At 70.3% G+C, this 114,901-nt stretch carries 99 protein-coding genes and 1 tRNA gene (1 of these 100 cut by a window edge); 25 read left to right on the forward strand and 75 right to left on the reverse strand.

The genetic code is table 11. The features are described 5' to 3' along the window. Nucleotides 1–1,002: 1,002 nt before the first annotated feature. Nucleotides 1,003–1,632 (reverse strand): guanylate kinase, encoded by a 630-nt coding sequence (gene gmk / locus G4D85_RS39030; RefSeq protein WP_164019310.1) that lies wholly within the window; start codon nucleotides 1,630–1,632, stop codon nucleotides 1,003–1,005. Next, on the reverse strand, nucleotides 1,629–2,507 hold the full coding sequence (locus G4D85_RS39035) for a YicC/YloC family endoribonuclease (protein ID WP_164019312.1): 879 nt from the start codon (nucleotides 2,505–2,507) through the stop codon (nucleotides 1,629–1,631). Before G4D85_RS39035 ends, gmk begins: the two co-directional genes overlap by 4 nt. Nucleotides 2,508–2,591: 84 nt before the next feature. On the opposite strand from G4D85_RS39035, the gene G4D85_RS39040 reads away from it, so the two are divergent. After that, complete coding sequence (locus G4D85_RS39040) at nucleotides 2,592–3,698, forward strand: glycosyltransferase family 9 protein (RefSeq protein ID WP_164019314.1); 1,107 nt, start codon at nucleotides 2,592–2,594, stop codon at nucleotides 3,696–3,698. 3 nt (nucleotides 3,699–3,701) lie between these two features. Here G4D85_RS39040 and G4D85_RS50615 read toward each other — a convergent pair whose 3' ends face one another. The 11 genes from G4D85_RS50615 to G4D85_RS39090 all read right to left on the reverse strand — a co-directional run bounded on the left by G4D85_RS50615 (nucleotide 3,702) and on the right by G4D85_RS39090 (nucleotide 15,363). Next, nucleotides 3,702–3,899, reverse strand: coding sequence for a Trm112 family protein (locus G4D85_RS50615; protein WP_338052935.1), 198 nt, complete (start codon nucleotides 3,897–3,899; stop codon nucleotides 3,702–3,704). A gap of 3 nt (nucleotides 3,900–3,902) precedes the next feature. Then, nucleotides 3,903–4,391 carry an adenylyltransferase/cytidyltransferase family protein gene (locus tag G4D85_RS39045; protein WP_164019316.1) on the reverse strand — a complete coding sequence of 163 codons (489 nt, stop codon included), beginning with the start codon at nucleotides 4,389–4,391 and terminating at the stop codon, nucleotides 3,903–3,905. Beyond that, nucleotides 4,388–5,401 carry a bifunctional heptose 7-phosphate kinase/heptose 1-phosphate adenyltransferase gene (locus G4D85_RS39050; RefSeq protein WP_164019319.1) on the reverse strand — a complete coding sequence of 338 codons (1,014 nt, stop codon included), beginning with the start codon at nucleotides 5,399–5,401 and terminating at the stop codon, nucleotides 4,388–4,390. The genes G4D85_RS39045 and G4D85_RS39050 overlap by 4 nt, the downstream gene beginning before the upstream one ends. A gap of 31 nt (nucleotides 5,402–5,432) precedes the next feature. Next, the gene (lpxK, locus tag G4D85_RS39055) at nucleotides 5,433–6,554 is read right to left on the reverse strand and encodes a tetraacyldisaccharide 4'-kinase (protein WP_164019321.1); all 1,122 of its coding nucleotides are present in this window, start codon (nucleotides 6,552–6,554) and stop codon (nucleotides 5,433–5,435) included. Beyond that, a complete protein-coding gene (locus G4D85_RS39060; protein ID WP_164019322.1) occupies nucleotides 6,551–7,114 on the reverse strand; it encodes a YrhB domain-containing protein in 564 nt (187 codons plus the stop codon). The genes lpxK and G4D85_RS39060 overlap by 4 nt, the downstream gene beginning before the upstream one ends. A gap of 70 nt (nucleotides 7,115–7,184) precedes the next feature. Continuing rightward, complete coding sequence (locus G4D85_RS39065) at nucleotides 7,185–8,213, reverse strand: glycosyltransferase (RefSeq protein WP_164019480.1); 1,029 nt, start codon at nucleotides 8,211–8,213, stop codon at nucleotides 7,185–7,187. Nucleotides 8,214–8,217: 4 nt separating this feature from the next. Further along, entirely contained in the window at nucleotides 8,218–9,225 is a 1,008-nt protein-coding gene (locus G4D85_RS39070) for a glycosyltransferase family 4 protein (protein WP_164019324.1), read from the reverse strand. Continuing rightward, nucleotides 9,222–10,505, reverse strand: coding sequence for a 3-deoxy-D-manno-octulosonic acid transferase (locus tag G4D85_RS39075; RefSeq protein WP_164019326.1), 1,284 nt, complete (start codon nucleotides 10,503–10,505; stop codon nucleotides 9,222–9,224). Before G4D85_RS39075 ends, G4D85_RS39070 begins: the two co-directional genes overlap by 4 nt. A gap of 21 nt (nucleotides 10,506–10,526) precedes the next feature. Then, entirely contained in the window at nucleotides 10,527–11,675 is a 1,149-nt protein-coding gene (locus G4D85_RS39080) for a PHP domain-containing protein (RefSeq protein WP_164019481.1), read from the reverse strand. Between the two features lie 17 nt (nucleotides 11,676–11,692). Then, nucleotides 11,693–13,477 (reverse strand): ABC transporter ATP-binding protein, encoded by a 1,785-nt coding sequence (locus G4D85_RS39085; RefSeq protein WP_164019328.1) that lies wholly within the window; start codon nucleotides 13,475–13,477, stop codon nucleotides 11,693–11,695. A 2-nt stretch (nucleotides 13,478–13,479) separates the two neighbouring features. Further along, nucleotides 13,480–15,363, reverse strand: a complete 1,884-nt coding sequence (locus G4D85_RS39090) for a DUF4388 domain-containing protein (protein ID WP_164019330.1) — start codon at nucleotides 15,361–15,363, stop codon at nucleotides 13,480–13,482. Nucleotides 15,364–15,421: 58 nt separating this feature from the next. On the opposite strand from G4D85_RS39090, the gene lpxB reads away from it, so the two are divergent. From lpxB to G4D85_RS39105, 3 genes are read left to right on the forward strand one after another with little or no spacing between them, the layout of a single operon-like run. Beyond that, nucleotides 15,422–16,573, forward strand: a complete 1,152-nt coding sequence (lpxB, locus tag G4D85_RS39095) for a lipid-A-disaccharide synthase (RefSeq protein ID WP_164019332.1) — start codon at nucleotides 15,422–15,424, stop codon at nucleotides 16,571–16,573. 18 nt (nucleotides 16,574–16,591) lie between these two features. Then, complete coding sequence (locus G4D85_RS39100) at nucleotides 16,592–17,296, forward strand: polyprenol monophosphomannose synthase (RefSeq protein ID WP_164019333.1); 705 nt, start codon at nucleotides 16,592–16,594, stop codon at nucleotides 17,294–17,296. Nucleotides 17,297–17,311: 15 nt separating this feature from the next. Continuing rightward, on the forward strand, nucleotides 17,312–17,938 hold the full coding sequence (locus G4D85_RS39105; protein ID WP_164019335.1) for a MarC family protein: 627 nt from the start codon (nucleotides 17,312–17,314) through the stop codon (nucleotides 17,936–17,938). On the opposite strand, the gene G4D85_RS39110 is transcribed toward G4D85_RS39105, so the two are convergent. The 20 genes from G4D85_RS39110 to G4D85_RS39205 all read right to left on the reverse strand — a co-directional run bounded on the left by G4D85_RS39110 (nucleotide 17,931) and on the right by G4D85_RS39205 (nucleotide 42,621). Next, a complete protein-coding gene (locus G4D85_RS39110; protein ID WP_164019337.1) occupies nucleotides 17,931–18,398 on the reverse strand; it encodes a hypothetical protein in 468 nt (155 codons plus the stop codon). The two genes, G4D85_RS39105 and G4D85_RS39110, sit on opposite strands and share 8 nt — an antisense overlap. A 26-nt stretch (nucleotides 18,399–18,424) precedes the next feature. Beyond that, entirely contained in the window at nucleotides 18,425–19,447 is a 1,023-nt protein-coding gene (locus G4D85_RS39115; RefSeq protein ID WP_164019482.1) for an OmpA family protein, read from the reverse strand. 210 nt (nucleotides 19,448–19,657) lie between these two features. Next, the gene (locus G4D85_RS39120) at nucleotides 19,658–20,464 is read right to left on the reverse strand and encodes an LpxI family protein (protein ID WP_164019340.1); all 807 of its coding nucleotides are present in this window, start codon (nucleotides 20,462–20,464) and stop codon (nucleotides 19,658–19,660) included. Nucleotides 20,465–20,491: 27 nt separating this feature from the next. After that, nucleotides 20,492–21,268, reverse strand: coding sequence for an acyl-ACP--UDP-N-acetylglucosamine O-acyltransferase (gene lpxA / locus G4D85_RS39125; protein ID WP_164019342.1), 777 nt, complete (start codon nucleotides 21,266–21,268; stop codon nucleotides 20,492–20,494). Nucleotides 21,269–21,292: 24 nt separating this feature from the next. Beyond that, nucleotides 21,293–21,754: a 3-hydroxyacyl-ACP dehydratase FabZ gene (gene fabZ / locus G4D85_RS39130; RefSeq protein WP_164019483.1), complete on the reverse strand. Its 462-nt coding sequence runs from the start codon at nucleotides 21,752–21,754 to the stop codon at nucleotides 21,293–21,295. Then, nucleotides 21,754–22,818, reverse strand: coding sequence for a UDP-3-O-(3-hydroxymyristoyl)glucosamine N-acyltransferase (lpxD, locus tag G4D85_RS39135; RefSeq protein WP_164019344.1), 1,065 nt, complete (start codon nucleotides 22,816–22,818; stop codon nucleotides 21,754–21,756). Before lpxD ends, fabZ begins: the two co-directional genes overlap by 1 nt. Nucleotides 22,819–22,829: 11 nt before the next feature. After that, nucleotides 22,830–23,390 (reverse strand): OmpH/Skp family outer membrane protein, encoded by a 561-nt coding sequence (locus G4D85_RS39140; RefSeq protein ID WP_164019346.1) that lies wholly within the window; start codon nucleotides 23,388–23,390, stop codon nucleotides 22,830–22,832. 107 nt (nucleotides 23,391–23,497) lie between these two features. Continuing rightward, on the reverse strand, nucleotides 23,498–25,981 hold the full coding sequence (gene bamA / locus G4D85_RS39145) for an outer membrane protein assembly factor BamA (protein ID WP_240359767.1): 2,484 nt from the start codon (nucleotides 25,979–25,981) through the stop codon (nucleotides 23,498–23,500). Between the two features lie 76 nt (nucleotides 25,982–26,057). Then, nucleotides 26,058–26,732, reverse strand: coding sequence for an ABC transporter ATP-binding protein (locus G4D85_RS39150; RefSeq protein WP_164019350.1), 675 nt, complete (start codon nucleotides 26,730–26,732; stop codon nucleotides 26,058–26,060). 2 nt (nucleotides 26,733–26,734) lie between these two features. Then, nucleotides 26,735–29,140, reverse strand: a complete 2,406-nt coding sequence (locus G4D85_RS39155; RefSeq protein ID WP_164019351.1) for an ABC transporter permease — start codon at nucleotides 29,138–29,140, stop codon at nucleotides 26,735–26,737. Between the two features lie 12 nt (nucleotides 29,141–29,152). Then, nucleotides 29,153–30,706: a lysine--tRNA ligase gene (gene lysS, locus G4D85_RS39160; RefSeq protein ID WP_164019352.1), complete on the reverse strand. Its 1,554-nt coding sequence runs from the start codon at nucleotides 30,704–30,706 to the stop codon at nucleotides 29,153–29,155. Nucleotides 30,707–30,778: 72 nt separating this feature from the next. Beyond that, complete coding sequence (locus G4D85_RS39165) at nucleotides 30,779–31,162, reverse strand: anti-sigma factor family protein (protein WP_164019353.1); 384 nt, start codon at nucleotides 31,160–31,162, stop codon at nucleotides 30,779–30,781. Next, nucleotides 31,159–31,785, reverse strand: a complete 627-nt coding sequence (locus G4D85_RS39170) for an RNA polymerase sigma factor (RefSeq protein ID WP_164019354.1) — start codon at nucleotides 31,783–31,785, stop codon at nucleotides 31,159–31,161. The genes G4D85_RS39165 and G4D85_RS39170 overlap by 4 nt, the downstream gene beginning before the upstream one ends. A 214-nt stretch (nucleotides 31,786–31,999) precedes the next feature. Continuing rightward, nucleotides 32,000–33,122 (reverse strand): peptide chain release factor 2 gene (prfB, locus tag G4D85_RS39175; RefSeq protein WP_240359768.1). Its coding sequence is split into 2 segments (ribosomal slippage): nucleotides 32,000–33,052 and nucleotides 33,054–33,122, totalling 1,122 coding nucleotides; the frame shifts between segments, so codons are not numbered across the junction. A gap of 66 nt (nucleotides 33,123–33,188) precedes the next feature. Beyond that, complete coding sequence (locus tag G4D85_RS39180) at nucleotides 33,189–34,517, reverse strand: Lnb N-terminal periplasmic domain-containing protein (RefSeq protein ID WP_164019356.1); 1,329 nt, start codon at nucleotides 34,515–34,517, stop codon at nucleotides 33,189–33,191. 99 nt (nucleotides 34,518–34,616) lie between these two features. Continuing rightward, nucleotides 34,617–35,474 (reverse strand): rRNA maturation RNase YbeY, encoded by an 858-nt coding sequence (gene ybeY / locus G4D85_RS39185; RefSeq protein ID WP_164019357.1) that lies wholly within the window; start codon nucleotides 35,472–35,474, stop codon nucleotides 34,617–34,619. A gap of 22 nt (nucleotides 35,475–35,496) precedes the next feature. Beyond that, nucleotides 35,497–37,989: an HD family phosphohydrolase gene (locus G4D85_RS39190; RefSeq protein ID WP_205525903.1), complete on the reverse strand. Its 2,493-nt coding sequence runs from the start codon at nucleotides 37,987–37,989 to the stop codon at nucleotides 35,497–35,499. A 133-nt stretch (nucleotides 37,990–38,122) separates the two neighbouring features. Then, nucleotides 38,123–39,196 carry a PhoH family protein gene (locus G4D85_RS39195; RefSeq protein ID WP_164019359.1) on the reverse strand — a complete coding sequence of 358 codons (1,074 nt, stop codon included), beginning with the start codon at nucleotides 39,194–39,196 and terminating at the stop codon, nucleotides 38,123–38,125. 89 nt (nucleotides 39,197–39,285) lie between these two features. After that, on the reverse strand, nucleotides 39,286–40,404 hold the full coding sequence (locus tag G4D85_RS39200) for a DUF4388 domain-containing protein (protein WP_164019360.1): 1,119 nt from the start codon (nucleotides 40,402–40,404) through the stop codon (nucleotides 39,286–39,288). A gap of 6 nt (nucleotides 40,405–40,410) precedes the next feature. Then, nucleotides 40,411–42,621, reverse strand: a complete 2,211-nt coding sequence (locus G4D85_RS39205; RefSeq protein ID WP_164019361.1) for a tetratricopeptide repeat protein — start codon at nucleotides 42,619–42,621, stop codon at nucleotides 40,411–40,413. A gap of 117 nt (nucleotides 42,622–42,738) precedes the next feature. Here G4D85_RS39205 and mazG point away from each other — a divergent pair, with 117 nt between their 5' ends. Beyond that, nucleotides 42,739–43,941 carry a nucleoside triphosphate pyrophosphohydrolase gene (mazG, locus tag G4D85_RS39210; protein ID WP_164019362.1) on the forward strand — a complete coding sequence of 401 codons (1,203 nt, stop codon included), beginning with the start codon at nucleotides 42,739–42,741 and terminating at the stop codon, nucleotides 43,939–43,941. A 138-nt stretch (nucleotides 43,942–44,079) separates the two neighbouring features. Then, complete coding sequence (gene rpsT / locus G4D85_RS39215) at nucleotides 44,080–44,352, forward strand: 30S ribosomal protein S20 (protein WP_164019363.1); 273 nt, start codon at nucleotides 44,080–44,082, stop codon at nucleotides 44,350–44,352. 72 nt (nucleotides 44,353–44,424) lie between these two features. Here the strand turns inward: rpsT and lptE are convergent, their stop codons facing one another. The 5 genes from lptE to G4D85_RS39240 form a co-directional block, all read right to left on the reverse strand. Continuing rightward, nucleotides 44,425–44,949, reverse strand: coding sequence for an LPS assembly lipoprotein LptE (gene lptE / locus G4D85_RS39220; RefSeq protein WP_164019364.1), 525 nt, complete (start codon nucleotides 44,947–44,949; stop codon nucleotides 44,425–44,427). Nucleotides 44,950–44,980: 31 nt separating this feature from the next. Beyond that, nucleotides 44,981–45,595 carry a hypothetical protein gene (locus tag G4D85_RS39225; RefSeq protein ID WP_240359769.1) on the reverse strand — a complete coding sequence of 205 codons (615 nt, stop codon included), beginning with the start codon at nucleotides 45,593–45,595 and terminating at the stop codon, nucleotides 44,981–44,983. 11 nt (nucleotides 45,596–45,606) lie between these two features. Continuing rightward, on the reverse strand, nucleotides 45,607–48,108 hold the full coding sequence (gene leuS, locus G4D85_RS39230; RefSeq protein WP_164019365.1) for a leucine--tRNA ligase: 2,502 nt from the start codon (nucleotides 48,106–48,108) through the stop codon (nucleotides 45,607–45,609). Nucleotides 48,109–48,356: 248 nt separating this feature from the next. Next, on the reverse strand, nucleotides 48,357–50,441 hold the full coding sequence (locus G4D85_RS39235) for a neutral/alkaline ceramidase (RefSeq protein ID WP_164019366.1): 2,085 nt from the start codon (nucleotides 50,439–50,441) through the stop codon (nucleotides 48,357–48,359). 146 nt (nucleotides 50,442–50,587) lie between these two features. Beyond that, nucleotides 50,588–52,438 (reverse strand): Ig-like domain-containing protein, encoded by a 1,851-nt coding sequence (locus tag G4D85_RS39240; RefSeq protein ID WP_164019367.1) that lies wholly within the window; start codon nucleotides 52,436–52,438, stop codon nucleotides 50,588–50,590. A 302-nt stretch (nucleotides 52,439–52,740) separates the two neighbouring features. Here G4D85_RS39240 and G4D85_RS39245 point away from each other — a divergent pair, with 302 nt between their 5' ends. Together G4D85_RS39245 and G4D85_RS39250 are read left to right on the forward strand one after the other, a co-directional pair. Further along, the gene (locus G4D85_RS39245) at nucleotides 52,741–55,815 is read left to right on the forward strand and encodes a SusC/RagA family TonB-linked outer membrane protein (protein ID WP_338052936.1); all 3,075 of its coding nucleotides are present in this window, start codon (nucleotides 52,741–52,743) and stop codon (nucleotides 55,813–55,815) included. Nucleotides 55,816–55,819: 4 nt separating this feature from the next. Continuing rightward, complete coding sequence (locus G4D85_RS39250) at nucleotides 55,820–57,211, forward strand: RagB/SusD family nutrient uptake outer membrane protein (protein ID WP_205525904.1); 1,392 nt, start codon at nucleotides 55,820–55,822, stop codon at nucleotides 57,209–57,211. 98 nt (nucleotides 57,212–57,309) lie between these two features. On the opposite strand, the gene G4D85_RS39255 is transcribed toward G4D85_RS39250, so the two are convergent. The 26 genes from G4D85_RS39255 to plsX form a co-directional block, all read right to left on the reverse strand. Then, nucleotides 57,310–58,203, reverse strand: coding sequence for an NAD(P)-dependent oxidoreductase (locus tag G4D85_RS39255; protein ID WP_164019368.1), 894 nt, complete (start codon nucleotides 58,201–58,203; stop codon nucleotides 57,310–57,312). Nucleotides 58,204–58,293: 90 nt separating this feature from the next. Then, nucleotides 58,294–60,021 (reverse strand): putative ABC exporter domain-containing protein, encoded by a 1,728-nt coding sequence (locus G4D85_RS39260; RefSeq protein ID WP_164019369.1) that lies wholly within the window; start codon nucleotides 60,019–60,021, stop codon nucleotides 58,294–58,296. Next, complete coding sequence (locus tag G4D85_RS39265; protein WP_164019370.1) at nucleotides 60,018–60,779, reverse strand: ABC transporter ATP-binding protein; 762 nt, start codon at nucleotides 60,777–60,779, stop codon at nucleotides 60,018–60,020. Before G4D85_RS39265 ends, G4D85_RS39260 begins: the two co-directional genes overlap by 4 nt. A 16-nt stretch (nucleotides 60,780–60,795) precedes the next feature. Beyond that, entirely contained in the window at nucleotides 60,796–61,176 is a 381-nt protein-coding gene (locus tag G4D85_RS39270) for a response regulator (RefSeq protein ID WP_164019371.1), read from the reverse strand. Between the two features lie 146 nt (nucleotides 61,177–61,322). Beyond that, entirely contained in the window at nucleotides 61,323–62,360 is a 1,038-nt protein-coding gene (gene cheB, locus G4D85_RS39275; RefSeq protein WP_164019372.1) for a chemotaxis-specific protein-glutamate methyltransferase CheB, read from the reverse strand. Further along, nucleotides 62,357–63,238, reverse strand: a complete 882-nt coding sequence (locus G4D85_RS39280) for a CheR family methyltransferase (protein ID WP_205525905.1) — start codon at nucleotides 63,236–63,238, stop codon at nucleotides 62,357–62,359. Before G4D85_RS39280 ends, cheB begins: the two co-directional genes overlap by 4 nt. A gap of 11 nt (nucleotides 63,239–63,249) precedes the next feature. Beyond that, nucleotides 63,250–65,226, reverse strand: coding sequence for a HEAT repeat domain-containing protein (locus tag G4D85_RS39285; protein WP_164019373.1), 1,977 nt, complete (start codon nucleotides 65,224–65,226; stop codon nucleotides 63,250–63,252). Then, nucleotides 65,223–65,624 (reverse strand): hypothetical protein, encoded by a 402-nt coding sequence (locus G4D85_RS39290; protein ID WP_240359771.1) that lies wholly within the window; start codon nucleotides 65,622–65,624, stop codon nucleotides 65,223–65,225. The genes G4D85_RS39285 and G4D85_RS39290 overlap by 4 nt, the downstream gene beginning before the upstream one ends. After that, nucleotides 65,621–66,145, reverse strand: coding sequence for a chemotaxis protein CheW (locus G4D85_RS39295; RefSeq protein ID WP_164019374.1), 525 nt, complete (start codon nucleotides 66,143–66,145; stop codon nucleotides 65,621–65,623). The genes G4D85_RS39290 and G4D85_RS39295 overlap by 4 nt, the downstream gene beginning before the upstream one ends. Next, complete coding sequence (locus G4D85_RS39300) at nucleotides 66,142–66,708, reverse strand: chemotaxis protein CheW (RefSeq protein ID WP_164019375.1); 567 nt, start codon at nucleotides 66,706–66,708, stop codon at nucleotides 66,142–66,144. The genes G4D85_RS39295 and G4D85_RS39300 overlap by 4 nt, the downstream gene beginning before the upstream one ends. Before the next feature lie 43 nt (nucleotides 66,709–66,751). Then, nucleotides 66,752–69,094, reverse strand: a complete 2,343-nt coding sequence (locus G4D85_RS39305) for a chemotaxis protein CheA (RefSeq protein WP_164019376.1) — start codon at nucleotides 69,092–69,094, stop codon at nucleotides 66,752–66,754. After that, nucleotides 69,091–69,465, reverse strand: a complete 375-nt coding sequence (locus G4D85_RS39310) for a response regulator (protein ID WP_164019377.1) — start codon at nucleotides 69,463–69,465, stop codon at nucleotides 69,091–69,093. Before G4D85_RS39310 ends, G4D85_RS39305 begins: the two co-directional genes overlap by 4 nt. A gap of 55 nt (nucleotides 69,466–69,520) precedes the next feature. Further along, entirely contained in the window at nucleotides 69,521–70,012 is a 492-nt protein-coding gene (locus tag G4D85_RS39315) for a M17 family peptidase N-terminal domain-containing protein (RefSeq protein WP_164019378.1), read from the reverse strand. A 52-nt stretch (nucleotides 70,013–70,064) separates the two neighbouring features. Next, the gene (gene nusB, locus G4D85_RS39320) at nucleotides 70,065–70,484 is read right to left on the reverse strand and encodes a transcription antitermination factor NusB (protein WP_164019379.1); all 420 of its coding nucleotides are present in this window, start codon (nucleotides 70,482–70,484) and stop codon (nucleotides 70,065–70,067) included. Nucleotides 70,485–70,486: 2 nt separating this feature from the next. Further along, the gene (gene ribH, locus G4D85_RS39325) at nucleotides 70,487–70,990 is read right to left on the reverse strand and encodes a 6,7-dimethyl-8-ribityllumazine synthase (RefSeq protein ID WP_164019380.1); all 504 of its coding nucleotides are present in this window, start codon (nucleotides 70,988–70,990) and stop codon (nucleotides 70,487–70,489) included. Between the two features lie 39 nt (nucleotides 70,991–71,029). Continuing rightward, a complete protein-coding gene (locus tag G4D85_RS39330) occupies nucleotides 71,030–71,692 on the reverse strand; it encodes a riboflavin synthase (protein WP_164019381.1) in 663 nt (220 codons plus the stop codon). A 27-nt stretch (nucleotides 71,693–71,719) separates the two neighbouring features. Continuing rightward, complete coding sequence (ribD, locus tag G4D85_RS39335) at nucleotides 71,720–72,883, reverse strand: bifunctional diaminohydroxyphosphoribosylaminopyrimidine deaminase/5-amino-6-(5-phosphoribosylamino)uracil reductase RibD (protein WP_164019382.1); 1,164 nt, start codon at nucleotides 72,881–72,883, stop codon at nucleotides 71,720–71,722. Between the two features lie 9 nt (nucleotides 72,884–72,892). Further along, nucleotides 72,893–73,393 (reverse strand): transcriptional regulator NrdR, encoded by a 501-nt coding sequence (gene nrdR, locus G4D85_RS39340; RefSeq protein WP_164019383.1) that lies wholly within the window; start codon nucleotides 73,391–73,393, stop codon nucleotides 72,893–72,895. 25 nt (nucleotides 73,394–73,418) lie between these two features. Further along, nucleotides 73,419–74,675 carry a serine hydroxymethyltransferase gene (locus G4D85_RS39345; RefSeq protein WP_164019384.1) on the reverse strand — a complete coding sequence of 419 codons (1,257 nt, stop codon included), beginning with the start codon at nucleotides 74,673–74,675 and terminating at the stop codon, nucleotides 73,419–73,421. Nucleotides 74,676–74,714: 39 nt separating this feature from the next. Next, on the reverse strand, nucleotides 74,715–75,158 hold the full coding sequence (gene rpiB / locus G4D85_RS39350) for a ribose 5-phosphate isomerase B (RefSeq protein ID WP_164019385.1): 444 nt from the start codon (nucleotides 75,156–75,158) through the stop codon (nucleotides 74,715–74,717). A 33-nt stretch (nucleotides 75,159–75,191) separates the two neighbouring features. Next, entirely contained in the window at nucleotides 75,192–76,445 is a 1,254-nt protein-coding gene (gene fabF / locus G4D85_RS39355) for a beta-ketoacyl-ACP synthase II (protein ID WP_164019386.1), read from the reverse strand. Nucleotides 76,446–76,529: 84 nt separating this feature from the next. Further along, entirely contained in the window at nucleotides 76,530–76,772 is a 243-nt protein-coding gene (gene acpP, locus G4D85_RS39360; protein ID WP_164019387.1) for an acyl carrier protein, read from the reverse strand. Nucleotides 76,773–76,876: 104 nt separating this feature from the next. After that, entirely contained in the window at nucleotides 76,877–77,626 is a 750-nt protein-coding gene (fabG, locus tag G4D85_RS39365) for a 3-oxoacyl-[acyl-carrier-protein] reductase (protein WP_164019388.1), read from the reverse strand. Then, on the reverse strand, nucleotides 77,623–78,564 hold the full coding sequence (gene fabD, locus G4D85_RS39370) for an ACP S-malonyltransferase (RefSeq protein WP_164019389.1): 942 nt from the start codon (nucleotides 78,562–78,564) through the stop codon (nucleotides 77,623–77,625). The genes fabG and fabD overlap by 4 nt, the downstream gene beginning before the upstream one ends. 50 nt (nucleotides 78,565–78,614) lie before the next feature. Then, nucleotides 78,615–79,604 carry a beta-ketoacyl-ACP synthase III gene (locus tag G4D85_RS39375; protein ID WP_164019390.1) on the reverse strand — a complete coding sequence of 330 codons (990 nt, stop codon included), beginning with the start codon at nucleotides 79,602–79,604 and terminating at the stop codon, nucleotides 78,615–78,617. Between the two features lie 58 nt (nucleotides 79,605–79,662). After that, complete coding sequence (gene plsX / locus G4D85_RS39380) at nucleotides 79,663–80,724, reverse strand: phosphate acyltransferase PlsX (RefSeq protein WP_164019489.1); 1,062 nt, start codon at nucleotides 80,722–80,724, stop codon at nucleotides 79,663–79,665. Nucleotides 80,725–81,205: 481 nt separating this feature from the next. Here plsX and rpmF point away from each other — a divergent pair, with 481 nt between their 5' ends. Then, nucleotides 81,206–81,394: a 50S ribosomal protein L32 gene (gene rpmF / locus G4D85_RS39385; RefSeq protein ID WP_164019391.1), complete on the forward strand. Its 189-nt coding sequence runs from the start codon at nucleotides 81,206–81,208 to the stop codon at nucleotides 81,392–81,394. 139 nt (nucleotides 81,395–81,533) lie between these two features. Here rpmF and G4D85_RS39390 read toward each other — a convergent pair whose 3' ends face one another. After that, nucleotides 81,534–82,133, reverse strand: coding sequence for a YceD family protein (locus G4D85_RS39390; RefSeq protein ID WP_164019392.1), 600 nt, complete (start codon nucleotides 82,131–82,133; stop codon nucleotides 81,534–81,536). A gap of 332 nt (nucleotides 82,134–82,465) precedes the next feature. Here G4D85_RS39390 and G4D85_RS39395 point away from each other — a divergent pair, with 332 nt between their 5' ends. From G4D85_RS39395 to G4D85_RS39410, 4 genes are all read left to right on the forward strand, one after another. Next, complete coding sequence (locus tag G4D85_RS39395) at nucleotides 82,466–83,146, forward strand: response regulator (protein ID WP_164019393.1); 681 nt, start codon at nucleotides 82,466–82,468, stop codon at nucleotides 83,144–83,146. Nucleotides 83,147–83,166: 20 nt separating this feature from the next. After that, entirely contained in the window at nucleotides 83,167–84,528 is a 1,362-nt protein-coding gene (locus G4D85_RS39400; protein ID WP_164019394.1) for a sensor histidine kinase, read from the forward strand. Between the two features lie 12 nt (nucleotides 84,529–84,540). Beyond that, nucleotides 84,541–85,485 carry a metallophosphoesterase family protein gene (locus tag G4D85_RS39405; protein ID WP_164019395.1) on the forward strand — a complete coding sequence of 315 codons (945 nt, stop codon included), beginning with the start codon at nucleotides 84,541–84,543 and terminating at the stop codon, nucleotides 85,483–85,485. A 62-nt stretch (nucleotides 85,486–85,547) separates the two neighbouring features. Then, on the forward strand, nucleotides 85,548–86,045 hold the full coding sequence (locus tag G4D85_RS39410; protein WP_164019396.1) for a SixA phosphatase family protein: 498 nt from the start codon (nucleotides 85,548–85,550) through the stop codon (nucleotides 86,043–86,045). A gap of 7 nt (nucleotides 86,046–86,052) precedes the next feature. Here the strand turns inward: G4D85_RS39410 and G4D85_RS39415 are convergent, their stop codons facing one another. The 6 genes from G4D85_RS39415 to G4D85_RS39440 form a co-directional block, all read right to left on the reverse strand. After that, a complete protein-coding gene (locus G4D85_RS39415; RefSeq protein ID WP_240359772.1) occupies nucleotides 86,053–86,505 on the reverse strand; it encodes a DUF1634 domain-containing protein in 453 nt (150 codons plus the stop codon). After that, entirely contained in the window at nucleotides 86,502–87,344 is an 843-nt protein-coding gene (locus tag G4D85_RS39420) for a sulfite exporter TauE/SafE family protein (RefSeq protein WP_164019398.1), read from the reverse strand. Before G4D85_RS39420 ends, G4D85_RS39415 begins: the two co-directional genes overlap by 4 nt. A gap of 96 nt (nucleotides 87,345–87,440) precedes the next feature. Then, entirely contained in the window at nucleotides 87,441–88,175 is a 735-nt protein-coding gene (locus G4D85_RS39425; protein ID WP_164019399.1) for a carbonic anhydrase, read from the reverse strand. Further along, the gene (locus G4D85_RS39430) at nucleotides 88,172–89,719 is read right to left on the reverse strand and encodes a SulP family inorganic anion transporter (RefSeq protein ID WP_164019400.1); all 1,548 of its coding nucleotides are present in this window, start codon (nucleotides 89,717–89,719) and stop codon (nucleotides 88,172–88,174) included. The genes G4D85_RS39425 and G4D85_RS39430 overlap by 4 nt, the downstream gene beginning before the upstream one ends. A 202-nt stretch (nucleotides 89,720–89,921) precedes the next feature. Further along, nucleotides 89,922–91,265 (reverse strand): sigma-54-dependent transcriptional regulator, encoded by a 1,344-nt coding sequence (locus G4D85_RS39435; protein WP_164019401.1) that lies wholly within the window; start codon nucleotides 91,263–91,265, stop codon nucleotides 89,922–89,924. Beyond that, a complete protein-coding gene (locus G4D85_RS39440) occupies nucleotides 91,265–92,914 on the reverse strand; it encodes a sensor histidine kinase (protein WP_164019402.1) in 1,650 nt (549 codons plus the stop codon). The genes G4D85_RS39435 and G4D85_RS39440 overlap by 1 nt, the downstream gene beginning before the upstream one ends. Before the next feature lie 126 nt (nucleotides 92,915–93,040). Between G4D85_RS39440 and G4D85_RS39445 the strand changes: the two genes are divergently transcribed. The 11 genes from G4D85_RS39445 (at nucleotide 93,041) to G4D85_RS39495 (ending at nucleotide 103,509) form a co-directional block, all read left to right on the forward strand. After that, the gene (locus G4D85_RS39445) at nucleotides 93,041–93,730 is read left to right on the forward strand and encodes a response regulator (protein ID WP_164019403.1); all 690 of its coding nucleotides are present in this window, start codon (nucleotides 93,041–93,043) and stop codon (nucleotides 93,728–93,730) included. Nucleotides 93,731–93,820: 90 nt separating this feature from the next. After that, nucleotides 93,821–95,068 carry a porin gene (locus G4D85_RS39450; protein WP_164019404.1) on the forward strand — a complete coding sequence of 416 codons (1,248 nt, stop codon included), beginning with the start codon at nucleotides 93,821–93,823 and terminating at the stop codon, nucleotides 95,066–95,068. Nucleotides 95,069–95,102: 34 nt separating this feature from the next. After that, nucleotides 95,103–95,924 (forward strand): phosphate ABC transporter substrate-binding protein, encoded by an 822-nt coding sequence (locus G4D85_RS39455; protein WP_164019405.1) that lies wholly within the window; start codon nucleotides 95,103–95,105, stop codon nucleotides 95,922–95,924. 65 nt (nucleotides 95,925–95,989) lie between these two features. Beyond that, a complete protein-coding gene (pstC, locus tag G4D85_RS39460) occupies nucleotides 95,990–96,982 on the forward strand; it encodes a phosphate ABC transporter permease subunit PstC (protein WP_240359773.1) in 993 nt (330 codons plus the stop codon). Continuing rightward, a complete protein-coding gene (gene pstA, locus G4D85_RS39465; RefSeq protein WP_164019407.1) occupies nucleotides 96,979–97,890 on the forward strand; it encodes a phosphate ABC transporter permease PstA in 912 nt (303 codons plus the stop codon). Before pstC ends, pstA begins: the two co-directional genes overlap by 4 nt. 46 nt (nucleotides 97,891–97,936) lie before the next feature. Then, complete coding sequence (pstB, locus tag G4D85_RS39470) at nucleotides 97,937–98,680, forward strand: phosphate ABC transporter ATP-binding protein PstB (protein WP_240359778.1); 744 nt, start codon at nucleotides 97,937–97,939, stop codon at nucleotides 98,678–98,680. A 29-nt stretch (nucleotides 98,681–98,709) separates the two neighbouring features. Then, nucleotides 98,710–99,396 (forward strand): phosphate signaling complex protein PhoU, encoded by a 687-nt coding sequence (phoU, locus tag G4D85_RS39475; RefSeq protein WP_164019409.1) that lies wholly within the window; start codon nucleotides 98,710–98,712, stop codon nucleotides 99,394–99,396. Between the two features lie 138 nt (nucleotides 99,397–99,534). Further along, a complete protein-coding gene (locus tag G4D85_RS39480; RefSeq protein WP_164019410.1) occupies nucleotides 99,535–100,755 on the forward strand; it encodes a glycosyltransferase in 1,221 nt (406 codons plus the stop codon). A gap of 80 nt (nucleotides 100,756–100,835) precedes the next feature. Beyond that, nucleotides 100,836–101,669, forward strand: coding sequence for a metallophosphoesterase family protein (locus G4D85_RS39485; RefSeq protein WP_164019411.1), 834 nt, complete (start codon nucleotides 100,836–100,838; stop codon nucleotides 101,667–101,669). Nucleotides 101,670–101,766: 97 nt separating this feature from the next. Next, nucleotides 101,767–102,147 carry a response regulator gene (locus G4D85_RS39490; protein ID WP_164019412.1) on the forward strand — a complete coding sequence of 127 codons (381 nt, stop codon included), beginning with the start codon at nucleotides 101,767–101,769 and terminating at the stop codon, nucleotides 102,145–102,147. Between the two features lie 78 nt (nucleotides 102,148–102,225). Further along, on the forward strand, nucleotides 102,226–103,509 hold the full coding sequence (locus tag G4D85_RS39495; protein WP_164019490.1) for a hemolysin family protein: 1,284 nt from the start codon (nucleotides 102,226–102,228) through the stop codon (nucleotides 103,507–103,509). A gap of 10 nt (nucleotides 103,510–103,519) precedes the next feature. Here G4D85_RS39495 and G4D85_RS39500 read toward each other — a convergent pair whose 3' ends face one another. The 4 genes from G4D85_RS39500 to G4D85_RS39515 form a co-directional block, all read right to left on the reverse strand. Beyond that, the gene (locus G4D85_RS39500) at nucleotides 103,520–104,749 is read right to left on the reverse strand and encodes a fibronectin type III domain-containing protein (RefSeq protein ID WP_164019413.1); all 1,230 of its coding nucleotides are present in this window, start codon (nucleotides 104,747–104,749) and stop codon (nucleotides 103,520–103,522) included. Between the two features lie 252 nt (nucleotides 104,750–105,001). Continuing rightward, nucleotides 105,002–105,075 (reverse strand) — tRNA-Arg (locus G4D85_RS39505). A gap of 116 nt (nucleotides 105,076–105,191) precedes the next feature. Continuing rightward, entirely contained in the window at nucleotides 105,192–111,563 is a 6,372-nt protein-coding gene (gene agmC, locus G4D85_RS39510) for an adventurous gliding motility protein AgmC (protein WP_164019414.1), read from the reverse strand. A gap of 33 nt (nucleotides 111,564–111,596) precedes the next feature. Continuing rightward, the gene (locus G4D85_RS39515; RefSeq protein WP_164019415.1) at nucleotides 111,597–113,411 is read right to left on the reverse strand and encodes an OmpA family protein; all 1,815 of its coding nucleotides are present in this window, start codon (nucleotides 113,409–113,411) and stop codon (nucleotides 111,597–111,599) included. 245 nt (nucleotides 113,412–113,656) lie between these two features. Here G4D85_RS39515 and G4D85_RS39520 point away from each other — a divergent pair, with 245 nt between their 5' ends. Beyond that, nucleotides 113,657–114,901, forward strand: partial view of a type VI secretion system Vgr family protein gene (locus tag G4D85_RS39520; protein WP_164019416.1) — the 5' portion only. It continues 1,020 nt past the right edge of the window; only the first 1,245 of its 2,265 coding nucleotides appear in the window; it begins with the start codon at nucleotides 113,657–113,659; the stop codon falls past the right edge of the window.

Below are 114,901 nucleotides of genomic sequence, written 5' to 3' on the forward strand. Positions count from 1 at the left end.
GCTGATTCATATCGGTGCTGCCGGCTGCGCTTCTCAGCGCGACCTGGCTGGCACCGTCAAAGAATTGACTGCGGTTTCCGCAATCTGTCTTCTACTTGGGCTTGCTATTTGGTTTTCAAAGACCGAGTCGCTTGTACCACCCGCGACTTTTTGTTACCGTTACTTCGTTTGCTGTCCGCCGTTTCCAACCGGCGGGGCTGCATCTTTTATTCGAGTCCGCATCCGCTGTCAACTTCGACTTTTGCGTCCTCGGGGCCTCCCGAAGTCCTCAGCGCCGCCCAGTGGCTTCCGCTGTTTTCTTTCGAGGGGGCGCGGCTTCTACCGCTTTGCCGCCGTCCCTGTCAACCGCTGCTTCGCTGACTCTCCCCTCCGAACCGTCCGCCCTGCTGCTGCTCGGGCTTTTTCTTCGTCGGGGGCGCGGCTTCTACTTCGTCGCCGCGTCGTGAGTCAACCTGCATCGTTGACCGCCGTATTCCGTTTGTCGGTGCTGCACCACGTCCGAAGTCCCTTCCGCGCCAGTGCGCGGGCTTCGTCGTAGGGGCGCGGCTTCTACCACCACCGCGTCTCGAGTCAACCGCTTCGGCCGACCCACTGCTTTTCTGCCCCAGCTCCGTCTCCCGTTGAGACGGCTACCCGCTCCATCCACCTTCACGCCCGCCGGTTCACCACCACCTGCTTCTCGACCATCTATGGAGCCGCCCGGACAATGTCAACTTCCTGTCACGAGCTTCCCTGACTGCCCCTGGACCCTGCAGAGGTACTCCTCGCGGAGCACTTCGGACATGGACTCACGGTCCTATTCGCTCTTGCACAGAAAGCCGATGCCCCAGGAGGCGCCGGAGTGACGGCTGCGTTCCGCCGTCAGGTGGGCGGCTTATCCACCAACCGACCCGGGCGCGCAAGAAGTTTGATTCTCGCCACTTGCGCACCCCGGAGGCCGCCGCTGCCGTCCGGGTGTTGGGGGAAACCACCCTCCCCCTCCGGACCATTCCCGCCCCGGCGTCAGCCTCCGTCGCCGAGCCCCAGCTTCGAGACATCCACCCGACCCCGACGGCAGCGCTCCGCCGCCACCACGGAGCGCAGCTCGCCGTAGGCCCGCTCGAAGTCGTCATTCATGACGATGTAGTCGTACGAGGCGATTCCCCGCTCTATCTCCGAGCGGGCAGCCAGCAGCCGGCGTCGGATGGTCTCGTCGGAGTCCGTCTGACGATCTCTCAGGCGACGCTCCAACTCCTCCATGGAGGGGGGCAGCACGAAGACGAGCACCGCGTCTGGGTGCTTGCGCTTGATGGCCTGCCCGCCCTGCACGTCGATGTCGAAAATGGCCACGCTCTTCCGGGCGCGGGCCTCGTCCACCGCGGCCTGGGGGCTGCCGTAGAAGTGGTGGTGGACCTCGGCCCACTCCACGAACTCGCCCCGCTCAATCTTCTGCTGGAAGGCGGCGACGTCGACGAAGTGGTAGTCCACCCCGTCGCGCTCCTTCCCGCGGGGCCGCCGCGTGGTGACGCTGATGGAGAAGACCGCATCCGGCGTCTCCTTGAGGAGCCGGTGGGCAAGGGTGGTCTTCCCCGCCCCGGAAGGCGCGGAGAGGACGAGCAACAGACCAGGCTGGAGCACGGTGGGCGCGTTCATTCGACGTTCTGCACCTGTTCACGGATGCGCTCGACCTCGGCCTTCATCGAGACCACGCGCGCGGAGATTTCCGCGTGCTGGCTCTTGGAACCGGTCGTGTTCACCTCGCGGTGCATCTCCTGCACGAGAAAATCCATTCGGCGGCCAGCGGGCTCGCTGCTGGACATGAGGGCTCGGAACTGCTCGAGGTGGCTCGCGAGGCGGGTGACTTCCTCGGCGATGTCCGTGCGCTCGGCGAAGAGGGCCACCTCCTGCGCCAGCCGCTGCGGGTCCACCGCCACACCGCGCGCGAGCTCGGCGATACGGTCCGTGAGCCGCTGCTGGTAGTCCTGCACGGCGCGCGGGGCGAACTGCGCCACCTCGCGGCTCCAGCCCTCCAGCAGCTTCAGCCGGGCGTCGAGGTCCGCGTGGATGGCCTCGCCCTCGATGAGGCGCATCTTCTCCAGCGCGGTGAGGGCCTGGTCCAGCGCGGCTTGCACCGCCGGAGTGGCGGACTCCACGTCCACGCCCTTCTCCTCCAGGCGGACGACGCCGGGCTGATTGGCCACCTGGGACCAGGCGACATCCCCCACGAGGCCCAGCTCCTTGGCCAGCTCTCGGAAGGCGCGCACGTATTCGCGCGCCAGGCCCAGGTCCACCGTGGGCACCGTGCCGGAGGCAGTGGGGGATTGCCGCTTCACCAGCAGCTCCACCGAGCCGCGGGCCAGCCGGTCCTTCACCTGCTTCGAAACCGTTGGCTCCAGTGACGAGAGCTCACGTGGCAGGCGCGCCTTCACCTCGCAGAACTTGTGGTTGAGCGAGCGCAACTCGACGGAGACCTCTTCGTCCCCCACGCGCGCGCGGCCTGCTCCGAACCCGGTCATGCTCTTCAGCATTGGGCGGTTGCTAGGGGCTTTCGGCGCCCAGGTCAAGCCGCGCGCTTGCACGGCTTCTGATTCTGTGTAGGGTCCGCCGCCGAGATGTCCTGGCACAAGCGGCTCGAGCTGTGGGCGAAGCTGGCGCTGGCACTCGTGGCGTCTGCCCTCTTCTGGCGCCCCGGCCGCCGTCGCCGTCCTGGAAGTTCCCTGTCCGTCCCCCGGAAGGTGCTGCTCGTGCGGCCCGACAACCGCGTGGGCGAGGCGCTCCTCACCACCCCACTGATGCGCACCCTCAAGGCGCATGTGCACCCCGCCCCCGAGGTGCACGTGCTCGTCCATGCGAAGGTCGCGCGGGTCCTGGCGGGACACCCGGATGCGGACTCGGTCATCGCGTTCGACCGGCGGCGGCTCTGGCTGGGGCCGTTGGCGCCCGGGCTCCAGGCCCTGCGCCGCGAGCGCTATGACCTGGTGGTGGACTGCGCCAACTGGGAATCCCCCTCGGTGACGAGCGCGCTCGTGGCCCGCATGGCGGGGCCCCTCGCGGTGGTCATCGGCCCGGACGTGTGGCCGGTATCCCGCCTCCACTCCCTGTCCGTGCCCGCCCGCACGGACACCCGGAACGAGGCCGTGCAGCGCACGCACCTGCTCACGCCCGTCACGGGAGGCACGGTGGCGAGGGGGCTTTCCTTCCGGGAGCCGGCCGTGGGGCCCGCCATCCGCGCGTATCTGGAGGCGAATGCCGGCACCGCCGCCGCGGTCATCAACCCGGGCGGGCGCCTGGGCCCCCGGCGGATTCCGCCCCAGGCCTTCGCCGCCGCCGCGCGGACGCTGCTGGAGCTGGGGCGCGTCCCCGTCGTCACCTGGGGCCCGGGAGAGGAGGAGCTCGCCCGCTCCGTGGTGGAGGCCGCGCCCGGGGCCCGACTCGCGCCGCCCACCAACCTGGACGAGCTGGCCGCCCTCATGCGCGCCGCGGGCTTCACCGTGTGCAACAACACCGGGCCCATGCACCTGTCGGTCGCCGTCGGGGCCCCCACCCTGGCCTTCTTCCTCCGGATGGACATGGAGCGCTGGGGCCACGCCTACGCGCCCCACCGCATGGTGGACCTCACGGCGCTCGTGGATGGCGCGGGCGGGCAGGGCCTGGAGGCCCGGGCCTCGGACGAGGTGCGCGCCTTCGCCTCGGCCCTGCGTGAAGCAGGTGGCCGGTAACGACTACTCCGGCTCCCGCTCAGGTGCGGTCCGAGACATGCGCTCGGGTACCATTCGCGGGATTCCGTCCTCCACCGGCCACGCGCACCGACAGCGAGGGCAGTGGACCTCGGAGAGGGCCTCCTGCTCGTGCACCGTGATCGGGCCCTTGCATCGAGGACAGCCCAGCACGGCCCTCAGCACCGCATCCAGGGGCGGCACGGGCTACTTCGTGCCCTCGCGGCCGAGGCGCCGGGCGAGCTCCGTGGTGCTGTGGTCCTTCGGGTCGCCGGACACCGCCGTGCGCCCGCCGTAGGCACGGACCTCGTCCCCCTCGGGGATGCTCTCCGGCGTGTAGTCCGTGCCCTTCACGTGCACGTCCGGCTTGAGGGCGCGGATGATGGCTCGCACGTTGGGCTCGTCGAAGACAATCACCCGGTCCGTGCAGGCGAGCGCGGCCACCAGCTCCGCGCGCTCTGCCTCGGGGATGTGGGGGCGCCCCGGGCCCTTATAGGCCCGCGTGGACGCGTCCGAGTTCACCGCCACCACCAGCACGTCCGCCAGTGCCCGGGCGCCCTCCAGGTAGCGCACGTGGCCCACGTGCAGCAGGTCGAAGACGCCGTTGGCGAGGGCCACCGTGCGCCCCTCGGCCCTCCAGCGCTCGCGCTCCTCCGCCACCTTCGCCAGCGGTTGGAGCTTCTCCAGGGTGTTCATCGCGCGCTCCGCAGCTCTTCGAGCAGCTCTTCCCGGGACACCGTCGCGGTGCCCGGCTTCTGCACCACCAGCGAGCCGGCCACGTTCGCCAGCCGCGCCGCCTCACCGAACGAGGCGCCTGCCGCCAGCGACAGCGCGAAGGTCGCAATCACCGTGTCTCCCGCCCCCGTCACGTCCACCGCCGACTTCGCACCGTGCACTGGGATGTGGTCCACCCCGCCCTCCGCGTCGAAGAGCGTCATGCCGTGCCGGCCTCGCGTCACCAGCAGCGCGCGGCACCCGAGCCGGCGCACCGCCGTGTGCCCCGCCTCCAGCAGGTCCGCCTCCGTGCGCACCGGCCTCCCGGCGAGCGCCTCCAGCTCCGGCTCGTTGGGCTTGCACACCGTCAGGCCCGCGAACGACGAGAGCGCATAGCGGCTGTCCACGCACACGGGCAGGCCGTCCGCCGCAAGCCGCCGCAGCACCTCGCGCACCTCGTCTCCGAGCACGCCCGCGCCGTAGTCGGACACCACCACCGCATCCGCGTCCCGCGCCGCCGCCTCCACCTGCTTGGCCAGCGCCTTGCGCATGCGCGGGGGCAGCGAGCCTCGCTGGCCCCGGTCCAGCCGCAACATCTGCTGGCGCGTGGTGCTCACCCCGCCCGCGAGGATGCGTGTCTTCGTCTCCGTCTCGATGCCGCGCCCACTCACCGCGTGCAGGCGGATACCGGCCTCATCGAACAGGCGGCGCAGCGAGCGGCCCATCTCGTCCGTGCCGAGCGCACCCACCGCCGTCACCTGCCCGGAGAGCGCCCGGACGTTGGCCGCCACGTTGGCGCCGCCGCCCAGCTTCACCTCGGCGGACTCGTAGCGGACGATGAGCACCGGCGCCTCACGGCTCACCCGGTCCGTCTGACCGTAGATGTAGTGGTCGGCGACCAGGTCCCCGACCAGCAGCACCCTGCGGCGCGCGAAGGCGAGCGGCAGGCGCGTGGGCGAAGACAACGAGCGAGCGGGCGAGACTGCGGCCATGGCGGCGGTTTGTCCCACAGCCCTCCGCGCCTCACAAGTCGCGCGGCACGTCCGCCAGCCCGAGCGCCCGGCGCAGGTGGGACTCGCCCTCCAGCACTTCCACCCCCAGCCGGACCACCCACGCCTCGAAACCCGGTGGCAGACGCACCGCGTCCTTCTCCGTCGTCACCACCCGTGCGCCCTGCCGGGCCGCTCGGGCCCCGACAGCGCGCAGTTCGTCTGCCGTGAAGCGGTGGTGGTCGGGGAAGAGGGCCGCGTCGCGAACCTCCGTGCCGAGTGACTGCAGGGTCCGCAGGAAGCCCCCCGGGCGGGCGAGCCCCGCCAGCGCGAGCACCGGCTGCCCGGTCAGCGCGGCCGTCGGATGGATCTGGCCCGAGGGCTCCAACCACGCCGTGGGCAGGTAGCGCGTACGGACCCGGGGGACTCCCGTGCCCTCGGGAAGGTCCGGGCCTGGAGTGACCAGGGCCGGGTTTGTCGGAACAGTTGGCGCCGTGGAGGACGCCCGCATCCAGAGCAGCGTGGCGCGACGCAGGGACGAGCGAGGCTCACGCAACGGCCCCCGGGGGAGCATGTGGCCATTGCCCAGTCCCACGGACTCGTCTACCACGACGAGGTCCTCGTCACGCGCGAGCCGGCGGTGCTGGAAGCCGTCGTCGAGCAGCACCGTGTCCAGACCGAAGTCGTCGCGCGCCCGCAGGGCCCCGGACACACGGTCCGCACCCACGAAGAGGCGCACCTGGGGACAGCGGCGCGCGAGCAGCAGCGGCTCGTCACCCGCATCCTCGACCGAGGGCAGGGCCTCCGCGCCGGTGAAGGTCAGCGGCTCGCGCGAGCCCCGGCCGTAGCCTCGCGTGAGGATGCCGACCTTGCGGCCCTCGCGTACCAGCAGGTCCGCCAGGTGGAGCACCGCTGGCGTCTTGCCCGTGCCCCCCACGTTGAGGTTGCCCACGGAGATGACGCGCAGGCCCTCCACACGCTCGGCGCGCAGCAGTCCTGAATCGTAGAGGGCACCTCTCAGGCGCACCGCCGCGGCATAGGTCCACGACACCGCCGTGAGCGGTGACAGGAGCGCACGGCGTCCCCATGGCTCGGGAGCGGGCGGGTAGAAGACCCGCTCGATGGCCGTAGGGGCTTCGGGTGTCGACGGATTCACGGCGGGGGAGACCTGACCTGCTCCGGTTGATGCTCGCGTAGCTCGTAGGTACAGCAGCGCGCCTGGTCCATCTCCTCGAAGACCTCCAGGTGGAAATAGAAGCCGTGGCCCGCGAACGTGTGGGGAAGGTGTTGGAGGAACTGCTCCAGTTGCGACTCCGTATAGCGCTGGGGGACACGCCACACCACGCCGTACGCCTCCTCCGGCTCCACGTAGGACATGCCGAGCCCATGCAGCAGTCGCACCGTGGTCTTCAGGTCATGCACGAGAGTGATGGTCAAGTCGTAGACCTGGTACCGGAACCCCTTCGCGTACATGCGCAGGTTCCGTTCGAGGGGAAATGCCGACCCGAACTCGTGCACACGTCCCGTCTCCCGGTCCACGACGAAGCCGCCGTTGCCCATCAACAGGTGCAGGGGATTCCCTGTCTCGAGGTACTGCTTGGGCTGGGCAAGGAAGTACCAGCCGAAGGGCAACTCTCGCGTCATGGACTCGATGAGCCCACAGTCTGGCCGAAGATGCGCCAGTGCGATGCGCAGGGCGTCTTTGTAGGTCAGCACGCTCCAGCCCTCCTACGCGCGCGGACCGCTTCCAACGGCCTCTTCCATTGCTCGGACGATAGTGCGGCGTTCACCAGGAGCGCCTCGCACGTGCATACAGCGCGAGTACCTCGTCCGCGATTCTCGCGTTCGTCGGATGGGCCACGGGAGCACGCTGGCCGGACAGCGCGGAGGAGACCACCGCCTCCGGTGTTGGCGTCGCCACCCTCGCATCCGCCAGGTCTGGCAACGCCCCCTCGTCCACCGCCACCACGCGCACTTCACACGCCCTGGCCTGCGCCGCGGCCCTCGCGCTCCAGTCGTTGCCCAGCCCGAGCAGCCACACCTCGTCCAGCGCCTGGAGCCAGCGCACGAACGCGTCGCCCTGCTGGTACCCCGCGAAGGTGACCGCGCCCGTCAGGCCGAGCTCCGAGACCTGACGCCGCGTCGCCTCCAGCAGCGCCCCGTCTCCCACGAGCACGAGGCGGGCCTCGGGCCGCTGCTTCCGGTAGAGGGCGAAGGCCTCCACTCCCACCGTGTGCCGTCGCGACGGTTGGAAGGTGGAGACCATGCCCAGCAACGGTGCCCCCGTGAGCCCCAGCTCGCGGCGCAGCGCCTGCCGGTCCTCTGCCGGGTGGAACCGGGCATCCACCAGCGCGGGCAGCACCTGGGCCGTCCGCCCCTTCTCCAGCAGCCGGGGCAGCAACACGCTGGCGGGCACCGTGTACGCGTCCGCCGCCGGCAGCGATGCTCGCAGCGAGCGCGGCGCGTGAAGGGAGCGGACCAGCACCGCTCCCCGGGGACGCCCCCACCGTGCCAGCAGGTGGTCGTGGCTGAAGTGCGAGTGCACCACCTCCACCTCGCGCTTCTTCAGGTGGCGCAGGTCGCTCCACATCCCCCAGGGCGGGGACTTCACGGACAGCTCCAGGCCGCCCTCGTCCAACAGCCCGAGCTCCCGGAACCGGGGGACCGCGGGCTCCTCCGCCGGCACGTCCGTGCGCCGCCGGTCCACCGCCACCATCACCTCGTGGCCGGCCTCGCGCTGCGCCAGCGCCAGCAACGCCACGTTCTCCGCCGGGCCGCTGAAGAACGGGCTCGCGAGCAGGTGGAGGATGCGCATCCGCTCACCGCCCCACCAGCGCTCGGTACAGGTCTCCCAGCGCTCGCGCTTCGTGCTCCACACCACAGCGGCGCCGTGCCTCCTCGGCCGCGTTGCGCCCCACCTCTCGCGCCCGCTCCGGCTCTCGCATCAACATGGCCAGCAGCTCGCGCAGCGCCTTCACGTCCCCGGGCTCGAAGAAGAAGCCCGTGCGCCCGTGCTCGATGAGTGTGTCCAGGTACGGCAGCTTCGACGCCACCACGCAGCACCCGGACGCCATCGCTTCCACGTGCACCAGCGAGTAGCCCTCCGCGTACGAGGGGTGGACCAGCACGCTCAGCCCCTGGTACCAGGGCTCGATGACCGACTGCTCTCCCGCCAGTGAGACGCGGTCCTCGATGCCCGCGCGCAGCCCGTTCACCCACTCCAGGTCCGCGCCCTTCGCCAGGCCCACCAGCACCGCGTGCCAGTCCGGGTTCCCGGGCAGCAGCGGGCGCACGGCTTCGAGGAAGTCTCCCTGCCCCTTCTCCTTCCGGATGCGCCCGATGACTCCAATGCCGTAGCGCCCACCCTGGCCGAGCCGGCGCCACGCCTCGTCCCGGTCCTCGGGTGGGTGGAACCGCGTCAGGTCGATGCCGTGCGAGATGACCGTCGATGGCAGCGCGATGACCTCCGCCACCTGCCGTGTCAGCGAGACGAGCGCGTCCGCTCCCCGGGCGATGAAGCGCGTGAAGCCGCTCGGAGCGATGGACGTATGCCTCGTGAAGACGAGCCTCACCTCACGGCCCAGCAGCTTCAGCACCATGCCCGCCAGCAGCTCGTTGTTCCGGTGCGCGTGCCACACCACCGGCTCCGTGCGGGCGCGGCGGAGCAGCTCGGGCCAGGTGATTCGCGGCAGGCCGTCGCTCAGGCCAGAGCCCATGACTCGCGTCTCCGAGCCCGTGTCGCGGGTGAGCGCGGGCACCACCGACTCCACGTGGCGCGTCACCCCCGTGTACCGCTTGTGGAAGTGCGGGTGGACGATGAGCGTCATCGCGGGTCCGGCCTCCCGTGGGGAAAGAGCGTCGTCATCGCTTCGGCGTTCCTCTCGCTCGCTCCGGAAATCCGTCGCACCGTCGCCTGGGCCTGCTCGCCCAGCGTCGCGAGCCGCTCCGGCGAGGCCAACAGCTCCGCGAGCGCCGCATGCAGGGCCTCGCCGTCCGCGACCTGCTGCCCGCCGTGTCCCGACAGCAGCTCCACGCTGTCCCGGAAGTTGTCCATGTGCGGCCCGTACAGCACCGGCTTCCCCTGCCCCGCCGGCTCCAGGATGTTCTGCCCGCCCCGCTTCGTGAACGAGCCTCCCACGAACACCACCGTCGCCAGCCGGTAGGCCCTCGACAGCTCACCAATCGTGTCCAGCACCGCCACCTGCCCACGCTCGGGGTTGCCTTGCGAGCGCAGCCCCACGCTCAACCCCTGCTCACGCGCCAGCGTCACGATGCGCGCAGCCCGGTCCACGTACCTGGGCGCGATGACCAGCCGCAGGTCCGGCCACCGCTCCAGCAGGCGCCGATACACCCGGAGCAGCACTTCCTCCTCGCCATCGTGCGTGCTCCCGGAAATCCAGACGCGGGCACCCGGCTCAAGTCCCAGCGCGCCGCGCAGCGTGTCGTCCTCGCGCACGGGGCCTCCCGCCAGGGAGTCGAACTTCGTGTTGCCCGTCACCGTCACCCGCTCCGGCCGCGCGCCCAGGCTCCTGGCCCGCTCGGCCTCCTCGTCCTGCCGCATCAGCAGCAGGTCCAGGTCCCTCAGCGGGTTGTCGATGAGCCGGAACAGCCAGCGGTACTTCTCCAGATTCGCCGGGGAGAAGCGCCCGTTCGTCATCACCACCCGCGCCCCACCCCGCTTCGCCGCGCGGATGAGGTTGGGCCAGATCTCCGTGTACTCCAGCACCAGCACATCCGGCCGGATGGCCCGCACCGCCCGGCGCGTCGCGCCCCAGAGGTCGTAGGGCACATACACCACCCCGTCGATGTCCTTCGCCAGCCGGCCCTTCGCCATCGCGTAGCCGCTGTCCGTCATCGTCGACAGGATGAGCTGGCACCCCGGGAAACGCGCACGCAACGGACCGAACATCGGGGACAGCGCCAGCAGGTCTCCCGCGCTGGCGCCGTGCAACCACAGCACCGGGCCCTCGCCGCGCGGGGGCAGGCTGCCCGGGCCGTAGAAACCCAGCCGCTCCTTCAGCCCATGACGCGTCTTCCGGTGCAGCGAGAGCACCGGGAACAGGAGCGCGAAGAGCGCATAGCTGGCGAGGATGTACAGGAGGCGCATGGACGGGTCTCGCGCCCTCTATCAGATGCCCGGCCCGCGCGGCACCACACGGACGGGGCTCGGGACTATCCAGGGCCGCCACTCCGTCCCGAAGAAGCGTCCCGGCCCCCGGGCCCACACCTCCACATGAACCACGCCCTCTGCCGTCAACTCCACGGACCTGCCGTCCGGACGGAGGCGGCCGTCTCCCCATACCTCCACCCGCACCACGTCCTCCTCCGGGTTGCCAGGCAGGCGCACCTCCAGCACATCGCCCACCCGGGCCTCGCGCCGCTCCGGGTCCAGGCCTTCCAAGGCGAAGCCCGCGGGCTCGCCCAGCGCGCGGAAGGCGCACACCGCGCGTCCACTCCCGAGCGCCCGTGACACCCGGGCCGCGGCTTCGGCCGCGTCCGTCGGCAGGGGCGAGGGCACCAACTCCGGCGGCAGATACATGGCCAGGGATTCGAAGACCGCTTCGTATGACGGCAGCCCGTGCGCGTCGTGGGCGCAGAACGCGATGTGCGGCCTCTCGCGCGCGAGCTCGAGGAAGCGGGCTCCCGGCTCGGGCTCGGGGGAGACAAGCAGCATCACCCCGTGCCCGGGGTTGCCCAGATACGCGCCCACCGCGGGCAACAGCCGGCTCACCGGGCTGCGCACCGCCTGACGGAAGAAGGTGTCCGCCGAGTACAGCTCGAAGCCGGGGGCCTCGCGGGCGCTTTCCTCGTCCTTCCAGGGGTTGCGCTGCTGCACCGGGTGCGCGAGCACGGCCGTGCCCCCCGCCGCCGCCACCGCCTTCACCGCGTCTCCTGGCGGCATCCACGGGCGTACGCCTTCCAGCGGACGCTCCATGCCGAACGCGGCGAGGTGCCCCTCGGACGTGGAGATCTCCACTCCGGGCACCAGCAGGACTCCGTCCACCCAGGCCGGTGCGGGTGGCTTGAAGTCGTTGTGGTCGGTGAGCACCACGAAGTCCAGGCCCGCCGTCTTCGCCGCGCGCGCCACCTCCCCCGGCGTACCCCGCCCATCCGAGCGCGTGGTGTGCACATGGAAGGCGCCGCGCACCCAGGTCGGGGCGCCCGCCTTCGGCAGCACCACCGGGTAGCGCGCGCATGAGGCCGGCATCGCGAACAGGCCCGCGATTCCCAGCAGGAGCAGCAGGGTGCCCAGCACCGCCTGGACTCCCTTCGCCACCACCGTCCGGAACCGGCTCACGCCGCGCCCTTCTCTAGCGGGCCTTCCGTCTGCAGCTTCCACAGCGACGCGTAGCGCCCACCCCGCTGGAGCAGCTCGGCGTGCGTGCCGCTCTCCACCGCGCGCCCCGCCTCCATCACATGGAGCACGTCCGCGTTCACCACCGTGGACAGCCGGTGCGCAATCACCAGCGCCGTGCGTCCGGGCAACACCGCCGCCAGCGCCGCCTGCACCTCGCGCTCGCTCTCCGGGTCCAGGCTGCTCGTCGCCTCGTCCAGCACCAGCACCGGCGCCCGCGCCAGCACCGCCCGGGCGATGCACAGGCGCTGCCGCTGCCCACCGCTCAGCGTCACCCCGCGCTCGCCGATGCGCGTGTCGTAGCCCTCCGGCAGAGCGCGGATGAAGCCGTCCGCGTGCGCCACCCGGGCCGCCGCCTCCACCTCTTCCCGCGTGGCGTCCGGCCTCGCGTAGCGCAGGTTGTCCAGCACCGTGCCGTGGAAGAGCAGCGGCTCCTGCGTCACCAGCGCGAACTGCTCGCGCACGCTCTTCGCCGTGTACCGGTCCGCGTCCACCCCATCCAGCAGCAGCTGGCCCTTCTGGGGCCGCTCGAAGCGGAGCAGCATCGACGTCACCGTGCTCTTGCCACCGCCGCTACCGCCCACCAGCGCCGTCACCTGCCCCGCCTTCAGCTCCAGCGTCAGGCCGTCCAGCGCGACGCGCTCGCCATAGGAGAAGCGCACGCCCTCCAGCACGAGGTTCCGGGACAACGGCGGCGCCGGCACCGCGTCCGGCGCGTCCTCCACCGGGTGCTTCAGGTCCAGCAGCTCGAAGAGGCGCTCTCCCGCCGCACCCGCCTGCACCGCGAACTGCGTCACCCGGCCCAGCTCCTTCACCGGCTGGTACACCAGGATGACCGCCGTCAGCAGCGACAGCAGCGCCTCCGGCGGCATCAACCGCGCGCCCGCCGCGTAGGCCAGCGCTCCCGCCAGGGCCGCCGCCGCGAGCACCTCCATCAACCCGGGCACCGCGCCCCGCGCCCACGCCGCGCTCACCAGCGCCTTCTCGTGCGCCCGCGCGTGCGCCGAGAAGCGGGCCAGCTCCGCCTCCTGGCCGTTGAAGGCCTGGATGGTCCGCAGACCTCCCAGCCCCTCGTGAAGCTGCCCCGCCAGATTGCCGAGCTGCGTCTGCCCCTCACGCGTGCGCTTCAGCACCTTGCGCATCAGCCGCGACGCCGGCAGCGCCGCCAGCGGCACCACCAGCAGCATCACTCCGCCCAGCAGCGGGCTCATGGACAGCGCCACGCCCGTCAGGATGATGGCCTGCAGCGTGTCCCGCAGGTACGCGCCCACCGTGTACATGGCCGCCGCTTCCACCGCGGTGACGTCCGACGAGAAGCGGCTCAGCAGGTCGCCCGTCCGCTGCCGCGCCAGCTGAGACGGCGACAGCGAGGTGAGGCGCACGAACAGCTCGCGTCGCAGGTCCTTCGACACGCGCTGCGCGAACATCCCCATGAAGTAGAACTGCGTCAGGTACCCCACGCCCTTCGCCGCCCCCACCACCAGCATCAATACCGGGAAGCCCCACAGCGCCGCCTCGCGAGGCAGGTCCGCCAGCCAGGGCACCCGCTGCGCACTGGCAAAGCCCTCCTGCCCTCCCGACAGCAGGAAGCGCAGTGCCGGCCCCGTCAGGTACGCGTACGCCCCCACGGCCAGGCCCACCACCGCCGAGCCCACGAAGGCCACCACGAGCAAGCCCACGTGCGGGCGCGCATAGCGCAGCAACCGCAGCAGCACGGGAAACATGACTACCGTCCCACCTTGCGCAGCGCCGCCTTGGCGAGCTGCGAATAGGGGTTGTACTCCAGCACCTTGAGCAGCTTCTTGCGCGCCAGCGGCGCGTCCCCCAGGTCCGTGTCGATGATGGCCGCGATGATGTGCAGCCGCTCCACGTACGGCCCCAGCGAGAGCGCCTTCTTCAGCACCTTCTGCGCCTTCTGCGCACGCACCAGCAACGCCCCCGGCGCCGCCTGGTACGTGGCCCAGGCAAGCCAGGCGTAGTACTCCGGCTCGTTCGGGTTGTGCGTCACCGCCTCCTCGAACGCACGCATCGCCGTGGTGAAGTCCAGGCGCTTCAGCGCGGACTCGCCCCGGCGCAAGGCAATCTCCGCCTCCACCACCACCGCCGTGTTGCGCCCCACGTCCAGCCGGCTGAAGAGGTACTGGAGGTACGCCTTGCGCTTCTCGTCCACGCTCAGCACGCGGTACGAGGCCGACAGCTTCTCCTGCACCGACTCCAGCAAGTCCCTCAGGTCCAGGATGTCGTACTCGGCATACGTGTCGGGGTGAAAGCGCATCGCCGTCTCATGGTACGCGCGCTCCACCGCCTCCGTGTCCGCGGCGATGTCCAGCCCCAGGCTGCCGAAGTAGCTGCGAGTGATGATGCGGACCGCCTCCTCGCGCAGGGACGCCGCCGTCTCCAGCGGGAGCGCCTTGCGCTTGCGCGGAGCAATCCGGTCCGGCAGCACCGCGTTGGACAGCACGTCCGTCCCCGTGGCCACCGGTGTCGGGGAGAACGTCACCCCACCCGTCAGCTTGAGGAACCACAGCAGCGACACCGCCTTGCCCAGCTCCCCGCGGCCGTGCGCCAGCAAATCCCTCAGCACGATGCGGCCGTTGACCTGCATGGCAATCTTCAGGTCATCCGTGTCCAGCGCCATCGGCTGCAAGTCTCGGCCGAACTCGGACGAGCGCACCGGGTACTCGCCCAGGTTCCCTCGCAGCGAGGCCGCCATCACCTTCAGCGGGAAGCACCGCCGCGCGCCCGCCAGCACCGGCGCCAGGGGCGGCACCTCCACCGAGGCCACCTCGGCGGTGAACTCGTCACCCGAGTAGAAGGCGTAGCGCCCCTCGCGCATGCCCAGCACCCGCTCCAGCCGCTCCCGGGTGTAGTCGCGTAGCAGCTGCAACAGCTCCTCGCCCGCCGCCTCCACGCCCGCGTCCGCCAGCGCCGCGCCGATGCGCAGCCCGGACGCCAGCGCCTCCACCACCCGCTCCGACTGCGGCACGGTGAGGACCTTGCGGTCCACCAGGAAGCGCGGCAGCGAGTCCGCCTTCGACGAAGAGTCGTAGCTCACCGCCCCGCCGCGCAGGAAGTACACGCGCCGGCTCAAGTCCCGGTGCGCCGCCACCAACACGCCGTCGCGGCGCAGCCGGTAGAGCGAGTGGAGCAGCCCCGGCAGCGGATAGCCCCGCAAGTCACCCGAGTTCACCGCGGGCTTCGACAGCGTGGCCGACAGGCCGGTGGCCGGCACGGCCTGCGCCGCGCGGACCAGCGCCTCCAGCCTGGGCACCAGCTCGCCCGGCTTGAGGGGGTCCGCGATGTAGGCGTTCACCTTGAGGTCCAGCACCGCCGCCACGCCGCGCGCCCGGCCCAGGTGCCCCTTGTCGATGGCGACAATCGGCACCCTCGCACCCTGGCTGTGCGCCCGGATGAGGTGCACCACGTGCGCACCCTCGACGCGGGGCAGGTCCACCGCGAGCACCACCACCGCCGGGTTGTCCGCCGCGAAGTGCTCCATCGCCGTCACCGGGTCATTCACCGCGCGCACGGTGTACCCGGCCTGGGAGAGCAGGCCCTTCAGGTGCTCGAGCGTGGGGGGATGGCTCTCGGCGAGCAGAAGCGTCTTCAAGGCTGCCTCACTCTACACCTTCACCCGCTCCCGCATCAGGTACGATGCGCGCCCCTTCATGACGCCCCCGCCCCGCATCCTCGTCGTGGCCGGCGAGGCCTCCGGTGATACCCACGCCGCCGAGCTCGTCGCCGCCCTCCAGGCCCGCCGCCCGGACCTCACCTTCTTTGGCATGGGCGGCCCGCGCCTGGCCGCTCGGGGGGTGGAGCTGCTCTTCGACGCCCGCGAGGTGTCCGTCATGGGCATCACCGAGGTGCTCCCCCGCATCCCCCGCATCCTGCAAATCCTGAAGGGGCTGGCCAACGCCGCCGCCGAGCGCCGCCCGGATGTCGCCATCCTGGTGGACATCCCCGACTTCAACCTGAGGCTGGCGGAGAAGCTCAAGGCCCTCGGCGTCCCGGTCGCCTACTACGTCTCACCCATGATCTGGGCCTGGCGCCGGGGGCGGGTGCGCACCATCAAACGCCTGGTGGACCGGATGCTCTGCATCCTCCCCTTCGAGGAGGCCTTCTACCAGGAGGCCGGGGTGAGCGCCCGGTATGTGGGCAGCCCGGTGGTGGAGCAGGTACCCGCCCCGGACAGCCCCGCCGTCTTCCGCGAGCGCCTGGGGCTGGCGAAGGACGCCCCCACGCTCGCACTGCTGCCCGGCAGCCGGATGAGTGAAATCCGACGTCTGCTGCCCACCATGGTGGACGCGGCGAAGCGCCTCGCCGCCGAGCGCCCCGGGCTCCAGGTGGTGGTCCCCGTGGCCTCCACCATCCCCCGCGAGGAGGTGGAGTCCCGCTTCGCGGGCAGCGGCCTGTCCCCCATCCTGATTGAGGGGCGCGCCCCGGAGGTGGTGGGCGCCAGCGACGCGGCGGTGGTGGCGTCGGGCACCGCCGTGCTCGAAGCCGGACTGATGCAGCGTCCACTGGTGGTCGTCTACCGCGTCTCGCTCATCACCTACTGGGTGGGCCGGCTGATGCTGAAGGTGGCCTTCGTCTCGCTGGTCAACCTGCTGGCCGGCCGGAAGGTGGTGCCGGAGCTGCTCCAGGGGGAGATGACGCCCGAGCGCATCGCCGACGAGGTCCGCCGGGTATGGATGCCGGGGGCCCCCCGGGAGGAGATGCTGCGGGGGCTGGCGGAGATGCGCGGCCGACTGGGGGAGACCGGGGCCGCCACCCGAGCCGCGGAGGCCGTACTGGAGCTGCTGCCCCCGCGCCCCGTTTAGGGTATGTCCGGCCGGGTCATGAACCCTGCCCTGGTCTGCATCCCCACGTACAACGAGCGGGAAAACATCGAGGCCATCGTCCAGGCGGTGCTGAAGGCCGACGCCCGCGTGGACATCCTCGTCGTCGACGACAACTCGCCCGACGGCACGGGGCAGCTCGCCGACGGGCTCGCCGCGAAGGACTCGCGCGTGCGGGTGCTCCACCGCGAGAAAAAGGAGGGCCTGGGCCGCGCGTACCTCGCCGCCTTCCGCTGGGCCCTGGCCCAGGGCTACACGTACATCCTGGAGATGGACGCGGACTTCAGCCATGACCCGCGCTACCTCCCCGGCTTCCTCGACGCGGCCCAGGCGGGCGCGGACCTGGTGCTGGGCTCGCGCTACGTCACCGGCGGCGGCACCGTGAACTGGGGCGTCGGGCGGCAGATCATCAGCCGCGGCGGCAGCCTCTATGCCCGCTCGATTCTGGGCGTGGGCATCCGGGACCTCACCGGCGGCTTCAAGTGCTTCCACCGCCGGGTGCTGGAGTCCATCGACCTGGATGCGGTGAAGAGCACCGGGTACGCGTTCCAGATAGAGCTCACCTACCGCACCCTGAAGAAGGGCTTCACCGTGCGCGAGATTCCCATCGTCTTCGAGGACCGGCGCGTGGGCCACTCGAAGATGAGCAAGAAGATCTTCGCCGAGGCCCTCACCATGGTGTGGAAGCTGCGGCTCAAGGTGTAGCCCGGGGGGCGTGCCATGACGGGCTATCTGTCGTTGTTCCTGATGTCGCTGTCCGCGGTCTTCTTCGTGGTGGACCCCATCGGCGTGGTGCCGTTGTTCCTGGCGATGACGGCCGGGGACTCGCAGGAGAAGGTCCGCCGCACGGCGATGCGCGCGTGCATGGTGGCGTGCGGGATGATGCTGTTCTTCGCCCTGTTCGGCGGCGTCATCTTCAAGGTGTTCGGCGTGTCGCTGGGCGCCTTCCGCGTGGCCGGCGGCATCCTCCTGCTCATCACCGCGCTGGACATGCTCCGCGCCCGCCCGTCCGAGACGCGCACCACCCCCACCGAGGAACAGGAGGGCGTGGTGAAGGAGGATGTGGCCATCGTCCCGCTGGCCATCCCGCTGCTGTCGGGGCCCGGCGCCATCGCCACCGCCATGGTGCTGATGGCCAGGGGGGACTCGCTGACGTCCGCGATTCCGGTGCTGGCCGCCATCATCCTGACGTTCGTGGCCAGCTACTTCATCCTCCGCGCATCCGGGATGATTCAGCGCGTGCTGCGCCAGTCCGGCGTCGCGATTGTCGAGCGCGTCATGGGCCTCATCCTCGCCGCGATTGCGGTGCAGTTCATCGCGGACGGCGGCAAGGAGCTGCTCAGATAGGGCCGGGGGCCGCCACCCAGGAGGGGCCGTTGCGCTTCACCAGTCCCTGGGGCTTGCCCTCCAGGGTGAGTTGCTCCGGGCCCGCGCGGCGCGCGTCGTAGGCATAGCCGTCCTGCACCTCCTGGAGGTACACGACGACGGCGTCCAGCACGTTCTCCTGCACCACCTGGAAGGTGTCGTCCCCGCAGAGGGGCTCGTCGCCCTCGAAGAAGCGCTCCAGCATCGACTCCTCCGGACGGCGCACGTAGACGACCACCGGCGTGGGCTCCTCGCGCCCCTCCGAGGCCAGCTCGCTCACCAGCCGCGACGGCGTCGGCTCCTTCAGCACCGAGCGCACCAGCTGGCACTTCTCGGCCTCCGCCTCGCGCTTCACGGCGACAGGCGCCTGGTGCGCGCAGCCCGTGCTCCCCAACAGTCCCAGCCCCAGCGTCACCCAGGCCACCCGGTGGAATCGGCTCATCCGTCGTCTCCTCAAGTCGAATCCCGTCACAGCTTCCGCCACCGAGGAGGATACGGGGCCTGCTGAAGCACCGGATCCTCCACGGCGATGATGTACTCGGCGCGACGGTTGCCTGCCTCCGCCGTCTCGTCCGGCGTCGCCACCGCCGGCGACTGCTCGCCGAACCCCTCATAGAACACCGGCACGCGGAGGCCCCGCTTCCGGAAGTAGGTGGCCAGACTCTTCGCCCGCTTGAGCGACAGCTCGCGGTTGTCCGTCGTCGGGCCCACCGTGTCCGTGTGGCCCAGCACGTACAGCCGCAGCGCCGCGAAGCGTCCGTACTTCGCCAGTGACTCGGCGATGAGCGCGTGGCTCTTGTCCAGCTTGCTGCGCTCGGCCGCCGGCACGTCCGCGCTGCCCGAGGCGAAGTTCACCTCCTCGTGCGGGATGTCCACCTGCCAGGGGAAGAGGTCCAGCCCCATGTAGAACTCCGCGGTGTCGAAGGCCTTGAGCGAAATCTTCATCACCCGCCCCTCCTCCGCCGGCCACTTCAGCTCCAGCGGCGTGCCGGCCGCCTCGCCCTTGAAGGGCACCTCGCCGTCGAAGGCCTTCTTGCCGGTGTCCATCAACACCGTCAGGTCCACGCGGCCCGCCGGCCGGTTCAGCGTGAAGCGCAGCCGCCGCCCCGCGACGTCCACGTCCTCCTTGCGCACCTCCAGCTTCAGCGGGCCGTACAGCTCCGTGTCGAAGGACAGCGGCAGGGTGCCGGCTTCCGCGTCCGGGAAGCGCACCACCAGCTCCCCCTCGTAGTGGAAGCGGCCCTCGGGCTGCTCCAGCTCAATCCTCCGGACGATGCCCGGCTTGCCCCCACCCTTCACCTCCACCACCTTGCCGTCGCTGCGCTTCAGCTTCACCTCGAAGCCGGCGATGGGCTCCTCGATGTGGATGAGCAGCGTGGGCAGCTTCTCCCCCAGCGCGGCCCGGCCCTCCAGTGAAGCGCGGATGGCGTCCGCGAGCGCGGGGAGCGGCGAGCACAGGGCCAGACAGAGCAGCAGCAGACGGGGGTTCATCACGCGGCGTCGACCTCCGGCGTCACGAGCAGCGGGCCAACAGCAGCCCACCTGTGCGCATTTCCTCCGCGGCAGGGTAGGCCGAGGCTCCCGTCAGCGAAACGTCCCTGGGGGTGGACGTTGGAGGTGCGACGGTATTCACCCACTCCAGGGCTCCACGGAGAAGCAGCCAGGGAGGCAAGCCGCCCCCGCCCAGCCGCCCCAGGGCCCTCAGGGCACGCCGACAATGGTGATGCCAGCCGACTCGGCCCCGGCGAAGAGGGCGGGTGCGTCCAGCAGCACCGTGCGCCCTACCTCGAGCGCCAGCACCCGGGCGCCCACTTCCTTCATCACGTCCAGCGTGCGGGGGCCCACCGCCGGCAGGTCGAAGCGCAGGTCCTGCTGCGGCTTGCAGCGCTTCACCACCACGGCGCCACCTCCGCCGCCCAGCTTCCCGCCGCGGCGGATGGTCTCGTCCGTGCCCTCCACCGCCTCCAGCGCCAGCACGTGGCCGTTGTGCACCACCACCGTCTGGCCCACGTCGGCCTGGCCCAGCAGCACCGCCACCTCGCGCCCCAGCGCCACGTCCTTCTCCTGCGCCGGGTGGAGCTTCGGGCCCGCGAGGTGTCCCGCGGGGCACAGCACCTCGCCGAGGAAGTCCGTGGGGGCGATGATGGTGACGCCGCGCTGCTCGAAGTCCGCGGCCACCGCGCGCAGGAGCGCGTCGTCACGGAAGCTGCGCAGCCGGGAGATGATGCGCACCGCGCCCAGGTCCGGCCGGGCCTCCGCCAGCGCCCGCACCCGGCCGATGCCGCCCGCCATGGCCGCCTGCTTCACGCCGGCCTCGCGGAACGCCTTCTGGATGCGGTCCACCTGCCCCACCCGCACCCAGGTGAGCAGGCCCACTTCCGAGGCCAGCGCCGGGTCCGTCTCCCCCCGGTGCGCCACGGCCACCACTTCCAGGCCCCGCGCCCGCGCCGCGCGCGCGAAGAGGAAGGGCAGCTGGCCGTTGCCTGCGATGAGGCCGATGCGCTCCACCGCCGACTCCCCTTCCGCGCCCACGCGTTAGCGCGTCAGCCCGCGCTTGCTCTGCAGGACGAACTCGATGAGGTGGTCCACCTCGGAGTGGCCACTCAGCTCCGTGCGCAGCCGCGCCAGCGCGTCCTGAAGCCCCAGCTTGGAGCGGAACAGGATGCGGTGGGCCTCCTTGATGCGCTCAATCTGCTCCTTGGAGAAGCCGCTGCGCTCCAGGCCCACGGTGTTCAGGCCCACCAGCTCCGCGCGGTCACCCTGCGCCGTGGCGTAGGGGGGGATGTCCATGGTCACCATGGCGCCGCCGGAGATGAAGGCGTGCTTGCCCAGGCGGGTGAACTGGTGCACCGCCGCCAGGCCGCTGATGATGACGTGGTCCTCCATCGTCACGTGGCCCGCCAGCGCGGAGCCGTTGCCGATGCGGCAGCCGTCGCCCACGACGCAGTCGTGCGCCACGTGGCAGTTGGCCATGAAGAGGTTGCCACTGCCGATGCGCGTGCTGCCGCCGCCGCCCGCCGTGCCCTTGTGCAGGGTGACGAACTCACGAACCGTGTTGTCGTCGCCCAGCACCAGCTCCGTGTCCTCGCCCGCGTACTTCAAATCCTGCGGGTCCGCTCCCACGGAGGCGAACTGGAAGATGCGGTTGCGCGCGCCCAGCGTCGTGCGCCCCTCGATGACGACGTGAGGGCCGACCCGCGAGCCCTCACCCAGCGTCACCTGGGGACCGATGACCGAGTAGGGCCCGACCTCCACCGTCTCGTGCAGGCGGGCGTCGGGATGGACCACCGCGGTGGGATGAATCTGAGCCATTTCCTCTCCTATTACCGGCCGCGGTCAGGAAGCCGCGCTCTCGTCCGCCTTGGCGTTCTTGTCCACCACCGTGGCCAGGAACTCGCCCTCGGACACCTTCACGCCTTCCACCAACGCCGTGCCCTTCGTCTTCCATACCGCGCCCTTGTGGCGCAGTACTTCGATGACCAATTGCAGCCTGTCGCCGGGCACCACCGGCTTGCGGAACCGCGCGCCGTCCACGCCCATCAGGTAGGTCACCTTCTGGGCAGGGTCCATGTTCTCGCTCTTGTAGGCGAGGATGGCGGACGCCTGCGCCAGCGCCTCCAGGATGAGCACGCCCGGCATCACCGGGTGGCCGGGGAAGTGGCCGTTGAAGAAGGGCTCGTTGATGGTGACGTTCTTGTACGCCGTCAGCTTCTGGCCGGGGACGATTTCCACCACCCGGTCCACCAGGAGGAACGGGTAACGGTGCGGCAGGAGGTTCTGGATCTCCAAGATGTCCATCATGCGCCCTTCTCCTTCTCGAGCGTCTCCACCCTGCGCCGCAGGGCGCGAACTTCCTTGAGCAGGTCCGCCACCTGCCCCGCCGCGGCGCTGGCACGGAGCCAGTCCCGGTGGGGCACCGCCGGACTGCCGCTCACCACCTGCCCGTCCTCCACGTCATGCGCCACACCGGACTGGGCGCCGACCTTGGCCAAATCACCCACGCGGATGTGGCCCACCACGCCCACCTGCCCCGCCAGCACCACGCCGGTGCCAATCTCCGCCGAGCCGGACACGCCGGCCTGCGCGCAGATGAGCGACAGCGGGCCCACCTTCACGTTGTGGGCGATCTGCACCAGGTTGTCGAGCTTCGTGCCGCGGCCCACCACCGTCTCACCCACCGTCGCGCGGTCGATGCAGGTGCAGGCCCCCACCTCGACGTCGTCCTCGATTCGGACGATGCCCACCTGGGGAATCTTGAAGTGCTCCGGCCCCTCCGCCCCTTCCGGGTTGAAGGCGAAGCCGAAGCCGTCCGCCCCCACCACGGCCGAGGCATGGAGGATGACGCGCGCGCCGAGGATGCAGCCCTCGCGCACCGTGACGTTGGGATACAGGACGCAGTCCTCGCCCACCTGGGCGTGCTCGCCCACGTAGGCGCCGGGGTACAGCACCGTGCGCGCGCCCACGCGGGCGCCCGCGTCCACCGAGGCGCCCGGCAGCACCGAGGCCTCCGGGTGGACGGTGGCCTCCGGGTGCACCCACGCGCCGGGCCTCACGCCCGGAGCAGGCCGGGAGGCCGGGTGGAACAGCCGCAGCAGCTTCGCGTAGGCAAGGTGCGGGTTGGGCACCCGGACCAGCGCCACCCCGTCGCGGGGCGGCGTGTCGGCCCCCACCAGGACGGCGGAGGCGCGGGAGGCCTCGAACTGCTTCCGGTAGCGGAGGTTGCCGTAGAAGGACACGTCCCCCGGGCCGGCTTCCTCGAGCCCGTTGAGTCCGTGGATGAGCAGTCCGGAGTCGCCGAGGAGCTCACCGCCCACATGGGCCGCGAGCTCCCCGAGCCGGCGGGGGTTCGAGGGAGTCTGCACGGGTTGACGGACTACTTCTTGGTCGGGGCGTCCTTCGCCACCGACGTCGAGGGCTTCTTCGCGGCGTTGTACGCGCGAATGACCTCGTTGGAGATGTCATGCTGCGAGCGGGCGAAGACGATGCCCGAGTCACGCTTGTCCAGCACGAAGGAGAGGTCGTCCCGCTCGGCGATGGTGGAGATGACCTGGTCGATCTTGTTGATGATCGGCTCCATCTCCTGGCGCTCCTTGTTGGCGGCCTCGGCCCGGCTCTTCTCCCACTTCTGGGCGAGGACCATCACCTTGCGCTGGAGCTCGCCCTCCTTCTGGGCCTTGGTCTCCGGGCTCATGGCGCTCGCCTGCTTGTCCAGGACTTCCTTCTCCTTGCGGAGGGCGTCCTGCTCCCGGTCGATTTCCTTCTGGCGGTCGTCGAGCCACTTCTGGAGGCGGCCCTTGGCGGCCTTGCCGTCATCCACCTCGAGCAGGACGCGCTGCAGATCCACGAAGGCGATCTTCTGCTCGGCCGAGGCGGCCACCGGCAGGGCGAGCGAAACGACGGCGGCCAAGGCCGCGATGGTGGTGCGAAGCGACATGTTCAGCAGCTCCTCGGGAAGGTTACAGGCTCCGACGTCAGGTCCCCGGGCTTGTTCAAAAGCCCCCCGCCGGGAGATGGAGCCGGGAAAGTCGGGGCAAGGGCTTATCAGAAGAAGTTGCCGATAGTGAACTCGAACAGGATGTTGTCGTCTTCCGGTCGCCTGGTGAGCGGGATGCCCCACTCGAAGCGGAGGGGGCCAATCGGCGAGAACCAGCGGAAGCCGAAGCCCGCGGCGTGGAAGAGACCGAGCGGCAGCTTGTCCTGTCGGTCCTGGAAGAAGCGTTCATTCGTCGCGAAGGAGTTGCCCGCGTCATAGAAGAGCACGCCGCGCAGGCCGGCCTTCTCGAAGATGGGGAACTCCAGCTCGAAGTTGAAGACGAGCTGCTTGTTGCCGCCCACCAGGAAGTCCGTGACGCTGGCGTCCGGGCTGCCCGAGCGGGGCACCTTCACCGAGGGGCTGATGCTCCGCAGGTAGTAGCCGCGGACGCTGTTGATGCCGCCCACGTAGTACAGCTCGGAGATGGGCAGCGGCTTGTCCTGGTCCAGCTGCTGGATGTAGCCAATGGTGGCGTTCGTCTTGAAGACGAAGCCCAGCGGCATGGGGAAGTACAGGCGCGAATAGGCGGTGTACCGGTTGAAGAGGAAGGTGCCGCCCAGGAGGGCGGGGGCCGTCTCCAGCGAGCCGTAGTGGATGAAGCCGCGCGAGGGGAACAGGCGGTTGTCGCGCCGGTCGAACGAGAGCGACAGGCGGGCCGCGCTGGTGACACCGGACAGGAACTGGTTGGCCAGCAGCACCGCACCCAGGTTCTGCCCCGCCTCCACGTCCACCCACTCACGCGAGTAGCCGATGGTGCCCAGCAGGTCGTCGATGAACTGGTAGCCGATGGAGGCGCTGCCACCGGTGGAGTTGCGGATGAAGCCCTCGTAGTCCGCCTGGACGCGGAAGAACTCCGCGGACAGCAGGTAGTTCGTGTCCAGGAAGTACGGGTCGTAATAGGACAGCTGCACCAGCGAGCGCAGGCCTGAAATCTGGGCGGACGCGGAGACGCTCTGGCCCCAGCCCAGGAAGTTGTTCTGGGAGATCTGCGCCGTGAAGATGAAGTTCTCCACGTTGGAGAAGCCGAGGCCCACCTGGAAGGTGCCGGTGGCCTTCTCCTTCACCTCCACCTGCAGGACGATGGTGTCATCGGCGCTGCCGGGGCGCTGGGTGATTTCCACCGTCTCGAAGAAGCCCAGGGCGGTGACGCGCTCGCGGCTGCGGCGCACGCCGGTGCCGCTGTAGAGCTCGCCCTCGTACACGCGCAGCTCGCGGCGGATGACCTTGTCGCGCGTCTTGCTGTTGCCGATGACGTCGATGCGCTCAATCGTGACCTGGGGGCCCTTCTGCACTTCGAAGGTCAGGTCCACCGTCTTGTTGTCCGCGTTGACGGAGGTGACGGGGTTGATGTTCGCGTAGGCGTAGCCGCGGTCGTAGTAGACGTCCGAGACGGAGAGGATGTCCTGCGACAGCTGGGTGCGGTTGAAGCGGGCGCCCGTGCGCGACTTCATCAACTGCTGCATCGTCGGCTTGGACACATCCGGCAGCAGGTCGCCGCCGAAGTCGATATTCCCGATGTCGTAGGGCTCGCCCTCGACGATGCGCATCGTGATGTAGATGAAGCGCTTGTCGGCGGAGAGCTGGACGGTGGGCTTGTCCACCCGGACGTTGATGAAGCCGCGGTCGAAGTAGGCGTACTGGATGACCTGGAGGTCGCGCTCGAAGGCCTCCTGGCGGTAGGTGCCCTCGCCAGTGAAGAAGGAGAGGAAGCCCCCCTCACGGGTGATCATCGTCTCCTTCAGCTCTTCCGGAGAGACCTTCTCCGCGCCGATGAAGGAGATCTGCTTCACCATCACCTTGGCGCGCTCGTTGGTGACGAAGACGACGTCCACGGCGCCGGGGGTGCCCTCGACGGGCTTCAGCTCGTAGGTGACCTCGGCGAGGAAGTAGCCCTTCTCCACGTACTTGGCCTGGATCTTCTGCACGCTGGAGCGCACGGTCTCCATGTCCAGGATGGTGGCGGGCTTGACGTCGATGTCCTCCTTCAGGTCCTCCTGGCTCAGCTCCTCGTTTCCGCGGAGCTGCACGAGCCGGATGATGGGCCGCTCCTCCACGCGGACGACGTAGGCCACGCCCCGGGGCAGCCGCTGCACCAGCAGCTCGACGTTCTGGAAGTAGCCCAGGGCCCACACGGCGCGCAGGTCCTGCGCGCTGTTGCCGGGCGTCAGCGCCTGGCCCACCTTGGTGCGCAGGGCGCGGCGGATGGCCTCGGCCTCCACGCGCTTGTTGCCCTCGACACGAATCTCCGCCACCCGGTTCTCATCGTCTTCGGAGACGGGGGCGTCAGGAGGAAGCTCGGCCTCGGGGGCCGGGGCCGGGGTGCCCGCATCCGCGGGCGCCTGCGTGGCCGAGGGAGAGGTCACCGCCGGAACGGGCGCGGGAGCGGGCACACCTCCGTCCACCTGGGCCCGGACGCGTCCGGGCACGAGGGAGAACAGGGCGACCGCCAGCAGCGGGAGCAGTGACTTGCGCGACAGAACGGGGAGCCTCAAGGGGAGAACGGCCAGGAAAAGGCGGGGCAATGTACGGGAAGGGGCGCGAGTCCCTCAATCCAAAAGCAACGGGACATCACGCCTCCGACACCTCGCCCCCGGCCAGCCTGAGCCGGCGGGGCATGGAGCGAGCAAGCGTCTCGTTATGTGTGACGACCACCGCGGTGATGCCCAGCTCCCGGTTGACCTCCCGGAGGAGCTGGTGGATGCCCTCGCCGGTGGCCGGGTCCAGGTTGCCGGTCGGCTCGTCGGCGAGCAGGACGGCGGGCTTGAGGACCAGGGCGCGGGCCAGGGCCACGCGCTGGGCCTCGCCGCCGGACAGCTCGCCGGGGCGGTGGTCCACGCGCTGGCCCAGCCCCACCCGCTCCAGCAATTCACGGGCGTAGGCGTAGGCGCCGGTGCGCTCCTGGCGCTGGATGAGGGCGGGCATGGCCACGTTCTCCAGGGCGGTGAACTCCGGGAGGAGGAAGTGGCTCTGGAAGACGAAGCCGATGGTGCGGTTGCGGAACTCGGCGATTTCCGCGTCGTTCATGGAGAACACGGAGCGGCCGTCGAACATCACCTCGCCGGCGGCCGGGGCGTCCAGGGTGCCCAGCACGTGGAGGAAGGTGCTCTTCCCCGCGCCGGAGGCCCCAATCAGCGAGACGAGCGAGCCCTTCTCGATGTCCAGCGACACGCCCCGCAACACGTCGATGCGCTTGCCGTGCAGGAAGTAGCTCTTGAAGACATTGCGGATGGACAACAGCGCCATGGCTACTCCGCCTTGAGGCCTTCCACCGGCTCCACGCTGCTGGCCTTGAGGGCCGGGTAGATGGAGGCGAGGTAGGTGACGAGCACCGCGATGACAACGGCCAGCGCGGTCTGCACGGGCTCGATGCGCACCGGCAGCGCGGGAATGTAATAGACCTCCGGGTCCAGCTTGATGCCCACCTTCTCGATGAAGACGCACCAGGCGAGCCCGGAGATGAGGCCCAGGAGACCGCCCGCCACGCCAATCTGCAGGCCCTCGGCGAGGAAGATCTTCACGATGCCGCCGTCCGAGACGCCCAGCGCCTTGAGGACGGAGATCTCCTTCCGCTTCTCCAGCACCAGCATGATGACGGTGGCGACGATGAGGCCGGCGGCCACGACGATGATGATGGAGAGGATGATGCCCATGACGAGCTTCTCCAGGCGGAGCGCGGAGAAGAGGTTCTTGTTCATCTCTCCCCAGTCCCGTGCCCGGTAGGGATAGCCGCCCAACACCTTCACCACCTGCCCGGCGATGCGGCGCGCGTCGTCGATGTCCGCGACCTTCAGCTCGATTCCGGAGGCGCCCTGGACCTCGAAGAAGTTCTGCGCCTCCTTGAGCAGGATGTAGACGAACTTGGAGTCGTACTCGTACATGCCCGAGTAGAAGATGGCCGCCACGCGGAAGGCGCGGCTCTTCGGAATCGGACCGGACGGGCCCAGCTCCGTGCCCAGCGGGGACACCACGTTCACCCGGTCCCCCACCACCACGCGCAGGGACGCCGCCAGCTCGCGGCCGATGACGATGCCCGGCAGCACCGGCGGCTTCGCGGGCTTGCCGGTGCGGCGGATGATGTCGTCCTCCTCCACCCCCTCGGCGCCACTGCCCCCGGCCGGCGAGGCCGGCTCCTCGTCCTCGGGCAGGCCGCGGTGGAGGATCTTCTCGGGCGTGTAGAGGATTTCGAGCTTCTGGCCGCCGAGCAGGTAGTCGGGCAGGTCCGTCACCGAGCCCACCGTCTCCGGGTCGATGCCCTTGATGATGACGCCGTCGACGTTGCCCTCGGAGGCAATCATCACCTGGTTGATGATGAAGGGCGTCTGGCCCACCACGCCGGGCACCCGGCTGCGGATGGACTCCATGACTTTCGGGTACTCGGGCAGCTCGCCCGCGTACTTGGACACCACCGCGTGCGCGTTGGTGCCGAGAATCTTCTGCTGGAGGTCGGCCTCGAAGCCGCTCATCACCGACAGGACGATGATGAGCGCCATGACGCCCACGCCGACGCCGCCCACGGACAGGGCGGTCATCATCATGGTGGGCGACTGCTCGCGCAGCTTCAGCCGGTTGAGGTCGGAAGCGGCGGCCAGCGGGTCCGACAGGCCGAGGGCGCGGATGCGGGTGCGCTCCACGGCCGCCTCGGCGGAGCGGATGATGAAGTAGATGAGCAGCGGCGGGATGATGCCGAACATCAGCACCGCCAGCGTGCCCAGCAGCAGCGACGGGCGGAACACCGCCACGTGGCGGCGCGCGACGAACAGCTCGAAGCCCAGCTTCAGGTCCACCCGGCCGCTGCCGGCGGCGATGAAGCCGGTGTTGATGCCCAGCACCAGCGCCAGCACCAGCGCGGTGAACACGAGCCAGTACGCCAGCTCCGGACGGCCGAGCAGGCCCGCCACGTACGACACCTCGCGCAGCCGGTAGCCGAGCGCGAGCTGCAGCGAGGGCACCCGCTCCATCAGCGTGAGGATGATGGGGACGGGCAGGCCCAGGTACAGCACGCCGATGGTGGCCTCGGGCAGCGACAGCCGCTGCGCGCGAGAGGCGCCGATGAAGCCCGAGACGAAGGCGACGCCGCACGCCACGACCAGGGAGATGGCGAAGGCCCCGGTGGGAGGCAGCGACAGGCCCCCGCCCGTGTTCTGCGCCGCGGCCCCCAGCTCCGTGGAGGGCACGCCGCTGGACAGCACCGTCTGGAGGAGGATGAGCACCAGCTCCGCCAGGAGGATGCCGCCGCCGTAGGCCCCCAGGGTGCTCCAGTAGAAGTCCCGATAGCGCGCCAGGCGCGGGTACAGCGGAGCACCGGCGGCCGGGCTGGGCGCGTCGCCGGGCCCGGAGACCCGGCGGATGCCGGCGGCGATGAGCCCCCAGCCCGCCAGCCAGACGAGCGTCCCGGACAGCAGGAGCCCCGGGCTGACCTGGAACGCCCCACCGCCCATGGAGGACTGGAGCGGCAGGAGGATGGCGGCGTCGAAGACCTGGAGCACCCCACCCCACCCGAGGAGGGACAGCCCCAGGGCGGCACTCACCTCGGCCCACGCCTGGGACCGGGTGATGGCCCCCGAGAGCAGGACGAAGCCCACCAGGGCCACGAGGGCCCCGGTCCAGATGAAGCTCCAGCGATGGACGGTACGCCGTTCGGCCGTGTTCACGAGGCCTCCTGGCTACTTCGCCAGTGGCTTGAGGAGAGGGAAGAGAATGACGTCGCGAATGCTCTGGGAATCCGTGAACAGCATGGCGAGCCGATCAATCCCGATTCCTTCGCCGGCCGTGGGCGGCATTCCGTGCTCGAGGGCGCGGATGTAGTCCTCGTCGTAGTCCATCGTCTCCTGCTGGCCGCGCTGCTTCGCCTCCAGCTGGGCGAGGAAGCGGCCCTTCTGGTCCAGCGGGTCGTTCAGCTCGGAGAAGGCGTTCGCGATTTCGCGCCCCGCCACGAACAGCTCGAACCGGTCCGTGACTTCCGGGTTCTGGTCGTTGCGGCGCGCCAGCGGGGAGATGGCGGTGGGGAAATGGGTGATGAAGGTGGGATGGACGAGGGTGCCCTCGACGTGGTGCTCGAAGAGCGCGCCCACCAGCTCGCCCTGGTTCATGGCGTCGATGGCCCGACGCTCGGCGTCGGAGTGGGTCGTCTTGAGCAGCTCGTGCCGGAGCTTGTCCGGGTCCGCCATGTCCTTGTCGGACAGCGCGCCGCCCACCGCCTCGCGGATGGCCTCCGCCATGGGGATGCGCTTCCAGCCCTTGCCGAAGTCCAGCACGTGCTCGCCGTACTTCACCTTCGTGTCGCCGGTGACGGCCTTCGCCGCGGAGGAGATCATCTCCTCGGTGAGGTCCATCAGGTCCTCGTACGTGGCGTACGCCTGATAGAACTCCAGCATCGTGAACTCGGGGTTGTGCCGGGTGCTGATGCCTTCGTTGCGGAAGTTGCGGTTGATCTCGTAGACGCGCTCCATGCCGCCGACCACCAGGCGCTTGAGATGCAGCTCCGGGGCGATGCGCATGAACAGGTCGATGTCGAGCGTGTTGTGGTGCGTGGTGAAGGGCCGCGCCGCCGCACCCGAGACGAGCGAGTGCATCATCGGCGTCTCCACCTCGACGAAGTCCCGCGTGTCGAGGAAGTTCCGGATGAAGCTGACGAGCTTCGTGCGCTTGAGGAACGTGGCCTTCACGTCCGGGTTGGACACCAGGTCCAGGTAGCGCTGGCGGTAGCGGATCTCCACGTCCGTGAGGCCATGCCACTTCTCGGGCATGGGGCGCAGGGACTTGGTGAGCGGGGTGAACTTCGTCGCCGACAGCGTCAGCTCGCCCGTCTTCGAGCGGAAGACGGGGCCGGTGGCGGCCAGGAAGTCGCCCAGATCACACAGCTTGAAGACCTCGTAGCTGTCGCCCAGGGCGTCCTTCTTCATGTGGACCTGGATCTCGCCCGAGCGATCTCTCAGCTTGATGAAGGCGGCCTTGCCGAAGGAGCGCATGGCGACGATGCGGCCGGCCACGTCGTACGTGGTCGGCGACGCGTCCAGCTCCTCGGTGGACTGGTTGGCGTGCTTCGCGTGGATTTCGGCGGCCTGATGCTGGGGCCGGTAGCCGTTGCCGTACGGGTTGAAGCCGGACTCACGCCATTTCGCGGCCTTCTCCAGCCGCTGGTCGTAGATCTCCTGCTCCTTGGACCCGAGGTCCGCCTCGCCCGCAGTCTTATCGCTCTTGTTCTCGGTCTCGGCCATGACGCGCTTTCCCAAAGGCGCGGCAACCTAGCCAAGCCCTCCCCGGGAAGCAACGCAACACAGCGGGGACGGTCAGGGAGCAGCCATGAAGAGGAAGGCGGCCACGGCGGCGCCCAGGAGCAGGGGGATGAGGATCTCCACCGGAACCCGGTAATGCATGTGAGTGGTGTGCAGGCCGCGCAGGCCGAAGCGGCGCTGGCGGCGCACGCGGTTCATCACCTGGGTCGCGAGCGCGGGCGGGGCCTTCTCCCGCTCCACCCCCTTGAGGCGCTGCAGGGTGTACGCATAGCCCTCCCATCCCTTGCGGCAGTCGTCGCAGCCGTCCAGGTGGGTGCGCACCGCCTGCGCCTTGGGGGCGGGCAGCTCGTCGTCGGCGAGCGCGAGGAACAGGGCCCTCGCCTCGCGGTGGTTCATCCGCGGGTCCACGTCGGAGAGTTTGCGATGAATGAGGGTCATGGCTCAAGCCGCCCCAGGAGATCCGCCAGCTTTTCCCGTGCCCGGTGAAGCCGGCTCTTCACCGTGCCCTCGGGCAGCTCGGTGATGTCGATGATTTCGTCGTAGCTCAGCCCCTCGATGTCGCGCAGCGCCACCAGCATGCGCGCGTCCGGCTCGAGCTGGGCGATGGCCCACTGTACCCGGGCGCGCTCGCGAGCGGACTCCAGCGCGGCGTCCGGACCGGGCGCCGTGCCCCCGCCTTCCGTGAAGAGGGCAGTCGTCTCGTCGTACTCGTCCGAGCGGCCCCGGCCCCGGCGCTTGAGGTACTTCAGCCGGTTGATGCAGTGGTTCTTCGTAATCCGGAACAGCCAGGTGGACAGCTTCGCGTCCTCGCGGAAGCGGCGGACGTTCTGGTGGACGCTGACGAAGATTTCCTGCACCAGGTCGTGCGCCTCCTCGCGGTCTCCCACCATGCGCACGCAGAAGTCATAGAGCCGGTCCTGGTGGGTGCGCACCAGCAGTTCGAAGGCGTCCGAGTCCCCTCGGCGCAGCCGGGCCAGCAGCGCCATGTCCTGGCGCCGCGACTCGGCCGCCTCGGCGACGGCCGCTTCCTGTCCGATTTCGAGCACGCCGCCCGACGTCACCGGTGTCCTCCCGCGACAGCCCCTCCACGAAGGAGGTGCCACCGTCCCTCAGCCTACCCCGTCCCCTGCCCCGCGGCCCTCGGACAGCGGGGCCGGGAAAAAGGTTCCCGGAGTGCGGGGAAGGAGATTGCGCGAGGCGTCACACAGCCCCGCCTACATCCAGCCCAGGCTCCAGGCCGGCCCGTGTCCCGGGCCAGCCCGAAGCGTAAGGGGCTTAGTCCGCGCCAGCGTTGCGGTTGGGGTTCTTCACCCCGAGGAGCTGCGCGGTGACGAACTCGTCCAGGTCGCCATCCAGCACCGCGTCCACGTTGCCCGTCTCCACGCCGGTGCGCAGGTCCTTCACCATGCGGTACGGGGCCAGCACGTAGCTGCGAATCTGCGAGCCGAAGGAGATGTCCTTCTTCTGCGCCTCGGCGGCGTCGCGCGCGGCCTCGCGCTTCTTCATCTCCAGCTCGTACAGGCGGCCGCGCAGAATCTTGAAGGCCATTTCCTTGTTGGCCGACTGCGAGCGCTCCGTCTGGGTGGTGACGATGATGCCAGTGGGCAGGTGGCGCAGCTGCGCGGTGGACGACGTCTTGTTCACCTTCTGGCCACCCGCGCCGCTGCCGCGGATGAACTTCAGCTCGATGTCCTTCTCGGGGAGGTCGATCTGGATGGTGTCATCCACCTCCGGATAGACATCCACGGACGCGAAGGCCGTCTGCCGCCGCGCGTTGGCATCGAAGGGGCTGATGCGCACCAGCCGGTGCACGCCCACCTCGGCCTTGAGGTAGCCGTAGGCGAAGTCGCCCTCGATGCGCAGGGAGACGTTCTTGAAGCCCGCCTCCTCGCCCGGCACCTCGTCGTTGATCTCCACCTTCCAGCCCTTGGTCTCGCAGTAGCGCGTGTACATGCGCAACAGCATGGCCGCCCAGTCCATGGAGTCCGTGCCACCGGCACCGGCGTTGATGTCCATGAAGCAGCTGCTGCGGTCCTGCTCACCGGACAGCATGCGCGCCAGCTCGAGCTTGCCGACCTCGCCCTCCAGGCCCTCCAGCGAGCCCTCCGCCTCCTTCGCGGTGTCCGCGTCGTTGGCCTCTGCCGCCAGCTCCAGCAGGGCCTGCGCGTCGTCCAGGCCGCGCATCACCTTGTCGTAGGCGCCCACGCTGGACTCCATCGTGGACTTCTCCTTCAACATCCCCTGGGCCTTGGCGTGGTCGTCCCAGAAGGTGGGGAGCGTGGACTCTCGCTCGATCAGCGCGATGCGGGACCGCTTGCGGTCGAGGTCAAAGATGCCCCCGGAGCGCCAACACGCGCTCCCGGAGGCCGTTGATCTTCTCCATCGAATCATTCGCCATGGTGTCGTCCTCGTCGGCCGGCGCCATTCACGCGCCGTGCTCGGGAAGGGGTTGAGAGAAAAAGAGTCAGGGAGTCTTGAGCGAAGGGACGGCGTCCCCCCGGCCGGCTGACGCCCGGTCCGAGCCGCGCAGGCGCGCGAGCACCCGGTCCAGGCCGAAGGCGCCAGCCATGCCCAGGGAGATGGGCAGGATGAGCCCGATGAGGCGCCAGTTATCCTGGTCGAACGGGGGCAGGACCTTGAGCACCACGCCCAGCACGCCCGTGGCCGCCAGCACCAGCCATATCTTGAACAACCGCGCCCGCGCCTTCACGCTGCCCCACATCAGCGCCACGCCGAAGGGCAGCGCCAGCAGCGTCAGCGGGTTGGCGAGGAAGAGGTTCTCGTTCCGGAACACCACCGTGTGGTCCGTCACCAGCCACATGACGAACAGGGCCGTGCCCGGCACGCCCAGCACCAGCCCCAGCACCGCGTTCTCCAGCCCGAGCAGCATCCGCGCCACCCTGCTGCCACGCTTGCGCTCCCACGCCGCCAGCCCCACCGCCATGCCGCCCAGCGCCACGCCCAGCGCCAGGATCCACGGGCCCCATGGCGGGGGCTCGGAGGGCGGGCGCTTCCGGTTCGGCGACTCGTAGTAGTTCCAGCTCTTCGCGGCCAGCGACTGGGGCTGCCCGTCCGCGCCCTTCACCTGGAGCGCCGCCACCTGGAGCTCCAGCTCGTCCGGGAGGAAGGCCTCCTCCCACCTGGTAATGGGATGGTCGATTTCATCGTTCATCATGAAGTCGAGCAGCACGCTCATGGGCGCATTCACCGCCGTATAGCGCCGGGTGTGCTCGCGCAGCGTCATCCGCCCCGGGGCCCGGTCCATCTCCCGCAGCTGCCCGCCCGTGGCGACGTCAATCATGTCGCGCAGCCGGGTGACGCAGTTGTCGTTGTAGTGGTGATACAGGTACTCGCGGTTCTCCGGCAGCACGTTGTCCGCCAGCCGCTTCGCCACGTGCACCCGCTGCTCGGAAGTGAGGTTGAGCTCCTGGATGCGGACGTCGCGGTCCTCGGCCTGGTAGTAGCGGAAGGTGGAGTCGACGCGGGAGTGGCCCACCCAGAACTCGAGACGGCCCATGGCGAAGCGGGCCAGCATCGCCTCGTCGAAGGAGAACATCCCGTAGTTGTAGAGGCGCGACAGGCCCAGCCGCTTGTCCTCCACCACCAGCGAGCCATGGCCCCACCAGGAGGGCACGTCGTCGCCGGGGCTGAACGTCACCAGCCAGATGGACAGGTCCTCTCCCCGGCTCTCTCCGGAGCCCCAGGGCGGAATGGAGACCTCGCGCGCGTGGGCCGGGACGGCCCAGAGCAGCAGGCCGAGCAGGCAGGAGGCGATGAGTGACAGGCGGGGCATGGAGACCGTCCAACACACGGGAGGCGGCCTACCTATCATGCGCGCCGCCCGCTTCAACGGGAGGATGCCGGATTGTCCGGCGAGGGGCCGAGGGAGGGCCTACATCAGGCTGCGGGCCCGGCGGGCGCGGGATTCCACCTGGAGCGAGTCCGCCACCATGCCGCGCTCGCCCAGCAACTGCTCCTCCAGCGCCGCCATCCGCTTCGCGTCGCGCGGCTTCTCGTGGTCGTGCCCCAGCAGGTGCAGCAGCCCGTGCGCGAGGTAGCGCGCCATCTCCGACTCCAGCGTGCGGCCGTACTCCTTCGCCTGCCGCTTCGCCGTGTCCAGGGAGATGACCACGTCGCCCAGCGGGCGCGGCCCCGGCGTGCCCTTGGGCAGCTCGCCCGCGGGGAAGCTCAGCACGTCCGTCGCCTTGTCCTTGTTGCGCCAGGTGCGGTTGAGGCGGCGGATGGCCCGGTCGTCCACCAGCGACAGCGACAGCTCGCAGCCGGACAGGCCGAGCTGCTTCAGGTAGTCGCGCGCCCAGCCCGACAGCAGGCGCGAGTACTCCTTCCCCTGGCCGTGCGCGACCTGCAGCGTCACGTGGTACTCCGCCTCGCGCGGCGCCGGCGCTTCCATGTGCGCCAGCTCCGGCCGGAAGGCCGGCGCGCACACGGACCAGTAGTCGCACGCACCCTGGCCGTCGTTGCGGTACACCACCCGCTTGCCGCGCGGCACCAGCCCCACCTCGCCCGCGGCGATGCGCTCGCGGCGCCCGTCCACCACCACCGTCAGCTCGCCGGTGTGGACGATGACCACCTCGTCGAACTCGGGACGCTGGGCGGGCTCGGACCAGCCCGGCGGGGCCAGCATCCTCGCCACGGACGCCGCCTCCGTGCCGGTGCTGGCCGCTCCCACGAACTCCTCGATGCGCTTGCCGTCGTCGCGGGGAATCAGCTTCCCCTTGCGGAGTCTCACGCGGTCACCCCTCGCGCCGCGCTCATGACATCCCCGCGGTGCGTGCCTTGTCCTTGCCGTCCGACACCTTCATCCCGCCCGCCACCACCAGCGGCGGCGCCTTGCCCCCGCCCACCGCGCCCGCCGGGTACGCCGGACGCGTGTGGTAGATGCCCTCCAGCGTGTGCAGGAAGGACTGCGCGATGAGGTTCAGGTCCTTCAGCGTCAGGTCGCACTCGTCCAGCTGGCCCTCGGAGAAGATGAGGTTGATGATCTTCTGCACCTGGGCCTGCAGCTTCGTCGACGTGGGGTCCGGCATGGAGCGCGTGGAGGCCTCCACCGCGTCGGCGATCATCACCAGCGCCGCCTCCCGGAACTGCGGCTTGGGGCCCGGGTAGCGGTAGATGCTCTCGTCGATGGGGGGCGCGCCTTCCTTGCCCTCCTGCTCCTTCAACGCCTTGTGGAAGAAGTAGCCCACCGTGCGCGTGCCGTGGTGCTGGGGAATGGCGTCCGCCACCAGCTTGGGCAGCCGATACTGGCGGGCCATCTCCAGCCCCTCCGTCACGTGGCGCTTGATGATGACGGCGCTCATCGCCGGAGCGAGCTGGTCATGCCGGTTCTCGCCCTTCTGGTTCTCCCCGAAGTAGAGCGGGTTCTTTCCCTTGCCGATGTCGTGGTAGTACGCGCACGAGCGCGCCAGGAGCGGGTTGGCGCCAATCGTCTCCGCCGCGTTCTCCACCAGCGAGCCGATGATGATGGAGTGGTGGTACGTGCCAGGCGCCTGGACGATGAGCTCCTTGAGCGCCGGGTGGTTGAGGTTGGCCAGCTCCAGCAGCTTGATGTCCGAGGCGTAGCCGAAGCTCATCTCGATGAGCGGCGTCAGCGCCATCACCATCACCGGCACTGCCAGGGCGGAGCCCGCGAAGGCACACAGCGCGGTGATGAGCGTGTCGCCCGCCAGCCCCTTGCCTTCCACCAGGAAGAGGAACACCACGGCGATGAGGTTCGTCGCTCCGGTGATGATGCCCGCGCGGAAGATGCCCACGCGGTCCTTCGCCTTGACGATGCGGTCCGCCGCCACCAGCGAGCCCACCAGCGTGTAGATGCCGAACGCCAGCGAGTTGCTCAGCATCACCCCGGCGAGGCACGCGAACACCAGCGCGAAGAAGAGCGCCAGCTCCTGCGTGAGGATGAAGCGCACCAGCATGGCGCCGGCAGCCACCGGGAAGGCGTAATAGAAGGCTTCGATGGGCAGCGCCGTGTACCGGTCCTGCACCGCGTCCGCGATGGACACCCAGACCTGCAGCAGGCCCAGCAGGCCCACCAGCAACATCCCCAGCAGCACCCCGTCCTTGCGGGTGGGCCGGAAGCGCCGGAAGGCCGCGCGGCAGAAGATGTACGAGGCCACCACCAGCAGCGCCACCAGCCCCGTGCCGCCCACCTGGAGCTGCAACAGGTCCAGCCGGTCCGTCTCCGCGCGCATGCCGCGCAGCAGGACCAGGTGCGTCTCGTTGACGAGCTCGCCGTCACCGATGACGCGCTGGCCCTTCTTGACGGAGATGACGGCGTCCTTCACCGCCTGCGCCGCCTGGGTACGCCGCGCGTCCGTCTCCGCGATGTTGATGGTGAGGTTGGCGCGGACCAGCCGCTTGGCCAGCCGCAGCACCGCGCGGCGCTGCACGCCCGGCGCGTCCGGCAGCAGGTTGCCCGGAATAGAGGCGAAGCGGTCCAGCTCCTGGTGCGCCTCGCGCACGTCCACCACCTGGGGCGCGGAGCCGGGCAACGTCTCCTCGCCCTTGTTCACCACGTCCCGGACGGTGAGCCCCTGGGGGGCCTCGCGCGCCAGCTCCTCGCGCGCGCCCGCCACGTGCACCGGCCCGCGCTCCGTGCGGTAGGCCCGCTCCAGCAGCAGCAGCGTCGCGGCCTCGGCCTCTTGCGAGAAGCGGGTGGCGTACAGCGCCTGGAAGTCCTCCGCCTCCAGCCCCGACTCGCGCTGACCGAAGAGCATCTCCTGCAGCTCCGCCTGCATCGCCTCGCGGGCGCGGCGCTCCCGCTCCAGCTCCTCCGGGGACTGCGCCGTCGGACGGCGGCGGCGGCCCTCCTCGGGCTCCGAGTCGGACTGGGCCTCGGCCAGCTCCTCCAGGCGTTGACGCATGGTGGCGAAGGCGGAGCTCACCGTGGTGCGCAGGTTGCCCACCACGGCGGGGTTCAAGTCGTACACGGGGCGGACGGCGGCGCGGGCGTCCTGGCGCCGCTGCTGCGTCATGGAGCGGTGGACGACCTCGTAGTCGCGCGCGGCCTTGAAGCCGGCCGGCGAGCTGGCCCGGAACGGCTTGCCGACGTGGTCCTCGCCCAGCGCCGGAATCTGCTGGCTGTAGAGGCCGGGGGAGATGACGAAGCCAGCCCCCACCGCCACGGAGAGCAACAGGAAGACCTGGACCGCCCGCCGGCCCCAGACGCCATTGCCCAATCCGAGGCGGGCGGCGAGGGCATCCAGCGGGCTGGGCCCAGGGGGCTGCGATTCCGGTTCGGCCATGGGGGTCCTCACCCTAGATAAGGCGTCGAGGATCCATCAAGGACGCAGCGCCAGGGATTATTCACGAGGGTGGGATAGCGTACGCCCGCCCGCCAGGGTATGCGCGGGTGGGCGTACGTGGGTGTCAGCGCCGTCACTCGCTACCGACGGGCGCGGACACGGCTGACGACTGCAGGGCGGCCGTCTCGCGGGCCACCTGGGCCTCGAGCTTGGCCAGCTCCGCCCTGTCGTAGGCGCGGATGACCTCCTGGACGAGCGGGTGGCGGACCACGTCCACGTCGGAGAACTCCGCGAAGTGGATGCCCTCGACCTTCTTCAGCACCGAGCGCGCGTGGTTGAGGCCGGACATCTTCCCCGTGGGCAGGTCCACCTGCGTCACGTCACCGGTGATGACCGCCTTGCTGTTGTAGCCCAGGCGCGTCAGGAACATCTTCATCTGTTCCACGGTGGTGTTCTGCGCCTCGTCGAGGATGACGAAGGCGTCGTTGAGCGTGCGGCCGCGCATGAAGGCCAGCGGGGCCACTTCCACGACGCCCTGCTCCACCAGTTGCGCGGCGCGCTCTGCCGCCATCATGTCGTTGAGCGCGTCGTACAGCGGGCGCAGGTAGGGGTTCACCTTCTCCTGCAAGTCGCCGGGGAGGAAGCCCAGCTTCTCGCCGGCCTCCACCGCGGGACGCGCGAGGACGATGCGCTTGACCTTGCGCTCCTGCAGGAAGGCCACCGCCATGGCCATGGCCAGGTACGTCTTGCCCGTACCGGCGGGGCCGATGCCGAAGACGATGTCGTGGGCGCGGATGGCGTCCACGTAGCGCTTCTGGTTGATGCTCTTGGGGGAGATCTGCCGGTTGCCGGAGCTCTTCAGCACGGGCCCGAGCATGACCTCCTGGAGCGACTCCGCGCCGCCGCGGCCGAGCACCTTGATGCCCTGCTCCACGTCCTCGCGGTAGACGGGACGGCCCGCGCGGATCATCTCCTCCAGGTTCTCCAGGAGGCGCACGGAGAAGGCGACGGCGTCGGAAGGCCCGGACAGGTGGAACTCGGTCCCCCGCTGGCCGACCCGGACCCCGAGGCGGCGCTCCATCAGCTTGAGGTTCTCGTTCTGATTGCCGCAGAGGGCCAGGGCGGTCGCGTTGTCACGAACGTCCACCTTGGCTGAGGCGGAGGTGGTGAGGACTTCGGGCGATTCCAACGTGGCGGGATTTCGCAATGCGGGTCGTTCCTCGGTCAGTTCGGCACTACGGCTGACCACAACGTAACGCCGGCCACCGGGTCGTGAAAGACGACTTTCGGCCTGGGCTAGCGCAAGGGTGGCAGGAGGACGTACTGCCGGGCGGCAATTCGTCGGTAATGGTACGGCTCCCGCCAGGGGTACCTGAGCTCTTCCGGCTCCAACAGTCCAGCCTGCACCAAAGAATCCAGACGCTCCGGCAGCTCTCCCCGTTCCAGCCGGAACACCTCCAGGGCAGCTTCGATGCGGACGCGCTGGGCCTGGGAAACATGACGCTGGGCCGCGGGATCCGCAAAAGGCGTGGCGGAAGGGCCCTCGGAACTCGCATACGCGCTCCGGGACACCACCAGGGCCAGCACACCCAGCACCACCATGGTGGCCACCACGCGCCCCACCGTGCCAGCCATCCGGGCGAGCAGGCGCTCGTCTCCTGGCGCGGGCGCCCGCACGCCCTCCGGGTGCACCGCGCGGACGTACTCCCCCTTCACCAGGTTGAAGAGGGCCTTGCAGGTCTCGAACTCACCCAGACAGCAGACGTCCACCAGCTTGCGGAGGTCCCTGCCGGGGGCGATCTCCTCATAGACGCGCCGCTCGGAGGGGCCGATGGCGCCCAGCTCCCCGCCCTCCTCGTCCGGGCGGGGCTGGGGCAGCGCCTTGAGACGCTCGAAGGCGAGGTCGTCGCGGTGGATCTTCTTCCGGATGACGGGCCACTCGTCCACCATCCGGAAGCCCTCCATGAGCACCGTCTCGGCGCGCAGGGGGCGGATGGCTTCGGCGTCGGGCTCGACGGGCTCCTGGATGAACTCGTAGGTGCCCGACTTCCACGTGAAGAGGCGGTAGAGCGTCTCCGTCGCCTGGAGCTGCATCATCGACTGGAAGCGCTCGGTGGTGAGGGCCTGGCTGGAGACGAGCACGTCCCCCAGCCGCTTGAGGGTGCGCCGCTGCGTCTCCAGCGCCGCCTCGAGCTGCGTCTCGGTGATGAGCTCCGAGCGCACCAGCATGTTGCCGATGAGGTCCTTGCGCTTCCGGGTGAGGCTCTCGGCCTTGATGATGTGGCCGTCCTTGAACCCGACGCGGACCTCCTGGTCCTTGTCGCGGAAGTGGAGCGTGCCCGTCTTCTGCTGCTGCCCGATGAGCTGCAGGATGTCGCCGATGCCGAAGTCCTTCAGTGTTCCCTGGAGGGACATGGTCTTTCACTCCTCCCGGCGCAGCCGGCGCAGGCCGCGCAGCGACAGCAGGTGGACACAGAGGAGGAGCAGCACCGCCGGTACCAGCTTCAGGTACAGCGGCGCCGCTCCGTAGGGGGCGCGCACCAGGCCCTGGTGGAGCAGCACCGCGGCCAGCGCGAAGAGGAAGAAGAAGGCGTAGAGGGCGCCGCGCACCGGTACCCCGGAAGCGACATGGCCCGCGCCGGACAGCACGGCCCCCAGCGCGTAGGACAGCCGGCCGGCCCATGCCTGGTGGCGATCCACCTGCCCCTGCTTGCGGGTGCGGAGCTGCTGCGGCACCAGCCCCTTGCGCGCGAAGACATTCACGCACTGGCCACACTGCTTGCTGCCCACGCCCAGCTCCGGGTCGCACCGCACACACACCGCGCGGCCGCAGCGCTCGCACACCTTCGCGGCCTTGAGCTTCCCTCCCGCCAGGCCCCACAGGGCCAGCAGCACCGCCAGCGCCGCGGGCCCCGCCCAGGCCACCGGCCCCGGAACCACACCCGGCAGGAGCCAGCGCCCCAGCTGCGCCTCCACCCGGCGCCCCGCCTCCGCGCCGTCCGCGAGCGGCAGCCACTCCGACTCCGGCATCGTCGGGGCCAGCACCAGGAGGTTCAGCAGGAGGCGCTCGTCGGGAGGCGCCTCGCGGCCCAGCAGCGTGCCATCCAGCGCCTGCGCGGAGGCGATGGCCGTGGCGGCGCGGTCCAGCTCGCGCCCCACCTCCAGGTCCGGCAGCGTCTTCGCCCGGCGGCGGTGCACCTGCGCCAGGTTGTAGTGCGGGGCCGCCAGCGCCGGGTTCGCCTGCGAGGCCTGCACATAGAGCTGCGCCGCGCCGTCCACGTCGCCCAGGCCGACCAGCGTGTTGCCGAAGCGGATCAACAGCCGCGCGTCCCCGCTGCGCACCGCGGAGGCCGCCTTGAAGTGCGTCTTCGCCTCTTCCAGCAGCCCCCGGCGCGACTCGTAGTGCGCCAGCGCGTTCAGCTCCGCGAAGGTGGCCGCGCGGGACTCCAGCCGCGAGAGCACCCGCGCCCGGGAGTCCTCCGCGGACAGGCCGCCGCGCTCCAGGAGGTAGACGTCCTCGGCGGGCGTGCCGGCGAAGGCCGTCACCCGCGCGAGCTGCCCGGCCGCCAGCGGCACCAGGCCCACTCCCGCCACGAGCACCGCCGCCACCATGCGCTCCGCGCGGGTGAGGTACAGGGCCACGCCGCCCAGCATCACCAGCAGCACCGCCACCCCGCCCAGGCCGAACGCCACGGGCAGGCTCAGCAGCACCAGCCCCAGCAGCGCGGACTGCCACCGCCCCACCGCGCGCGGCAGCAGGTGGTGGAAGTCGTGCAGCGCATAACGCACGCGGCGAAGGAACAGCAGCCCCACCAGCGTCGCCGCCGTGGCCACCCAGGCCAGCAGCGCCAGCGCGCCCAGGTCCGCCAGCACCGGCCGGCGGTAGCGCGCGTCCAGCACCAGCGTCGTGAAGGCGGCGCGCACCTGGCCCAGGATGCGGGACACGTTGCCCGGCTCCGCCAGCGCGTACACCTCCGCGAGCGCGAAGTGCGCATAGGGCAGCCCCGGGGACAGCTCCACCGCCAGCTCCGCCAGCCGCACCGCGCCGAACAGGTCCCCCGCGCGGCGCCTCACGGCGGACTCGCGCAGGAAGCCCACGCTGAGCGGCTCCAGGTCGGTGGCCACCAATTCCGAGCGCAGCTTCACCAGCTCCACCTGCGCGGCCTCCGCGGACGCCGCGTCGTTCGTCGCCCGGGCCTGCCGCCAGCGCTCCCAGATGGCCAGCACCTCCGCGTCCGACACCTTCGGGACCAGCACCGGGGCCACGGCCGGACGGGGGGTATGGACGACGGGCACCTCGGGGGGCGGCGTGGCGCCGGGCGCGGCCGGAGTGCGCGCGCTGGCGGGCACGGCCTCCGTGCCGGCGGGCGCCTTCGTCGCCTTCGCGCCCTTCCCGGTCTTCCTCGGACGCGCGTCCTCCTCCTCGGCTTCGGGAGGAGGCACCTCGTCGGGGATGTCCTCGATGGGCTGATCCCCTGGGTCGTAGGACGACTCATCGCGCAGGTCGGGCTCGATGGCGCCCGGATCCACCTCCTGGAGGCGGGACGGGGCTTCAATCTGCGCGTACGCCGCCCCGGGAGCCAGAAGCGCGAGGCCACAGAGGAGGAGGGCGAGGAGCGGGGGGCGGATCATCCAGGGGGCGGATGATAGGCGACATGGGGCGAACCACGAAAGCGAACGCCACCTCCCCTGCCCTCCTGCCCGCCTTTGCCCGTTCGACAGGGGACCTCGCGTGTTACAGGGGCGCGAATGGTGGACACGACGAGGACCCCCGGGGCGGAGCTGCAGCGACTGGTGGACATCATGCAGCGCCTGCGCGCCCAGGACGGCTGCCCGTGGGACCGCGAGCAGGACCTGCGCTCGCTGCGCCCCTACCTCCTGGAGGAGGCCTTCGAGGTCCTGGAGGAGATGGACCGCGTGGGCTACGGCGGCTCCTGGCGCACCTTCTGCGAAGAGCTGGGGGACCTGCTCTTCCAGATTGTCTTCCACGCGCAGCTGGGCGCGGAGCTGGGGGAGTTCACCATGGCCGACGTGGCCGGGGCCATCAGCGACAAGCTGATCAGCCGACACCCCCACGTCTTCGGCGGGCTGGGGGGCGTGGACGGCGCCGAGCAGGTGCTGGCCAACTGGGCGAAGCTCAAGGCCGAGGAGCGGAAGAAGAAGACGGGCAGCGAGGGCTCCGTGCTGGACGGGGTGCCCGTCGCCGCGCCCGCGCTGATGCGCGCCGAGCGCCTCACCGAGAAGGCCAGCCGCATCGGCTTCGACTGGCCGGACCTGGCCAGCGTGCGCGGCAAGCTGGCCGAGGAGTTGGACGAGTTGGACGAGGCCATCGCCTCCGGAGACCGGGACGCGATTGAGCACGAGTTGGGCGACGTCCTCTTCTCCCTGGCCAACCTGGCGCGCTTCATCAAGGCCCCCGCCGAGGACGCGCTGCGGATGGCCATCCGCCGCTTCACCACCCGGTTCCAGCACATCGAGTCCCAGCTGCGCGCCGAGGGCGTTCCCTTCGGCGAGGCGAAGCTGGAGCACATGGAGCGGCACTGGCAGGTCGCCAAGCAGCAGGAGAAGTCCCTGCCGCCGCCCGCCTGGCTGCCCCGCGCCGCCGTGTCCACCCTGCGCTTCCAGGTGGCGGACCTGCCCGCCCAGCGAGCCTTCTGGGACGCCCTGGCGCCCAGGCTCGGGTGGAGCACCGGCAAGCCCCACCCGGACTCAGCGTCCTATGGAAATGGGGCCCTGCGTGTGGTCTTCGAGGCCGGGAAGCCCGGAGTGGCCCCTCCGGCCGGGGGCGCGCTGATCCTGACCCTGGAGGCTCCGTCCCTCCGCGCCGTGGAGCGACTGGGGGCCGCGCTGGAGGAGGCGCGCCCCGGCACCGGGGCCGAGCTCCGGGAAGGGCGGCTCACCTTCAGGGACCCCGCCGGGCTGGTGTGGGAATACGCGACCTCCACTGGATGATTCTCCCCCTCGGATGCCCTAAGGTGCGCACCCCGAGTCCGGAAATCCCGGTCGGACGCGCACACCTGCCTTGACGCCCGTGAGGCGTCGCAGTAAGGACGGCGCCTCTTTTAGCCTGCCATTCAGCTGGAGAATTCCTTGGCCAACACCAAGTCCGCAGAGAAGCGTCACCGTCAGTCCCTCAAGCGCCGCGCGCGCAACGTCACCGTCCGCGGTGAGGTGAAGACCGCCGTGAAGGGCGCCCGCGAGGCCCTCGCCACCAAGGGTGGGAACCCGACGGACGCGCTCAAGGCGGCCTCCAAGGCGCTCAACAAGGCCGCCTCCAAGGGCGTCCTGCACAAGCGCACCGCCTCCCGCCGCATCTCGCGTCTGGCCAAGGCCGCCGCGAAGACCGCCCAGGCTCGCGCCTGAGCAGCACCCGGGGCCGCCTCGTGCGGCCCCTTGTCTAGCTGAGCAGGCTACCGGGAGGAGGCTTCGGCCTCCTCACCAGGTGCTGGCCAGCCGGTCGTACCCGTCGCGCATGAGCACCTCCGCCAGGCGGTCCAGCGCGGCCTGACGGTTGGCCTCGGCCTCCAGGATGTCGCCCGTTCCCAGCAGGTAGTCCTCCGTCCCGGCGATCACCGTCTCCTTGAGGACCTGACCGTCCTTCACCAGCCGAAGCCGGGCCTGGGCGACGACGCGGAAGTAGTTGCCGGCGATGGTGGGCGAGTTCCACACCGAGAGCACCGTGCCCTCCAGGCGCGCGTCGCACGCCGCCCCGGTCGACAGCCGGCCCACACGGGTCAGCTCCTGACGCAGGAAGCGCGTGAAGAGCGTCTCCAGCGTGGGCTCGGCCGTCTCGTTGGTGAAGATGGGCGCGCAGACGGCCGTCACGCCCTCCGGAAGGCCCGTGTCCTTCCCGACGAAGCGGTAGCCACACCCCGCGCTGGAGGCCATGCAGGCCCCCCACGCCCCCACCACCACAGCCGACCGGAAGCGCCGGAGTCCGGGCGCGAAGGGACGCGACATGCGCGGCACCCTACCCGGCCGGGCCTGCCCGTCAAGCGCGAGGGCCGTCGTGGGTTCCGGGAGGCGGGAGCGGCGGAGGCGGCTCCGACGGCGAGCCCGCCACCCGCACGGGAACGCCCCGCGCGCGCACCACCCCGGCCAGCGTGTCCCAGGCTGACAGCAGCCGGGCGTCGCGCTCGGAGCCCCGGCGCGCCAGCCCCAGCGGCCAGCGCACCCGGCCCGGCGCGGACGTCTCCAGGACGAGCACATGGGAGCGGCACACCACCGCCAGCAGCACGCCCAGCGCCGCCACCCCGAAGGCCACCACCTTCAGCGCGGGGGCGTGGGCCACGAAGCCCAGGAGCGCGAAGCCCGCCAGCAGCAGCGCCTCGCGGAAGAAGTGCGTCTCCAGTTCCAGCCCGCGCAGGCTGCCCAATTCCACCACCTGGGGCTCTCCCGTCGGGCCGGCCCGGTAGGAGAGGCGCTCGCCCTCACCGGAGAGGGAGCGCCCACCGCCCAGGTCCGCGGCGAGGAAGGGCGTCCCCGCGCGCGGCGTCGTGGGCCGCGGCGCCTCCGGCAGCGGGGCCCCGCAGGCAATGCAGTGGGGGCTGCCCGCCGGCTGGGGCCGCCCACACGCACCGCACATGACGAGGACCTCGACCGGCACCGGAGCCCCGCTCAGCCGACGACGAAGTTCACCAGCCGCTTGGGGACGAAGACGAACTTGCGCAGCGTCTTGCCCGCCATGGCGGCCTGCACCTTCTCGTCCGCCTCCGCCGCCGCGCGCACGTCCGCCTCGCCCGCGTCCGCCGCCACGCGAATCTCCGCGCGCAGCTTGCCGTTCACCTGCACGGCGTAGGGGATGACGTCGTCCACCACCAGGGCCGGGTCGAAGTCCGGCCACGGCTGAGCGACGGTGAGCGCCTTGCCGCCGTAGGCCTCCGCCACCTCGTCCGCGATGTGCGGGGCGAAGGGCGTGAGCACCACCGCGAGCAGCCGCACGGCCTCGGCCATGGCCGCCTTCTCCGCGGGCGTCTCCGGCGTGCCGACGGCGTAGAGCGCGTTGACGCACTCCATGATGCCGGCGATGGCGGTGTTGAAGGACAGGCGCTCAATCGCCTCCCCCACCCGCTTCAGGCACTTGTGCGCGGCACGGCGCGTCTCCAGCGCCTTGCCCTCGTACGGGCCGTCGTGCGTGGCCCCGGCCACCGACGCGTGGTGCGTGGAGGACAGCGTCCAGACGCGCTTGAGGAAGCGGAACACGCCCTCCACCTGGTCGTCGGACCAGTCGAAGTCGCGCTCCGGCGGGCCGGCGAAGAGCACGTACGCGCGCGCCGTGTCCGCGCCGTACTTCTGGACGATGGAGGCGGGCGCCACCGAGTTGCCCCAGCGCTTGGACATCTTCCGGCCGTCGGGGCCGTTGACGATGCCCTGCGTAATCAGGCGCTTCACCGGCTCGTCCACCGGGCTGAGGCCCAGCAGCTTCATCACCCGGGTCCAGAACCGGAAGTAGAGCAGGTGCATCACCGCGTGCTCGGGGCCGCCCACGTAGATGTCCACGGGGAGGAAGCGCTGGGCCTCCTTCGGATCGAACGGCGCGGCGTCGTAGTGCGGCGACAGGTAGCGCGCGAAGTACCAGCAGGAGTCGACGAAGGTGTCCATCGTCTCCGTCTCGCGCCGCGCGGGCCCGCCGCACTTCGGGCACGTGGTGTTCACCCACGAGGCCACCTTGGCCAGCGGCGGCTCGCCCTTGCCGGTGAGCACCTCCTGGGTGTCGATTTCGGGCAGGCGCACGGGCAGCTGCTCCACCGGCACGGGGGTGCCGTGGCGCTGCGGGTCGCACTTCGCGCAGTAGACGATGGGGATGGGCGTGCCCCAGTAGCGCTGGCGGCTGAAGCCCCAGTCCTTCTGGCGGTACGTCACCGTGGCGCGGCCCTGGCCGTCCTTCTCCAGCTTCGCGGCCATGGCCTGCCGCGCCGCCTCGGACGTCTGCCCCGTGTACTCACCCGAGTCCACCAGCACGCCGTACTCGGTAGACGCCGCCTCCAGCTGCTCGCCCGGGGGGAGCTTGTCGCCGGTGGCCGGCTGGATGACGACCTTCACCGGCAGGCTGTACTTGCGCGCGAAGGCGAAGTCGCGCTCATCGTGCGCGGGCACGCTCATGACGGCGCCCGTGCCGTAGTCGCTCACCACGAAGTTGGCGATCCAGATGGGCACCGGCTGGCCGGTGAAGGGATTCAGCGCGTGGGCACCGGTGAAGATGCCCTCCTTCTCCGCGTCCTCGCCCAGGCGCTCCGTCTTGGACTGGGCGGCCATGCGCCTGGCGAAGGCCTCCACGTCCGCGCGGCGCTCGGGGGACGTCACCTGGGCCACCAGCTTGTGGTCCGGCGCGAGCACCACGTAGGTGCAGCCGAAGATGGTGTCGATGCGGGTGGTGAAGACGCGGATGGTGGCGTCATGCCCCTGCACGCGGAAGTCGGCCTCGGCGCCGTCCGAGCGGCCAATCCAGTTCCGCTGCATGGAGGTGATGCGGTCCGGCCACTCCTTCAGCGTGTCGAGCGAGTCCAGCAGGTCCTGCGAGTACCGGGTGATGCGGAACGCCCACTCGGGCATCTCCTTGTCCACCACGGGCGAGTCGCAGCGCTCGCAGACGCCGTCCTTCACCTGCTCGTTGGCGATGACGGTGAGGCAGCCGGTGCACCAGTTCACCCGGCTGAAGCGGCGATAGACGAGCCCACGCTCCAGCATCTGGATGAAGAACCACTGGTTCCAGCGGTAGTACTCGGGCTGGCTGGTGTTGACCTCGCGGTCCCAGTCGTAGCTGTAGCCGAGGCTCTTCATCTCCTTCTTGAAGGAGGCGATGTTCTCCTCGGTGCGCACCGCCGGGTGCACGCCGTCCTTGATGGCGGCGTTCTCCGCGGGCAGGCCGAACGCGTCCCAGCCCATGGGGTGCAGCACGTCATGCCCGCGCATCAGGAAGTAGCGCGCGTACACGTCCCCGATGAGGTAGTTGCGCACGTGCCCCATGTGCATCTTCCCGCTGGGGTACGGCAGCATCTCGAGGATGTACTTCTTGGGTGCTCCCGGGCGCTTGCCTGCCCGGAAGATGCCCGCCTCGTCCCAGCGGGTCTGCCACTTGCCTTCAATCGCCTGCGGCTCGTAACGCTCGTTCATCGCCATGTCCGATGGGTCTCTTATGGGAGGGCCGGGCCCTGGGGCAACACCAGACAGTGCGAGGACCCTTTTCAGGGGCGGACTGGCCCGGGAAACGCCGGCTGACCGGGGAAAACCCCTGGTGGCGGGCACTTGTGTCGTGTCCCGCCCCCAGGTGAGCCCGCCCCGTCACCCGGCGGGCGACGGGGCGTGGGCATACGGGCTCCGGGCCGCCCTTCCCTGCCCGAAGCCTGGAAGCTCCCCCGCCTGCGGCGTCAGTTGACGGTGAACTCGCGCGAGTAGCCCGTGTACGGGCGGATGAGCCCGTCCCAGCCGGACTTCCAGTCGCCGTCGTGGCGGATGCGGTAGGTGCCCGGCGTGGCGTCCGCCGGAATCTTCCACTCCACCGTCACGTGCGAGCACGCAAAGGTGGGCACGCAGTTGTTGCGCTGCCAGCGGTACTTCGTCTCCCAGTCCCAGTCGTTGGCCACCGTCACCCAGGACGTGCCCGACTTGCGCTGCACCTGGAGGAAGCTGCCCTGCCGCCGCAGGTTGTTCTTCGGGTGGCCGCCCCAGAACTTCACGCTCGCCGTCGCGCCCCGCGTGTACGAGGCGAGCGCGTTGGTGACGACGCCGCCGAAGCTCACCGCGAGCAGCTTGTCGTCGAACACCACCCCCGTCTGCACCGTCGTCTGCTCGTTGCGCAAGTCGCGCGGCGTGGGGCCCGCGGGCACGGAGACTCCGTCACGCAGCGCCGCCGCCAGCTTCTCCGCCTGCTGCTGCACCGCCGCGAGCTGCCACGGGCCGAAGTGCGTGGAGGCCGCCTCGTAGTCCTGCTTCGCGTACTCCTCGCGCGTGACGAGGTAGCCCGCGTACGCGTTGGACAGGCCGGCAATCACGACGTGATTCACGCCCAGCGACGCGAGCTGGGTCTGCACCGTCTTGCGCAGCCGGCGGCCCGCCATGGTGGTCATCTCGAAGGGCACCGCCACCAGCGCCAGGTTGCCAATCGTCACCACCTGCAGCGGCAGCACCTCGGGCGTCCACGGGTAGGGCTGCATGGTGCCCATCTCCAGGACCACCGGCTTCTCCCCCTGGCACGGCGTGGTGGTGATGGCGCAGGAGATGGCACCCCAGAGGTCATGGATGTCCTCGCACGAGGCGCCCTCGCTGCCGAAGCCCGGGCCGTCCTCGGCGCCGGCCAGCATGGAGATGCCGATGGCGGCCTCGCAGGTGGTGCGCGACACGCCATCCGTGTACGCGGGCGCCACCTGCACGCCGTCCATGCTCACGTAGGCGTGCCGGTAGTCCACCGCGCCGGTGAGCGGCTGCGCCGCGCCGTCATACAGCGCGCGGGCCAGGTCGTACTGCTTGCGCCCGGACAGCTCCGTGCTCTCGAAGTCGTTGGCGCCGCCGCCGTTCTCCCCACCGAAGATGTTGGGCGTCACGTCGCCCTCGTTGCTCTGCGCGAAGGCGGCCACGAAGGTCTTCGCGGCGGTGTAGTTCGTGCCCTTGACCTTCTCGAACAGGTAGGACGCGTAGCCCTTGTTGTCGCCGCTGATGAGCAGGTTGTCGTTGCCCATGGACGTGGCGTGGACGGCGAACCAGTTGATGAGGCCCACCTCCTGCCCGGTGCTGCTCTGCAGGCGCAGCAGCGTCATCTGCTTGTCGGTGTCGTAGCCGAACTGAGCGCGCTCCGTCGCGGGGTTGCGCAGGTAGGCCTCCGGCGAGCGGTTGATGCTGGTGTTGAGCAGGTCGCCCGAGGCCAGCCGCACGCTGCCGGCCGTGAGGTTGCCGTGGGCGCGGACGATGGACTGGTAGATGCCGTCGACGATGGCGTCGAAGTTCTGCTTGTCGAAGCCGAGGATGGTCAGGTTGTAGAGCGCGTAGTGCGAGAAGCCGCCGGGCCCGCTGTGCGTGTGCGTGGCGCTCAGCACCACGTTCTCGTCCGAGTACGTGCTGCCATACGTGGCCCGCAGTCGCTCCAGCACCTGCTGCTTGACGCCCTGGGCGATGAAGCCCGCGTCGGCGCTGACGAAGGCCACGCGCCGGCCGTTGCAGGGCGAGGCGATGACGAACGCACGCGAGCGCAGGCGCTGGTGGATGCCCGCCGTCTTCTGCTCCAGCATCGCGTAGCCCATCATCCCCAGCTCCGCCGCGGGGCCGGTGATGTCGTAGATGCCCGCCCCCACCTGGAAGGCGGTGTTGCCCGCGCACGGGCCGGTGAGCGCGGGTTGCTCCACCGACGCCACGGAGGCCGCGGGCACGTCCACGGGCGGCGCCGGGACTTCAGCACCGCACGCGCCCAGCACCAGCGTGAGACTCCAGAGACACCACGGACGGGCGAGACAGGCTTGCATGGGCAACGCTCCTCTTCGGGAAGGCCCGGATTCTCGCCGGAACCGAGGGGAGTGTTGCCAGCCATGCGAGAAAGAGGGACCGCCGGACGACATCCGGGGCACCGCCCGCCGCGCGAGCAGTGCCCCGGCGCCTCCAGGACATGGGCCTATGGGCAGCCCGGTCCCGAGACTGTGACTTCCACGTTCTGGAGCCGGCCCTGGCCCTGGGCGTTGTAGGCGGCGGCCGTCAGCGTCCTCCGCCCACACTTCGCGCCGGGGATGGAGACGCCGAACAGCTTCTCCGCGATGCGCATGTGCGAGGGCTTCAGCACCGGGTTGTCTCGTGCGCCCTGGGGCCGGCCGTACGTGGCCAGGGTGAGGGCGACGACGCGCGAGTCGTTGGCGGCCAGGTGGTAGTAGGGCGTGAGCTGCAAGTCCCTCAGGTTGTCGAGGTTCGTCCACGTGCCGTTCCGGGTGTCGGACTGCACCACCAGGACGAGCTGCTTGTCCGCCGGCACGCGCTGCTTCGCCTCACTGACGCGCGAGACGAGGTACCCGAGGTTGCCCTGGCTGATGGGGTGGCCCGGGCCGTCGAGGAAGGCCTCGATGGACACGAAGTCCAGGCCGGTGGCGAAGATGGCGTCGAGCGTGCGCACCTGGTCGATGCTGTAGACATTGCCCATGGGCCGCGCGGAGAGCCCCCGCGCGCCGAGCCTCGCCCGCAGGTCCAGGATTCGCCCTTCCGTCTCCGCGCGGCTCCAGTCGGGCCCCGAGGCCAGCTCGATGCGCGCGACGCGGTGCCAGTACGGCGCGACGAGGTCCAGCACGGCATCCAGCGGCGTCACGCGTCCCGGCGTCTGCTCTTGCAGGTTGAGGTTGAGCTGGAGGTTCCACCCCTCGGCGGCGGCGGACGCCACGGCCGCCTGCATCCGCGGCAGCCACACGGAGTCCGGCGCGGTGCTGTCCGGCTCGTACCCCCGCCGCGCCCACGCGTAGTAGAGGTTCGTGTAGCCGGACACCTCAGCCCTGAAGTTTCCGTAGCGGCCGTCCACGAAGGTGTAGCCGAGCTGCATGGCGTGGTTCGGCGCCGGCAACGGATTGACGGCGGGGTTCCACGGGAAGCTGTAGGCCCCTCCGCTCTTCGTCGTCAGGTAGACGCCATCCACGTAGAACTCGACGAAGCTCGTGTCGGGGCTGACCTGCACCTGCACGTCCACCGGCCCCGTCACCGTGCTCTCGTCCGCGGGAGCGACAATCCGCACCGCGGGCGGCGCGGGAGGACCCGGCACCGTGAAGTAGAGGTCCGGTGAGTAGGGCCCCGGGCCGCAGGAGCTCTCGGCCTTGACCTTCCAGCGGAGCTGCATGCCGCCGGGCAAGTCACTCGTGGGGGTGAAGGACGTCTGCGTCAGGTCGGTCCGCCGGAGGACGATGTTCTCCGCGGGGTCCAGCACGTAGAGCGTGTACGACGTGGCCCCGCGCACCGCCGTCCACGAGAAAGTGGGCCGGGCCGTGCCGACGGGGCCGTGAGGCCAGTGGCCACTCGGCCTGGAGTACGGCGGACAGGGCGGCGTCGTGAAGATGATGAAGTCCAGGGACGGCGAGTAGGGTCCGGGTCCACAGGAACTCTCGCCCTTCACCTTCCAGCGGAGCGGCACAGCGAGGGGCAGGTCGCTCGTCGGCGTGAAGGTGTTCTGGGGGATGCCCGTCTGCCGGAGGACGATGTTCTCCGCGGAGTCGAGCACATAGAGCGTGTACGACGTGGCCCCGGGCACCACGCTCCAGGCGAACTGCGGCCGGGCCGTCTCCACCTCACCGGAAGGCGCCCAGGAGAAGGGCGACGGCGCGGCGGTGGGCGGACACTGAGCAAGCGGCAGCGCCAGCACGCTCGTCCACGGCAGCGTGGCGGCCTGGGACGGCCAGGCCACGACGAGTGACAGCAGCAACCATCCGAGGTGGAATGACACGGGGCGGCGGCGCGCATCGTCAAGGCGCGCGGGCCGGGCGGGGGGCAATGGCATCGAGGTTCTCCCTGGGGCAGGACATGCGCCCTGCCCACATCAGGGAGCCCTGGAGCGATTTGTAGCGCGCCGACGGAACGAGGCACCGGGCGTGCCAGACCAACCCCCCGGGTCGGTTGAGACGCGGACCTGATACATCCGGGTTGTTTCGTGCCCGGACAGAGAATTCCTGTCTATCTGCAAGAGCAGGCAGGTTCGCAAAACCAGATATGTCGTTGACTCGGAAGCGTTCACCCAGGGACGATTCAAGTCCACGGCATCCTTCAGGGGGGGCCGTTCAATCGTACAGGTGTGAGGACCGAATGACGCTGAGAAGGGCGTTGATCCCGGGGTGCGTAATCGCACTCTTCTCGTTGGAAACCCTGGCGCAGGACGCGAACAGCGCGGCGCCAGCTCCCGAATCCCAAGCGCCCGCGGCGCAGGCACCCGCGACTCCGGCTCCCCAGCCCGCGGCAGCCAGTCCGGCCGCTCCAGCTCCCGTGGCCCAGCCGGCCCCGGTGGTCGTCGTAGCGGGACGCACCGTGACGGGTCGGGTGGCTGACCGGCTCACCAACGAAGGACTGCCCCTGGTGCGCGTCATCATCAAGGGCACGACCCAGGGCGTAGAGACGGAGCTGGACGGCACCTTCTCGCTGACCAACGTGCCGGCGGGCCCGGTGACGCTGCTCTTCTCCAGCCAGGACTACGGCGAGCGCGAGGTGCGCATCGGCGCCGAGCAGCGTCAGCTCAACGTCCAGCTGGACAACATCTTCTCGGAGGAGATGGTCGTCGTCGGTCGCGCCAGCGAGGTGGCGCGTAAGAACCTGGCCAACTCGGTGGCCTCCGTGAATGCCGAGGAGCTCAACCGCTCCCCCGCGCAGACGGTGGACCAGGCGCTGCAGGGCAAGGTCGCGGGCGCCAACATCCAGAGCAACTCCGGCGCCCCGGGCGGCGGCATCCAGATGCGCATGCGTGGCGTGTCCACCATCAACGCGTCCACGGCGCCGCTGTACGTCATCGACGGCGTGCTCGTCAGCGACGTGGCGATTGCGTCCGGTATCTACACCGTGACGGACTCCGTGGGCGGCTCCAACCCGAACCCCACGCAGGACAACCAGGTCAACCGCATCGCGGACATCAACCCCAACGACATCGAGAGCATCGAGGTCCTCAAGGGCGCGTCCGCCGCCGCCATCTACGGCTCCAAGGCCGCCAACGGCGTGGTCATCATCAACACCAAGCGCGGCAAGGAGGGTGAGCCGAAGGTCGACGTCACCCAGCGCCTGGGCTTCTACTCGCTGGCCAACAAGATTGGCACCCGCCGCTTCGAGAACGTCCAGGAGGTCATCGACACCTACGGTGAGGACGCGGCCGCGTACTACCAGCCCGGCCGCACCTTCGACCAGGAAGCGCTCCTGGCGGGCCGCAGGGACCTGTCCTCGGAGACGCTGGCCAGTGTCAGCGGCGCCAGCGGCAACACCCGGTACTTCGCCTCGGCGATGGTGAAGAACGACGAAGGCATCATCGCCAACACCGGCTACGAGAAGCAGTCGTTCCGGCTCAACCTGGGCCAGAAGCTGGGCGAGGCGGTGGAGGTCAATGTCGCCACCAACCTGATCCACACGCTGGGACAGCGCGGCCTCACCAACAACGACAACCAGACCATCACCTATTACATGACGATGCCGTACGCGCCGGAGTTCCTGGACCTCCAGGCGGACTCGGCCGGCGTGTTCCCGGAGAACCCCCTCCTGGGCAACGGCGCCAACCCGCTGCAGACCGCCGCGCTCGTGAAGAACGACGAGAACGTGTGGCGCTTCATCGGCTCTGGCGACATCACCGTCAACCTGCTGAAGAACGACGTGAACCACCTGCGCATCCTCGCCAACGCCGGCGTGGACCGCTTCCAGCAGGAGAACTCGGTGCTCTTCCCGCCCGAGCTCAACTTCGAGCCGGTGGATGACACCTTCCCGGGCACGTCGCTGTTCGGCACCAGCCAGGTGCGCAACCTCAACGGCGGCCTCAACCTGGTGCACACGTACCGGCCCGAGTCCAAGTTCCTCGTCGCCACCACCTCCGGCGGTGTCCAGCTCGAGGAGCGCAACGTCGACTCGGTGTACGTCATCGCCGAGAACCTCAACGCCGGCCAGCCGAACATCGACTCCGGCACCGTGGTGAGCGTGCGCCAGGACCGGCAGCTCATCCGCGACCGCGGCTACTACGTCCAGGAGGAGGTGCTCATGCTGGACGAGCGGCTCACCCTGGTGGGTGCCATCCGCGGCGAGCAGAGCAGCGCCAACGGCGACGAGAACAAGCTGTTCTTCTACCCGAAGCTGGCGACCGCCTACCGCATCCCCTCGTTCCACCCCAGCGTGAACGAGTTCAAGGTGCGCCTGGCCTACGGCGAGACGGGCAACCAGCCGCTGTACGGCATGAAGTTCAACAGCCTGCCGACCAGCAACAACATCCAGGGCAACCCCGGCCTGGTGGGCTCCGGCGTCGCTGGCGACCCCAACATCCGCCCCGAGCGGCAGCGGGAGATTGAAGCCGGCATCGACGCGCTCTTCTTCGGCGGCGACGTGGTGGCGGAGCTGACCTTCTACCAGCGCAACATCAGCGACCTCATCCTGCAGCGCGCGCTGCCGCCCTCCACCGGCTTCACCAACCAGATCTTCAACGGCGGCTCGCTGCGCAACCGCGGCATCGAGGCCATGCTCCAGGTGACGCCGGTGCGCGGCGCAGTCGAGTGGACCAGCTCGGCCACCTTCGCGCTCAACCGCAGCCGGGTGACGAAGCTGTCGGTGCCCGGCTTCCCCGCGGGCGGCTTCGGCGACGCCCTGGGCTCCTTCCGCATCGAGGAAGGCGCGTCGGCGACGCAGATTGTCGGCAACGTCGGCCGCGACGAGAACGGCACGCCCATCGTGCAGAAGATTGGCGACACCGAGCCGGACTTCGTCGTGGGCTTCTCCAACACGCTCCAGTACCAGGACTTCAGCCTGTCGTTCCTGTGGCACTGGCAGCAGGGCAGCGACATCATCAACCTGACGCGGTTCCTCTATGACGCCGCGGGCACGTCGCCCGACTTCGAGGAGGCCGGCCGCCAGCGCCTGACGGACCGCCGCACGAATGCCGGCATCTACGTGGAGGACGCCAGCTTCGTGAAGCTGCGCGAGGTGACGTTCGCCTACAGCCTGCCCAAGCAGTGGGTGTCCGCGATTCCGAAGGTGAAGTCGGCCCGGCTCAGCGTGAGCGGGCGCAACCTCCTCACCTTCACGAGCTACTCGGGGCTGGACCCGGAGGTGAGCAACTTCGGCAACCAGGCCATCGCTCGCAACATCGACGTCGCCCCCTTCCCCCCCAGCCGCAGCTTCTGGACGTCGCTCGACGTCGGGTTCTAAGGCCATGAAGAACATGATTCAGACGAAGAAGGCAGTTCTGGCGCTCAGCGCCGTGCTGGGACTCGGCTGCGGCACCCTGGACGTCACGGACCTGAACGGCGTGAGCCTGGACGAGTTCGTGGAGACTCCGACGGAGTCTCGCGTCCTCACCGCGGCCACGGGTCTGCTGATTGGCCACCGCGCGGGCGTGGCGGTCCAGAACGGCTACGTGGCCGAGCTGGGCGTCATCGGCCGTGAGGCGTACATCTTCGACGGCGCGGATCCCCGCACCGTGGAGGAGCTGCTGGGGCCCGCGCTGGACCCGGGTGGCCCGGCCTTCGGCGGCAACTTCTGGGCGGCCCCGTACGCCAACATCCGCAACGCCAACACGCTGCTGGCGGCGGTGGACAAGGTGACGGGCGTGACGGACGGCGAGAAGGAAGCCATCCGCGGCTACGCGAAGACCATCGAGGCGCTGGACTTCCTGGTCGTCATCAACACGCGGGACACCAATGGCGCGCCCATCGCGGTGAACCTGCCCCTGGGCCAGCTGGCTCCCATCGAGACCAAGGAGGCGGTGTTCAACCACATCGCCACGTTGCTCGACGAGGGCGCGGCGCACCTGGCCGCCGCGGAAGACTTCCCGTTCCGGATGAGCACCGGGTTCGCCGGCTTCAACACCCCGGCCGCGTTCCTGAAGTTCAACCGCGGGGTGAGGGCCCGCGTGGCCGTGTACCAGGGCCGGTATGCGGACGCGCTGACCGCCCTGGGCCAGTCGTTCATCGACACCAGCGTCCCCGCGGACGAGGGCTCGAAGGCGGCGGCCGTCGCGTCGCTGAACGTCGGCACCTACCACACGTTCCAGGCGTCCTCGGGTGACCAGGACAACAACCTGCTCAGCGCCAACATCTTCGCGCACCCGTCCATCGTGACGGACGCGGAGACGGCGGACGGCACGCCGACCGGCAGGGTGGACGACCGCGTGACGCGCAAGGTTCGCAAGCTGGAGGAGTCCACCAGCGCGGCGGACGGGAAGCTGTCCTCGGACCTGCGCTTCACCCAGTACGCCAGCGCCGACTCGTCGGTGCCCATCATCCGCAACGAGGAGCTCATCCTCCTGCGGGCGGAGGCCAACATCGGCCTGAGCAACCTCGACCCGGCGCTGACGGACCTGAACTACATCCGCACCCGGTCCGGCCGGCTCCCGGAGCTGACCGCCGAGCAGATTCCCACCCAGGAAGCCGCGCTGGAGCAGCTGCTGAAGCAGAAGCGGTACTCGCTCATGTTCGAGGGTGGCCACCGGTGGATCGACCTGCGCCGCTACAACCGGCTGGACACGCTCCCCCGCGAGCTCGACCCCACCTACGCCCCGCACGAGCGCTTCCCCATCCCCGCCACTGAAGTGAACAACCGCTAGCAGGCCGCTGTCCTGCTCGCAGGTGAGCTCCAGGCGCACGGTGTCCACGTGCGCCTGGAGCGCGTGGCAGTCCCCGGGCCTTTCAGGCCAGGCCGTGGTTACCGCGGTCCCTGCTTCAGCCCCGCGCGCTCCGCGACGAGGGCCCCCAGTGCGGCCCAGTCCAGGTCCCCGTGGCCCTGCGCGACGCCCCCCAGGTACTGGTCTCTCAGCAGGCTGCCCAGGGGCATGGGCACCCCGGCGGCGCGGCCGGCCTCCAGCACCAGCCCCACGTCCTTGAGTCCCAGCTTCATGGTGAAGCCGGCGGGTGAGTACTTCTCCTCGGCGATGAGCTGGGCGTAGCGCTCGAAGATGGGCGAGCGCGCGAAGACGGACTGGAAGACCTCCAGGAACACCTTCGGCTCCACGCCGGACTTGCGCGTGAGGGCGAACGCCTCGCCGAGCGCCTCCATCATCGACGCGATGAGGAAGTTGCCGGACAGCTTCACCACGTTGGCGGACGCGGCCCGCTCGCCCAGCACGGTGAGCCCACGTCCCAGGGACTCCAGCAGCGGCCGGCAGCGCTCCACGTCCGCGCGAGGCCCGGCGGTCACCACCCAGAGCTGCTTCGCGGCGGCGGCATCCGGACGGCCGAACACCGGCGCGGAGACGTAGCCCTGCCCCGCGCTCGCGTGGGCCTCCGTGAGGCGCTCGGAGAGGGCCACGGAGATGGTGCTCGACGAGACGTGGACGGCGCCCTTCACCAGCCCCGCGTGCACGCCCTGGCTTCCGAGGACGGCGTCCTCCACGGCGGCGTCGTCCGCGAGCATGCTGACCACCACCTCCGCGTCCCGCGAGGCCTCGGCGGGTGTGCTGGCCACGCGCGCGCCCTGCTGCTGGAGCGGCGCGGCCTTGGCCTGCGTGCGGTTCCACACCGCCAGCCCGTGCCCCGCCGCGAGCAGGTTCTTCGCCATGGGCAGGCCCATGTTGCCCAGTCCGATGAATGCGACCTTCATGTGTGTCTTCCCCCTGGGGCCGGGATAATCCACGGCAGGAAGGGCAGCGACGGAAAGCGCGCGAGCGTCCAGGAGACGACGGCCCCGGAGCTACTCCGGTCGGTCCTCGGACACGTCCAGGCGCTCGAAGGCACGGCCCAGGGCAAGGACTCCCAGCCACACCTCGCCCACCAGCACGCCCGCCGCGGCCAGGGCCGCCACCGACAGGGCCCACTCGCCCAGCACGGGCCACAGCGGCACGCCCACCAGCACCGCCACCAGCGCCGACGGCATCAGCCCGGCGAGCGTCACCACCAGCGAGCCCACCAGCGTCAGCAGCCGCTGGCCCATGGCCTCCAGGCCGCGCGCCCGCTCACCGGTATCCGCCGTCACCCACGCGGGGAACAGCACCACCGCCGCGTTCTGCACGAAGAGGCCCGCCAGCGACACCGAGGGCAGCAGCACCGCCAGCGCCAGTCCCCCGGGCCACCACCAGTCGCCCAGCAACTCCGCCTCCGCACCGGGGCCCACCAGCAGCGCCACCCCCAGCAGCCCGAGCTGGAAGCCCCCCACCGACAGCGCGGACGCCGCCAGCTCCGCGCCCACCACCTGCCGCCCGGTGAGAGGCATGGCCCGCAGCAGGTCCAGCTTCGCCAGGTCCATGCGCAGGTCCATGCGGAAGGCGCTCGGGCCCACCACCGTCAGCATCACCGCCAGCGTCAGCGCCAGCGGCCCCACCACCCGCCGCGTGTCCGTGAACAGGCGCGCGTCACCCATCATCGCGGCGATGGCGCCGCCGAGGACGACGAAGAGGGCAAAAGCCGCCGCCCCGCCCGCCATCCGCTTGCGGGCGATGAGGTTCTTCCAGATGAGCGCCACCTCCGGCCGCCCCCGCGCCACCAGCCGGAAGGGCGGCTTCTTCACGGTGAACGTCCCCGCCCGCGCCATCCGCCCCGAGGCCCGCAGCGCCCGCTCGCGCGTGCGCGACTCCGCCCGCACCACCGCCGTCTCCTCGAAGGGCACCTCCGCCAGCAGCACCCAGACGTAGTGCGCCGCCAGCAGCGCCAGCACCGGTGGAAGCGCGCGGAGGAAGCCGCCCACGTTCTTCGCCAGCGCCGGCTCCACCAGCACCCGCCCCGGCCACAGCACCGCGTCCAGGCCCGGTGACTCCACCACCGTCTGCAGCCACCCGCGCAGCACGCGCGACGAGGAGACCTCGGCGGGGAACGGGTACGTCCGCAGCGTGGCGAACACCGCCAGCGCCACGGCGGCCAGCACCAGCCCCACCGCGCCCCAGTGCACCGCCACGCCCCAGCCTCCCCACGCCGCCAGCCGGGTACGGGTGAAGGAGGCCGCCGTCGAGTGCAGGTACAGCGTCCCCAGGGCCAGGGTGGTGCCCAGGAAGAACAGCACGGGCGCGCTGCTCACCACCCGGCCGATGAAGAGCGTGGCGAACAGCGCGCCCACCGTCGTGCCCAGCAGCCCGCGCGCCAGCTTGTAGTGCAGCAGCGCGCGCCGGGTGACGGGCGCGGGGAAGAGCTGCACCACCTCCGTCTCGGTGAAGGACAGCGAGGGCCTGTCCCGCCCCAGCACCCACGCGGCGAACACCGTCCCCAGCGCCGAGCCCACCAGCGACAGCTCCGCGAACAGCCGCACGCCCGCGGACGCGCTGCCCAGGCCCCGCATGCCCAGCCCCCGCGTGAGGACGGAGTACACGTACGCCAGCCCCACCAGCGCGCCCAGCAGGTAGCGCGGCCGCCGAAGCCGCGCGAGCTGCCGCCGCACGCGGTTGCGCAGGGACGCGCCCCAGAGGAAGAGCACCGCGCGCGGAAAGCTCACGGGGCGGGCGGTCCCGGCTCCGACGCCGCGCTGGTGATGCGGATGAAGAGCTCCTCCAGCGACGCGCCCTCCACCTCCGCCCCGCTGAGCCGCGCGCGAATCTCCGCGAGGCTGCCCAGCGCCACCGCGCGGCCTCCGGCAATCACCAGCAGCCGGTGGCACAGCTCCTCGACGAGCGGGAGCAGGTGCGAGGACAGCACCAGCGCCGCGCCCTCCTCCGCCCGGCGCCGCAGCGACGCCTTCATCCGGCGGATGCCGATGGGGTCCAGCCCGGTGAGCGGCTCGTCCAGGAGGATGAGCTTCGGCGAGTGCAGGAAGCCGCAGGCAATGGACAGCTTCTGCTTCATGCCCCGCGACAGCTCGCCCGGCAGCGACTTCTCCTTGCCGGACAGCTCCATCTCCTCCAGCAGCGCCTTGCCTCGCGCCTCCCAGTCCTCCACGCCGTAGAGGCGCGCGGTGAAGTTCAGGTGCTCCCACACGGTGAGGTACTCGAAGAAGCGCGGCTCGTCCGGGAGGAAGGCCAGGGCGCGCTTCGCATCCACCGTCTCGCGCCCGAGCTCATGCCCCGCCACCACCACGCGTCCCGAGCTGGGCGGAAGGATGCCCGCGAGGCAGCGCAGCGTGGACGTCTTCCCCGCGCCGTTGGGCCCCACGAGCCCGAGCACCTCGCCGGGAGCCACCTCGAAGGTGAGCCCCTGCACCGCCTTCACGTCGCCGTAGACCTTCTCCAGCTCCTCCACCCGCAAGACGGATTCCATGAGCGCGTGCCGGTCCTCAGTCCAGCTTCAGCAAGTCCCTCACGGTATCCATCACCACCTTCGCCTGCACGGGCTTCACCAGGTACGCGCTCGCGCCCAGCTTCATCGCCCGCTCGCGGTCCGCCGCCGCGCTCTCCGTGGTGATGACGACGATGGGCACGTTCCGGTGGTCCGTCGCCTGGCGGATGTGGCTGATGAGCTTCAGCCCGTCCATCAGCGGCATGTTGATGTCCGTCAGCACCAGGTCATAGCGGCCCTGCGTGAGCTTCTTCAGCCCCTCCGCTCCGTCCTGCGCCTCGGTGCAGACCATGCCAGTGAGGCGCTGCAGGGCGTACATGATGCTGCGCCGCATCGCCTGCGAGTCGTCCACCACCAGGGCTCGGATCTGCTGCGTCATATCAGTTGAAGACTACCACCCGGACCTGTCGGCCAAGGCGGTATCCCACCGGCCCCGCGGGGCCATGTTCGACAGTCACAGATCCAGCGCCGGCTCCCGCTCCGCGGCAGACACTCCGGGTGCGAGCGCCCTACCTCTCAGGGACGCTACCGCTTCCGCTTCGCCAGGGTCGCCAGCGCGGGGCCCATCTCCCCCAGCCGCAGCACCCGCTTCACTGCTCCGGTGGCAATGGCCTCACCGGGCATGCCGAACACCACGGCCGTCTCCTCCGACTCGGCCCACACCTCGCCGCCGGCGCGGGCCACCTCGCGTGCGCCCTCCGAGCCATCCGCGCCCATGCCCGTCAACACCACCGCCAGCGCGCGAGGCCCCAGCACCTGTGCCACGCTGGTGAAGAGCCGATCCACGCTCGGTGCGTATTTGTCCAGCGGCGTGGGCGGCGGGGTGTGCAGCTCCAGCCTCGTGCCACGGTCTGCTACCACCATGTGCCGCCCACCCGGGGCGATGTACACATGTCCGGGCTGCACCACGTCTCCGTCGCACGCCTCCGTCACCGTGAAGGGGCCGATGCGGTCAAGACGTTCCGCGAACGCCCGTGTGAATTGCGAGGGCATGTGCTGGCACACCAGCACGCACGGGGTCGGCTCCGAGGCCAGCCCCTCCAGCAGCCGCTGCACTGCCGGGGGGCCGCCCGTGGACGCGCCCACCGCCACCACCAGCGGCAGCTCGCCCGCCACCGCCATGGCCCGCGCGCCGGGCGCCGCGTGCCGCTGCCCGGGCCGCACGTGCCGCGCCGCCCGCACCTTGTCCAGCAGCTCTTCGCGCAGCACGTCCAGTTCCTCGCGCGTGCCGCGCGGCGGCTTGGCGATGAAGTCGAACGCGCCCAGCTCCAGTGCCTTGAAGACGTCCGACTTGTGCGAGTAGCTGGAGATGACGATGACGGGCGTGGGCACCGTGCGCATCAGCAGCCGGAGGAAGGTGTAGCCGCCCAGCTTGGGCATCTCCAAATCCAGCGTGACCACGTCCGGCTTCAGCTCCAGGACCTTCTTCAGCCCCTCCTCGCCGTCAGCCGCGCGGTCCAGCACCCGCACGTCCGAGGCCGACTCCAGCAGCGTGCTGAGGGTGTGGCGGTTGTGCGCCGAGTCGTCGATGACGAGCACGGAGATGGAGTCCTGCGCGCTCATCGCCCCTCCCCTCCCGTCAGCCCTGGAAGCTCCGGCCGGCGGTACACCAGGTCTCCGCGCAGGTGCACCAGCTCGAAGTCCGCGCCCAGGTTCAACAGGTTCTCCGAGTGGCCGAGCAGCAGGTAGCCCCCGGGCACCAGCCTGTCCCGGACGATGCGGAGCACCCTGCGGCGCGCGGCCAGGTCGAAGTAGATCATCACGTTGCGGCAGAAGACGACGTCCATGCGCGGCACCAGCTGGCTGCCCGTCTCGTCCAGCAGGTTGTGGTGGCCGAAGGACACCCAGGCGCGCACCTCGTCACGCACCCGCACGCGGTTGTTGCCCACCGGAACGAAGAAGCGCTCCAGCAGGTCCGCCGACGTGGCGCGCAGCGCGGACGGCCCGTACTCCGCGCGCCGAGCCAGCGTCAGCACACGCCGGGAGATGTCCGTGCCATACACCTCCACGTCCCAGTCGTCGAAGCGGCGGCTGTCCTTGAGGAGCATGGCCAGCGTGTAGGCCTCCTCTCCGGACGAGCACCCCGCCGACCACAGCCGCAGCCGCCGCGTGCGCCCGTTGCGCTTCTCCAGGATGGGCAGCAGCTCGTCGCAGAAGGCCTTGAGCTGCGAGGGCTCGCGGAAGAAGTACGTCTCGTGCGTGGTGAGCGACTCGACGGCCGCCTCCAGCTCCGCGTGCCGCTGGGCGTCGTAGCGCAGGTAGCGGTGGTACGCGCCGAAGTCCATCAGCCCCAGCGCCTCCAGCCGGGGCCACAGCCGGCGCTCCATGACGAACTTCATGTCCTCGTGCACCAGGATGCCGCAGTGCGAGTACACGTGGTCCCTGAGGAGCCGGAACTCCTCCAGCGTCATCTCCGGACGTCCATCGTCGAAGCGAGTCACGCGGTTCCCCCTCAGCGCCGGGACAGGCGCTCCACCGCGTCGGACAGGGTCTGCCGGGCCAGGGCGTCCGCTTCCGCCTCCAGCGCCAGGCGGGCGGCGTCCAGGCACTCCGGCCCGCCCGAATCTCCCAGCACCCGGGCCGCCGCCGCGCGCACGTCCCAGCGCGGGTGGCCCAGCAGCGACAACGCCAGCGACACTCCCTCCTCGGTCTCCGCGCCCGCGGACAACGCCGCCTTCACCACCTCCGCGTCCGGGTGGCTCGCGGCATTCCTCAGCACCCCGGGCACCGCCAGGCCCAGCCGGGACAGCGCACGCACCGCCGCCACCGCCAGCGCGCCATCCGGGTGCCGCACCAGCACTTCCAGGTCTGTCGCCCGGTCCACCGCTCCGCACGCGCCCACCGCCTCCACCGCGGCCAGGCGCACGGAGACATCCTCGTCGTGCAGCGCGGGCCGCAGCAGCGCCCCTGCCTCCGGGCCGCCCAGCCGTCCCATGGCCCGCACCCCGGAGATGCGCACCTGCATCGCCTCGTCCGCCAGCGCCGCGCGCGCCAGCTCGCGGCCCACGCCCCCATCCACCTCGCTCACGGCCTCCACCGCCGCCGCGCGCCACGTGGGCTCCGCGTCCCGGGCCAATTGCCGCAGCGCGGGCAGCGCGGGCGCACCGCCCACCCGGGCCAGGGCGGCCACCGCCGCCGATGTCGCACGGCGCGCCACGGCCGCTTCCAGCGCCGCCAGCACCGCCGCCCGGTTGCTGCCCGCCAGCACGCCCAGCGCCCGCGTCGCCGCGCCCGCGAGGGCCGGGTCCACCAGCAGGTCCACCAACGGAGGCACCGCCTCCGGCGAGCGCGTGCGCCCCAGCGCCCGCACCACCACCGCGCGCAGGTCGTCCTCCGCCCACTCCAGCAGCGCGCATAGCGCCGTCACCGAGTCGGCATCCACCAGGTCCACCAGCGCCTCGGCCGCCGCCGCCCGCGCCGGGGAGGACAGGTCCGCCATGTGGCCCAGCAGCGCGCGCCCGCCCTCCGGCCCCAGCCGGCTCAGCGTGTTCAGCACCTCGCGCAGCAGCCGGTCCTCTCGCGCCGCCTCCGCCACCGGCAGCGCCAGCGACGGCTCGCCCAGCGCCGCCGCCGCCACCAGCGCGCCCGCGCGCACCGTCACGTCCTCGGCCTCCAGCGCCTGGGCCAGCCGCTCCCCCGCGTCCGGCAGCCGCCGCAGCGCCGCGAGCACCACCGCCTCGATTTCCCCGCGCCGCACCGACTCCGCCAGCGTCACCTGCGTGCCCAGCGCGCCCAGCGCGGCCTCGCGCACCGAGCGCACCCCCGACGCCAGCCCCTGGCAGATGCGCTCCGTGGCCACCACCTGCGGCACCAGGCCCAGCACGCGGAAGGCGCTGCGCTGCAGCCGTGAGTCGTCCAGCAGGGCCAGCACCACGTGCAGCGGTGGCGGGCGGCGCAGCAGCGCGAGCCCCTCCAACGCGGACAGCCTCAGCAGCGGCTCCGGGTCCGCCAGCAGCGCCTCCAGCGCTCGCGCCGAGTGCTCACCGCCCACCCGGCCCAGCGCCTCCGACACGGACACCCGCACGTTGAGGTCCGGGTCCTCCAGCGCCTGCACCAGCGGCATTTCCGCGGTGCGCTGCCCGAGCTGCCCGAGGATGTCCGCCGCGAACTTGCGCTGGTCCGGGTCCGGGTGCGAGAGCAGCCGCACCAGGGGCCCCAGCGCCGCGCCGCCCAGGCCGGCCAGCGCCTCCGCCGCCGCGTTGCGCGCGCCCGTCTCGCCCCGCTCGTCCAGCACGCGGATGAGGCGCTCGGCCACGTCGCGCGAGGACGGCAGCCGCTTGAGGGTCTCGGCCGCCACGTGGCGCACGCGCCAGCTCTCGTCGTGCAGGCCGGCGACGAGCACCTCCAGTGCGCCCGTCGTCCCCGGGTCCAGCTCCTGGAGCGCGCGGTAGCGCTCCTCCTCCGCGGGGAACTCGGGCAGGGGGTTCATTCGAAGACCCGGTCGGACCCTGGCTGCGTGTAGAACCAGATGGCGTAGATGCCCAGCGCCGTGCCCAGCGGCATGTTGGGAATGGCGAGGATGCCCATCACCAGCGCCAGCGTCCGGGACCAGCGTCGGCGCTTCAGCAGCCCGACGCCGGTGGCGAGGCCCGGCAGCGCCGTCAGCAGGAAGCAGCCGGTGAGTCCCAGGGTGATGGCGAACATCATCGCCCGCACTTCCGCCTCCGCGTCCTCCATTCCCAGCTGGCCCATGAAGAGCATGACGGCGCCGAAGCCCAGCGCGACCAGCAGTGTCAGCGCATTCATCACGAGGAAGAGGATGCCGAGGATGCGGCGGTGTCCCTCCAGCGACTGCAGCTCTACCCGTGCTCCGTCTTGCGTGTTCACTCGGGCCTCCGTGAGGACTCTCGCTCCAGCTCCGCGCGCAACAACGCCTTCAAGTCCAGCAACAGCCGCAGCCTGTCCGGCGGCCCGCAGACGCCCACCACGAAGGGCGAGCGCCCCGCCACCACCAGCGCGGGCGCGGGCTTGATGTCACCCCTGCGCACGCGCAGCACCTCCGCCACCCGGTCCACCCGCACCGCCACACGCCGCGTGCCCAGCCGGCACACCAGCAGCCGAGACTTCGGCGACTCCGGCGAAGCCTGCCCCAGCAGCCGGCGCCGCAGGTCCACCACCGGCAGGATGATGCCCCGCAGGTGCAGCACGCCCTCCACGAAGGACGGCGCATGGGGGATGGGTGTGACGCGCTGGAGCGGGAGGATTTCCTCCACGCGCATGATGTCCAGCACGTACTCCTCGCTGCCCACGAAGAAGGCGCACAGTTGCACCAGCGTGTCCGCCTCCTGGGCGGGAGCGTCCAGCACCGCGCGCGGGCGGCGCGCCAGGAGGTTGACCGGGTCCTTCATGAGGCGAGCGCCTGTTCCGGGTCCAGGAGGATGTAGAGCGTCGGCCCCCGGCGGCCGATGCCCACCACGCAGTCTCGGTCTCCCGAGCGCAGCCCCGGCGGCGCCGGCTCCAGCATGGACGGCTTCAGCTTCACCACGCCGGTGACACCGTCCACCCACACTCCGGCGGGGCCCGACTCCGTGCGCAGCACGAGGATGCGCGCGTCTCTCGGAGGAGGGGCCGCTTCGGGGCCCGCCACGACCGGGGCCCGCTCCGCCAGCCGCAGCCGCATCTTGATGTCGTAGGCGGGCAGCAGCTCGCCGCGCAGGTTCATCACGCCCAGCAGGTGGGGCTCCGCGCGGGGAATCTCCGTCATCGGAGGCACCTTCGCGATTTCCCGCACGAGACGGATGGGCACCGCGTAGCACTCGCCCTCCAGGAGGAACGCGAGGTACTCCTCCGGCACCTCCTCCGGGGCGGTCGTCTGCGCGCCGTCACTGCCGGCGGCGAAGTCCTGCAAGCCGGCGACGTCCTCGTCCGGGCGGTAGAAGAAGTCGTCGAGTAGCTCTGCGAACCGGGACACAGCCGCCGAGGATAGCAGCCGGCCGCCCCGGCCGCAGCGCGAGTCAGGCCCGACGCCGCTCCATGGACAGGCCGTCCTCCAGCAGCGCCGCCACGTCCAGCACCAGCACCGTGCGCCGGTTTCCCAGGTCCGTGGCGCCGGAGATGCCCCGGACGGACTGGAGCCGGCCTCCCAGGGGCTTGGTGACGATGTCCTGCTGGCCGTGCAGCTCGTCCACGGCGATGCCCAGCCGCTCCTGCGCCAGCCCCACCACCACCACGAAGTGGCGGTTCACCGGCCGCTCCGGCAGGGCGAACATCCGCGCCAGCCGCATGAAGGGCAGCGTCTGGCCGCGCAAATCCAGGACCTCGCGCCGCTCCACGGTGCGGATGTCCTTCGGCTGGACGGAGAGGATTTCCAGCACGCTGTTGAGCGGCACCGCGTAGGTGCGCCCACTCACCCCCACCACCAGCGCGCGGATGATGGCCAGGGTGACGGGCAGCGTCAGGTGGAAGGCGGTGCCCTTCCCGCGCTCGCTCCACACGTCGATGATGCCGGACAGGTTGCCCAGGTTGTTCTTCACCACGTCCAGCCCCACGCCGCGCCCGGACAGCTCGGACACGCTGCGCGCGGTGGAGAAGCCGGGCAGGAAGATGAGGTTGAGCAGCTCGCGCCGGCTCATCTCCTGCGCCTGGGAGAAGGTGATGAGGCCCCGGGTGAGGGCCACCTCGCGCACGCGCAGCTCGTCGATGCCGGCGCCGTCGTCGCTCACCTCGATGACGACGTGGTTGCCCTTCTGCTCGGCGCGCAGCGCCACCACCGCGCGCCGGGGCTTGCCGGCGGCGAGCCGCGCCTCGGGCGACTCCACGCCATGGTCGATGGCGTTGCGGATGAGGTGCATCAGCGGGTCGCTCAGCTCCTCGACGATGAGCTTGTCCAGCTCCACCTCGCCGCCGCCGATGACGAACTCGATTTCCTTCCCCGCCTCGCGGGTGATGCGGCGCACCAGCCGGGCCAGCTTGTCGAACACCTGGCCCACGGGGACCATGCGCGCTTCGAGCAGCCCCTCCTGGAGCGCCTCCAGCTTGCGCTCCAGCCCGCGCGTCTCGCGCGCCAGCTCCTGGCCGAACAGCTTGGACAGCGCCACCGCCCCGTCCTGCCGCGCGGACTCCGCCAGGCGCTGGAGGTTGGCCTTGATGAGCAGCAGCTCGCCCACCATGTTGATGAGGCCGTCCAGCCGGCCGATGTCCACGCGCACCGTCTGCGTCAGCGAGCGCAGCGACGCGTCCGCCTCCGCGCGCACCGGCCCCGCCGCAGGGCCCTCCGTCACCACGGCCCGGACCCGCTGCGCCGCCCCGGGCCCTTGCAGGTACGCCACGGAGGTCGTCCCGGGCGCGTTCCCCGGGGAGGGCTGAAGCCCGGAAGGCGTCACCGGCACCAGCGCCTCGCTCGTGCCCTCCCCTTCCGTCGACTCCGTCAGCAGGGGCTGCTGCGTCCCCGCGCCCCTCGCGGTGGACGGCGTGGCGGCCCGGGCGCCCTTCTTCCGGCTCCCCCGCTTCGTCGGAGGCCCGGGCAACACCTCGGGCGACTCCACCCGGGTCAGGGCCACGCGGAAGGACTCGGGCTCGGCCTGCGGGGACTGGGCCCAGGGGGGCGGCGGCCGGACCACCAGCGGGGACAGCTCCGCGGGAGTGCCCTCGAGCCCGGCCGCCAGCCGCTCGCCGGTGGTCTGCGCGCCGAAGATGAGGTCGAAGGCGATGCCATGCGCGCCGCCGGAGCGCGTGGACGGCAGCGTGCTGATGACCTCGCCCAGCGGCTTGAGGCGCGCGTTGAGGTCCGCCAGCCCCTTGTCGAAGTCGGACAGATCGAACGCCGCGCGCACTCGCCACAGCGACACGCCGCGCCGCACGTTCTCCCGCAGCCGGTGCTCCTCGTACTCGGTGAAGACCGAGCGCACCGCCGAATCCAGCTCCAGCCGGTCCAGCGGGTCCTCGTCCGCGGCCACGGGCTGCGAGCCCAGCTGCTCCAGCCGCGCCGTCATGGCCTCCACGCGCCAGGTGAGCGGCTCGGACTCCAAGCCCCGCGCCGCCTCGGCCAGCAGCGCCTGGAAGGCGTCCAGCACCTCAATCAGCGAGTCCAGCGCCGTGTCGTCCAGCCGCAGCCGGCCCAGCCGGAGCCTGTCCAGCAGGTCCTCCGTGCTGTGCGCCAGTCGGGCGATGCGCTCCTGGCCGAACAGCCCGGACAGCCCCTTGAGCGAGTGCGCCGCGCGGAAGACGCCGTTGACCAGCTCCGGGTCCGCCTCCTGCCCGCGCCGCTCGTCCAGGACGAGCAGATCCTTGCCCAGCGCGTCGAGGATTTCGGTCGCCTCGGCCACGAACTCGGCCAGGGCCTTGGAGCCGGGATTCACGGCAGCTTCAGGTACCGCCGCAGGAGCCCTTCCAGGCTCCCGGGCAGGAAGGGCTTGACCAGGTACTCCTGCGCGCCCAGCGCCATCCCGCGGTCGCGGTCCTGCTCGCGACCCTCGGTGGTGATGATGAACAGGGGCACGTCCCGGTAGTTGGGGTTCTTCTTGACGAAGTTGATGAGCTCCAGCCCGTTGATGTCGGGCATGTTGATGTCGGTGATGATGAGCTCGAACCGGTGGCGCGGCAGCAGCTTCAGGGCCTCGAAGCCGCTCGAGGTGACGATGGCCTCGATGCCTTCCACGGCCTCCACCGTCGCGGCGATGTACTCGCGCGACGCCTTGGAGTCCTCGACAATCAACACCTTGACACGCATGTGCGCTCGCCCCGGGCAGTGCATGCTAACAGAACGCCTGCCCGCCCGCCGAGCGTCACCCCTTGCGGGCCGGTAGCACCCGGCCAAGAGCCTTGTCCGCGAGGAGGGCCACCCGTCCACCCTTGAACGCTGGGAGGAAGCCCTTCTGGAAGGCCTCGGCCCGCGCAGCGTCCTCCGCCCCGCCCCCCGAGGGGACCTCCAGCGCCACCGAGTCCACCTTCGCCCGGCTCAGCACCCGGCCCGCGCCAGCCAGGGCCTCGGTCAGCGCGCCAGCGTCCAGCTTCTGACGGGAGCCCAGCCCCACCACGAAGATGCGGGGGACCGGGAACTTCCCGTCCGAGGGCAGCAGGAGCCAGTCGTCCTTGGCGCCCGTGAAGAAGCCATTCTTCAGCACCCGGGACAGGGCGCCGCACAGGCGCCAGTCCACGTAGCCCGCGGAGGAAGGCAGGGGCCGGTCGTCCTCGGCCACGAAGAGGCAGAGGGCGTCCACCCCGGCGAGCGCGTCCAGCCCCTCCAACCCGATGTCGTGCGTCGTCGTCTGGCTCACGGGGCGTCCTCGCTCGAATCAGGGGGTCATGGAATGCCGAGCGCCACGGCGCTCAGGGTTTGTTGAGCGCCACGGCCACGCGGTCCAGCAGGCCGTTGACGAAGGCGCTGGACTCCTCGGTGCCGAAGTTCTTGCCCAGCTCCACCGCCTCGTTGATGGACACCTTGCGGGGGATGTCCGGGCGGTACTTCAGCTCGAAGATGCCCAGGCGCAGCACGTTGCGGTCGATGCGGGACATGCGGTCCAGCCGCCAGTTGTGGCTGTGCCGCTCGATCAGCTCGTCGATTTCCTCGCGGTGGGCCTGGACGCCATCCACCAGCTCGCGGGCGAACTTCACCGCGTCCGGATCCCTCTTGGGCTCCTCGGAGGAGGCCCAGGCGGACTCCAGGGCCTCGGCCACCGTCGCCGGGGCCATCTCCAGCTGATAGAGCGCCTGCAGCGCCCGCTCGCGTCCCGTTCTCCGCGCGCCCATGGCTAGCCCTTCCTTCCGTCCGTCGCCGCCATCTTCGCGTACAGGTTGACCATCTCGATGCAGGCCAGCGTGGCCTCCGCGCCCTTGTTGCCCGCCTTCACGCCCGCCCGGTCGATGGCCTGCTCCACCGTATCGCACGTCAGCACGCCGAAGGTGACGGCCGTGGCCGGAGTGCCCGCCGCCGCACTGAAGGCCACCGCGCCAATGCCCTTGGCGCACTCACCGGCGACATAGTCGAAGTGGGGGGTGCCGCCCCGGATGACGGCGCCGAGGGTAATCACACCTACATACTGGCGGGACTCCGTCACGCGGCGGGCCAGGCCGGGCAGCTCATAGGTGCCGGGGCAGCGGTAGACGTCGATGTCCGCGTCCGCGACGCCATGGCGCACCAGAATGTCCACGGCGCCCTTGACCAGCTCCTCGGTGATGAAGCCGTTGAAGCGGGCCACGCAGATGGCGAAGCGCCCCTTGGGGGGAAGGAAGTCACCGTCGATATAGCGAGGCATGCGGCGCTTCCTACACCACCCGCGTCCCGGCGTCGCGGGCTACGGCGTCCCGAAGCCCGCCGCCCGGACGGCCGCCGCTGTCAGCCCTCCACCGCCCCCGGGTGCCCCCTGCCCCCGCTGGAGGGCGAAGAGCCGGGCCACGTACTTCCCAATCTGGTCCGCCTCCAGGTTCACCCGGGCGCCCGCCGCCTTGCCCCTCAGGGTGGTGCGCTCCTGCGTCTCGGGGATGAGCTGGACGCTGAACCGGTCCGCCTCCACGGTGTTCACGGTGAGGCTGATGCCGTCGATGGCCACCGAGCCCTTCTCGATGAAGAAGGGGGCCAGCTCCTCGGGCAGCCGGAAGCGCATCACCCACGAGCCGCCCTCGGGGAACGTCTCGAGGACTTCGCTGACGGCGTCGACGTGGCCGGAGACCAGGTGCCCGCCCAGCCGGTCGCCCAGCGCCAGGGCGCGCTCCAGGTTCACCCGGTCGCCCGGCCGCACGGCGCCCAGGGTGGTGCGCCGGAGCGTCTCCGGCGCGGCCTGCACCTTGAAGGTGTCCCCGCCGCGCTCCACCACCGTGAGGCACGCGCCATCCACGGCGATGGACTCGCCCAGGTCGAACTTCCCGGCGCCGAGAGAGGTACGAATCCAGAGGTCGGTCATCCCCCCGGGGATGACGCGCTCCACTGTGCCAAGGTCCTGGATGAGGCCGGTGAACATGGGCGCCTTTATAACCGGCGCCCGGGCCTACAGCAGCGCCTGGAGCAGCACGTCCTGTCCGTGACGCTCGAAGGTCAGGTCGCTCACGGACACGGCCTGGGCCATCTCCTTCACGCCCAAATCCCCTGCCCACGACAGGCCCGGGCTGCCAATCAGCTTCGGCGCGAGGAACAGGGCCAGCGCATCCGCCAGGTGCCCGCGCAGGAAGGAGCCGTACAGCTCCGCCCCACCCTCCACCAGCACGTGGTTGAGGCCGCTCTTGGCGATGCGCTTCAGCAGGGCCTTCAGGTCCACCCGGCCCGCCTTCTGGCGCACCTGCCACACCTCCACGCCCTGGGCGAGGAAGCGCTGCGCCTTGCGGCCCTCCGGGTCCTCCAGCGTGGCGATGACGGTGCGCGCGGGGCTGCGCTGGGTGAAGACGGTGTAGCCCGGAGACAGGCGCAGGTGGCTGTCCACCACCACGCGCAGCGGGTCCTTGCCCCCTCCGCCCGGAATCCGGGTGGTGAGCTTCGGGTCATCCTTCCGCACCGTGTTGGCGCCCACCAGGATGACGTCCACCGAGTCGCGCAGCTTGTGCACCCACGCGCGCGCCGGCTCGCCCGTCACCCAGCGCGAGTCCCCCGTCGCCGTGGCCAGCTTCCCGTCCAGCGTCACCGCGGCCTTCAGCGTCACCCACGGCAGGCCCGTGCGCATCACCTTGAAGAAGGGCCGGTTGAGCGTGTCCGCCTCTTCCTGGAGCACGCCCGTGAGCACCTGCACCCCGGCGCGCCGCAGCCGGGCCACGCCCTTGCCGCTCACCTGGGGATTGGGGTCCGCGGACGCGCAGATGACCCGGCGCACCCCGGCCTCCCGAATCGCCAGGCTGCACGGCGGCGTGCGCCCGTAGTGGTCGCACGGCTCCAGCGTGGTGTAGAGGTCCGCGCCCTTCGCCTTCGAGCCCGCCGCCTCCAGCGCCACCACCTCGGCGTGCGCCGTGCCCGCCTTCTTGTGGTAGCCGCGGGCGATGATGCGCCCACCCTTCACCAGCACCGCGCCCACCACCGGGTTGGGACTCGTGCGGCCCAGCCCCTTGGCGGCCTCCTCCAGGGCAATCCGCATGAAGAACTCGGCCACCGCGCGGTCGAAGTCCGCCGCCCGCTTCGCCCGGGGCGCCCTCGTTGCCTCCAACCGTGCCCGCGTCAGCAGCCTCATGCGCCCTCTTTAACCCTTGCCCGGCAAAGCCGGAGGCTTCGCCTTGCGCTCTCGCTCCTCGGCCTCGAGCAAATCTTTCAGCTCGTGCATGAACTCCGCGATGTCGCGGAAGCTCCGGTACACGGAGGCGAAGCGAACATACGCCACTTCGTCCAGCTGCTGCAGGCGGCGCATGACCTCCTCGCCGATGACGGACGAGGGCACTTCCTTCTCCCCCATCCCCTGCAGCTGCCGCTCGATCGCCACCACCGTCTCCTCCAGCTGATCCGCGGAGACGGGCCGCTTCTCACACGCCTTCTTCAGCCCGCTGACAATCTTCTCGCGGTCGAAGGCCTCGCGCCGACCGTCCTTCTTCACGATGAGCGGGTACAGCTCCTCCACCCGCTCGTACGTGGTGAAGCGGCGCTTGCAGGCCAGGCACTCGCGGCGGCGGCGGATGACCGAGCCCTCATGCGACTCGCGAGAGTCGATGACCTTGTTCTCGGCGTCCTGACAGAAGGGGCAGCGCATGAGGTGGCGGTGCTCTGCGCTCCCCCTACTTCAGCCGCGAGGTGTACAGCGGGAAGCCCTGCGACAGCTCCTTCACCTTGCCCCGGATGCGCGTCAGGGCCGCGTCGTCCTGCGCCGCGTCCAGCGCCTCGCCGATGAGCCGTCCCACCACCGCCATCTCCGCCTCGCGCATGCCGCGCGTCGTGATGGCCGGCGTGCCCACCCGGACGCCGGACGTCACCATCGGCTTCTCCGGGTCGAACGGAATCATGTTCTTGTTCACGGTGATGCCGGCCTTGCCGAGCACCTCCTCGGCCACCTTGCCCGTGAGCTTCTTGGGCCGCAGGTCCACCAGCATCAGGTGGTTGTCCGTGCCGCCCGAGCACAGCCGCAGGCCCGCGCCCTTCAGCGCCTCCGCCAGCGCCTTCGCGTTGGCGACAATCTGCTGCTGGTACGCCTTGAACTCCGGCGTCAGCGCCTCGCGGAAGGCCACCGCCTTGCCGGCGATGACGTGCATCAGCGGGCCGCCCTGGATGCCGGGGAAGATCTGGCTGTTGATGGACTTCGCGTACTGCTCGCGGCTCAGCACCAGGCCGCCGCGCGGGCCGCGCAGCGTCTTGTGCGTGGTGCTGGTGACGATTTCGGCGAAGGGCACCGGCGACGGGTGTACGCCCGCGGCCACCAGGCCGGCGATGTGCGCCATGTCCACCAGCATCGCCGCGCCCACCGCGTCGGCGATTTCGCGGAACTTCGCGAAGTCGAGCGTGCGCGGATACGCGCTGGCGCCCACGACGATGACCTTGGGCTTGTGCTCCTTGGCCAGCGCCTCCACCTGGGCGAAGTCGATGGTCTCCGTGTCGCGCGTCAGGCCGTAGTGGACGACCTTGTACATCTTGCCGGAGAAGTTGAAGGCCGCGCCGTGCGTGAGGTGGCCGCCGGAGTTCAGGTCCAGCGACAGCATGGTGTCGCCCGGCTTCATCAGCGCCATGAAGGCGCCCATGTTGGCCTGGCTGCCGGAGTGCGCCTGCACGTTGGCCGAGTCCGCGCCGAACAATTCCTTCGCGCGGTTGATGGCGAGCGTCTCCGCGACGTCCACCACCTCGCAGCCGCCGTAGTAGCGCTTGCCGGGGTATCCCTCCGCGTACTTGTTGGTGAGCACCGAGCCCACCGCCTCCATGACAGCCGGAGAGACGAAGTTCTCGGAGGCGATGAGCTCCAGCCCCTCCTCCTGGCGCTGGGTCTCCTCGCGGACGGCCCGGGCAATCTCCGGGTCCACGTCGGCCAGCGTGCGGGTGTTCTCCATGGCTGATTCCCTCGCGACAAAACGGGTACGGCGGGGCCGCTAGCCCTGGGACTCGGCCTCGCGGATCTTCTGCAGGCGCCGCTCATGGCGGCCGCCCTCGAAGGGGGTGCTGAGGAACGCCTCGAGGATGGCGCGGCCCACGCCGGCCCCCACCACGCGCTGGCCCAGGCACAGCACGTTGGCGTCGTTGTGAGCCCGGGCCATGCGGGCCTCGAACTCCGTGGTGCACAGGGCCGCGCGCACGCCCCGGTGCTTGTTGGCGACGATGCTCATGCCGATGCCGGTGCCACACACCAGCACGCCCAGCGTGTAGTCCCCGCCCGCCACCGCGAGAGCCACCCGCGTGGCGAAGTCCGGATAGTCCACCGAGTCGCGCGTGACGGGGCCCACGTCGTCATGGGCCACGCCACGCTCCTTCAGCCCGGCCACCAGCTCCTGGCGCAGCTCCAGTCCCGCGTGGTCGGAAGCGAGGATGATTCTCACGCGGGTCTCCTCCGGAGCGGTGTGGGACAAGGACTAGAACCGCTTGAACAGCAGCACTGCGTTGGTGCCACCGAAGCCGAACGAGTTGCTCATCACCGCGTCCACCCGGGCCTCGCGCGCCTGGTTCGGCACGTAGTCCAGGTCACAGTCCGGGTCCGGCGACGTCATGTTGATGGTGGGCGGCAGCACGTTGCGCGACAGCACCAGCGCGCTGACCACGCCCTCCGCCCCACCGGCCGCGCCGAGCATGTGGCCCGTCATGGACTTGGTGGACGACACCGCGAGCTTGCGCGCGTGGTCGCCGAACACCGCCTTGATGGCCTTCGTCTCGTTCGCGTCGTTGAACGGGGTGGAGGTGCCGTGCGCGTTGATGTAGCCCACGTCCTGCGGGTTCATCCCCGCGGACTGGAGCGCCAGCCGCATGCAGCGCGCCGCGCCCTCGCCCTCCGGAGCGGGCTGCGTCACGTGGTAGGCGTCCGAGTTGGCCCCGTAGCCCACCAGCTCCGCCAGAATCTTGGCGCCGCGCTTCTTCGCGTGCTCCAGCTCCTCCAGCACCAGGATGCCCGCGCCCTCGCCCATGACGAAGCCGTCGCGCTCCTTGTCGAAGGGCCGGCTGGCCCCTGCCGGGTCCTCGTTGCGCGTGGACAGCGCCTTCATCACCGAGAAGCCACCCAGCCCCAGCGGGGTGATGGCCGCCTCGGCGCCGCCGGCGATGGCCGCGTCCGTCTCGCCCAGCTTGATGGACTTCCAGGCCTCGCCAATGGCGTGGGCGCTGGTGGCACAAGCGGACACCGGAGCCCAGTTGGGGCCCTTGCAGTTGTACCGCATGGAGATGAGGCCGGGCGCCATGTTGATGATCATCTGGATGATGAAGAAGGGCGACAGCCGGTCGAACCCCTTCTCCAGCCCCTTGCGGTGCTGCTCCTCCAGCGAGGAGATGCCGCCGATGCCCGAGCCGACGATGACGCCCACCTTCTCCGGGGTGTAGCCGTGCGGCTTGTCCGGGCCGATGGGAATGCCCGACTCCTTGACGGCCATGTCCGCGGCGGCCAGGGCGTACTGGGCATACAGGTCCATCCGGCGCACCTCGCGCCTGTCGATGAACGTCTCCGGCTCGAAGTCCTTCACCTCACCGGCGATGCGCGTGTCGATCTTCAACGGATCAAAGCGCGTGACCGCAGCAATACCCGACTTGCCGGCGAGCATCGCCTGCCAGTTCTTCTCGGTTCCAGTGCCCAGTGCCGAGATGAGCCCGGTACCGGTGATGACGACTCGACGGTTCGACACGGTCCTCTCCGGTGGCGACTGAGGGACACCGGGGACGCCACTTGACGCGGCGTCTCCCCGCACCCCGGCACGCCGTGGTGCTGCCTACTTCTTGTGGGTGTTGATGTAGTTGATGGCGTCGCCGACGGTCTTGATGTTCTCGGCCTCCTCGTCGGGAATCTCGACCTCGAACTCCTCCTCCATCGCCATCACGAGCTCCACGATGTCGAGGCTGTCCGCGCCAAGGTCCTCGATGAAGGACGACTCGGGCTTGATCTCGTCCTCTCCCACCCCGAGCTGGTCGGCGATGATGGACTTGACCTTGGTCTCAATGGTTGACGTCGACATAAGTGCAGAACCCTCCAGGAACCAGATAGGGGCCCGGTGGCTTCCCGGACCTTGTCGAAAGCGGGCGCGGTATATCCCACGCCCGCCAGCAATCCAACCTTGGGTTACATGTACATGCCGCCGTTGACCTTCAGGACCTCGCCGGTGATGTAGGACGCGGCATCGCTGGCGAGGAACAGCACGGCCCCGGCGACCTCCTCGGGGTTGCCCAGCCGCCCGAGGGGAATGCCCTCGAGCATCTTCTGGCGCAGCTCGTCACCGAGGTGGGAGGTCATGTCCGTCCCGATGAAGCCCGGCGACACGACGTTGACGCGGATGTTCCGGCTGGACAGCTCGCGGGCCACGGACTTGGTCAGGCCGATGAGCCCTGCTTTGGAGGCCGAGTAGGCCGCCTGGCCACCGTTCCCCATCTCACCCACCACCGAGCTGACGTTGACGATGGCCCCGGCCCGCTGCTTCATCATCGGCCGGCTGGCCGCGCGGATGAGCGCGAAGGCGCCCCGCAGGTTGGTGTCCATCTGCCGGTCCCAATCCTCGTCCTTCACCCGCATCACCAGGCCGTCCACGGCCACGCCGGCATTGTTGACGAGCACGTCCAGCCGGCCATGCGCCTTGACGACGCCGTCGATGGCGCTGGCGCACGCGGCGGTGTCCGCCACGTCGAACTTCACCGCCTCCGCCTTCGCGCCCGCCGCCTGGATGAGGCCCACCGCCTCCTGGGCCGCCGCCTCGTTGCCCGCGTAGCTGATGACCACGGTGGACGCGCCCGCCTTGGCGAAGGCCACCGCGCACGCCCGGCCGATGCCGCGCGAGCCGCCCGTCACCAGCACCACCTTGTCCTTGAAGCCGCTCATGCGCTCACCCCAAGCGCCGCGAGGACCTTCTCCAGGCCCGCGGCGTCCTCCACGTTGAACGTCTCGATGTCCTTGGTGATGCGCTTGATGAGGCCGCACAGCACCTTGCCCGGGCCCAGCTCCACCACCCGGGTGACACCCTCGGCCTTCAGCGCCTCCACGCACTCAATCCAGCGGACCGGCGCGCTCACCTGCTCCAGCAGCAGCGGCACCACGCGCGAGGCGTCCGCGTTGGGGCGGGCCTCCACGTTCGTCACCACCGGCACCGCGGGGGCATTGATCTGCATGCGGCCCAACACTTCCGCCAGCCGCGGCTTCACCGGGTCCATCAGCGCGCTGTGGAAGGGAGCGGACACCGGCAGCGGCATGACGCGCTTGGCCCCGGCCTCCTTGCACTTCGCTCCGGCGCGCTCCACCGCCTGGGCGTTGCCCGCGATGACCGTCTGCTCCGGCGAGTTGTAGTTGGCGGGGGACACCACCTGCCCCTCGGCCGCCGCGTCACAGGCCGCCTTCACCTTCTGCGGCTCCAGGCCCAGCACCGCGGCCATGGCGCCCACGCCCGCGGGCACCGCCTCCTGCATGAAGGAGCCGCGCGCGCGCACCGCCCGGACGGCGTCGCCCAGGCTCATCGCGCCCACCGCCACCAGCGCGGAGTACTCACCCAGCGAGTGCCCCGCCACGAAGGCCGGCGCGGGCCCGCGCTTGGCGAAGACGGCATGCGCCGCCACCGACACGGTGAGGATGGCCGGCTGGGTGTTGGCCGTCAGCTTCAGCGCATCCTCCGGCCCCTCGAAGCACAGGGTGGACAGCTTCTCCCCCAGCGCCTCGTCAGCGGCCTCGAAGATGGCCCGGGCCTCGGGGAACTTCTCAAAGAGGTCCCTGCCCATCCCCACGGCCTGGCTGCCCTGCCCGGGGAACACGAACGCGACCTTCGCCATGTGCGGTCTCCGCCTCCTGGAACTGTCTGCTGCGTTGCCCTACCCGCGAACTACCAGCGCACGACGGCGCTGCCCCACGTCATGCCCGCGCCAATCGCCATCATCGCGATGACATCCCCCCGCTGGAGCCTGCCGGCGCGGTGCGCCTCGTCCAGCGTCATGGGCAGCGAGGCCGACGACGTGTTGCCGTACTTGTGCAGGTTCAGCCAGCACTTGTCTCGCGGAATCTCCAGTCGCTCCAGCGCAGCGTCCAGGATGCGAGCATTCGCCTGGTGGGCGATGACGTGGTCCACCTGCCCCGGCGTCAGCCCGTGCGACGCCAGCGCCTCCTGGGTGGAGTCCACCAGCGCGCGCACCGCGAACCGGAAGACCTCGCGCCCGTTCATCTTCAGCGTGTTCAGCTTCGCGCGCACCGCCTCCTCCGTCATGGGCGTGCGCGAGCCGCCCCCGGGGATGGTGAGAATCTCGGCCAGGGAGCCGTCCGTGTGCAGGTGCGTGGAGAGGATGCCGCGCCCGTCTTCCGGCGTGGGCGACGGCGACAGCACCATGGCCCCCGCCCCGTCCCCGAAGAGGACGCACGTGTTGCGGTCCTCCCAGTCCACCACCCGACTCAGCAACTCGGCGCCGATGACGAGCGCCCGCCGCACCTGCCCGGAGCGCACGAACTGATCCGCCACGCTCATGGCGTACAGCGAGCCGGCGCAGGCCGCGCCCACGTCGAAGGCGAAGGCCCGCCGCGCGCCCAGCTTCGCCTGGACGAAGGCCGCGCACGACGGCATGGGCATGTCCGGCGTAATCGTCCCCACGACGATGAGGTCCAGCTCCTCCGGCGACACTCCCGCCATCTCCAGGGCGCGCCGCGCGGCCTGGACGGCCATGTCACTGGTGGCTTCTTCGGGCGCCGCCTGCCGCCGCTCCTGGATGCCGGTGCGTTCGCGAATCCAGGCGTCGGAGGTGTCGACGCGCGCCTCCAGCTCCTGGTTGGTGATGACCCGAGAGGGTGCGTAGGAGCCGGTTCCGATGATCTGCGTACATGCCACGAGGGTTCTCCAGAGGAGGAGATGCGTCCATCGGAACCCAACGCCCGGGGCCCGCTCTCTAATCGGAAACCGCGGCGTCTGTCGCCTTTTTTCCCTTCTGGTGGGTAGGGAGCCAGACACTGGCCCGCTCAATGCAACGCGTCAGCTCTCCCTGGACTCCGCCCTCTGCCATGGCCAGCGCCGCACCCAGCGCGTTGTAGAGGGCGCGTGGCGTGGAGCGGCCGTGCGCGACGATGCCAACTCCCTGGATGCCCAGCAGGGGAGCGCCGCCGTACTCGGCGTAGTCCACCACCCGCCGGAGACCCGCCAGGGCAGGTTGGAGCAGCAGCGCGCCCAGCTTCTCCGGCAGGCCGCCCCGCTTCTCGATGGCCTGACGCAGCAGGCCGATGACGCCCATGCCCACGCCCTCGGACGTCTTGAGGACGATGTTGCCGGTGAAGCCGTCGGTGACGACCACCTGCACATCGCCGGAGAAGAGGTCCTTGCCCTCCACGTAGCCCACGAACTCCAGGTCCGAGCGGCGCAGCAAGTCACTGGCCTCGCGGGTGAGCGGCGTGCCCTTGGACGCCTCCTCTCCGTTGGAGAGCACCCCCACCCGGGGCCGGGCGACGCCCAGGCGGGCGCGCACGTACGCCTCTCCCATGACGGCGAACTGGGCCAGGTGGGAGGGGCGGCAGTCCACGTTGGCGCCCGCGTCCAGCAGCAGGCAGCGGCCTCCGCCCTTGAGGGCGGGGAAGAGGGCGGCGATGGCCGGCCGCTCCACCCCGGGCAGCCGCCCCAGCGTCAGCAGCCCGCCCGCCATGACGGCCCCGGAGTTGCCCGCCGACACCAGCGCATCCGCCCTGCCCTCCCGGACGAGCTCGAAGCCCACCCGCAGGGACGAGTCCCGCTTCCGGCGGAAGGCCGTGGAGGCGTGGTCGTCCATCTCCACCACCTCCGAGGCATGGTGGACCTGGAGGTTGGCCGGAGGCCGGCCTCGCCCCAGCAGCGGGGTCAGCCGCGCCTGATCGCCCACCAGCAGCACCTCATGGGCGGGGTGTGCCCGGGCGAAGAGCAGCGCCCCCTCCACCGGAGCGGCGGGGGCGTGATCGCCGCCCATGGCATCCAGCACCAGCCTCATCCCCGCCATCCCCGCGTCTGCCTGCTCGCCATAACGGTTCCCGGCGCGCGCCCCGACGGGGGCCACGGCGGCGCGCAGCACACCAGGAAGCCCCCAGGCGGGCAACGACTGGCTGCCCTGCCTGGCCACAGTCCGCTTCATCCCTGTCGGAAGCTGGAGAAATGACGCTCAGCGCTTCCGCGTTGTCACCCCGCGCCCGTCGGAGGTAGGACGGTGGGAGGTGGAGGTCGGCCCCGGGGTGGGAGAACGCTTCTGGGCCGCTCAACGCGCATTGACTCGGGGGCGCCGAGCCGCTAGGGTCCGCCGCCTTCCGAAGCCGGACATGGAGTACGGGAGCCTTCGAACCGCTCCATCCCGGTGTTGTCCACAGAGTGTTGCGCAGGCGGCCGGGGCCCCCGGCACACAGCGCTTCAGACATTTTTGACTCAACCGGTCCGGGCCGGCTTCAACCCCCGGGTCGGCGTCGATATAGAGGTGAGCCGTGGGTGTCCCCAAGAAGCGTACTTCGAAGATGCGTCGCGACCGCCGCCGCGCGGCCAACAGCAACCTGCGTACCGCTGTGCAGGTGACCAAGTGCCCCAACTGCAAGGAGCCGGTGATGCCTCACCGCGCCTGCACCGCCTGCGGCCAGTACAAGGGCCGTGAAGTGCAGCCCCAGGCTGGGGCCTGATTCCCCCGCCAGGACGGCGCCCACCCGGCGCCGGATGAGACAAGGGCCGCGCCTCTTCTGGAGGTCGCGGCCCTCGTCGTTTCAGCCCTTCAGCTCCGCAGCCCGGCCACACCTTCGCGTGGCCGGCCGGAGATTGGGTTCAGCTCAGCTTGATGTTCTTCAGCGGGGCCATCCGCGGGTCCACCGGCTTCGTCTCGCAGGTGCACTTCGCCTCGTTGCGGTTGATGCCGCACTGGGGGCACAGGCCCTTGCAGTCCTCGCGGCACACCGTGCCCATGGGCAGGGCCAGCAGCAATTGCTCCCGGACGATGGGGTCCAGATTGATGACCTTCCCGTCGAAGACCTCCTGGTCCGCGTCCTCCAGTTCGAACGAGCCGCCCACCTCGCCCTGGCTGCGCTCCTTCTTCTCCATGACGGACTCGTCGTCCTTCAGGTAGTCGTCCCCGCGGACGAGCGACTTGGGCACCAGGTTGAGGGTGAAGGCCACCGGCACCTTCAGTTCCACGTCCGTCAGGCAGCGCTTGCACTGGCTGGTGACATTCGCTGTGAACTGCCCCTCCAGCAGCACGCCGCCGCTCACCTTCTTCAGCGACGCCTTCAGCGTGGACGGAGCCGTGGCGCGAAAGCCGGTGTCCTCACCGGACCCATCTCCGCCCAGCACCTCACCGAGCAGGTTGAGACCGATGGGCTCGTTGAGCTGAAGCCCTGTCTCCTTGATTTGTTCAATCTTTACGAGCATTTACGCGACGTCCAGGCAAAAAGGGCGAGCAACATAGAGGGCGGGGCCTCCACCGTCAACACACCCTTGTCCAACTGCGCCACGAAGATGTCACGCCACCGTCACCCCCTGTGGCCCGTCCTTCGTGGATCCTCCAAATAACGCTTAGATGAGGTGGATTTGATGCATGGGCGGGGCGAGGGTCGCGCGGGGCGGTCCCCGTCCCGGGGGGCGAACCGGGAAGGCATCCTGGAGTGGACCCTCCCCTGCTTGCGCCCGCCCCTCGGCTCGCGGCCCGTGCCGGCGAGCTCGGGCCTCCCCCTTCCGAGCGGTATGAGCTTCGAGAGGATTCCATGTCGCGCATCCTGATCATCGAGGACGAGCAGGACCTCGCCGGACTCGTCGAGTACAACCTCCGGGCCGTGGGCTTCGAGACGGACACGGCGAACACCGGCGCGGGGGGCCTCGCCAAGGCCCGCGCGCAGCCGCCGGACCTGGTGCTGCTGGACCTGATGCTGCCGGACATCGCGGGCGGCGAGGTGCTGCGCATGCTCAAGCTGGACGCGGAGCTGCGCAAGACGGCCGTCATCATCGTCAGCGCGAAGGGCCAGGAGTCGGACCGCGTGCAGGGGCTGGAGCTGGGCGCGGACGACTATGTCGTGAAGCCCTTCTCCGTCCGCGAGCTCCTCCTGCGCGTCAAGGCGGTGCTGCGCCGCGGAGACGTGGAGGAAGGGCCGGCGGCGGTGCTCACTTCCGGCGACATCGTCCTGGACACCTCGCGCCACCAGGTGCGCGTGAAGGGCGAGGAGGTGGTGCTCACCGCCCTGGAGTTCCGCCTGCTGCGCACGCTGCTGGAGCGCAGTGACAGGGTGCAGACGCGCGAAGTGCTCCTGTCCGACGTCTGGGGCATCCAGGCGGAAATCCACACCCGCACCGTGGACACGCACATCAAGCGCCTGCGCGAGAAGCTGGGCCCCGCCGGGGACATCATCGAGACGGTGCGCGGCGTGGGCTACAAGCTCAGCCCTCCGTAGCGGCCAGGACGTCACCGCCCATGCACGTGCGCGCCATCCTCCTTCCCCTGCTGCTGCCGTCCGCCGTGGTGGCGGTGCTCGTCGCCACGCTGGACTCGCCGGGTGGCGCGCTGGCCGCCGCGCTCGTCACGCTGGCCGGCTCGCTCATGGCGCTGGGCGTCAGCCGGGGCGCCGTGCAGCGCCAGTTGGACACGCTGACGCGCCACACGCGCGGCCGTGCCGAGGGGGCCCTCACCGCTCCTGCGTCGAACCCCGACCAGCTGGAGGAGGTGGCCAGCCTGGAGGGTGCCATCGACTCGCTCCACACCCGGCTGTCCACGCAGAACGCGCGGCTCCTCCAGGAGTCGCGCACCCTCACCGCCGTGCTGGACGGCATGGCCGAGGGCATCTGGGTGACGGACGCGGAGGGCACCGTGGTGAGCCACAACGACGCGCTCCGCGACATCCTCCAGCCCGGCGCGGGGAGCCTCATCGGTGAGCGCCCCCTCGCCCTGCTTCGCAACGACGTGCTCAGCGACGCCGTCATGCGCGCCTGCGGCGAGGGCGCCTCCACGCGGCTCGAGCTGGAGCTGGAGGGCCTGTTCCCCCGCACGCTCTCCATCCGGGTGACGCCGCTGGGGAGGGACCTGCCCGGCAGCGCCGCCGTGTTCCACGACATCACCGAGCTGCGGCGGCTGGAGAAGGTGCGCAAGGACTTCGTGGCCAACGTCTCCCACGAGCTGCGCACGCCGATTACAGCCATCCGCGGCTACGCGGAGACGCTCCAGGGCGGCGCGCTCAACGACGCCGTCATGGCGCCGAAGATGGTGGAAATCATCCACCGCCAGTCGGAGCGACTGTCCGAGCTGGTGGAAGACTTGCTGGAGCTGTCCCGCCTGGAGTCGCGAGAGGTGCGCCTGGCGCTCACCAGCGTCTCCCTGGCCGACGCCGTCGCGCGCGCCGCCGACACGGTGCGCCCCAAGGCCGAGGGCAAGGACCAGCGGATTTCACTCCATGTCCCGACAGAGCTGCGGGCGCTGGGGGACTCCCGCGCGGTGGAGCAGGTGCTCCTCAACCTGCTGGACAACGCGGTGAAGTACACGCCGCCCGGAGGACGGGTGGACGTATACGGCGCGTGCGAGGACGGCCGGTGCGTGGTGCGGGTGAGGGACACTGGCCTGGGAATCGAACCCAAGCACCTGTCCCGCATCTTCGAGCGCTTCTACCGGGTGGACAAGGGTCGCAGCCGGGACATGGGCGGCACCGGCCTGGGCCTCTCCATCGTCAAGCACCTGCTGCAGGCCATGGACGGGGAGGTGAAGGTGGAGAGCCAGCCCAACGTGGGCAGCACCTTCACCATTTTTCTTCCCCTGCCAGTCCCCGCGAAGGCGGCGACCGGGTAGGATGGAGCGACCATGCGGGTCGCTATCCTCGCGGACATCCACGGCAATCTTCCTGCCTGCGAGGCCGTGCTCGAGGACATCACGCGCTCGGTGGCGCCCGACTTCATCGTCGCCGCCGGGGACCTGGCGCTGCGCGGTGCCCACCCTCGCGAGACGGTGGACCTGCTCTTCGACCGCTGCGACTCGGTGCTGATGGGCAACACCGACTGCTACCTCGCGGGCAACTACCTGGGCGGTGCCTACCGCGAGCGGGACCACTGGAAGACGGAGCTGCTGCGCTGGACGAGAGATCAGCTGGGTCCGGAGCTGCTGCAGAAGCTGGGCGCCCTGCCCTTCTCCGTGCGCTACACGCCGCGCAAGGGCCAGGACCTCTTCGTCTGCCACGCCAACCCGCGCAACCTCGAGGAGTCGCTGGACCCGACGCTGGACGACGTGGCGGTGCGCCGCTTCTTCAACCACCTGGACGCGGCCGCGTGCGCCTTCGGGCACCTGCACTTCCCCTACCGCCGCCGCGTGGGCCGCATGCTCATCGCCGACGTGGCCAGCGCGGGCATTCCGCGCGACGGGGATTTGCGCCCCGCCTACGGCGTCTTCACCTTCACACCCAAGGGCTGGCGGGTGCAGATCCGCCGCGTGCGCTACCCGGTGCGCAAGGCCACCCAGGCCCTCACCGCGCGCCGCGTGCCCGGGGGCCCGCTGCTCATCCACAAGCTGGTGGAGGCGCGCTACCGCCACCACAACGCGCTGCTGGAGGCCGCGCGCCGCCACTCCGGCCTGCCCCCGCCGGGGCCGGTGCTGCGCCCGCCTCCCGGCGCCGTCGCCCGCAACGTCGCCACGCCGCTGGACGGCCGGGCGCCTCCCGAGGTGGACCACGGCTCGCTGCCCGGGGACCTGGACGGCACCGTGTCGGACGCCACCCCGCTGTCGATGGATGAACTGAACGAAATGGAGGGTTGAGGACGTTTGTCGCCGTGCCGTTGCTTGCGCGCGGGCCCGGGCGGTGATTCACGGCCGCCACCATGTCACCACGAGAGCTGCCGCTGCTGCTGGTCCGCCACGCCGTGGCCGAGGACTCCCACGTCCTGGGCGACGAGGCCCGAGCCCTCACCTCGGAGGGCCGCGCCGCCTTCCGCCACCACGCGCGACGGCTGGCGCGCCTCACCCCGCTGACAGGCATCGTCACCAGCCCGCTGGTGCGCGCGGTGCAGACGGCGGAGCTGCTCGTCGAGGCCTTCGGCCTGTCCAGCGTGGAGGTCCACCCGGCGCTGGTGCCGGGACACGGCGCGCACAAGCGCATCCTCAAGCTGGCCCGCGAGCTGGGCCCGGGCTGGGCGCTGGTGGGCCACAACCCCTCCCTGGAGCGCGCGGCCCTGCTCGCGCTCGACGGCGAGCCCCTGCCGGACAAGCTGCGCAAGGGCACCGCCCTGGCCCTGCGCCCCCTCTCCGGCAAGGGCTACACCCTCGCGTGGTGGGCCGCTCCGGGCCGGCCGGTGCGGCGCCCCGGCGAGCGGCACTGAGGCGTCCTCAGCCCTCCGCCGCGCCCAGGAAGAAGGACAGGACGAGCAGGCCCAGCACCACCGAGGTGATGACCACGTAGCGCGTGTCCCGCTGCTGCCGGAAGATGAGCAGCGACAGGGCCACACGCATCACCGGCACCGCCATCATCACCAGCAGCCCGGACATCACGAAGGACTGCCCGCGCGCGGCCATCGCTCCGGCCACCACCTCCGCCAGGCCGTGCGGCACGGAGTGTGGCGCGGTGAGGCGCTGCAGCGCCTCCGACGAGACGAGGTAGTCCGGGTGGCGGAGGAACGTCACCAGCGTGCCCAGCGTCACCAGCGACAGGCTGGCCAGCACGCCGTAGCGCAGCAGGTCGCTGATGAGCAGCTCCGGGGCGAGCGGGACGGCCTCCGCCTCCGCCTCCAGCGTGGTGGCGACGCCCTGCTCCCGCTGCCCGGACTCCGGCTCCCCGCTCATGACGCCCATCCCTTGTTCAGCATCTCGTACGCCACCCACAGCAGCACGAGCACGAAGAGCCCGCGCAGCCAGGTGTTGTTCACCCGCGCCATCAGGTGCCGCGAGCCCAGCCACGCGCCCAGCGTGACGCCCACGCACACCGGCCCCGCGATGAACGGGTCGATGTGGCCCCGCGCGAAGTACACGCCCGCGCTGGCCGCCGCCGTGACGCCAATCATGAAGTTGCTGGTGGCCGTGGACACCTTCAGCGGCAGGCGCATGGTCAGGTCCATGGCCGGCACCTTCAGCGCCCCCGAGCCGATGCCCAGCATCCCGCTCACCGTGCCCGCCACGTACATCAGCCCCAGTCCCGCCAGGGGCCGGGTGACGCGGTAGCTCACCTCACGCCCGGAGGCCTCGTCCCAGTAGCTGCCGTGCAGCCCCAGCCGGTCCGCCAGCGCGTCCGGAGGCACCGGCGCCTCCTCGGTGGTGCGCATCCGCCGCAGCATGGCCAGCGCCGAGTACGCCATGACGGCGCCGAAGACGAGATACACCACGCGCCCGCCCACCATGCCGGAGAGGAAGGCCCCGGTGAGCGCTCCCGCCGTGGTGGCCAGCTCCAGGAACATGGCCACCCGCATGTTGGCCATCCGCTCCCGCACGTACGCCGCCGCCGCCCCGCTGGACGTGGCGATGACGGAGACGATGGAGGCCCCCACCGCGTAGCGGATATCCACCTTCAGCCACAGCGTGAGGACGGGAATCAGGATGAGCCCACCGCCGATACCCAGCAGTGAGCCCAGCAGCCCTGCCCCCACGGAGAAGCAGAGGACGACGAGCGTGAAGAGGAAGGGAGTCATCGATGCGTGGGGGCATCCTTCCCTGCTCCCGCCCTTTTTCCAACAAGAGGACGGCGCCTTGCCGGCGCCGCCCCCCTGCCTGCCTGCCCGTCCCCGTCAGCGCGCGCCGGCCGCGGACAGCCGCAGCGTCCGCGCGGAGGTCTCCTCGTTGCGCGCGGACGTGTCGCCGCCCAGCTCGCGCAGCAGGGCCTCTCCCACCAGTTCGTCCATGGGGACGAAGCGCCCCTGGGTGGCGCGCCAGGCGTGGACCTGGGCGGTGGCGATGTCGAACCACCAGCCATGCAGCCGCAGCGTGCCCGCCTCGAGGCGCTCCTTCACCAGGGGGTACGTCTTGATGTGCTCGATTTGCTGCAGGACGTTGAGCTGGGAGAGCCGGTCATACTCGGGCAGCCCCTCGCCCACCGGACTCCCGGCGCGAAGGGAGCGCAGCCCGGCATGGCCATGCGTGAGCCAGTGGGCCAGGTTGGGGGTCTCCGGCCCCACGCCTCCCGCCAGGACGGCCTTCATCGCGCCGCAGCTCGAGTGGCCGCAGACGACGATGTCCTCCACCGTGAGGTGGTGCAGCGAGAACTCCAGGGCCGCGGGCTCCGACTGGTCTCCCGTGGAGTGGCCGTCCGCGTCCGAGGGCGGCACCATGTTGCCTACGTTGCGGACCACGAAGAGGTCGCCTGGGTCCGTCGACACCAGCAGGTTCGGCACCACGCGACTGTCGGCGCAGGAGATGAAGAGACAGTCAGGAGACTGGCCACTGGCCAGCTTCGCGAACACGTCGCGATACCCGGGACGGGCGTTGAGCTGGAAGTCCAGCAGACCACGGATGAGCTTCTTCACTGCGCACCTCCAGAAACGAGATTGTCGGAAGAGACCCGCGGGCCGAGCCCGGAGGCGGAAGCCTTCCGGGTGCCCTTGTGGGTCCAGATGTCCTCGAGCGACTCCACGCGCACCGTGCCGCCCGTCTTGCGGTGCGTGTCACACCAGTTCTCCAGCGCCTCGTGGCCGGAGTGGTCCAGCGTCTCCAGTGCGAGGTCCAGCTCCACGCGCGCGCCCGCGGGCACCTGCGCCAGGGCCGTGGAGAGCTTGGGGACGCCCACGAAGGTGAGCGCACCCGACACGCTGACCTGGTACGCCTCGCCCTTCTGGCGCACGTCCACGCGGACGCTGCCCAGGTGCCACAGCAGCCGCAGCATCGCCACGAGCAACCCCAGGCCGATGCCCGCCAGCAGGTTGATGCCGACGACGCCGGCCACCGTGACGAGATAGACGGGCAGCTCGCCGCGGTGGTGCAGCTCGCGGATGTGGTCCACGTTCACCAGCTTCACGCCGACCACGACGAGCAGGCCGGCCAGCACCGCGAGGGGCACCAGGCCCGCGACGGCGCCCAGCATGGTGACGAAGAGCAGCAGCCAGACGCCGTGCAGGATGCCCGACGCCCGCGTCTTCGCGCCCGCGCCGACGTTGGCGGCGCTGCGGACGATGACGCCGGAGATGGGCAGGCCGCCGGCGAGGCCGGAGACGGTGTTCGCCAGCCCCTGCGCGAACAGCTCGCGGTCCAGGTTGGCGCGCGGGCCCGTGTGCATCTTGTCGGTAGCCACCGCGCACAGCAGCGACTCGGCGCTGGCCACCAGCGCCAGCGACAGGACCGCGGCGAGGAACGTCCCCCAGTTACCCTCGGGGAGCTTCGGCATCTGGAAGCTGCCCAGGAGGTTCTCCGGCAGCTGCACGCGCGCCACCTCCGCGCCCCACAGCGCCGCCGCCGCCGTGGCACCCACCACGGCCACCAGCGGGCCCGGCAGCGCCTTCAGCCGCCCCGCCGGGAGCACCTGCCACAGCACCAGCAGGCCGATGGTGAGCACGCCCAGCACCGCCGCGGGCCCATGCAGGTCCGCCAGCTGTCCCGGCAGCGCCCGCACGTTCTGCCAGGCACTGGACTGGGGAGCGCCCCCCAGCACGATGTGCACCTGGCCCAGGACGATGAGGATGCCGATACCCGCCAGCATCCCGTGAATGACGGCCGGGGAGATGGCCAGCGCCGCGCGCGCCACCTTGAGCCCGCCGAGCAGCATCTGCACCAGCCCCGCCGCCGCCACAATCGCGAACGTCGTCGCCAGCCCCAATTGCTGGATGAAACCGAAGACCATCACCGCCAGGCCCGCCGCGGGCCCACTGACTTGAAGCGGCGCACCACCGAACACGCCCACCACCAGACCGCCGACCACGCCCGCAATCAGCCCGGAGATGATGGGCGCGCCGGACGCCAGGGCGATGCCCATACACAGGGGCAGGGCCACCAGAAAGACCACCAGGGAAGCAGGCAGGTCCGCGGCGAGCGCCTTCCACGGAGACACCGCCCGCCCAGGATTCTTCACCGTCTCCATCACACCTCCACGAGATGGCGCCACGACATGGCGCACGCTGAGCACGTGGGGCTTCGCAACATGCATGCCGACGCGCTGGCCCCTCGCGTCAGAGGGGGCGGCGCCGGCGGAGGGCAGGCGGCGATGAAAGCTTCTTGAAGTGCCCGCCGGGGGACTTAAAGAATCTTGAATACCCGTTCACTTCCGGAAGGAAGCGACGGGCCTATTCCTCACCCAGACGGCGGAGGAAGGTGGGGTACGAGAGGCCAAGCGCCCGGGCGGCCTCCATTCGCCGGCCGTCGAGCTGGGACAGGACGTGGCGCACGTAGAGGCGCTCCACCTCCTCCAGCGGGCGGGGCGGGCCGCCCACCATGAACGCGTCCGGGTCCGGCAGGGCCGGCGTGGCGTCTCCGCGGGGCTCCAGGGCCTGGAGCTCCAGGGCGGGCCCCGGCTCGAGCACCAGCGCGCGCTCCAGCACGTTGCGCAGCTCACGCACGTTGCCCGGGAAGGGGTAGCGCTCCAGTCGCTTGCGGGCGGCGGGCGTGAAGCCCACGGGCCTGCGTCCCAGCTCGGCGCACAGCTCCGCCACCAGCGACTCCGCCAGCGGCATCACGTCCTCGCGCCGCTCCCGCAGCGGTGGGATGTCCACCCGGAAGACGCTCAGGCGGAAGTAGAGGTCCTCGCGGAAGCGGCCCTCGGCAACCTCGCGGGTGAGGTCTCGATTGGTGGCTGCCACCACGCGCGCGGTGCTGTGCAGCTCGGCGGTGCCTCCCAGGCGACGGAAGGCGCCCTGGTCCAGGAAGGTGAGCAGCTTGGCCTGGAGTCCGAGCGGCAGCTCGCCAACCTCGTCCAGGAAGAGCACCCCGCCATTCGCCACCTCCACCAGGCCGCGCCGGGCCGCGCGCGCGTCGGTGAAGGCCCCGCGCTCGTGCCCGAACAGCTCGCTCTCCACCATGGTCGCCGGCAGCGCCGCGCAGTTGACGTGGACGAAGGGCCCCTGCCCTCCCTGGAGTGCATGCAGGTGGCGGGCAATCACCTCCTTGCCTACGCCCGTCTCGCCCAGCAGCAGCACCGTGCTGCGCGGCGCGGTCGCGATGCGCTCCAGCATCTGGAGCGCGGCCACCATCGACGGGGAGCGGGGCCGGAGGACGCGGTGCTTGCCACCCAGCTCGCTCTCCGCCTGCCGCAGCCGCTCGTGGAGGTGCAGGTCCGCGGCGGCCCGGCGCGCGCGCAGCACCAGGTCGTCCAGCTCCACCGGCTTGGACAGGTAGTCGCGCGCGCCCGCCCGGATGGCCTCCACCGCGTTGGCGATGTCGCCGTGCGCCGTCACCAGCAGGACGGCGGTGTCCGGGAACTGGGTGCGCAGCTCGGGGACGAAGTCGATGCCGTCCCCATCCGGCAGGCGCCGGTCCAGCACCACCACGTCCGGGGCCTCGCGGGCGAGCGCCGCGCGGGCATCATGGAGCGAGTGGGCCATCGTCACCCGGAAGCCCTCCTGACGCAGCACCGACGCGGCCAGCGCGGCGAAGGTCCGGTCGTCGTCCACGAGCAACAGATGGGTACTCATCAGGCACGCTCCAGGGGCAGCCGCAGCGTGAAGCGGCTGCCCTGCGGACGACGGAGATACGTCAGGCTTCCTCCGTGAGCTTCGACGGAGGCACGGGCCATGGGCAACCCCAGGCCGATGCCCTTGGCCCTCCCGGTGGCGAAGGGCTCCCACAGGCGCGGCTCCAGCGTGGGGTCCACGCCTCCCGCGTTGTCCTCGACCACCAGCACGCCCTCGTTGTCCTCCCGCGTCAGGCTCACGGACACCCACGGCTCGGGCCGCAGCCCCGTGTCCCGCGCCACCGCGCCCGCCTCCACCGCGTTGCGCACCAGGTTGTCGATGGCGGACACCAGCAGCGCCGCGTCCCCCTGCACCATCAGCCCTTCCTCCAGCGACGTCTTGAGGTCCACCGTCTCCGACTCGGGCAGCAGGCTCACCGCCTGCAGCGCGTCCTGCACGAGCAGCCGCAGCTCGCAGCTCCGGCGCATGGCGGCCCGGGGAGAACCGAACGACAGCAGCGAGCGCGCCAGGTGCCCCAGGCGCTCGATTTGCGAGCGCAGCGCCCGCACGGGCAGCTCACTGCCCGCTGGAGTGTGACGGAGCACGGTGAGCGCGGCCTGGATGCCGTTGAGGGCGTTCTTCACCTCGTGGGCGATGAGCGCCGCGGCCGTGCCCAGCGCCGCCATCGTCTCCTGCCGGCGCAGCCGCTCCTCGGCCGCGAGCAGCGAGCGGTAGGAGTGGCGCAGCAGGAGGATGAGCAGCACCAGGGTGCTGCTGAGCAGGGCGATGTGGAAGGCGAGCTGCCGGAGGAACCGCGCGCGCAGGTCCGCCGTGGCGGTCTCCTCCTCCAGCACCACCAGCAGCAGCCCGCTCTTTCCCACCCAGGCCGCCGCGCCCACCACCTGGGTGCCGAAGAGGTTCAGCGGCCCCGGGTCGTCCGCGAGCGCTCGCAGCTGCTCGGAGGTGTCGGGCTGGCCCGTGCTCCGGGACGAGGGCAGCAGGAACCGCCCGCGCGCATTCATCAACAGCTGGGTGGTGCCCGTCGTGGTCCGCGTGGGCAGGGCCCCGGCCCGGACCTCTCCGACGAGGACGCCGCGGAGCCGGCCATCCGTCACCATGGGCACCGCAATCACGAGCGGCCCGCCCTCGAGCTCGAGCAGGTCAATCTCCGGTGCGTTCCGCTCCACCATCCGACGGAACCAGGCCCGGTTCGTCACCGGCGAGTCCCCCAGGGACATGCCGGGCGGGTCGCTCCACAGCCGCTGCCCCTCGGGCCCGAGCAGGGCCACGCCCTCGGAGAAGAGGGACGAGTGGTAGAAGGCGCTGTCGAGCAGCGCCTGCTCCGCCGGAGAGGTGCCGTCCTCCGGGTGGAGCGCGGGGTGGCCCGAGACGCGGGCCAGCTCCGCCTCCAGCACCCCCAGGTGGACGCTCAGGGCGTCCGCCTGCACCTGGGCCGTGTCGGACAGGTGCGCCAGCAACTCCTCGCGCGCGTTGCGCACGTCCTCCAGGTAGCCCAGGACGGGGCTCGTCAGCGCGACCAGCCCCACCAGGCCCAGGCCGAGCAGCGCGGAGCGGCCGCCCCGCCGCTGCGCGTGCGCCAGCTCTCCGGGAGTGGGGGTCAGCGAGGGGACGGGAGGCGACGAGGGCGCGGGCGGGCTGGGCTGCTCCATGGTGGGTACCGGAGATCTACACGGACCCGGCGGCCCCTACACGTCCCAATGCCCCATGGACCTCACGAAGTTGTTGCAGATGCGTCACGCGGGTGAAAATCGGCGCGCGCACAGTGAGGACCTGTCATGTCCCATGTCCTCATCGTCGACGACGAACGCGACCTCGCCGAGCTGATTGACTTCAACCTGCGCGGTGCCGGTTTTACCACCCACCTGGCCTTCACCGGAGAGGCGGCGCTGACGGCGGCGCGCGAGCGTCCTCCCGAGCTGGTGCTGCTGGACCTGATGCTCCCGGACATGTCCGGCATCGACGTGTGCCGCAACCTGCGGGCGAGCGCGCAGTCGCGCGGCGTGCTCATCGTCATGCTCACCGCCAAGGGCGAGGAGTCGGACCGCATCCGCGGCTTCGAGGTGGGCGCGGACGACTACGTGGTGAAGCCCTTCAGCGTGCGGGAGCTGGTACTGCGCCTCAAGGCCATCCTCCGGCGCAGCGGCCCGCCCCAGGACCGGGCGGCCCCACTGGCGCTGGGCCCCCTGCGGCTGGACGTGGGCGCTCACCGCTTCTACGTCGAGGACAAGGAAGTCTCGCTCACCGCCCTCGAGTTCCGCCTGCTCGAGCACCTGCTGGCCCGGCTCGGGCGGGTGCAGACCCGGGAGCAGCTCCTCGAGGAGGTCTGGGGCCTGTCCTCCTCGCTGGAGACGCGCACCATCGACACCCACGTCATGCGCCTGCGCGACAAGCTGGGCCCCGCGAGGGCGCTGCTGGAGACGGTTCGTGGTGTCGGCTACCGAATCATGAACCCCTCCGTGGAGTGACGTCGTTGCGCCGATGTCACAGACCGGCCCTCATGCGGACACAGACTCCCCATAGAAGCGTGACCGTCTTCCTCCGGAGCCCCCCTCTTCATGCGGAACACCCTCCTCGCGATCCTCACCCTCACCGCCGCCCCGGCCCTGGCGCAGCAGGCCGAGCCGCCAGCGTCGGACGCGCCCCCTGACGCACCCGCCGCCGAGTCCCAGCCCGCCCCCGCCGCCCCCGAGGAGCCCTCCCTCGACGAGCGGATGACGAACGCGGAGGGCAAGGTCACCTCCCTGGAGGAGCAGAACGCGGAGACCCAGACGGTCCTGTCCGCGCTCACGAAGCTGAAGCTGTCGGGCTATGTCCAGGCCCGCTACCAGTACCAGGAGAGCCTGGACGACACCGGCGCGGGCGGCTTCAGCCGCTTCACCGTGCGCCGGGGCCGGCTCAAGACCACGTACACCACGGACTGGGCGCAGATGATGTTGCAGATCGACGCGGTGCCCGACACCGGCGTGACGGTCCGCGACGCGGAGGCCACGTTCTACGTCCCGGGGATGAAGAAGAAGCTCTCCCTCACCCTGGGTCAGATGAAGTGGCCCTTCGGCTTCGAGGCAGTGCAGTCCTCCAGCGACCGCGAGATTCCCGAGCGCACACGCGTGGTGCGCGCCTTCCTCCCCGACGAGCGGGACCGCGGCGCGAAGTTCTCCGGTGAGTTCCTCAAGGGGAGGATGACCATCGATGTCGGCGTGTTCGACGGCGATGGCCTCTTCAACCAGGGCTTCATCGGCTCGGACAATGACAAGGAGAAGGACATCATCGGCCGCGCCGGCTTCGACCTGAAGTGGCTGTCCGGCGGCATCTCCGGCTGGTACGGCCACTCGCTGGGCCGCCGCCCCACGGACACCTACCGCGTCGCGTATGACCGCAACCGCGTCGCGCTGGACGCGCAGCTCTACCTGGACGTGCTCCCCTTCGGCGGCACCTCCATCAAGGCCGAGTACATCAAGGGCAACTCGTACTGGCGCAGCTCGGGGGGCACGAAGGTCGAGCAGCTCGGCGTGCCGGCGAGCGGCTGGTACGGGCTGGTGGTGCAGAACGTGAGCCTGACGAACGCCGTCGCCGTCCGCTACGACTACTTCGACCCGGAGAATGGCCAGCCCAACCTCGAGACCGCCGACGGCAAGCCCGGGAGCAACAACGCGGTGGGCACCCTCGCCGTCGCCCTGCTCCACCACTTCTCGGAGAACCTCAAGGCCACCCTCGCCTACGAGCTGCCGATGACGGCCGCTCCGGGCGCCGCCGAGGACCCCCACGACAACCTGCTGACCTTCCAGCTCCAGGCCCGCTACTAGGCCCGCCACGCTTCATTTCGGAGAGATTCACACCATGAAGACCTTCCTCAAGTCACTCGTCGCGGTACTGCTGGTGGCCCTGCCGGTGGCAGCGCGGGCGGGCACCGTCACCGTCAAGGGCTCGGACACCATGGTCATCCTCGGGCAGCGCTGGGCCGAGGAGTTCATGAAGAAGGCGCCCGCCACCAAGGTCCAGGTCACCGGCGGCGGCTCCGGCACGGGCCTCGCGGCCCTCCAGAACGGCACCACGGACATCGCCATGTCCAGCCGGGAGATGAAGGACGCCGAGAGCAAGAAGCTGCGCGCCCGCTACAACACCACCGGTGAGGAGATTGCGGTGGCCAAGGATGGCGTCACCTTCTACGTCAACGCGGGCAACCCCGTGACGGCCCTCACCCTGGAGCAGCTGCGCGGCATCTACCTGGGTGACATCACCAACTGGAAGGAAGTGGGGGGCCCGGACGCGGCCATCGTCGTCTACTCCCGTGAGAACTCCTCCGGCACCTACGTGTTCGTGAAGGACAACGTGCTCGACGGTGAGGACTACACCTCCTCCGCCCAGACGCTGCCCGGCACCGCCGCGGTGGTGAACGCCGTCGCCAAGGAGAAGCACGGCATCGGCTACGGCGGCGCCGCCTATGCCAAGGGCATCAAGGAGCTGAACGTCAAGAAGGGCAACGAGGAGATTGCCCCCAGCGCCGACAACATCAAGACGGGCAAGTACCCGCTGTCGCGCAACCTGTACTTCTACCTGCGCAACAAGCCCGCCTCCGAGGTCAAGGCCTTCATCGACTTCGCCCTGTCGCCCGAGGGGCAGGCCGTCGTCACCAAGGTCGGCTACTTCCCCGTGAAGTAGTCCCCACTTCGCCGTCACACGAATGTCACGCGAGGCCCTGACGCACTATGGATAGACAGGCGACCATGCAGCAGGGCCTCACGGAAACCATGGCGGTGCCAATGCTTTCACCGGCGGCGCGCCGCCGTCAGCTCCGGGAGAAGGTCATCGCGGGGTTCATCACGCTGATGGCCTTCACCGGCATCGCCGCCCTCGTCCTCATCCTCGTCTTCGTGGCCAAGGAGGCGCTGGCGCTCTTCACGGAGGCCGAGGCGCGCCACGAGGCCAGCCTCTCCAAGATGTTCCTGCCCCAGGTGGCGCGGGTGGGCCGCCCCGCCACGTTCACCTGGCAGCCGGTCTCCAATGTCCCGAAGGTCAGCATGATTCCGCTGTTCATCGGGACGCTGAAGACCACCGCCGTCTCCATGCTGGTGGCCGTGCCGGTGGGCGTCTTCGGCGCGCTGTACGCCGCCGAGTTCGCCCCCCGCCGCCTGCGCGAGCTGCTCAAGCCCGTCATCGAGCTGCTCGCCGGCATCCCCTCCGTGGTGCTGGGCTTCTTCGCGCTGATGGTGATGGCCACCTTCCTGCAAGACACCTTCGGCCTCAACACCCGGCTCAACGCGGTGGTGGCGGGCCTGGGCCTGGCGCTGGCCATCGTCCCCGTCATCTTCACGGTGGCCGAGGACTCGCTCACCGCGGTGCCTCGCAGCTACCGCGAGGCGTCCCTGGCGCTGGGCGCCACCCCCTGGGAGACGGCGTGGAAGGTGGTGCTCCCCGCGGCGGCCCCCGGCATCCTCGCCGCGTGCGTGCTGGGCTTCGGGCGCGCCATCGGCGAGACGATGATCATCCTGATGGCCTCCGGCAACGCGGCGATTGTGTCCGCCAACCTCGGGGACTCGGTGCGCTCGCTGTCGGCCACCATCGCCGCGGAGATGGGCGAGGTGGTGGTGGGCAGCCCGCACTACTCCATCCTCTTCTTCATCGGCGTGCAGTTGTTCATCTTCACCTTCGTCCTCAACATGCTGGCGTCCGCCTGGACGAAGAAGGTCATCAAGCGCCTGACGGGGAGTGCCTCGTGACGTACGCCACGCGCCGCGCGGTGGGGCTGTTCCTCACGACGCTCACGGGTCTGGCCGCCTTCCTCATGGTGGGCATGCTGGCCCTCATCCTCCTGGACGTGGTCGCCAACGGCGCCAGCCACGTCACCTGGACCTTCCTCTCCCAGCCGCCGAGCGACGGGATGATGGGCGGCGGCATCTTCCCCGCCATCGTCGGCACCGCGGCCCTCACCCTGCTGATGACGCTGGCGGTGATGCCGGTGGGCGTGCTCACCGCCGTCTACCTCCACGAGTACGCCCCGCCGGGCTCGCGCCTGGCGGCCTGGGTGCGCGTGGCCGTGGTGAACCTGGCGGGCGTGCCCTCCATCGTCTTCGGCCTCTTCGGCCTGGGCTTCTTCATCCTCTTCGTCGGCCGGGGCATGGACCGGATGCTGGGCTACGAGGAGCTGCACTGGGCGCAGCCGGGCATCCTCTGGGCGTCGCTCACCCTGGCGGTGCTGACGCTGCCGGTGGTCATCGTCGCCACCGAGGAAGCGCTGCGCGCGGTGCCGCTGGACCACCGCACCGCCAGCCTCGCGCTGGGCGCCACCCAGTCCCAGACGCTCATCCGGGTGGTGCTGCCAGGCGCGCTGCCGGGCATCCTCACCGGCGCCGTGCTGGCCATCTCCCGCGGCGCGGGCGAGGTGGCTCCCATCCTCTTCACGGGCGCGGCCTACTTCCTCCCCGACCTGCCGAGCCAGCTCAACTCCCAGTTCATGCACCTGGGCTACCACACGTACGTGCTGGCCACGCAGTCGCCGGACGTGGAGGCCACCCGCCCGCTGCTGTATGCGACGGTGCTGGTGCTGCTGCTGCTCACCTTCGCCCTCAACCTCGTCGCGGTCATCATCCGGACGCGAACGCGCCGCAAGGCCGCTGGCGCCCACTGACGGTACGCCACCCATGTCCCTCCAGCCCCATACCCCGCGCGCGAAGATGGAGGCGCGGGAGCTGACCCTGCGCTACGGCACCAAGCCGGCCATCAACAAGGTCTCCCTCGCCATCCTCGAGCGGCGCGTCACCGCCCTCATCGGCCCGTCCGGCTGCGGCAAGTCCACCTTCCTGCGCGCGCTCAACCGGATGAACGACCTGATTCCGGGCACCAACCACACGGGCACCATCCTGCTGGACAACACGGACATCAACGACCGCAGCGTGGACGTGGTGGACCTGCGTCGGCGCGTGGGCATGGTGTTCCAGAAGTCCAACCCCTTCCCCAAGAGCATCTTCGAGAACGTGGCCTACGGCCTGCGCGTGGGGGGAATGAAGGACAAGACGGAGCTGGCCCAGCGGGTGGAGAAGTCCCTGCGCGGCGCGGCCCTCTGGGAAGAGGTGAAGGACCGCCTCAACGAGAGCGCCCTCGGCCTGTCCGGCGGCCAGCAGCAGCGCCTGTGCATCGCCCGCGCCATGGCCGTGGAGCCCGAGGTGCTGCTGATGGACGAGCCCGCCAGCGCGCTGGACCCCATCGCCACCGCGAAAATCGAAGAGCTCATCCACGAGCTGAAGGCGCACTACACCATCGCCATCGTCACCCACAACATGCAGCAGGCGGCCCGGGTGTCCGACAGGACGGCTTTCTTCTACATGGGCGAACTGGTGGAATGCGGGGCCACGGAGCAGATCTTCACCAACCCGCACGAGAAGCGTACCGAGGACTACGTCACCGGGAAGTTCGGGTGAGCGGAAGAGCGGAAGAAGGGACACGGGAGATGGCGGCGACCCATACGGACAAGGCCTTCGAGCAGGACCTGAGGGACCTGCGTGAGAAGCTCCTCGCGATGGGGGCCAAGGTGGAGAACCTCATCGCCCAGAGCATGAAGGCCCTCACCGAGCGCGACAGCCCGCTCGCGGAGAAGGTCGTCGCGGCGGACAAGGACGTCAACCGCCTGGAGGTGGAGATCGACGAGCTGTGCCGTCGCATCCTCGCCCTGCGCCAGCCGGCCGCCAGTGACCTCCGCCTCATCACCACCGCGCTCAAGATTGTCACCGACCTGGAGCGCATTGGCGACCTGGCGGTGAACATCGCCGAGCGCTCCATGGACCTGAACCAGGTCCCCCCGCTGGCCCCCTACGTGGACACGCCGCGGCTGGCGGAGCTGGCCCAGCAGCAGGTGAAGAAGTCCCTGGACGCCTTCGTCTCCGGCGACGTGAACAAGGCGGAGGAGGTGCTCCAGGGGGACGACTTGCTGGACGCCCTCTTCCTGAAGATCTTCAACGAGCTCCTCGCGTACATGATGGAGGACTCGAAGAACATCCGCCGGGCCACGGCGCTGATGTTCATCGCCAAGCACCTGGAGCGCATCGGCGACCACGCGATGAACGTGGCGGAGATGGTGGTCTACATGGTGCGCGGCAAGGACATCCGCCACCCGCGCAGCCGCAACCTGACCGAGTAGGCGGGCGCGGCTTCACCGCGCCGTCACCGAGAGTTGTCCCGGCCGCCGCGAGCCCTTCGCCGTCCTGCCGCGAGGCCCCTCTAGCGTGGAACCCAGGTCGCGCGATGACCGCGCGCCGACTTCGGGGACTTCCCGCGAATGCTGCCCGCCTCCGGCCTCCTGCTGCTCGCCGCCTGCTTCGGCCTCACCGCCCTGGTCATCCAGTACCTCCTGGTGCTGCGGCACCGGCGTGACGTCGCGCCCCTGCTGCCCGTGGGCGCGCCCCGGCCCGGCATCTCCATCCTCAAGCCGCTGTGCGGCGTGGACGACGACCTGGAGGCCAGCCTGGAGCTGTTCGCCCGGCTGGACTACGCGGGCGCCTACGAGGTGGTGCTGGGCGTGAAGGACGTGAGGGATTCGGCCTTCGCGGTGGCTCGGGCGGCGGTGGCGCGGTGGCCGGGCGTCATGCGCCTGGAGGTGCAGGAGGGAGCGCCGGGGCTGAACCCGAAGGTGAACCAGCTCGTCACGCTGGCGGACCGGGCGCGCTTCGACATCCTGGTCATCAGCGACAGCAACACGCGCGTGTCGGCGGGCTACCTGGAGGAGCTGGCCGCGGCCTTCGCGGACCCGTCGGTGGGCTGCGTGACGCACCCGGTGGCGGGCCTGGGGGAGCGCAGCTTCGGCTCGCTGCTGGACAACCTCTACCTGGCCTCCAGCGCGGCGGCGGGGATGATTGCCGCCAAGCGCCTCGCCGGGCAGGACATCGTCGTGGGCAAGTCCATGGCGCTGCGGCGCGAGGACGTGGACGCGATGGGCGGCTTCTTCGCCGTGAAGGACGTGCTGGCGGAGGACTACGTCATCGGCCAGTGGGTGACGCGCAAGCTGGGCCGGCGGGTGGTGGTGGCGCGCACGCCGGTGTTCAACGTGTCGCTGCGCAAGAGCGTGAAGGCCTTCTTCCAGCGCTACCTGCGCTGGAGCGTCATCCACCGCACCGCGGTGTCCCCGTCCACGTACCTGGCCCAGTCGCTGCTCAACCCGGTGCCGCTCGCCCTGTTGGGCGCGCTACTCTTCCCCTCCCCCACGACGGGCATGGTGGCCATGGCGGTGGCGGTGGGCAAGGTGGCGGTGGACCTGGCCACCTGTCGCGCGCTGCGGCAGGAGTCGCTGTCGTGGGACGCGGTGCCGGGTGTGCTCGTCAAGGACGCGCTGCTCTTCCTCACCTGGTGGCACGGCGTCTTCTTTCGCACGGTGGACTGGCGCGGCACGAAGCTGCGCGTGGCCGCCGGCACCCGCCTGGTGCCGCCGCGCGCGCCCGCTTCTGTTCCGGAGCGCACGCTCGACGCGGGCGAGGCGTTGCTGGCGGGCGATCTCGCGAGCTGACGCGGGGCTGTTGCGCATCTCTTGCCGCCCATTCACCAGAAGGACCTGATGTCGCCGCACGGAATGCCTATCTCAAGGGCATGGCCATCCGGACGCTGGCGCACTTGTCGGATCTCCACCTGGACCTCACCCCCGAGAGCGATGCCTCGGGCCGCGCCCTGGTGGCGGCACTCCTGGCCACCAGCGTGGACCATGTGGTGGTGACGGGAGACCTGACGCACCAGGGCACGAACGTCGAGTACCGGCGCTTCCGCGAGCTCTTCGCGCCGCTGCTGGACGCCGGCCGACTCACCTTCATCCCCGGCAACCATGACCGGCCCGGCGACGACGCCGGCAGCCAGTGGATGGACGGCCAGAAGGTGCGCGTGGTGGAGCAGCCGGGGCTGTACCTGGTGTGCGTGGACTCCACCGGCCCGCACAACCGCAACTACTTCGCGAGCCACGGGGTGCTGACGCACGCCGAGCTGGACGCGGTGGACGCGGCCCTGGCCCGGGCCCCGCGCAAGACGCTGACGGCGGTGCTGGTGCACCACCACATCCTGCCGCTGCCCGAGGAGAGCTTCCCGGAGCGGCTGGCGTCGATGCTGGGCTGGCCCCACGCGGCGGAGCTGCCCCTGGGCGCGGAGTGGGTGGCGCGCCTCCAGGGACGGTGTGACCTGGTGCTGCATGGCCACCGGCACCTGCCCCGCGAGCGGCTGCTGGACACGGGCGCGGCGCGGCCGCTGCGCATCTACAACGCGGGCAGCTCCACGGACCTGGGGCGCTTCCGGGTGTTCCGTCACTCGGGTGGCCGGCTGCACGGCGTGCCGGCGTGGTGCCGGGCGGCGCTGTCGCAGCGGCCCCGCACGGCGAGCCACAACGTGCGCCCCGCGCTGCAATATCTGGTCGGCCAGCTCGGCATCGCGCTGTTCTAGCGCCTGCCTGCCCGCTCTCCCCGCGAGCGCCAGTTCACCGCCTGGTGTGAATGATGGAGCACTTCAGTGGCGTTCATCTCCTGTCGGGGGAGGATGATTGGCGCGACTCGCAACGGATGACGGTACACGCAAGGTCCTGGTCGTCGATGACGACGCGGACTGGAGGGAGTTTCTCCGACTCAGCCTGGAGGACCTCGGTTATGAGACTTTCGAGGCCGCGGATGGGCAGGAGGCCCTGGACACCCTGAGGCGGGGCGACCGCTATGGGGTGATGCTGCTGGACCTCAACATGCCGGGCATGAGCGGGCTGGAGGTGGTCGAACGGCTGCCGCGCGGCCCCCACCCCCGAATCGTGTTCCTCACGTCGGCGGCGGCGCAGGACGTGGGCAGCGCGCTGCTGTCCGGGCCGCATTACTACCTGCCCAAGGGCGCGAGCCGGGATCAACTGTCTCTCCTCTTGCAGTCACTTGGGGAGTGAGCGGCCGGCCGTCGGCGGTTAGGGTAGAGGCCCCCTGAAAGGAGGGCCATCATCGTCACAGAGCTCATCGTCATCCTGCTGCTGGTTCTCGCCAACGGCGTCTTCGCCGGGGCAGAGCTGGCGGTCCTCTCCTTGCGGCGGACGCGGCTGCGGGAGCTGATCGACGAGGGCAGCACCTCGGCGAAGTCGGTGGAGAAGCTGAGGGGAGACCCGGAGCGCTTCCTCGCCACGGTGCAGATCGGCATCACCGTCATCGGCGCCACGGCGGCGGCCTTCGGCGGCGCCAGCATGGCCACCCGGCTGGGCGGTGTGCTGGCGGGCCTGGGGGTGCCGGAGCAACAGGCGGACGACGTCGCCCTCGCGGCGGTGGTGGCCTTCGTCTCCTACCTGTCGCTGGTGCTGGGCGAGCTGGTGCCCAAGTCGCTCGCCCTGCGCGCGGGCGAGCGCTACGCGCTGTTCATCGGCCGGCCCCTGCATGGGCTGTCCTGGCTGATGCAGCCGGTGGTGTGGTTCCTCACGGCCAGCTCCAACGTGGTGCTGCGGCTGTTCGGGGACAGGACGAACTTCACGGAAGGGCGGCTGTCCGCGGAGGAGCTGCAGCAGCTGGTGGAGGAGGCCACGAAGCACGGCACGGTGGACCCTCGCGCGGGGGAGATTGCCTCGCGGGCCTTCGAGATGGGCGACCTGACGCTGGGCGAGCTGATGGTGCCGCGCGAGCGCATCATCGCCCTGCGGCGGCACTCGAACGCGGAGGAGATTCGCCAAGTGCTGCTGGAGCACGGCCACTCGCGCATGCCGGTGTACGAGGGCGCGATGGACAACATCGTCGGCTACGTCATCGCCAAGGACCTGCTCGGCGTGGCGTGGGAGGGAAACCTCATCGTCCTCGAGGACGTGATGCGGCCACCCTTCTTCCTCGTGGAGTCCATGCGGGCCATGGACGCGCTGAAGGAGCTGCAGAAGCGGCGCATGCAGCTCGCGGTGGTGGTGGACGAGCGCGGCGGCGTGGTGGGACTGGTGACGGTGGAGGACCTGGTGGAGGAGCTCGTCGGCGACATCCTCAGCGAGTCCGAGACGCCGGAGGAGCTGGTCAAGCGCGAGAGCCCCACCACCGCGCTGGTGCAGGCCCAGGCGGCGCTGCGCGACGTCAACCGCGAGCTGGGGCTGGAGCTGGACGAGTACCAGGACTACTCGACGGTTGCGGGCCTGTGCATCGCCCTGTCCGGCGGCGCCATTCCAGAGCCGGGGACGAAGCTCCCGACGGAGGGCGGGCTGGTGCTGGAGGTGCTGGAGTCCTCGCCCCGCCGCGTGCGCACCGTGCGCTTCCACCTGCCGCGGCCTCCGGAGCAGGTGGAAGCGTGACGGGAATCGGTCAGGACGAGACTTCGAGCGTCACCACTTCGCCGTCGCCCACCAGATTGTAGCAGCGCAGGGTGAAGGTATAGGTCGTGTCGGCGCGCGGGGTCATCGACAGGGTCGTCGTCCTGCCCATGTCGAAGGACCCATCCGGGTTGTTCTTCGTCAGCCGGCACCCCGAAACGTCACGCCCGCCATTATCCTCCGGGAACTCCCAGGTCAGGGTGAGCCTCCCATCCACGATCTGAGCGCGGAAGTCCCTGGGTGGCCCCGGAGTCGTCGTCGCCGAGGTCGTCACCGCTTCGGAGGTGGAGGCCCCCGCCTCGTTGATGGCCGTGACGGTGACCTCATATTCGACGCCATTCCGCAGCCCGGTAGCCTCGACCTGGAACTCCCTCTCACTGGTGGGGGGAGCCTCGAACGTGAGGTTCCCCTCGCCGGAGACCCCACGCAGGTTCACCCTGTAGGAGGTGATGGGACTGCCACCATCACTCTCCGAGGCGATGATGTAGACGATGATCCTGCGGTCACTCGGGCTGAGGCCAGCCAGCACGGGCGCGCTGGGGACCGTCCTCGGCGTGGCCATGACAGCCTCCGCAGCCAGCCCTTGTCCGTCGCCGTTCGAGGCCTGGACGATGAACCCATACGGCGTGCCATTGGTGAGCCCCGTCAGGGTCAACAAGTTGTCCGAGGTCTGCTGGGTCGTCACCACCGTCTCCCCGGAGCGCACCGTCACCGTGTACGCGGACAGGGCAAGCCCGGTGTCCTCGGGCGCCGTCCAATTCAACGTCACCTGCTGGTTGCCCGGGGTCGCGCGGATGTCGCGGGGGCGCCCCAAGGCCTTGCGCGGGACGACCGCCACGGAGGGAGCGGACTCCCGGGTCCCCACGACGTTCTCGGCCGTCACCGTGACGGTGTAGGCCACGCCGTTGGTCAGGCCCCCCACGGTGGCGGACGTCGTGGCGCCAGACACCTTCGCATCCCCGCGGACCGTCCCGCCCTCCAGCGCACGGACGGTGTAGCCAGTGATGTCCTTGCCTCCGTTGAAGGCGGGCACCGTCCAGGAGACCGTCACCTGCCCATCCCCCGGCGTCACCACCACCTGCGTGGGCGCGTCGGGCGCGTCGAAGGAAGCCCCCGGCTGGCGATTGTCCGGGGGCTCCTCGACGGACCCACCGCAACCACCCACGAGGGCGCTCACCAGCACGAGCAACGCCGGTACGTACACATTGATGCGGCTCTTCATGACTCTCCCGCTTCCGCCCGGAAGCCGGGCAGCACGGGAAACAGACCCGAATACCGGACGCCGAGGCTCCGGACAAGTCCACCCCGGGGATGTGCCCCTCGGGACGGGAAAGCACCTGAATGTCGGCACCCGACCGGGTCCAGAAGGCCCCCGCGTGCTCGCGAGCCGGCCGGCCGGCCGGGCTGCCACGGTCAGAAAAAGAAAGGGCCCGGAACCGATGGAAACTTCCACCGGTTCCGGGCCCTCTCACTGCGCGCGATACAGGATTCGAACCTGTGGCCTTTGGCTCCGGAGGCCAACGCTCTATCCAGCTGAGCTAATCGCGCAGACTGCCTGTGACGCCGGACAAGTAGCCGAAGTACCTGGCCAACGCAAGCACGCATTCCGACAACGGGTGGCGGGGCGACATCACTCCCGAAGGGAGACGCCGCCCCGCCCGCGCCTACTGGCGCCGACGACGGGCACCCAGGAGAACCAGCCCACCCAGCCCCAGGAGGGCCAGGGAGGCACCACTACCGCCCTCCGTGGACGAGCAGCTCAAGCCGCCGCCGCGCGTCCGGATGTCGCTGCCCAGGTACACGCGCCAGGAGTACGTGGCAGGACTCGGATCCGGGTTGCCGGCCGCATCCTTTGCCCGGACCTCGAGCGACTGGCCGCCCTCCTCCAGCCCGCTGAACACACCATCCGGGGGGCATGCGTCGTAGGCGCCCCGGTTCAGGCTGCACTCGAAGGTGGCTCCCTCTTCCGAAGAGAACGTGAAGGTGGCCGAGGTGCTGCGGATGCGGCTTTCGGGTCCGGACTCGATGACGGTATTCGGACCCGTCACGTCCACGAAGAAGCCCACCTCCTCCGAGCGGTCACTGCTGTTGTTCGCGCGGTCCACGGTGACAAGGCGCACGGTGTGGTCGGTCTCGTCGAGCGCCACCTGCGAGGCAACCTCCCACTGGCCCAGGCTGCTGGTGACCTGTGTCGACGCGACGGGGTCACCGTCCACGAGCACGGTTACCGTGCTGTTCGGCTCGGCCAGTCCCCGGAACAGAGGATTGCGGCTGCCCACGGACAGTCCCGCCCGCGGGGATTCCAGAACGGGCACGTCCGGTCGCCGCGTATCCACGGTCCATTGGTACTCCACCGGATCCAATGACGTGTTCCCCGCCGCATCCCGCGCGGTGACCCGGATGACGTAGGAGCGGTCCTCCAGCCCGGTGCGCTCCACCCTCTGCGAGCACTCGTCGAAGTTCGACGCATCGATGGCGCACTGAAAGGTCACCAGGGGCTCGTCCGCCGAGAACTCGAAGCGGGCGTCAGCGCTGCCGGAGTGCTCCGGCGGCTTCACCGAGAGGGTCACCACCGGGGGGGTCCGGTCCACGCGCCACGGGTAGTTGACCACCGACGCGGTCTCATTCCCCGCCAGGTCCCGTGCCCGCAAGGCGAGGTTGTGCTGCCCCTCCAACAGGTTGTCGAACTGCGCTGTCGGGTTGTCGTTGCTCCCGCACACCGCGAACGGCGCATTGTCGACGCTGCACTCGAAGGCCTCCACGTCCTCGGACTTGGAGAACGTGAAGCGCGCGGTCTGCGAGTTCGTCTGCGCTGGCGGATGCTCCACCACGCCCACCGTCGGCTTGTCCGTGTCGATGACGAACGTCGGGCTCGTCGCGGGGTCGCTGGTGTTCGTGGCAGGGTCCCGCACCTGCGCCGTAAAGGTGTACGTGCCCTGGGCGAGCCCCGTGGGCAACAGGAGGGACCACTGCCCCTGGCCATCGACGACCGTCTCACCCACCTTGATGTTGTTGAAGAGCAGGACCGTGCCATTCCGCTCGGCCATGCCGCGGAAGGTCGGGTTCGAGGTGTTCACTCGTACGGTGCTGCCCACCAGCCGCCCATCGACCGTGAGCGTGGGCCGCGCGGGCTTTTGCGTGTCGATCGTCCACCGGCGGTTGGTGTAGCTCGTGACGTCAGCCGAGTTGTCAGGGTTCTCGGCCCTGACGGTCAGCTCATATTCACCGTCTGCAAGCACGGCCCCGCCACCATCCGGCGCCCCGCCGTCGGGGATGGGGAAGGTGATGGTGTCCTGCCCACTCTCGACCCGGAAGTTCTCGGGTACACCCCCGTCGGTGGTACCGACGCTGCCGGTGAAGATGGCACCCGGCCGCTCCGACTCGAAGACGAAGGTCGAGGTGTTGTCATTGGTAATGGGGTCTGGACCGAACTTGATGCCAATGGTCAGCCTGCCATCGACCACGCGCCAGGCGTATGAAGCCGGCGTCGGGTCCTGGTTTCCCGCCAGGTCGCGCGCGCTGATCAGCACGCTGTGCTCCTGCCTGATGGCGAAGTCCTCCAGGGTGAGGCTGAAGGTGTCGTCCTGGGGCGCCGGGTTGCGCGCCATCACGCAGTCGCTGCCGACGGGTGTTGGCAGCACGCAGCGAATGAACGGCCGGCCATCAGGGCTCACCTGGAACTCGACGACCGAGCCATCGACGGCCTGCGTCACCGAGTTCCGTGCCCTGACGACGAACGTCGCGGTGGTCGAGCTGCTCACCAGCGGCGGGCCCGAGATGAGCTGCGTGTCGGGAGCCTCCGTGTCGACCGTGAACGAGTGGGCCGCGGAAACGGAGCTGGGCGCCGAGTTACCGGCGCGATCCGTCGCCTGCGCGCTTACCGTGTAGCTCTCCTGGGCGAGCGGCCCGGCAACCCGGAGGCTCCAGCTTCCGCCCACGGCGGTGGTCGTCCCAGCAGCCACGCCGCGGATGAAGACCGTCACCGTGCTTCCCGCCTCCGCGGTCCCGGAGACGGTGGGCGAGGTCGTCGCCACGTAGGAGCCCGACGCAGGGCTCAGCACGACGGGCGCCGCGGGTGCAACGGCGTCCACGGTGAAGCGAATCGGGGGATCCGAGTGCGCTCCGATGTTGCCCTCTCCATCCGTGGCGAAGGCGGTCACGGTACGGGGGCCCGGGGCCAGGTCCACCGTGGTTGCCGCCAGGTTCCAGTCCCCCCCAGCATTGGCCTGGGCCGTCCCGACAAAGACCCCATCGACCTCGATGGTGACGGTCGCCAAGGCCTCTGCTCGGCCTGCGATACGGGGCCTCACGACGACCACGTAGGTGTCGGCGGCGGGCACCGTGATGACCGGCTTGCCAGGCGCAGTGGTGTCCACGACAAACTCCCGCGCCTGGCTGAGCGGGCTCGGGCGTCCAGCCGCGTCGCGGACCATGGCCGTGGCCCGATGCGTCCCGTCGGAGATCTGCACCACGGGCGTGACGTCCCAGTTGCCCGTCGTCGGGTCCGCGATGTCCGTCCCGACCTGCACGTTGTCGATGAAAACGGTGACGGTCGTCCCGCGCTCCGCGCCGCCCGTGATGAGCGGGGTGGAATCGTTGGTGCGCGCGGGAGGCAGGTTGAACGTCGGGACAACGGGATTCACCGTGTCCACGCTGAACGACAGGGCCTCGCTCGCCGGACCGGGCCGGCCGGACCGGTCCCGGGCACGGGCGGTGACCGAGTGGGGACCGTCGTCGAGGTCATCCGCGGCGGGAGTCGTGAAGGTCCAGGCACCCCAGGCGTTCGCCACGGCCTCGCCAAGCGGGGTGCCACTGCCGTCGACGCTGACGACCACCGCCGCCCCCGGCTCGGCCGTGCCACTGAAGACCGGGGTGGCCGTATCGAGGGCCTGGCCTGGCGTAGGCGCAAGGATGACCGGTGCGTCCGGTGCCTGCGTATCCACGGTGAAGCCCCGGGCCTGCGAGAACTCACTGACATTGCCCGCCGGTTCCGTGGCGGTGACCGTGAGCACGTGGAAGCCAGGCCCCAGGGCCGTCGCTGGACGAGCGGTCCAGTCCCCGTTCCCGCCGGTCGCCACCACCACGGCGGGGTCCGACGACTCGGGCATGCCGTCGACGTAGAGGTGGATGATGCTGCCAGCCACCGCCGTTCCGCTGAACAAGGGGCGCACGTCCTGCGTTGGAGGATCATCCTCGTCCGGAGTCAGCACCACTGGCGCGGGCGGCCCCTGCTTGTCCAACTCCCACTGGTAGCACGCGGCGGAGGCGGAGGGGTGGCCAGCGGGGTCCGTCGCCTGCACGCAGAACTCGTGCTCCTCCTCCTCCGTCACCTCGACCGCGTGTGGCGACACGCACGGCGAGAAGGGACCCTCAGGATCGAATCCGCACCCGAAGACAGAGTCGCCCTGCGAGGCGTGGAAGGTGAAGACGGCCACGTTCACGTTTGTCGGGTCGTCCGGCCTGGTGTCGATGGTGACAGTCGGCCCCAGGAGGTCCAGCGTGAAGGTAGCCGTGGCGTCCACCGACACGTTGACGGGATCGGCGTCATCGCGGGCGTTGGCCTTCAGCGTGAGGATGGCGCCGTCGACGGAGAGCGCGTCGGCGATGTTCATGCTCACGCTCCACACGCCCGAGGCATCCGCCTCGTCCGTCTCCGTATCCAGCGTGACGGTCTGCTGCTGTGCGTTCGGCGTGGTCACGGTGACCGTCACGAGGCTGCCCGCCTCGGCCGTCCCCTCCACCGTGAACGTGGTGCTGCTCACGAACTGCCCGGTGGGTGCGAGAATCGAGGGGGCCGCTGGATCGTTCGTATCCACGACGAACGAGCGGATCGCCGACAGGGGACTCTCGTTGCCCGCCGTGTCCCTGACCAGCGCGACGACCACGTGAGGCGCACTGTCCAGCGCATTGGCAACGCTCACCTGACGTGACCAGATGCCCGTGCCGTTGGCCCCCGTCGTCACGGGGATGTTGGTCTCCGCCGCCGTCGGGCTGTTGTCGAAAAAGAGGGAGACGGTCAGGCCGGTCTCGAAAGTGGGGACCGTGCCGGAGAAGGTGGGCCGGTCCGTCCCCACCAGGGCGCCTTCGGAGGGAGCCCCGATCACGGGCCGGGTGGGCGGGGTGGAATCCACCGACCACGAATGGCTTTCCTCGTCGTGATTGCCGGCGGCGTCATAGGCCCTGATGCGTGCGGTGTAGGGCGTGGATCTGTCCGCCGCAGTGAAGACCCAGGGACTATCGCAGAGCTTGAACGGGTATAGGCCGTCCAGTTGGCACTCGAATCGGGTACCCGGTCCCGTCTCGTTCGAGCTGAACACGAACGTCGCGGTGGTCGTCCGCGAGGGGTCAGCGGGAGAGCTGGAGATGGTCAAGGTCGGAGCCGCGGTGTCCACCGTGAACGTGGTGTCCACGCTCCGAACGCTCTTCGCCCCGAGGTGGAGGGCCTCGGCCGACACCGTGTGCTGGCCCGCCAGGGGCGTCCCCGCGTAGGTAAAAGTGAAGACGCCGCTGCTGTCCGCGCTCACGGGCGCGTTGGGGGGCGTGGCGCGCGAGCCGTCCACGAAGAGGTGGACCTGGGCGAAGGGGATGGTGGTGCCCTTGAACACGGGAAGCGGCTGAGCAATCCGGGAGCCATCGACGGGCTGGGTCACCACCGGCGCCGGAGGGACTTCGTACTTCTGCGGCAGGAAGAGCGCCGGCCCGGACCGGCTTCCCACGGTTGCCGCGGTGGGCTCCGCGCCAAAGTGGCCTCCGGTGGACGTCGTACCCGCCAGCCCCGCCACCGCGGAGGGATTGCAGGTGGTCGAAGAGGCCTGGAAGAACACCCGGCCACCGCCGCCACCGCCACCGGGGGCGACGGCGGAATTGGTGTTGTTGCCGCCCGCACCGCCTCGGGCCTCGATGACATTGCACGTGGACGCCCCACCGAGCCGCAGGTGGATGGTACCGCCGCCACCGCCGCCGCCCGCGCCCTGCGCGGTGGGGGCGGGGGTCGCGCCTGAAGCGGAGAGCGTTGCCTGCGTGGCCATGGACAAGGAGCCAGCGCGGATGAAGATGATGCCACCTCCGGCGGCGCCCGAGCCTCCACTGGCGGTCCTGCCGTGGCCGGCACCACCACCCCCGCCCAGCGTCAGTCGATCCGAGAGGACCGCGCTGTTCAGCGGTGCGCCACCCAGACCTCCCAGGCCTGCTCCAGCCGTGTCGGCATCGCCGCCCCGTCCTCCGAACCCACCGTTGGCGCCACCGCCACCTCCGGCGCGCACGCACACGCCACCGCCGCCACCGTTGGCCATGTTGGCCGTGCCCCTGCTGGTGGCCGCGAAGTCGTCGATGTACACCCCTTCGCCGCGCCGGGCCGCCAATGACCCCGCGGCGGAGCTCAGGCACGTGAGGGGACTGCTGGCGCCATCCGTCTCCCCAGGCGCCCCCAGGAAGCCCTTCCCGTCCGCGCTGATCTTTCCGGTGAGATCGAGGGTGACCACGCCCTGAGCCAGAAAGGCCAGGACGCCGCCCATCTTGTCCCCGTGATTCCAGGTGCCCGCGACCAGGCTCGCTCCGTCTTCGACGGTGACGGCAGAGTACTGCGGGACATGGACAACCTGCGTCCACGCTGGCGGATACGTATTGACGAGCTGGCGGTCCAGCGTGAGGTCGTTGTGGGGGTCGTCGCGCACTGCAGTGACACGCGCCAGCTCCCAGCGTCCAATCCCGCCGCTATCGAGGCTCACGGCGCTGTCCGAGCCAGTGCCCGGTTTCGCGGCGCCCATCTGGATGACCATCACCAGGCTGTTCTGGGGAAAGCGGTCGCTGGGCTTGTTGCCAGCCCCGGTCTGCACCGTCTCCACCTCCAGGACGCTCGTCCCGCCAACCACGGCCATGGATTCGAGCTGGGCGTACTTGTTGATGACCGTGTTCGGAGCGGACACCAGCAGGGGGACGCTGCCAGTGCCCAGCCCGAACTCATCCGGGTCGGCCGAGGCTGTCGCGGCCAGCAACACACCGCCGAGGAGCAGCGCCTTCGCAATCGAGGCTCTCATAATCTGTCCTGATCTCCTGGACCGGGGGCCCGGCTACTGCCGGGGGCTCCCCGCCTTCTCCTGCTCCGGGTCCACGACAATGAACTCCACACGGCGGTTGTTCTCACGGCCGATGGAGGTCGCATTGGTATCGATGGGGCGGTCCTGTCCGTAGCCCTGGGCCTGCAGCCGCTCGGAGGGAACGCCCTTGCTGATGAGGTACTGGCGCACGGCCTCCGCACGGGCCTGGGACAGCCGGCGGTTGTCGGCCGGGAAGCCACGGTCATCCGTGTGCGCGCCCACCACGACGAGCGGCATCTCCGGGTGCTCCTTGATGACGCGCGCCACCCAGTCCAGCGGCCCGAACGAGCTGGGCAGGACTCGGGCCTGGGACGGCTCGAAGAAGACCTTGCCCAGCATCACCAGCCTGCCAGGCCTGATTTCCACCAGCGCCTGCACGTGCCCGGGGCAGCCCTTGTTTTCCGAGACGCCCGCCTCGTTCGCGCAGCTATCCACGCGGTTGGGCACGCCGTCCTTGTCCGAGTCGGACTCCGGGCAGCCGTTGCGCTCGGGCGGGCCGGCCTCGTTGGGGCACTCGTCCTTGTCGTTGTCGATGCCGTCCTTGTCCGTGTCGCGCACCGGGCATCCCCGGTTGTCCGCGGGCCCCGGGTCATTGGGGCAGCTGTCAGTCTCGTCCGGCGTCTCGTCCTTGTCCGCGTCGCGCAGCGGGCAGCCCTGGTTCGCCGCCAGGCCGGGCTCGAAGGGACACGCATCCAGCATGTCTTCCAGGCCGTCGCCGTCCGTGTCCTGGGCCGAGCAGCCCTTGCGTGCCACGTCGCCGGGCACCGTGGGGCACCGGTCCGCGATGTTGCGCACGCCGTCGTTGTCCTCGTCCATGTCCGGGCACTCCTCCAGCGTGTGCGGCAGCCCGGGCTCGCAGTTGACCGAGGACTCCCCCGGCCCGCGCCGGGGCGTCGCGTCGCCGTAGGCCCCGCCCACCATCATCCGGAACAGCGGCGTGCCTGGCGCCGAGCCCACCCCCACGCCCAACATGGCGAACATCTCGAAAGTGGGATTGACGAGGTAGCGAACTCCGGGCAGCAGCTCCGCGGCTCCCGGCTGGTCCGTCAGCGGCACCATGCCCCGGACATTCATCTCCCAGCGCAGCCGCCGACCCGTGGTGGCGATGGCCGCGCCGATACGCAGCTCGTTGCCAATCTGGTCCTGGGCCACCGACGAAATCTGGGTGATGCGCTGCCGCAGGCGGCGCATGAAGCCCACTTCCAGGCCCGCGCGAATGAAGCCGAAGTGGCGGCCCACCATCAGCTTGGGGGCCAGCCGCAACATGCCGCTGTCCCGAGCCAGCGTCGCCGCGCTCCCCACCGGCAGCCCCGCCCCCAGCTCCATCGACAGGTCGACACCGCCCGCCTCGTCCTGCGTCAGCAGCCCCACCCGCGCCGTGGCCGTGGGCGTGCCGAGCCCGAACGCCGACGGCGCCGCATAGCCCGTGTCCGCCAGGTCCCCCGTGGTCTGGAACACCATCGGCACCTGCAGCATCAGCTGGAGCCAGTCCGTCACGGCGTACGCCACCGCCGCATGCGTGGTGGCCCGCCCACCGACGATGGTGAAGGCCTCTCCATCCAGGTCCAGGAGCAGCGGGCTGTGCGCGTAGGCCGCCACCAGCGAGACGCGGTAGTCCCCCGCCGGCAGCAGCTCACCCATGCCCACCACCAGGGAGCCTTCCGCGCCGGGGTTCAACTCCAGCCGCTCCAACTCGAAGTTCGGAAGGACCGTCTGGGACACGGCCGCCGTGGACGTCAGCGCCAGAGCCAGCGCGAGTCCGCGGTGCAGGAGCTCTCTTCTTCTCATGGTTCTCCCGGGTGGAAGCCGTCTGGGTATCCCGGAGCTACCCGCGGTTTCAAGCCGGCCCCCCTTTTCCACTCTACACCGAAACCCGACTTCGGCCGGATGGCCCTGCCGAATTCGCCCGGCTGCTCTTTGGCGCCAATGAAAATTTCGCGTCAGCCCTCCTTGGTACGCCAATTCATGGCATGCTGTTCCACCACTCACGGGCCACGCACTTCATGCGGGGCCTTGCGCCGGGGGATCCCGAGATGATCGCGAACGCCGCCTTGCTCGCCAATCAGGCCGAGTTCGAGTTCCAGGCAGGTGCCTTCACCTCGGGAGAGCTGGCAGTGCTCGGCTTCGAGGCAGAGGAGACGCTGTCCCAGCCCTACGCGGTGGAGGTCGCCCTCGCGGCGAAGCCCGACGTGGAGGTGGAGGAGAAGTCGCTGCTGGGCAAGGACGCGCGCCTCACCATCATGCTCGGAGACGGCACCGCGCGCTTCTTCCACGGAATCGTGTCGCGCATGTCCCGCTGGGACGAGGGCAGCGGCCCCGAGCGCCGCCGCTACCGCGCCACCGTGGTGCCGCGCCTGTGGACGCTCCGCCACCGCCGCAAGAGCCGCATCTTCCAGGAGCTCACCGTCCCGCAAATCGTCCACAAGGTGCTGGACGAGGCCAAGGTGGAGCACCGGCTCGCCCTCAACGGCACCTACCCCAAGCGCGACTACTGCGTGCAGTACCGCGAGTCGGACCTGGACTTCGTCTCCCGCCTCCTCGAGGAGGAAGGCATCTTCTACTTCTTCGAGCACGCCGAGGAGGCCCACATGATGGTGCTGGGTGACGGCGACTCCGCCAACCCCGCCATGCAGGGTGACTCGAAGCTCGTCTTCCGCGAGCGCAGCCACATGGTGGCCTCGGCGGAGTACGTGCACGAGCTGGTGGCGCGCACGGAGGTACAGCCCGGCGCCGTGGTGCTGCGCGACTACAACTTCCTGCGCCCCTCGCAGGACATGAGCACCGCCACGGAGGCCGAGGGTGCCGAGACGGCGCTCGAAATCTACGACTACCCCGGCCGCTACGATGAAACGGGCTCCGGCAAGGGCCTCACCAAGGTGCGCCTGGAGGAGCTGCGCGCGCGCGCGGAGACGGTGACGGGCGCCAGCTACAGCCGCCGCATCTGCGTGGGCCACTCCTTCGAGCTGGCCGAGCACCCCGACGAGGTCCTCAACCGCAAGTACCTGCCAGTCTCCGTGCGGCACATCGGCCAGCAGTCGGAAGCGCTGAGCATCGAGCAGGGCTCGCTGCGCAGCCGCGAGGGCTACCGCAACGAGTTCCTCTGCCAGCCGGCCGAGGTGCCCTTCCGCCCGCCCCGCGTGACGCCCCGCCCGGTGATTCCCGGCGCCCAGACGGCCATGGTGGTGGGCCCCGCGGGCGAGGAAATCCACACCGACGAGCACGGCCGCATCAAGGTCCAGTTCCACTGGGACCGCGAGGGCAAGAAGGACGACAAGAGC

Source organism: Pyxidicoccus trucidator (genome assembly GCF_010894435.1).
GTDB lineage: Bacteria > Myxococcota > Myxococcia > Myxococcales > Myxococcaceae > Myxococcus > Myxococcus trucidator.

Bases quoted from the DNA above. Each gene is read 5' to 3' on its own strand.
- gmk (WP_164019310.1), bottom strand. From the start codon at position 1,632: ATGAACGCGCCCACCGTGCTCCAGCCTGGTCTGTTGCTCGTCCTCTCC.
- G4D85_RS39035 (WP_164019312.1), bottom strand. From the start codon at position 2,507: ATGCTGAAGAGCATGACCGGGTTCGGAGCAGGCCGCGCGCGCGTGGGG.
- G4D85_RS39040 (WP_164019314.1), top strand. From the start codon at position 2,592: ATGTCCTGGCACAAGCGGCTCGAGCTGTGGGCGAAGCTGGCGCTGGCA.
- G4D85_RS39045 (WP_164019316.1), bottom strand. From the start codon at position 4,391: ATGAACACCCTGGAGAAGCTCCAACCGCTGGCGAAGGTGGCGGAGGAG.
- G4D85_RS39050 (WP_164019319.1), bottom strand. From the start codon at position 5,401: ATGGCCGCAGTCTCGCCCGCTCGCTCGTTGTCTTCGCCCACGCGCCTG.
- G4D85_RS39065 (WP_164019480.1), bottom strand. From the start codon at position 8,213: ATGCGCATCCTCCACCTGCTCGCGAGCCCGTTCTTCAGCGGCCCGGCG.
- G4D85_RS39070 (WP_164019324.1), bottom strand. From the start codon at position 9,225: ATGACGCTCATCGTCCACCCGCACTTCCACAAGCGGTACACGGGGGTG.
- G4D85_RS39075 (WP_164019326.1), bottom strand. From the start codon at position 10,505: ATGCGCCTCCTGTACATCCTCGCCAGCTATGCGCTCTTCGCGCTCCTG.
- G4D85_RS39085 (WP_164019328.1), bottom strand. From the start codon at position 13,477: ATGTTTCCCGTGCTGCTGCGGTTGCTGCGCTATGCGCGCCCGCACGTG.
- lpxB (WP_164019332.1), top strand. From the start codon at position 15,422: ATGACGCCCCCGCCCCGCATCCTCGTCGTGGCCGGCGAGGCCTCCGGT.
- G4D85_RS39100 (WP_164019333.1), top strand. From the start codon at position 16,592: ATGAACCCTGCCCTGGTCTGCATCCCCACGTACAACGAGCGGGAAAAC.
- G4D85_RS39105 (WP_164019335.1), top strand. From the start codon at position 17,312: ATGACGGGCTATCTGTCGTTGTTCCTGATGTCGCTGTCCGCGGTCTTC.
- G4D85_RS39110 (WP_164019337.1), bottom strand. From the start codon at position 18,398: ATGAGCCGATTCCACCGGGTGGCCTGGGTGACGCTGGGGCTGGGACTG.
- G4D85_RS39115 (WP_164019482.1), bottom strand. From the start codon at position 19,447: ATGAACCCCCGTCTGCTGCTGCTCTGTCTGGCCCTGTGCTCGCCGCTC.
- lpxA (WP_164019342.1), bottom strand. From the start codon at position 21,268: ATGGCTCAGATTCATCCCACCGCGGTGGTCCATCCCGACGCCCGCCTG.
- fabZ (WP_164019483.1), bottom strand. From the start codon at position 21,754: ATGGACATCTTGGAGATCCAGAACCTCCTGCCGCACCGTTACCCGTTC.
- G4D85_RS39140 (WP_164019346.1), bottom strand. From the start codon at position 23,390: ATGTCGCTTCGCACCACCATCGCGGCCTTGGCCGCCGTCGTTTCGCTC.
- G4D85_RS39150 (WP_164019350.1), bottom strand. From the start codon at position 26,732: ATGGCGCTGTTGTCCATCCGCAATGTCTTCAAGAGCTACTTCCTGCAC.
- lysS (WP_164019352.1), bottom strand. From the start codon at position 30,706: ATGGCCGAGACCGAGAACAAGAGCGATAAGACTGCGGGCGAGGCGGAC.
- G4D85_RS39165 (WP_164019353.1), bottom strand. From the start codon at position 31,162: ATGACCCTCATTCATCGCAAACTCTCCGACGTGGACCCGCGGATGAAC.
- G4D85_RS39180 (WP_164019356.1), bottom strand. From the start codon at position 34,517: ATGCCCCGCCTGTCACTCATCGCCTCCTGCCTGCTCGGCCTGCTGCTC.
- G4D85_RS39190 (WP_205525903.1), bottom strand. From the start codon at position 37,989: ATGGCCGAACCGGAATCGCAGCCCCCTGGGCCCAGCCCGCTGGATGCC.
- G4D85_RS39200 (WP_164019360.1), bottom strand. From the start codon at position 40,404: ATGTCCCTCCAGGGAACACTGAAGGACTTCGGCATCGGCGACATCCTG.
- G4D85_RS39205 (WP_164019361.1), bottom strand. From the start codon at position 42,621: ATGATCCGCCCCCCGCTCCTCGCCCTCCTCCTCTGTGGCCTCGCGCTT.
- mazG (WP_164019362.1), top strand. From the start codon at position 42,739: ATGGTGGACACGACGAGGACCCCCGGGGCGGAGCTGCAGCGACTGGTG.
- lptE (WP_164019364.1), bottom strand. From the start codon at position 44,949: ATGTCGCGTCCCTTCGCGCCCGGACTCCGGCGCTTCCGGTCGGCTGTG.
- leuS (WP_164019365.1), bottom strand. From the start codon at position 48,108: ATGGCGATGAACGAGCGTTACGAGCCGCAGGCGATTGAAGGCAAGTGG.
- G4D85_RS39235 (WP_164019366.1), bottom strand. From the start codon at position 50,441: ATGCAAGCCTGTCTCGCCCGTCCGTGGTGTCTCTGGAGTCTCACGCTG.
- G4D85_RS39240 (WP_164019367.1), bottom strand. From the start codon at position 52,438: ATGCCATTGCCCCCCGCCCGGCCCGCGCGCCTTGACGATGCGCGCCGC.
- G4D85_RS39245 (WP_338052936.1), top strand. From the start codon at position 52,741: ATGACGCTGAGAAGGGCGTTGATCCCGGGGTGCGTAATCGCACTCTTC.
- G4D85_RS39250 (WP_205525904.1), top strand. From the start codon at position 55,820: ATGAAGAACATGATTCAGACGAAGAAGGCAGTTCTGGCGCTCAGCGCC.
- G4D85_RS39255 (WP_164019368.1), bottom strand. From the start codon at position 58,203: ATGAAGGTCGCATTCATCGGACTGGGCAACATGGGCCTGCCCATGGCG.
- G4D85_RS39265 (WP_164019370.1), bottom strand. From the start codon at position 60,779: ATGGAATCCGTCTTGCGGGTGGAGGAGCTGGAGAAGGTCTACGGCGAC.
- G4D85_RS39270 (WP_164019371.1), bottom strand. From the start codon at position 61,176: ATGACGCAGCAGATCCGAGCCCTGGTGGTGGACGACTCGCAGGCGATG.
- cheB (WP_164019372.1), bottom strand. From the start codon at position 62,360: ATGAGCGCGCAGGACTCCATCTCCGTGCTCGTCATCGACGACTCGGCG.
- G4D85_RS39285 (WP_164019373.1), bottom strand. From the start codon at position 65,226: ATGAACCCCCTGCCCGAGTTCCCCGCGGAGGAGGAGCGCTACCGCGCG.
- G4D85_RS39295 (WP_164019374.1), bottom strand. From the start codon at position 66,145: ATGAAGGACCCGGTCAACCTCCTGGCGCGCCGCCCGCGCGCGGTGCTG.
- G4D85_RS39310 (WP_164019377.1), bottom strand. From the start codon at position 69,465: ATGCGTGTCAAGGTGTTGATTGTCGAGGACTCCAAGGCGTCGCGCGAG.
- nusB (WP_164019379.1), bottom strand. From the start codon at position 70,484: ATGGGCGCGCGGAGAACGGGACGCGAGCGGGCGCTGCAGGCGCTCTAT.
- ribH (WP_164019380.1), bottom strand. From the start codon at position 70,990: ATGCCTCGCTATATCGACGGTGACTTCCTTCCCCCCAAGGGGCGCTTC.
- G4D85_RS39330 (WP_164019381.1), bottom strand. From the start codon at position 71,692: ATGTTCACCGGCCTCATCCAGGACCTTGGCACAGTGGAGCGCGTCATC.
- ribD (WP_164019382.1), bottom strand. From the start codon at position 72,883: ATGAGGCTGCTGACGCGGGCACGGTTGGAGGCAACGAGGGCGCCCCGG.
- nrdR (WP_164019383.1), bottom strand. From the start codon at position 73,393: ATGCGCTGCCCCTTCTGTCAGGACGCCGAGAACAAGGTCATCGACTCT.
- G4D85_RS39345 (WP_164019384.1), bottom strand. From the start codon at position 74,675: ATGGAGAACACCCGCACGCTGGCCGACGTGGACCCGGAGATTGCCCGG.
- acpP (WP_164019387.1), bottom strand. From the start codon at position 76,772: ATGTCGACGTCAACCATTGAGACCAAGGTCAAGTCCATCATCGCCGAC.
- fabG (WP_164019388.1), bottom strand. From the start codon at position 77,626: ATGAGCGGCTTCAAGGACAAGGTGGTGCTGGTGACGGGCGGCTCGCGC.
- fabD (WP_164019389.1), bottom strand. From the start codon at position 78,564: ATGGCGAAGGTCGCGTTCGTGTTCCCCGGGCAGGGCAGCCAGGCCGTG.
- plsX (WP_164019489.1), bottom strand. From the start codon at position 80,724: ATGAGGCTGGTGCTGGATGCCATGGGCGGCGATCACGCCCCCGCCGCT.
- G4D85_RS39390 (WP_164019392.1), bottom strand. From the start codon at position 82,133: ATGCTCGTAAAGATTGAACAAATCAAGGAGACAGGGCTTCAGCTCAAC.
- G4D85_RS39395 (WP_164019393.1), top strand. From the start codon at position 82,466: ATGTCGCGCATCCTGATCATCGAGGACGAGCAGGACCTCGCCGGACTC.
- G4D85_RS39400 (WP_164019394.1), top strand. From the start codon at position 83,167: ATGCACGTGCGCGCCATCCTCCTTCCCCTGCTGCTGCCGTCCGCCGTG.
- G4D85_RS39405 (WP_164019395.1), top strand. From the start codon at position 84,541: ATGCGGGTCGCTATCCTCGCGGACATCCACGGCAATCTTCCTGCCTGC.
- G4D85_RS39410 (WP_164019396.1), top strand. From the start codon at position 85,548: ATGTCACCACGAGAGCTGCCGCTGCTGCTGGTCCGCCACGCCGTGGCC.
- G4D85_RS39415 (WP_240359772.1), bottom strand. From the start codon at position 86,505: ATGAGCGGGGAGCCGGAGTCCGGGCAGCGGGAGCAGGGCGTCGCCACC.
- G4D85_RS39420 (WP_164019398.1), bottom strand. From the start codon at position 87,344: ATGACTCCCTTCCTCTTCACGCTCGTCGTCCTCTGCTTCTCCGTGGGG.
- G4D85_RS39430 (WP_164019400.1), bottom strand. From the start codon at position 89,719: ATGGAGACGGTGAAGAATCCTGGGCGGGCGGTGTCTCCGTGGAAGGCG.
- G4D85_RS39435 (WP_164019401.1), bottom strand. From the start codon at position 91,265: ATGAGTACCCATCTGTTGCTCGTGGACGACGACCGGACCTTCGCCGCG.
- G4D85_RS39440 (WP_164019402.1), bottom strand. From the start codon at position 92,914: ATGGAGCAGCCCAGCCCGCCCGCGCCCTCGTCGCCTCCCGTCCCCTCG.
- G4D85_RS39445 (WP_164019403.1), top strand. From the start codon at position 93,041: ATGTCCCATGTCCTCATCGTCGACGACGAACGCGACCTCGCCGAGCTG.
- G4D85_RS39450 (WP_164019404.1), top strand. From the start codon at position 93,821: ATGCGGAACACCCTCCTCGCGATCCTCACCCTCACCGCCGCCCCGGCC.
- G4D85_RS39455 (WP_164019405.1), top strand. From the start codon at position 95,103: ATGAAGACCTTCCTCAAGTCACTCGTCGCGGTACTGCTGGTGGCCCTG.
- pstC (WP_240359773.1), top strand. From the start codon at position 95,990: ATGCAGCAGGGCCTCACGGAAACCATGGCGGTGCCAATGCTTTCACCG.
- pstB (WP_240359778.1), top strand. From the start codon at position 97,937: ATGGAGGCGCGGGAGCTGACCCTGCGCTACGGCACCAAGCCGGCCATC.
- phoU (WP_164019409.1), top strand. From the start codon at position 98,710: ATGGCGGCGACCCATACGGACAAGGCCTTCGAGCAGGACCTGAGGGAC.
- G4D85_RS39480 (WP_164019410.1), top strand. From the start codon at position 99,535: ATGCTGCCCGCCTCCGGCCTCCTGCTGCTCGCCGCCTGCTTCGGCCTC.
- G4D85_RS39485 (WP_164019411.1), top strand. From the start codon at position 100,836: ATGGCCATCCGGACGCTGGCGCACTTGTCGGATCTCCACCTGGACCTC.
- G4D85_RS39500 (WP_164019413.1), bottom strand. From the start codon at position 104,749: ATGAAGAGCCGCATCAATGTGTACGTACCGGCGTTGCTCGTGCTGGTG.
- agmC (WP_164019414.1), bottom strand. From the start codon at position 111,563: ATGAGAGCCTCGATTGCGAAGGCGCTGCTCCTCGGCGGTGTGTTGCTG.
- G4D85_RS39515 (WP_164019415.1), bottom strand. From the start codon at position 113,411: ATGAGAAGAAGAGAGCTCCTGCACCGCGGACTCGCGCTGGCTCTGGCG.